At 44.7% G+C, this 115,343-nt stretch carries 104 protein-coding genes (2 of these 104 running past the window's edge); 64 read left to right on the top strand and 40 right to left on the bottom strand.

The window, feature by feature from the left end:
- Positions 1-993, bottom strand: the 5' portion of a protein-coding gene (locus tag ABJF92_RS10710) for an aminotransferase-like domain-containing protein (protein ID WP_446815788.1). The gene continues 432 nt to the left of window position 1, outside the view; the window shows 993 of its 1,425 coding nt (coding positions 1-993); its start codon is at positions 991-993; its stop codon lies beyond the left edge, outside the window.
- A gap of 231 nt (positions 994-1,224) precedes the next feature.
- Here ABJF92_RS10710 and ABJF92_RS10705 point away from each other — a divergent pair, with 231 nt between their 5' ends.
- The 5 genes from ABJF92_RS10705 to ABJF92_RS10685 all read left to right on the top strand — a co-directional run bounded on the left by ABJF92_RS10705 (position 1,225) and on the right by ABJF92_RS10685 (position 4,084).
- On the top strand, positions 1,225-1,431 hold the full coding sequence (locus ABJF92_RS10705; RefSeq protein WP_446815787.1) for a DUF1127 domain-containing protein: 207 nt from the start codon (positions 1,225-1,227) through the stop codon (positions 1,429-1,431).
- A complete protein-coding gene (locus ABJF92_RS10700; RefSeq protein ID WP_446815786.1) occupies positions 1,428-2,036 on the top strand; it encodes a LysE family translocator in 609 nt (202 codons plus the stop codon). Before ABJF92_RS10705 ends, ABJF92_RS10700 begins: the two co-directional genes overlap by 4 nt.
- A 40-nt stretch (positions 2,037-2,076) precedes the next feature.
- A complete protein-coding gene (locus tag ABJF92_RS10695; protein WP_446815785.1) occupies positions 2,077-3,321 on the top strand; it encodes an MFS transporter in 1,245 nt (414 codons plus the stop codon).
- On the top strand, positions 3,318-3,626 hold the full coding sequence (locus ABJF92_RS10690) for a GIY-YIG nuclease family protein (protein WP_446815784.1): 309 nt from the start codon (positions 3,318-3,320) through the stop codon (positions 3,624-3,626). The genes ABJF92_RS10695 and ABJF92_RS10690 overlap by 4 nt, the downstream gene beginning before the upstream one ends.
- A gap of 65 nt (positions 3,627-3,691) precedes the next feature.
- Entirely contained in the window at positions 3,692-4,084 is a 393-nt protein-coding gene (locus tag ABJF92_RS10685) for a VOC family protein (RefSeq protein WP_446815783.1), read from the top strand.
- Positions 4,085-4,087: 3 nt separating this feature from the next.
- Here the strand turns inward: ABJF92_RS10685 and ABJF92_RS10680 are convergent, their stop codons facing one another.
- The 5 genes from ABJF92_RS10680 to ABJF92_RS10660 all read right to left on the bottom strand — a co-directional run bounded on the left by ABJF92_RS10680 (position 4,088) and on the right by ABJF92_RS10660 (position 14,560).
- Positions 4,088-6,046 carry a RecQ family ATP-dependent DNA helicase gene (locus tag ABJF92_RS10680; protein WP_446815782.1) on the bottom strand — a complete coding sequence of 653 codons (1,959 nt, stop codon included), beginning with the start codon at positions 6,044-6,046 and terminating at the stop codon, positions 4,088-4,090.
- Positions 6,043-7,053 carry a serine/threonine protein kinase gene (locus ABJF92_RS10675; RefSeq protein WP_446815781.1) on the bottom strand — a complete coding sequence of 337 codons (1,011 nt, stop codon included), beginning with the start codon at positions 7,051-7,053 and terminating at the stop codon, positions 6,043-6,045. The genes ABJF92_RS10680 and ABJF92_RS10675 overlap by 4 nt, the downstream gene beginning before the upstream one ends.
- 116 nt (positions 7,054-7,169) lie before the next feature.
- The gene (glgX, locus tag ABJF92_RS10670) at positions 7,170-9,194 is read right to left on the bottom strand and encodes a glycogen debranching protein GlgX (protein ID WP_446815780.1); all 2,025 of its coding nucleotides are present in this window, start codon (positions 9,192-9,194) and stop codon (positions 7,170-7,172) included.
- Positions 9,195-9,212: 18 nt separating this feature from the next.
- Positions 9,213-11,402, bottom strand: coding sequence for a 1,4-alpha-glucan branching protein GlgB (gene glgB, locus ABJF92_RS10665; RefSeq protein ID WP_446815779.1), 2,190 nt, complete (start codon positions 11,400-11,402; stop codon positions 9,213-9,215).
- A 26-nt stretch (positions 11,403-11,428) separates the two neighbouring features.
- A complete protein-coding gene (locus tag ABJF92_RS10660) occupies positions 11,429-14,560 on the bottom strand; it encodes a glycoside hydrolase family 15 protein (protein WP_446815778.1) in 3,132 nt (1,043 codons plus the stop codon).
- A gap of 244 nt (positions 14,561-14,804) precedes the next feature.
- Between ABJF92_RS10660 and ABJF92_RS10655 the strand changes: the two genes are divergently transcribed.
- The 4 genes from ABJF92_RS10655 (at position 14,805) to ABJF92_RS10640 (ending at position 18,803) form a co-directional block, all read left to right on the top strand.
- Positions 14,805-15,233: a YqaA family protein gene (locus tag ABJF92_RS10655; RefSeq protein WP_446815777.1), complete on the top strand. Its 429-nt coding sequence runs from the start codon at positions 14,805-14,807 to the stop codon at positions 15,231-15,233.
- Positions 15,234-15,274: 41 nt separating this feature from the next.
- Positions 15,275-15,982 carry an SPOR domain-containing protein gene (locus tag ABJF92_RS10650; protein ID WP_446815776.1) on the top strand — a complete coding sequence of 236 codons (708 nt, stop codon included), beginning with the start codon at positions 15,275-15,277 and terminating at the stop codon, positions 15,980-15,982.
- Positions 15,983-16,168: 186 nt separating this feature from the next.
- Positions 16,169-18,127: an acetate--CoA ligase gene (gene acs, locus ABJF92_RS10645; protein WP_446815775.1), complete on the top strand. Its 1,959-nt coding sequence runs from the start codon at positions 16,169-16,171 to the stop codon at positions 18,125-18,127.
- Between the two features lie 28 nt (positions 18,128-18,155).
- Positions 18,156-18,803 carry a LuxR C-terminal-related transcriptional regulator gene (locus ABJF92_RS10640; RefSeq protein ID WP_446815774.1) on the top strand — a complete coding sequence of 216 codons (648 nt, stop codon included), beginning with the start codon at positions 18,156-18,158 and terminating at the stop codon, positions 18,801-18,803.
- A gap of 10 nt (positions 18,804-18,813) precedes the next feature.
- Here the strand turns inward: ABJF92_RS10640 and yidD are convergent, their stop codons facing one another.
- Positions 18,814-19,068, bottom strand: a complete 255-nt coding sequence (gene yidD, locus ABJF92_RS10635) for a membrane protein insertion efficiency factor YidD (RefSeq protein WP_446815773.1) — start codon at positions 19,066-19,068, stop codon at positions 18,814-18,816.
- Positions 19,069-19,172: 104 nt separating this feature from the next.
- On the opposite strand from yidD, the gene ABJF92_RS10630 reads away from it, so the two are divergent.
- Genes ABJF92_RS10630 through ABJF92_RS10620 form a run of 3 tightly spaced genes read left to right on the top strand, consistent with a single transcriptional unit; the run spans position 19,173 to position 22,985 of the window.
- Complete coding sequence (locus ABJF92_RS10630; protein WP_446815772.1) at positions 19,173-20,048, top strand: prephenate dehydratase; 876 nt, start codon at positions 19,173-19,175, stop codon at positions 20,046-20,048.
- Positions 20,045-22,066: a TonB-dependent receptor plug domain-containing protein gene (locus tag ABJF92_RS10625; RefSeq protein WP_446815771.1), complete on the top strand. Its 2,022-nt coding sequence runs from the start codon at positions 20,045-20,047 to the stop codon at positions 22,064-22,066. The genes ABJF92_RS10630 and ABJF92_RS10625 overlap by 4 nt, the downstream gene beginning before the upstream one ends.
- 52 nt (positions 22,067-22,118) lie before the next feature.
- Positions 22,119-22,985, top strand: coding sequence for a hypothetical protein (locus ABJF92_RS10620; RefSeq protein WP_446815770.1), 867 nt, complete (start codon positions 22,119-22,121; stop codon positions 22,983-22,985).
- 12 nt (positions 22,986-22,997) lie between these two features.
- Here ABJF92_RS10620 and ABJF92_RS10615 read toward each other — a convergent pair whose 3' ends face one another.
- On the bottom strand, positions 22,998-23,756 hold the full coding sequence (locus ABJF92_RS10615) for an alpha/beta fold hydrolase (protein ID WP_446815769.1): 759 nt from the start codon (positions 23,754-23,756) through the stop codon (positions 22,998-23,000).
- A gap of 81 nt (positions 23,757-23,837) precedes the next feature.
- Here ABJF92_RS10615 and ABJF92_RS10610 point away from each other — a divergent pair, with 81 nt between their 5' ends.
- Positions 23,838-24,443, top strand: coding sequence for a CDP-alcohol phosphatidyltransferase family protein (locus ABJF92_RS10610; protein ID WP_446815768.1), 606 nt, complete (start codon positions 23,838-23,840; stop codon positions 24,441-24,443).
- Positions 24,444-24,461: 18 nt separating this feature from the next.
- Here ABJF92_RS10610 and yfaE read toward each other — a convergent pair whose 3' ends face one another.
- From yfaE to ABJF92_RS10590, 4 genes are all read right to left on the bottom strand, one after another.
- A complete protein-coding gene (gene yfaE, locus ABJF92_RS10605; RefSeq protein WP_446815767.1) occupies positions 24,462-24,764 on the bottom strand; it encodes a class I ribonucleotide reductase maintenance protein YfaE in 303 nt (100 codons plus the stop codon).
- Positions 24,745-25,878, bottom strand: coding sequence for a class Ia ribonucleoside-diphosphate reductase subunit beta (nrdB, locus tag ABJF92_RS10600; protein ID WP_446815766.1), 1,134 nt, complete (start codon positions 25,876-25,878; stop codon positions 24,745-24,747). The genes yfaE and nrdB overlap by 20 nt, the downstream gene beginning before the upstream one ends.
- A 135-nt stretch (positions 25,879-26,013) precedes the next feature.
- Entirely contained in the window at positions 26,014-28,278 is a 2,265-nt protein-coding gene (gene nrdA, locus ABJF92_RS10595) for a class 1a ribonucleoside-diphosphate reductase subunit alpha (protein WP_446815765.1), read from the bottom strand.
- A gap of 299 nt (positions 28,279-28,577) precedes the next feature.
- Positions 28,578-29,312, bottom strand: coding sequence for a heparan-alpha-glucosaminide N-acetyltransferase (locus tag ABJF92_RS10590; protein WP_446815764.1), 735 nt, complete (start codon positions 29,310-29,312; stop codon positions 28,578-28,580).
- A gap of 20 nt (positions 29,313-29,332) precedes the next feature.
- On the opposite strand from ABJF92_RS10590, the gene ABJF92_RS10585 reads away from it, so the two are divergent.
- Positions 29,333-29,890: an alpha-ketoglutarate-dependent dioxygenase AlkB family protein gene (locus ABJF92_RS10585; RefSeq protein ID WP_446815763.1), complete on the top strand. Its 558-nt coding sequence runs from the start codon at positions 29,333-29,335 to the stop codon at positions 29,888-29,890.
- Between the two features lie 8 nt (positions 29,891-29,898).
- Here ABJF92_RS10585 and pdxH read toward each other — a convergent pair whose 3' ends face one another.
- The 4 genes from pdxH to ABJF92_RS10565 are packed head-to-tail and all read right to left on the bottom strand — an operon-like array spanning position 29,899 to position 33,875.
- Positions 29,899-30,540 carry a pyridoxamine 5'-phosphate oxidase gene (gene pdxH, locus ABJF92_RS10580; protein ID WP_446815762.1) on the bottom strand — a complete coding sequence of 214 codons (642 nt, stop codon included), beginning with the start codon at positions 30,538-30,540 and terminating at the stop codon, positions 29,899-29,901.
- Positions 30,541-30,542: 2 nt separating this feature from the next.
- Positions 30,543-31,175, bottom strand: a complete 633-nt coding sequence (gene coq7, locus ABJF92_RS10575) for a 2-polyprenyl-3-methyl-6-methoxy-1,4-benzoquinone monooxygenase (protein WP_446815761.1) — start codon at positions 31,173-31,175, stop codon at positions 30,543-30,545.
- 15 nt (positions 31,176-31,190) lie between these two features.
- Complete coding sequence (locus tag ABJF92_RS10570; RefSeq protein ID WP_445974965.1) at positions 31,191-31,532, bottom strand: histidine triad nucleotide-binding protein; 342 nt, start codon at positions 31,530-31,532, stop codon at positions 31,191-31,193.
- Positions 31,533-31,577: 45 nt separating this feature from the next.
- The gene (locus ABJF92_RS10565) at positions 31,578-33,875 is read right to left on the bottom strand and encodes a 7TMR-DISM family protein (RefSeq protein WP_446815760.1); all 2,298 of its coding nucleotides are present in this window, start codon (positions 33,873-33,875) and stop codon (positions 31,578-31,580) included.
- Between the two features lie 58 nt (positions 33,876-33,933).
- On the opposite strand from ABJF92_RS10565, the gene ABJF92_RS10560 reads away from it, so the two are divergent.
- The gene (locus ABJF92_RS10560) at positions 33,934-34,185 is read left to right on the top strand and encodes a hypothetical protein (RefSeq protein WP_446815759.1); all 252 of its coding nucleotides are present in this window, start codon (positions 33,934-33,936) and stop codon (positions 34,183-34,185) included.
- A 68-nt stretch (positions 34,186-34,253) separates the two neighbouring features.
- On the opposite strand, the gene purD is transcribed toward ABJF92_RS10560, so the two are convergent.
- From purD to dsbD, 9 genes are all read right to left on the bottom strand, one after another.
- Complete coding sequence (gene purD / locus ABJF92_RS10555) at positions 34,254-35,537, bottom strand: phosphoribosylamine--glycine ligase (RefSeq protein ID WP_446815758.1); 1,284 nt, start codon at positions 35,535-35,537, stop codon at positions 34,254-34,256.
- A gap of 35 nt (positions 35,538-35,572) precedes the next feature.
- Positions 35,573-37,150: a bifunctional phosphoribosylaminoimidazolecarboxamide formyltransferase/IMP cyclohydrolase gene (gene purH / locus ABJF92_RS10550; RefSeq protein ID WP_446816472.1), complete on the bottom strand. Its 1,578-nt coding sequence runs from the start codon at positions 37,148-37,150 to the stop codon at positions 35,573-35,575.
- Between the two features lie 76 nt (positions 37,151-37,226).
- Positions 37,227-37,505 (bottom strand): DNA-binding transcriptional regulator Fis, encoded by a 279-nt coding sequence (fis, locus tag ABJF92_RS10545; protein WP_445974961.1) that lies wholly within the window; start codon positions 37,503-37,505, stop codon positions 37,227-37,229.
- Between the two features lie 95 nt (positions 37,506-37,600).
- A complete protein-coding gene (dusB, locus tag ABJF92_RS10540) occupies positions 37,601-38,590 on the bottom strand; it encodes a tRNA dihydrouridine synthase DusB (RefSeq protein WP_446815757.1) in 990 nt (329 codons plus the stop codon).
- 154 nt (positions 38,591-38,744) lie between these two features.
- Positions 38,745-40,058 carry a zinc-ribbon and DUF3426 domain-containing protein gene (locus ABJF92_RS10535; RefSeq protein WP_446815756.1) on the bottom strand — a complete coding sequence of 438 codons (1,314 nt, stop codon included), beginning with the start codon at positions 40,056-40,058 and terminating at the stop codon, positions 38,745-38,747.
- A 42-nt stretch (positions 40,059-40,100) separates the two neighbouring features.
- On the bottom strand, positions 40,101-40,991 hold the full coding sequence (gene prmA, locus ABJF92_RS10530; protein WP_446815755.1) for a 50S ribosomal protein L11 methyltransferase: 891 nt from the start codon (positions 40,989-40,991) through the stop codon (positions 40,101-40,103).
- A gap of 115 nt (positions 40,992-41,106) precedes the next feature.
- Positions 41,107-42,447, bottom strand: a complete 1,341-nt coding sequence (accC, locus tag ABJF92_RS10525) for an acetyl-CoA carboxylase biotin carboxylase subunit (RefSeq protein ID WP_446815754.1) — start codon at positions 42,445-42,447, stop codon at positions 41,107-41,109.
- Positions 42,448-42,467: 20 nt separating this feature from the next.
- Positions 42,468-42,914 (bottom strand): acetyl-CoA carboxylase biotin carboxyl carrier protein, encoded by a 447-nt coding sequence (accB, locus tag ABJF92_RS10520; protein WP_446815753.1) that lies wholly within the window; start codon positions 42,912-42,914, stop codon positions 42,468-42,470.
- A 266-nt stretch (positions 42,915-43,180) separates the two neighbouring features.
- The gene (gene dsbD / locus ABJF92_RS10515; protein WP_446815752.1) at positions 43,181-44,983 is read right to left on the bottom strand and encodes a protein-disulfide reductase DsbD; all 1,803 of its coding nucleotides are present in this window, start codon (positions 44,981-44,983) and stop codon (positions 43,181-43,183) included.
- A 128-nt stretch (positions 44,984-45,111) separates the two neighbouring features.
- On the opposite strand from dsbD, the gene ABJF92_RS10510 reads away from it, so the two are divergent.
- Genes ABJF92_RS10510 through ABJF92_RS10500 form a run of 3 tightly spaced genes read left to right on the top strand, consistent with a single transcriptional unit; the run spans position 45,112 to position 47,518 of the window.
- Entirely contained in the window at positions 45,112-45,948 is an 837-nt protein-coding gene (locus ABJF92_RS10510; RefSeq protein ID WP_446815751.1) for a hypothetical protein, read from the top strand.
- Positions 45,949-45,958: 10 nt separating this feature from the next.
- On the top strand, positions 45,959-47,008 hold the full coding sequence (locus ABJF92_RS10505) for a DUF2333 family protein (RefSeq protein ID WP_446815750.1): 1,050 nt from the start codon (positions 45,959-45,961) through the stop codon (positions 47,006-47,008).
- A gap of 3 nt (positions 47,009-47,011) precedes the next feature.
- On the top strand, positions 47,012-47,518 hold the full coding sequence (locus tag ABJF92_RS10500) for an N-acetyltransferase family protein (protein ID WP_446815749.1): 507 nt from the start codon (positions 47,012-47,014) through the stop codon (positions 47,516-47,518).
- 47 nt (positions 47,519-47,565) lie between these two features.
- Here the strand turns inward: ABJF92_RS10500 and ABJF92_RS10495 are convergent, their stop codons facing one another.
- On the bottom strand, positions 47,566-48,915 hold the full coding sequence (locus tag ABJF92_RS10495; protein WP_446815748.1) for an anti-phage deoxyguanosine triphosphatase: 1,350 nt from the start codon (positions 48,913-48,915) through the stop codon (positions 47,566-47,568).
- Positions 48,916-49,024: 109 nt separating this feature from the next.
- On the opposite strand from ABJF92_RS10495, the gene ABJF92_RS10490 reads away from it, so the two are divergent.
- Complete coding sequence (locus ABJF92_RS10490) at positions 49,025-49,318, top strand: LysR family transcriptional regulator (RefSeq protein ID WP_446815747.1); 294 nt, start codon at positions 49,025-49,027, stop codon at positions 49,316-49,318.
- A 29-nt stretch (positions 49,319-49,347) separates the two neighbouring features.
- On the opposite strand, the gene ABJF92_RS10485 is transcribed toward ABJF92_RS10490, so the two are convergent.
- The 3 genes from ABJF92_RS10485 to pabB all read right to left on the bottom strand — a co-directional run bounded on the left by ABJF92_RS10485 (position 49,348) and on the right by pabB (position 52,317).
- Positions 49,348-50,082 (bottom strand): phosphoadenylyl-sulfate reductase, encoded by a 735-nt coding sequence (locus tag ABJF92_RS10485; RefSeq protein WP_446815746.1) that lies wholly within the window; start codon positions 50,080-50,082, stop codon positions 49,348-49,350.
- Between the two features lie 159 nt (positions 50,083-50,241).
- The gene (locus tag ABJF92_RS10480; protein WP_446815745.1) at positions 50,242-50,901 is read right to left on the bottom strand and encodes an NUDIX hydrolase; all 660 of its coding nucleotides are present in this window, start codon (positions 50,899-50,901) and stop codon (positions 50,242-50,244) included.
- A 9-nt stretch (positions 50,902-50,910) separates the two neighbouring features.
- Positions 50,911-52,317 (bottom strand): aminodeoxychorismate synthase component I, encoded by a 1,407-nt coding sequence (gene pabB, locus ABJF92_RS10475; RefSeq protein WP_446815744.1) that lies wholly within the window; start codon positions 52,315-52,317, stop codon positions 50,911-50,913.
- 86 nt (positions 52,318-52,403) lie between these two features.
- Between pabB and ABJF92_RS10470 the strand changes: the two genes are divergently transcribed.
- The 5 genes from ABJF92_RS10470 (at position 52,404) to ABJF92_RS10450 (ending at position 55,559) form a co-directional block, all read left to right on the top strand.
- Positions 52,404-53,270, top strand: a complete 867-nt coding sequence (locus ABJF92_RS10470) for an alpha/beta fold hydrolase (protein ID WP_446815743.1) — start codon at positions 52,404-52,406, stop codon at positions 53,268-53,270.
- 87 nt (positions 53,271-53,357) lie between these two features.
- A complete protein-coding gene (locus ABJF92_RS10465; RefSeq protein ID WP_446815742.1) occupies positions 53,358-53,855 on the top strand; it encodes a GspH/FimT family pseudopilin in 498 nt (165 codons plus the stop codon).
- 17 nt (positions 53,856-53,872) lie between these two features.
- Entirely contained in the window at positions 53,873-54,232 is a 360-nt protein-coding gene (locus ABJF92_RS10460; protein WP_446815741.1) for a prepilin-type N-terminal cleavage/methylation domain-containing protein, read from the top strand.
- Positions 54,229-55,113: a hypothetical protein gene (locus tag ABJF92_RS10455; RefSeq protein ID WP_446815740.1), complete on the top strand. Its 885-nt coding sequence runs from the start codon at positions 54,229-54,231 to the stop codon at positions 55,111-55,113. Before ABJF92_RS10460 ends, ABJF92_RS10455 begins: the two co-directional genes overlap by 4 nt.
- A 2-nt stretch (positions 55,114-55,115) precedes the next feature.
- Positions 55,116-55,559: a hypothetical protein gene (locus ABJF92_RS10450; protein ID WP_446815739.1), complete on the top strand. Its 444-nt coding sequence runs from the start codon at positions 55,116-55,118 to the stop codon at positions 55,557-55,559.
- Position 55,560: 1 nt separating this feature from the next.
- Here the strand turns inward: ABJF92_RS10450 and ABJF92_RS10445 are convergent, their stop codons facing one another.
- Positions 55,561-55,818, bottom strand: coding sequence for a PP0621 family protein (locus tag ABJF92_RS10445; protein WP_446815738.1), 258 nt, complete (start codon positions 55,816-55,818; stop codon positions 55,561-55,563).
- 73 nt (positions 55,819-55,891) lie between these two features.
- Here ABJF92_RS10445 and ABJF92_RS10440 point away from each other — a divergent pair, with 73 nt between their 5' ends.
- From ABJF92_RS10440 to ABJF92_RS10425, 4 genes are all read left to right on the top strand, one after another.
- Positions 55,892-57,529, top strand: a complete 1,638-nt coding sequence (locus ABJF92_RS10440) for an NAD+ synthase (RefSeq protein WP_446815737.1) — start codon at positions 55,892-55,894, stop codon at positions 57,527-57,529.
- A gap of 445 nt (positions 57,530-57,974) precedes the next feature.
- Entirely contained in the window at positions 57,975-58,184 is a 210-nt protein-coding gene (locus ABJF92_RS10435) for a DUF1294 domain-containing protein (protein ID WP_446815736.1), read from the top strand.
- Between the two features lie 76 nt (positions 58,185-58,260).
- Positions 58,261-59,148 carry a diguanylate cyclase domain-containing protein gene (locus ABJF92_RS10430; RefSeq protein WP_446815735.1) on the top strand — a complete coding sequence of 296 codons (888 nt, stop codon included), beginning with the start codon at positions 58,261-58,263 and terminating at the stop codon, positions 59,146-59,148.
- 222 nt (positions 59,149-59,370) lie between these two features.
- A complete protein-coding gene (locus ABJF92_RS10425; protein WP_446815734.1) occupies positions 59,371-60,369 on the top strand; it encodes a branched-chain amino acid aminotransferase in 999 nt (332 codons plus the stop codon).
- A gap of 69 nt (positions 60,370-60,438) precedes the next feature.
- On the opposite strand, the gene ABJF92_RS10420 is transcribed toward ABJF92_RS10425, so the two are convergent.
- Both ABJF92_RS10420 and ABJF92_RS10415 read right to left on the bottom strand, forming a co-directional pair.
- The gene (locus tag ABJF92_RS10420; protein ID WP_445974933.1) at positions 60,439-60,774 is read right to left on the bottom strand and encodes a DUF6404 family protein; all 336 of its coding nucleotides are present in this window, start codon (positions 60,772-60,774) and stop codon (positions 60,439-60,441) included.
- Positions 60,775-60,926: 152 nt separating this feature from the next.
- Positions 60,927-61,424, bottom strand: coding sequence for a CpxP family protein (locus ABJF92_RS10415; RefSeq protein WP_446815733.1), 498 nt, complete (start codon positions 61,422-61,424; stop codon positions 60,927-60,929).
- A 205-nt stretch (positions 61,425-61,629) separates the two neighbouring features.
- On the opposite strand from ABJF92_RS10415, the gene ABJF92_RS10410 reads away from it, so the two are divergent.
- From ABJF92_RS10410 to fadA, 15 genes are all read left to right on the top strand, one after another.
- Positions 61,630-62,334 carry a response regulator gene (locus ABJF92_RS10410; protein ID WP_446815732.1) on the top strand — a complete coding sequence of 235 codons (705 nt, stop codon included), beginning with the start codon at positions 61,630-61,632 and terminating at the stop codon, positions 62,332-62,334.
- Positions 62,334-63,734, top strand: coding sequence for an envelope stress sensor histidine kinase CpxA (gene cpxA / locus ABJF92_RS10405; protein ID WP_446815731.1), 1,401 nt, complete (start codon positions 62,334-62,336; stop codon positions 63,732-63,734). Before ABJF92_RS10410 ends, cpxA begins: the two co-directional genes overlap by 1 nt.
- Positions 63,735-63,789: 55 nt before the next feature.
- Entirely contained in the window at positions 63,790-64,080 is a 291-nt protein-coding gene (locus tag ABJF92_RS10400; RefSeq protein WP_446815730.1) for a hypothetical protein, read from the top strand.
- Complete coding sequence (locus ABJF92_RS10395; protein WP_446815729.1) at positions 64,077-64,619, top strand: RNA methyltransferase; 543 nt, start codon at positions 64,077-64,079, stop codon at positions 64,617-64,619. Before ABJF92_RS10400 ends, ABJF92_RS10395 begins: the two co-directional genes overlap by 4 nt.
- Before the next feature lie 206 nt (positions 64,620-64,825).
- Positions 64,826-65,572 (top strand): DUF481 domain-containing protein, encoded by a 747-nt coding sequence (locus ABJF92_RS10390; protein WP_446815728.1) that lies wholly within the window; start codon positions 64,826-64,828, stop codon positions 65,570-65,572.
- Positions 65,573-65,612: 40 nt separating this feature from the next.
- Entirely contained in the window at positions 65,613-66,680 is a 1,068-nt protein-coding gene (locus ABJF92_RS10385) for a CobW family GTP-binding protein (protein WP_446815727.1), read from the top strand.
- Between the two features lie 197 nt (positions 66,681-66,877).
- A complete protein-coding gene (locus ABJF92_RS10380; protein ID WP_446815726.1) occupies positions 66,878-68,683 on the top strand; it encodes an acyl-CoA dehydrogenase C-terminal domain-containing protein in 1,806 nt (601 codons plus the stop codon).
- A 68-nt stretch (positions 68,684-68,751) separates the two neighbouring features.
- Positions 68,752-69,066, top strand: coding sequence for an SCP2 sterol-binding domain-containing protein (locus tag ABJF92_RS10375; RefSeq protein ID WP_446815725.1), 315 nt, complete (start codon positions 68,752-68,754; stop codon positions 69,064-69,066).
- 104 nt (positions 69,067-69,170) lie between these two features.
- On the top strand, positions 69,171-70,859 hold the full coding sequence (locus tag ABJF92_RS10370) for an AMP-binding protein (protein WP_446815724.1): 1,689 nt from the start codon (positions 69,171-69,173) through the stop codon (positions 70,857-70,859).
- A 27-nt stretch (positions 70,860-70,886) separates the two neighbouring features.
- Complete coding sequence (locus tag ABJF92_RS10365; protein WP_446815723.1) at positions 70,887-71,453, top strand: DUF2889 domain-containing protein; 567 nt, start codon at positions 70,887-70,889, stop codon at positions 71,451-71,453.
- Positions 71,446-72,204, top strand: a complete 759-nt coding sequence (locus ABJF92_RS10360) for an enoyl-CoA hydratase-related protein (protein WP_446815722.1) — start codon at positions 71,446-71,448, stop codon at positions 72,202-72,204. The genes ABJF92_RS10365 and ABJF92_RS10360 overlap by 8 nt, the downstream gene beginning before the upstream one ends.
- A gap of 242 nt (positions 72,205-72,446) precedes the next feature.
- Positions 72,447-73,199, top strand: coding sequence for an electron transfer flavoprotein subunit beta/FixA family protein (locus tag ABJF92_RS10355; RefSeq protein ID WP_446815721.1), 753 nt, complete (start codon positions 72,447-72,449; stop codon positions 73,197-73,199).
- Positions 73,196-74,125 (top strand): electron transfer flavoprotein subunit alpha/FixB family protein, encoded by a 930-nt coding sequence (locus ABJF92_RS10350; protein ID WP_446815720.1) that lies wholly within the window; start codon positions 73,196-73,198, stop codon positions 74,123-74,125. Before ABJF92_RS10355 ends, ABJF92_RS10350 begins: the two co-directional genes overlap by 4 nt.
- 116 nt (positions 74,126-74,241) lie before the next feature.
- Positions 74,242-76,392, top strand: coding sequence for a fatty acid oxidation complex subunit alpha FadB (gene fadB, locus ABJF92_RS10345; RefSeq protein ID WP_446815719.1), 2,151 nt, complete (start codon positions 74,242-74,244; stop codon positions 76,390-76,392).
- 28 nt (positions 76,393-76,420) lie between these two features.
- A complete protein-coding gene (gene fadA / locus ABJF92_RS10340; protein ID WP_446815718.1) occupies positions 76,421-77,596 on the top strand; it encodes an acetyl-CoA C-acyltransferase FadA in 1,176 nt (391 codons plus the stop codon).
- Between the two features lie 88 nt (positions 77,597-77,684).
- On the opposite strand, the gene codA is transcribed toward fadA, so the two are convergent.
- Genes codA through codB form a run of 3 tightly spaced genes read right to left on the bottom strand, consistent with a single transcriptional unit; the run spans position 77,685 to position 81,440 of the window.
- The gene (gene codA / locus ABJF92_RS10335; protein WP_446815717.1) at positions 77,685-78,938 is read right to left on the bottom strand and encodes a cytosine deaminase; all 1,254 of its coding nucleotides are present in this window, start codon (positions 78,936-78,938) and stop codon (positions 77,685-77,687) included.
- 7 nt (positions 78,939-78,945) lie between these two features.
- Positions 78,946-80,187, bottom strand: a complete 1,242-nt coding sequence (locus ABJF92_RS10330) for a PucR family transcriptional regulator (RefSeq protein ID WP_446815716.1) — start codon at positions 80,185-80,187, stop codon at positions 78,946-78,948.
- Complete coding sequence (gene codB / locus ABJF92_RS10325; protein WP_446815715.1) at positions 80,187-81,440, bottom strand: cytosine permease; 1,254 nt, start codon at positions 81,438-81,440, stop codon at positions 80,187-80,189. The genes ABJF92_RS10330 and codB overlap by 1 nt, the downstream gene beginning before the upstream one ends.
- A gap of 374 nt (positions 81,441-81,814) precedes the next feature.
- On the opposite strand from codB, the gene katG reads away from it, so the two are divergent.
- The 4 genes from katG to ABJF92_RS10305 all read left to right on the top strand — a co-directional run bounded on the left by katG (position 81,815) and on the right by ABJF92_RS10305 (position 85,957).
- Positions 81,815-84,025, top strand: a complete 2,211-nt coding sequence (gene katG, locus ABJF92_RS10320; protein WP_446815714.1) for a catalase/peroxidase HPI — start codon at positions 81,815-81,817, stop codon at positions 84,023-84,025.
- Positions 84,026-84,218: 193 nt separating this feature from the next.
- Entirely contained in the window at positions 84,219-84,611 is a 393-nt protein-coding gene (locus ABJF92_RS10315) for an MAPEG family protein (protein WP_446815713.1), read from the top strand.
- A 30-nt stretch (positions 84,612-84,641) separates the two neighbouring features.
- Positions 84,642-84,920, top strand: a complete 279-nt coding sequence (locus tag ABJF92_RS10310; protein ID WP_446815712.1) for a hypothetical protein — start codon at positions 84,642-84,644, stop codon at positions 84,918-84,920.
- Positions 84,921-85,024: 104 nt separating this feature from the next.
- Complete coding sequence (locus ABJF92_RS10305) at positions 85,025-85,957, top strand: DMT family transporter (protein WP_446815711.1); 933 nt, start codon at positions 85,025-85,027, stop codon at positions 85,955-85,957.
- A gap of 13 nt (positions 85,958-85,970) precedes the next feature.
- Here ABJF92_RS10305 and ABJF92_RS10300 read toward each other — a convergent pair whose 3' ends face one another.
- Positions 85,971-87,449 carry a glycoside hydrolase gene (locus ABJF92_RS10300; protein WP_446815710.1) on the bottom strand — a complete coding sequence of 493 codons (1,479 nt, stop codon included), beginning with the start codon at positions 87,447-87,449 and terminating at the stop codon, positions 85,971-85,973.
- A 201-nt stretch (positions 87,450-87,650) separates the two neighbouring features.
- On the opposite strand from ABJF92_RS10300, the gene ABJF92_RS10295 reads away from it, so the two are divergent.
- Positions 87,651-88,196 carry a lipocalin family protein gene (locus ABJF92_RS10295; protein WP_446815709.1) on the top strand — a complete coding sequence of 182 codons (546 nt, stop codon included), beginning with the start codon at positions 87,651-87,653 and terminating at the stop codon, positions 88,194-88,196.
- Here the strand turns inward: ABJF92_RS10295 and ABJF92_RS10290 are convergent.
- A complete protein-coding gene (locus ABJF92_RS10290) occupies positions 88,193-88,768 on the bottom strand; it encodes a hypothetical protein (RefSeq protein ID WP_446815708.1) in 576 nt (191 codons plus the stop codon). The two genes, ABJF92_RS10295 and ABJF92_RS10290, sit on opposite strands and share 4 nt — an antisense overlap.
- A gap of 151 nt (positions 88,769-88,919) precedes the next feature.
- Here ABJF92_RS10290 and ABJF92_RS10285 point away from each other — a divergent pair, with 151 nt between their 5' ends.
- The gene (locus ABJF92_RS10285) at positions 88,920-90,242 is read left to right on the top strand and encodes a DUF3422 family protein (protein WP_446815707.1); all 1,323 of its coding nucleotides are present in this window, start codon (positions 88,920-88,922) and stop codon (positions 90,240-90,242) included.
- Between the two features lie 3 nt (positions 90,243-90,245).
- Here ABJF92_RS10285 and ABJF92_RS10280 read toward each other — a convergent pair whose 3' ends face one another.
- The gene (locus ABJF92_RS10280; protein ID WP_446815706.1) at positions 90,246-90,764 is read right to left on the bottom strand and encodes a DUF6882 domain-containing protein; all 519 of its coding nucleotides are present in this window, start codon (positions 90,762-90,764) and stop codon (positions 90,246-90,248) included.
- A gap of 256 nt (positions 90,765-91,020) precedes the next feature.
- On the opposite strand from ABJF92_RS10280, the gene ABJF92_RS10275 reads away from it, so the two are divergent.
- The 11 genes from ABJF92_RS10275 (at position 91,021) to ABJF92_RS10225 (ending at position 110,339) form a co-directional block, all read left to right on the top strand.
- Entirely contained in the window at positions 91,021-92,682 is a 1,662-nt protein-coding gene (locus tag ABJF92_RS10275; protein WP_446815705.1) for an N-6 DNA methylase, read from the top strand.
- Positions 92,672-94,084 carry a restriction endonuclease subunit S gene (locus ABJF92_RS10270; RefSeq protein ID WP_446815704.1) on the top strand — a complete coding sequence of 471 codons (1,413 nt, stop codon included), beginning with the start codon at positions 92,672-92,674 and terminating at the stop codon, positions 94,082-94,084. The genes ABJF92_RS10275 and ABJF92_RS10270 overlap by 11 nt, the downstream gene beginning before the upstream one ends.
- A 120-nt stretch (positions 94,085-94,204) precedes the next feature.
- On the top strand, positions 94,205-95,608 hold the full coding sequence (locus tag ABJF92_RS10265) for a hypothetical protein (RefSeq protein ID WP_446815703.1): 1,404 nt from the start codon (positions 94,205-94,207) through the stop codon (positions 95,606-95,608).
- Complete coding sequence (locus ABJF92_RS10260; protein WP_446815702.1) at positions 95,592-97,556, top strand: hypothetical protein; 1,965 nt, start codon at positions 95,592-95,594, stop codon at positions 97,554-97,556. The genes ABJF92_RS10265 and ABJF92_RS10260 overlap by 17 nt, the downstream gene beginning before the upstream one ends.
- Positions 97,543-100,239 (top strand): DEAD/DEAH box helicase, encoded by a 2,697-nt coding sequence (locus tag ABJF92_RS10255; protein WP_446815701.1) that lies wholly within the window; start codon positions 97,543-97,545, stop codon positions 100,237-100,239. The genes ABJF92_RS10260 and ABJF92_RS10255 overlap by 14 nt, the downstream gene beginning before the upstream one ends.
- Before the next feature lie 138 nt (positions 100,240-100,377).
- Positions 100,378-103,689, top strand: coding sequence for a type I restriction endonuclease subunit R (locus ABJF92_RS10250; RefSeq protein WP_446815700.1), 3,312 nt, complete (start codon positions 100,378-100,380; stop codon positions 103,687-103,689).
- Between the two features lie 73 nt (positions 103,690-103,762).
- A complete protein-coding gene (locus ABJF92_RS10245) occupies positions 103,763-105,034 on the top strand; it encodes a restriction endonuclease subunit S (RefSeq protein ID WP_446815699.1) in 1,272 nt (423 codons plus the stop codon).
- Between the two features lie 2 nt (positions 105,035-105,036).
- Positions 105,037-106,224: a coiled-coil domain-containing protein gene (locus tag ABJF92_RS10240; RefSeq protein ID WP_446815698.1), complete on the top strand. Its 1,188-nt coding sequence runs from the start codon at positions 105,037-105,039 to the stop codon at positions 106,222-106,224.
- A gap of 211 nt (positions 106,225-106,435) precedes the next feature.
- Positions 106,436-106,648, top strand: a complete 213-nt coding sequence (locus ABJF92_RS10235) for a hypothetical protein (RefSeq protein ID WP_446815697.1) — start codon at positions 106,436-106,438, stop codon at positions 106,646-106,648.
- Between the two features lie 43 nt (positions 106,649-106,691).
- Positions 106,692-107,510 (top strand): hypothetical protein, encoded by an 819-nt coding sequence (locus tag ABJF92_RS10230; protein WP_446815696.1) that lies wholly within the window; start codon positions 106,692-106,694, stop codon positions 107,508-107,510.
- A gap of 438 nt (positions 107,511-107,948) precedes the next feature.
- The gene (locus tag ABJF92_RS10225; protein ID WP_446815695.1) at positions 107,949-110,339 is read left to right on the top strand and encodes a methyl-accepting chemotaxis protein; all 2,391 of its coding nucleotides are present in this window, start codon (positions 107,949-107,951) and stop codon (positions 110,337-110,339) included.
- A 71-nt stretch (positions 110,340-110,410) separates the two neighbouring features.
- On the opposite strand, the gene trpA is transcribed toward ABJF92_RS10225, so the two are convergent.
- Both trpA and trpB read right to left on the bottom strand, forming a co-directional pair.
- Complete coding sequence (trpA, locus tag ABJF92_RS10220; protein WP_446815694.1) at positions 110,411-111,193, bottom strand: tryptophan synthase subunit alpha; 783 nt, start codon at positions 111,191-111,193, stop codon at positions 110,411-110,413.
- Entirely contained in the window at positions 111,190-112,449 is a 1,260-nt protein-coding gene (gene trpB / locus ABJF92_RS10215) for a tryptophan synthase subunit beta (protein WP_446815693.1), read from the bottom strand. The genes trpA and trpB overlap by 4 nt, the downstream gene beginning before the upstream one ends.
- Before the next feature lie 267 nt (positions 112,450-112,716).
- On the opposite strand from trpB, the gene ABJF92_RS10210 reads away from it, so the two are divergent.
- The 4 genes from ABJF92_RS10210 to ABJF92_RS10195 all read left to right on the top strand — a co-directional run.
- A complete protein-coding gene (locus ABJF92_RS10210; protein WP_446815692.1) occupies positions 112,717-113,877 on the top strand; it encodes a DUF6152 family protein in 1,161 nt (386 codons plus the stop codon).
- A gap of 13 nt (positions 113,878-113,890) precedes the next feature.
- The gene (locus tag ABJF92_RS10205) at positions 113,891-114,346 is read left to right on the top strand and encodes a hypothetical protein (RefSeq protein WP_446815691.1); all 456 of its coding nucleotides are present in this window, start codon (positions 113,891-113,893) and stop codon (positions 114,344-114,346) included.
- 9 nt (positions 114,347-114,355) lie between these two features.
- A complete protein-coding gene (locus ABJF92_RS10200; protein ID WP_446815690.1) occupies positions 114,356-114,829 on the top strand; it encodes a hypothetical protein in 474 nt (157 codons plus the stop codon).
- 192 nt (positions 114,830-115,021) lie between these two features.
- Positions 115,022-115,343: the beginning of a murein transglycosylase domain-containing protein gene (locus ABJF92_RS10195; protein WP_446815689.1), read on the top strand. 863 nt of this gene lie beyond the right edge of the window; the window shows 322 of its 1,185 coding nt (coding positions 1-322); it begins with the start codon at positions 115,022-115,024; the stop codon falls past the right edge of the window.

Genomic DNA, 115,343 nt, shown 5'->3' with positions numbered 1-115,343 from the left:
TCGGTATCTGCCCGGCGCAATCCAACCCACCCGCATTCCAGGAGACACGCTTTTAGAGAAAGACGAACAGAGCAGTACTCGACCATCCTTATCATAGGATTTGACGCTTCTAGGGCGAGGAAACTGGTAGGCAATGTCGCCATAAATATCGTCCTCAATAATGGCGATGTCATAGCTTTGAGCCAAACGATAAAGCTGCTGCTTTTTTTCCTCTGGCATGGTGAACCCCATGGGATTATTACAAGTAGGAGTAATAAAAATAGCTTTTATCGGCCACTGGTCTAGGGCGAGTTCCAAGGCTTCTAAACTAAGGCCAGTCTCAGGGTGAGTCGGGATTTCCATGGCCTTTAGGTTGGCGGTTTTTATCGCCTGCATAGAACCATAAAAGCCTGGCGACTCTACGGCGATAATATCTCCAGGTGACGTGACAGCTCTAAGGCATACCGATAAAGCTTCTTGGCAGCCAGATGTTACAACCAGATCGTCTGGATGGAAGTGACAGCCGGATGCCACCGCAATGCGGCATAGCTGCTCACGTAATAGATGGGAGCCTCTAATGTCGTTATAGCCCAAGCCTGCTTCGGGTTGTTGTTTAATAATGTCTGCAAGGTTTTTTAATAACGGCTTCATGGTAGTAAGTTTCATATAGGGCATAGCATGCTGAAGCTGAATGTCCGCTTGTTGACCATTGTTCATTAGCAAGCCCAACACTTCCTCCCATTGAGAGACTTCTAACGGGCGTTGCGGTGGGCGTGAAATTCGCGGCAGCTTGTCTAGCGTATGGCGAGCTTTGTTTACAAAATAGCCAGACTTGGCTAATGCCTCCACCAGCCCTTCTTGCTCTAATTTTCGGTAGGCCTCCTGTACCGTTGAAATGCTCACGCTATGCTCTTTGGCTAACTGTCTGACAGAGGGCAGTTTATCCCCTTGTTTATAGAAGTGGTGCTCAATATGGTCACGTAGACGGTTCGCAAGCTCAATATAGAGGGCCATGGTGATCCTTATTTCGATATTTAGGAGAGCATCATTATAAGTAGAGTCTGTATGATTTGTTACCATACAGATATGGGATTATTTATCCATACAGACGGTTTTTTTGTTGTCTGTATGGAAATATAAGTTAATTTTTGAATCTGTATTGTGATTTCACTTTCTCTTAAAGTATTGGTTCATACAGTTGTTGGGTTTGAGGCAACACATCTTAGTAAGAGAAGGGGAATTGTTATGTTGATCATTAGTTTATTCGCTCATTTGCAAGCCTGTCGAGTGCGATACCAAACTCGCGCGGCTTTAAAACAATTGACCCCACAGCAAGTGAAGGATGTGGGTTTGTCTGCAGAGCAACACCGCCAAGAGGCCGCTAAATCCAATCCAGTTACCTTGATAAGGGAGCTGTGCTCACAGCGTAGGCAAAGGAGTGACAAGCTATGATGGATTTGTCCTTTCTTTTAACCTTTGCAGTGTACGCCTTTGTTATGTCGGGCATGCCTGGGCCAAATAATATTATGCTGTTAGCATCCGGGGCGCGCTTTGGCTTTCGGCGAACCTTGCCCCACATGATAGGGATAGGGGTTGGTATGGGTGTATTGATATTGTCTTCATTGTTAGGCCTTGGCACCTTATTTAGTTTGTTTCCGTCTTTGTATGTTTTGCTGAAATGGCTAGGGGGAGCATATTTGTTATGGCTGGCTTGGAAGATTGCCACTGCCCCTACCAATGAGTTTAGCGACTCGGGGCACCAGCAAGCTGCCATGCGCTGGTGGCAAGCCGCGCTGTTTCAGTTTGTTAATCCTAAGGCTTGGATGATGGCGATCAGCAGCGTGAGTACCTTTACGATTCAAGGAGAGCTGTTTGCACAATCTGGTTTTTGGATTATGCTAGTTTTCGCTTGTGTGAACTTCCCGACAATCGCTCTATGGGCTTGGCTTGGAGTAAGCATTCGACGCTGGCTAACCGATGTTCGGCGCCAACGTTGGTTTAATCGTATTATGGGGGCGACCACCGCGGCCACATTGGTATTGGTGATTAGCGGTTAAACCGTGAAGTGAGATAAAAATTTTAAAATTAAGGGAAATTATGACGGATCACACAAAGCTTGCGGGCGGGCGCTTAGAGCGATTGCCAGGCTATTTATATTTGTACTTTTTTTGTCAGTCGATCAATTTAACCGCGGCAGTGATCTCCGTTTCTATGGCCGCCACCGTCGGTAACCTCATCGCACCGAGTGAAAGTTTGGCGACTTTACCCTATGGCATGCAGTTTCTCATCTTGTTGTTCGCCACTTACCCTGTGTCTATGTTGATGGCCAAGAAAGGGCGTAAAGTGGGCTTTATAGTAGGGGCTGTGCTGCTAATTGCTGCAGGTGGTGTGGGGTACTTTGCCGTAGTCTATCAGTCCTTTATGTTACTTATGATCTCTCATGCCTTGTTAGGCGGTTTTACGGCTTGTGCCAATTACTACCGTTTTGCAGCGGTAGATAAACTGTCTGGCAAGGTGAAATCTCGAGCTGTGTCGTTAGTGATTGCTGGGGGCTTGGTGGCGGCCTTCCTAGGCCCAACACTGACTAGCCTGTTGCATGATATTGATGGCTTTGCGCTGTTTTCTTTAAGCTATGCTGCCTTGTCTGTCTTAGCGTTGGTGAATCTTGTATTGATTGTCTGGCTGCCTAAAGAGACGTTGGCGAGCAGCAAGCCAACGCAGGCTAAAGCGCCTCTAAAAGTACGTGAAATGCTACAAGACATTCCCCCCAAGCTACTTTTTGCAGTGCTATCTGCTGCGATTGGCTTTGGCATTATGAATCTCTTAATGATTCAGTCTTCGATCCAGATGCATCACATGCAAGTGCATTTTGATCACTCCTCCATGGCCATACAATGGCATGTAGTGGCGATGTTCGCGCCTTCGTTAGTCTCTGGTTATTTGATCAATTATTTTGGTCACCAAAAAATAATTGCTTGTGGTTTCTTACTCTTTATCGCCACCTCTGTGGTGAATTTAATGTCGGCCAGTTACTCTTCCATTGTGCTTTCTTTAGTCTTTTTAGGCTTGGCATGGAACTTCACTTATGTAGGAGGCAGTGCTTATATTTCAGTGATTCTTGAAGGCAATGAAAACGCCAAGCGTTGGCAAGGTTTGGGAGATACAGGGATGGCGATCTTGGCTATGTTGGGGGCTATGTCGCCCGCTTTATTAATGAGTTCTATCGGCTGGCAAGGCTCTAACATCCTAGCAGCCATGTGTGTGTTGGCTTGTATTCTTTATCAGTCTTATCTGTGGTTGAAGGACAAGCGAGCAGGCTTAGATCTAGAAAAAGAGTCATGAGCGATCAGGTGAAAGAACAGAAAACTTGGAGTGTGTACATCATTCAGACCCGTTTAAATACACTATACACCGGTATTACTACGGATGTTACACGACGCTTCAAGGAGCACCAAGGTTGTTCCGGTTCTGGTGCGAAATACTTAAAAGGCAAAGGGCCACTCGCTTTAAAGTGGCAAGAAAGGGTGGGCGACAAAAGCCGCGCGTTAAAACTTGAGTACCGTATTAAACAACTGAGCCGGCAACGCAAGTTACAAATTATTGCGGGGCAGCTTAGCTTAGATTCTTTGCTTGATTCGAGCGGATAATACTTGTTTTTTAGCGTACTGGTTCGTAGCATGAAACCTCTAACAAAGGAAAAGACACGGGTATTATGATTAGCCACATAGACCATATTGTTTTTACAGTTTCCGACATTGAGCGTTCATCGAACTTTTATCAGCAAGTATTAAATATGCCAGTAATCTCCTTTGGCGAGCAGCAATGTGCGGTTCGTTTTGGTGAGCAAACTCTCTATTTGCAACGCCTAGGAGATGAAGTGCGTCATCATGCTATGGAAGGCGCGGGGAATGTAGGTTTCGTCTCTGATTGGCCGATGAAGGATATTCTCTCTCACCTGCAAAAACACCAAGTGGTGGTGTTGGAAGGCCCAGTGGAAAAACAAGGCCCGCTCGGTGTCATGTCTTGTGTCTATCTAAATGATCCAGATAACAATCTTATTGAAATTCGAGTGCCTGTTGCGACAACGTCAGGCACTAATGATTGATGGCTAAGGGTTCTGTAACGCCTTTTCCACCGATTCCAATACTTGGCGATAGCGCCATTCCTCATAGTTTCCAAAGCCTGGCAATTGTCGGGCTTTTATTTTCGTAAGCAGTGGTTGGGTTAATCCTGTTAAAAATCTTGTATAGAGTACGGTGCTTGGGACTTTGGTTGGCTGGTAAGCCTCTAATGCTCGTTGAAGCCCTTGCATAAGGGGCAGAATCTCTTCCACTGGTAGGGCGTGCTGGGCTGATTGAGCGCTGAAAACCAAAGGTTTACCTCGACAAACCGAGCAATGACCGCAGTGTGATGGGGCATCTTGATCACCAAAGTAACGTGCTAGATTATGGTTGAGGCAACGCTCTAGCTGGAAAAAACGAATCATGGTGGCGATACGTTCAATTTCTGCTGTTTGCTTGTCTTCTACATAGCCTTGCAATTGCTTGATAAGCTGAGCAATTTGGTCCTTGTTTAAAGCAGCCTGATAGACCTCAGTTAAACCTTTGCTTTCTAAAATTAAGCTTTCTTGGTCGGCTGCGTATTCTAAAACTTGCAGCACATCGTTTCGAGATAGTCCTGCCTTTTCAAACAGCTGGGTAAAGTCCGGTGTCCCCCATATTTTCTTAAAATGAGTGGCGTTAGCGATGGCGATAAAGGTCTCCTGCATACTCTCTGGCAATCGGCCCGTTATGCTATCGAGATCCGTGAGCCACTTGATACGTACATCGGCATAGTAGCTGTATTGAGGGTTCATGACGTTCAGCAGCTCTAATTGCACTAACAAGGTTTTTAATGGCAGGCTGCGAATATTGGTTTGAGTCGACAAACTGTGTAGTTGTGTTTCCCAGCTTCTCCCTCCATGGCTAAGCGTGCTTTGCTGATCAATTAAGTAAAGTAACTGCGCTATGTCTTGGGCCTCGGGAGTATCTCCATAGACAAAGTTTTCTAAGGTGTTAAGCCCTTCTAAGCTAGCCAGCAAAACACAGCGACTGGCTTGATTGTCACGACCCGCACGGCCAATTTCTTGGCTGTAGTTTTCAATGGATTTGGGAAGATCATAATGCACCACAAGACGAATATCTGATTTGTCTATGCCCATACCGAAGGCAATGGTCGCCACGATTATTTGAGTTTCATCAGCCATGAACTGCGCTTGTATTTGGCTTCGCAGTTCATTGCCCAACCCAGCATGATAAGCCGCGGCAGAATGGCCATCGGCTGCTAGTTGTTGTGCAATGTCTTCGGCAGCTTTCTGCTGAGTAACATAAACAATACTCGGCCCAACGCTTTGGTTGAGTACCTGCTTGAGTAGAGAGTACTTTTGAGCCACCTGAGCTGGAATTAATTCAATGTCTAGGTTGGCCCGATAGAAGCCTGTTTGCACTATGTGCTGAGGTTGAATCGAAAATTTCTGAGCCATGTCTTTTTGCACTCGGCGGGTCGCCGTCGCTGTCAGTAACAGCACCAAAGGAATCGCCAGTTGTTGCTGGTAGTGGGGCAATTTAAGGTAATCAGGGCGAAAGTTATGGCCCCATTCGGAGATGCAATGGGCTTCGTCAACCACCAGCATTGAAATGGCAATATTATTAATAAAGCGACGGAAACGCTCGTTTTTAAAACGCTCCACGGAGATCATTAAAATTTTTATTTCGCCAGATCGAACTCGCGCCATCACGTCTTGGCTGGTAGCTTTGTCTTGACTGGAATCTAAACTGGCTGCGGCAATGCCTTTGCTGTGTAAAAAAGCCAGCTGGTCATGCATTAGAGCAATAAGCGGGGAGATCACCAGAGTAAGATGAGGCAATTGAGTGGCCGTAAACTGATAACACAGGGACTTACCCGATCCAGTGGGAAACACAGCTAAGGAAGAATGGCCGTCTAACAGTTGATTGATGGCTTGCTGTTGGCCTTGGCGAAATTCACTAAAGCCAAAGTGTTTCTGTAGGGTCTCTTGCAAGGGGGTCATCGACTAATGTGCCCCCATTCCTTCTCGCAATTGGCTAGCTCGTTCAAATGGTTTAGCCAATAATCTTCACTGCCAAACCAAGGAAAAGCCCGTACAAAAGCGGGGTCGTGCCAACGACTTTGTAACCAAGCCGCATAATGAATGACTCGAACAGACTTAAATACGTCGATAAGATCCAGCTCGCGAGTGTCAAAAGGTAAATAACTCTCGTAACCTTCAATAATTTCACTTAATTGCTGACGTGGGTTTTCGGTTTGAGTCAGGTGTAACCAGATATCTTGTACCGCGACGCCGTTTTGGCAGTCGTCAAAGTCCAGTAAGTGAAACTGTCCATCATGGAGCATTAGGTTGCTGCGATGACTGTCTCCATGAATTGGGCGTAATTTGGCTGGCCAATAGGCCTTGATTCGAGCCTCACAGCGCTCATAAAGTCGCTCGATTTGTTGCTTGTAGCGATCTTTTAAGGACGCGGGCAAGTGCTTGTTTTCTAAAATTAGCGTGGCGGCAGCACGTATTTGCGCTAAGGGAGAAACACTACTGCGGTGCTGGAATGGCCGACTGGACAGACCTTCATGAACCTGACCAATAAGCTCGCCCAATTGAAAAAGCTGATCAAGATTATCCGCTTCTGGGTGTTGCCCAACTAAGCGTTTGCTTAAGCAAAAATACAGTCCTTGGTGTTTTAGCAGGCTTTTGCCATCGAATACCATGGGGGCGACCACAGGAATGCCAGAGGACGCTAGCTTAAGCAAGGTGTCGTGCTCTTCTCGAATTTGTGCCGTGCTCCAGCGTTCTGGTCGATAAAACTTGGCAATGATAGGGGAGCCCTCTTCTATACCAACTTGATAAACACGATTTTCGTAACTGTTGAGTGGATAGATGCGCGAATCGCACCACAACCCTGTGGACTCAACCGCGTCTAAAATCACATCGGGCACTAATATTGAAAAAGGGTGATCTTGCTCGTTGGTGGAGGGCTGAGTTAGCTTGTTATTGCCTGTAGACATGATGAAAGAGCTCTAAATAGGGTGAAACGAAGTTAAATCGTAAAGGGTCATAACCCCATGATCTTACCCCGTCACGTTTTACGGATTGGGTAAGATCATGGAATAGTTTGCTTAGGTTAAAATTGAGCAACCATAACGCCTCGATATTGGCATTCAATATGATCTGTGTGTAAATGCATACCAGGGGTGCGATAAAGTACTTTGAGTTGCTGCACAGGGCAAGGAGGCATGGCTTGAAGGGGAATGTCTTCGCGATAAAACACTAGCCACAATCGGCTTGTGTGATCCGCCGAGGTTAGGGTTAAGGCAAGATAATCCCGCTCAGCTTCATTCCAGTCGTCGCTACTCATGGGCAAACCTTGCTCGTTTAGCCATGTGATCTGGTCGGCGGTTTTAAATTGATACAGGGCATCGTCCGCAAGGTGAATTTCCGCCAGGATAGGGTGCTGTTTGCGTAACTGAGTCAGTTGACTAATGGTGTCTTGCAACGCGCTGCGCGCTTGTGTGTCTTGCCAGTTGAACCAGGTGAGCTCATTGTCTTGGCAATAAGCATTGTTGTTGCCTTGCTGACTATGGGAAAGTTCATCCCCACCCAGAATGTGCGGCGTGCCTTGGCTGAGCAGTAAAGTGGCCAGAAAGCAGAGTTGCTGATTCAAGCGCTTTTGCAGAATTTCTGGATTATCAGTCACCCCTTCAACCCCGAAGTTCTGGCTGATGTTGTCCCCGTGGCCATCACGATTGTTTTCCATGTTGGCGAGGTTATGACGACGGTGATAAGACACCAGGTCATTCATGGTGTAGCCATCGTGATAGGTGATGTAATTTACCGAGTGTAGGGCGCTGCGATGGCCTTTGTGAAAGTAATCCCGCGAACCCATGAGGCGCGTGGCAAATTGTGGTACGAGTCCTTCATCACCACGCCAAAAGCGGCGCATGGTATCTCGATATTGATCATTACACTCGAAAAAACCGCGAGGAAATTGTCCCACTTGATAACCATTTGGGCCAATGTCCCAAGGCTCCATGACTAAGCAAATATTGCTCAGTATTGGGTCTTGTAAAATTGCTTGTAGGAGCGGGGCTTTCGGGGAAAAATCATGGTCGGTACGGCCAAGATCCACCCCAAGATCAAAGCGGAAACCATCTACCCCCAGAGTTTCGACCCAGTAGCGCATGCTGTCACAGATGAGTCGAATGCTGGCCGGACTATAGGTGTCGACACAGTTACCACAGCCTGTGTAGTTTAAATATTTGCCTTCTTGGTGGCGATAATAGTGGCGATTGTCTAACCCTCGATAACAGACGCTTGACTGGTCCATATCGCTTTCTGCGGTATGGTTGTAGACCACATCTAGAATCACTTCGAACCCTGCGGCTCTTAAGCCATCTATCATTTGTTGGAATTCTAAGGTGGCGTCTTGATAAGCGTAGGATGGCTCGACGGCAAAAAAACTGATTGGGTTGTAGCCCCAATGATTATGCAGGCCAAGTGCGTGCAAATGGCGTTCGTGTGCAAAACTAAAGCAGGGCATGAGTTGAATGGTGGTGATGCCAAGTGTTTGTAAATGCTCTATGCCTAGATCGCTGATGACACCAAGGTAGGTACCTTTTAAGTGTTCCTCAATGGGCATTTGTTGGCTAAAACTTTTAACGTGTAACTCATATAAAACCCGGCTAGCAGCACTTATCTTGACTCGCTCTGGACGATCGTTGCTTGACTCAATGGTTTGAACAATCGACTTGGGAACACAGTAGGCGGAATCTTGGGTATTGATTTGACCATCGTTAGATACCGCGGCTTGATCTTCATGCCAAGTTAATTTGCTGCTCAGGACTTTAGCGTAAGGATCAATCAATAATTTATGGACATTAAAGATCTGCATTTGCTCAGGCACAAAAGGCCCTTCGGCTCTCAGGCCGTATTTTTGTCCGGCTTTAAGGCCAACCACTTCCATGTGCCAAATGCCCCTTTGCTTGGTAACAAAAGGCAGCCTTTCTAGTTCATTTTCACTCTCATCAAATAAACACAGGTAGAGGGTTTGAGCGTCTTCGGAAACCACGGCGAAATTAACCCCTTGCGGGGTCACGGAAGCCCCTAAAGGAAAAGGTTGGCCGAGATTAATTGTGTAAGTGTCGCTCATTAGAAACCCTCGGGTAGTTTATTTGTCGCCAAGCCATTTTAATAAGATGCCTGCCAAAGGCGGCACTTGTAGCTCAATGCTCTGGTTTTTGCCATGGCTAGCAATGTTAGCGGTGATAAATTCGTCCGTTTTCACATAGCCACTGCCGGCATATTCTGAGCTGTCTGAGTTGAAGATCACTTGATAACGTCCCGGTTGAGGCACACCAATACGGTAGTTGCCTTGTGGCACAGGGGTGAAATTCACGACAGCAATGGAGTGTTCAAGACCGCATTTAGATTTGCGTACAAAGGCCAAAATACTGTTAGCACTGTCATCGTGACTGATCCACTCAAAACCGTGACCGGAATGGTCGAGATGCAAAGACGCTTCACTTTGGTAAAGGTGGTTTAAATCTTTGCTGAGACGATGCTGGCCTTGATGGTAATCTATCTCTAATAGGTGCCAATCCAGCGAGCGCTCGTGGCTCCATTCTTGGCCTTGGGCAAACTCGTTACCCATGAAATTGAGTTTTTTCCCGGGATGAAAAAACATATAACTTGAAAATGCTCGTAAGTTGGCGAATTTCTGCCAGGCATCTCCGGGCATTTTTTCTATCATTGAGCCTTTGCCGTGTACTACTTCGTCATGGGAAATAGGTAGAACAAACTGCTCGTCAAAGGCATATACCATACTAAAGCTCAGTTCACCTTGATGGTATTGGCGATGCACTGGGTCTTTTTTCATGTATTCCAAAGAGTCGTTCATCCACCCCATATTCCACTTAAAGCCAAAACCTAGGCCATCCATGTAGGTCGGTTTGGATACTCCTGGGAAGGCAGTGGATTCTTCCGCCACGGTAAAGCAACGCGGGTGGTTCAGGTACACGGTTTCGTTCAAGCGACGTAGGAAGCTGATGGCTTCATAGTTGTGATTGCCGCCGTCTTTATTAGGAATCCACTCACCCTCTTCACGAGAGTAATCGAGATACAACATAGAAGCCACGGCATCGACGCGTAAGCCATCAATGTGGAATTCTTCTAGCCAATACACAGCATTACTGATCAGGTAATTCACCACATGATCTTTACCAAAGTCATAGATGAGAGAGTTCCATTCAGGGTGCCAGCCCTTTTTCGGATCGGGATATTCATATTGTTTTGAACCGTCGAAATTGGCCAAGCCATGACTATCTGCTGGGAAGTGGGCAGGTACCCAATCCATGATGACGCCAATATTGGCTTGGTGCAGCGCATCGACTAAGGCTTTAAACTCTTCTGGTGTGCCAAAGCGTGAGGTCACTGCATACAAGCCAACTGGCTGATAACCCCAAGAACCGTCAAAAGGGTATTCAGTGACAGGTAAGAGTTCCACATGGGTGTAGCCCATACGGGTCACGTAGGGCACTAATTCATCGATCAGCTCCACATAACTTAACGGCTGGTTGTCTTCCTTACGACGCCATGAACCTAGGTGTAATTCGTAGATGCTCATAGGGGTTTCGTACAGGTCTACGACAGGGCGCTGGGTCCACTTATCGTCTTGCCATAAATGCTTGTTATCAAAACAGGTAATGCTGGCAAAAGATGGGTACTGCTCAATGCTTTGGGCATAAGGATCGCTGCGATGGGGCAGTAAGTCTCCATTATTTGCGCGGATTTCAAACTTGTAGCGGGCCCCATGATTTACATCTGGAATAAACAAGCGCCAAATACCATCACCATTACTGGACATGGGGTGAATGCGACCATCCCAACCATTAAATTCACCCACTACAGCAACGGAGCGAGCCGCAGGGGCGTACACCGCAAAGCGCGTACCATTGATAGTCAGTGTGGCGTTGATCTTAGCGCCAGTTTGGATAGCTCCTTGGCTCTTGTAGAGATTGGCCTGATGGTGCTCCGGGTCGTTAAAGGTGGTTTCGGCAAACTGATAGGGGTCAACAATAGTGAAGCTGTGTTGGTCAAATTGTATCTTCAAACGGTAATGAAAGGGTTTGGTTTTGGTCGGCCAATGGTAATGGAAAAGTCCTTCTTCGTTCACCGCTTGCATCGTGCCTAAACTGCTGTCACTGTCTATTGCCAATACTTCAATTGCTAATGCTTGTGGGTACCATGCAGTTAATTCAAGCCCTTTTTTGGTCGACTTGTGTAATCCTAAGCAGCCAAAAGGGTCAGCACAACGAGCCTGTGTAAGGTCGTTGATCAGCGTGTTTTTTAGTATATCCATTCACTTCTCCAGCTTGCTTTTAATAATTATGGCTGCTTGTCTTGTGTGTATTGTTGACTGTGTAATTTACTCACCGCCCATTTGAGATAACGATTCACCTTGCTTAAGGTCAACTGGGCAAATTCATCTAAGGCACCATCGGCCAAACCTTCTTCTGGATGGTTGGCTTGATATTGTTCACTGTGATCCATCGCGGCTTTGGACACCAGCACAGGCAAGTTCACTTCTTGATGGAACTGACAATCCTTATGTTGTTGGCAGAACTGAATGAAAGCATATAGAGCCTCAAAAATCAGGCTCTTATACCAGCTTGGGTGTATGTTTGAGGTTAATGACTCAATCAATATAGCAAAGCTATCTTCTCCCGGTGTCATGGAGTTGATAGCACGTTTACAATCTAGAGTGGTATTACTTTGCAAATCCCCAAACACTATCGTGTCCACATTACTTAAGCTTTCCCATAATTGCGCCAACATCGCATCAGGCAGTTTGGTAATCATGCCTTGTTCAGAGCGCCAGTCGAACCAATCCACGTCTTTAAGGCTCTTATTGTTGCTGTCTAAGCTGTCGTGGTAATGCACATGATTAGTAACATAGCTGAACTCATCGTTTTTATCTTCTAATACTTGCTTAAGGGTCTCATAAAGTTGGCTTGGTGAAACTTGGGCGAGTACTTCAAACATGGACTCATGTTCTTCTGGGTCAAATTTACGAGCACACAAAGAAATTAAGTTTTGAATGCGGATCGTGCGTACCCCGTAGAAGAAATCTGGTTGTACCTTGATCAAGGTACCAACAATGGCGATGACTTCATGGGCTATGACTAAGTTGAGGGGCGACCCCGAGGCCTTCTTGAGAACACTGAGTATTTCATCTTGATGCAAAGGAGAGCTAATAGTGACTTCTGTCTGTGGTGTTTCCCCAATTACTAATTGACGTTGTCGAACGGTAATGTCGGCAATGTAAGTGGCAAGATCAGTAGAAGGATTAATAATTTGCGAAAACAGTAGGCGTGCAGTGCGCCACTCTTCAAGAAAAAGAGCTTGTATGTAAACTGAGTTCAGCACTCGTTGGCCAGTAATCACGGGCACAGAACCCGGGATAGCATTCATCAAGGCTTTTCTGTTACCCAACGCCATTAGGCTGGCCAAGGCATCTTCTAAACAAGGTTGTTGAGCAAGGTGTGACAATAGGGTGCTGTCATCAAGCTGTTCTACATTGGTTAAGCTCGATGGTTTGTTAAGGTCTAATGGCCAGCGCGTTTCATGATGGGGTATGTTAAGGCTTAACTGGTTGGCTAGGCTCCCCGTCGGGTTACTGATACTGCGACGGTTACCTGACTTAAAGGCATTCTTAGCGGACTGAGGAATGACACGGAACTCTTCTAATTCACGCTTTTGTAATTGGCGAATAAAGGCGAATAGCTCGTCGCTACCATGCATTTCACTGATGGCTTCATCGATTAATACCGTGAAAACGGCATTGGCCCGGTAATACCAACCTTGGGCAATGGCGGTCAATTCATTGCGTATATGGGCTTGGAATAACGCAGGATCAATTTTTCGATAATCTTTGTCTTCGTTTTGAATCCAAGATAAGCACAAATAGCTTTCTTCATTGATCCGAAAAGCCTGACAAGTGGCCAAACTGTTTAAGGCACGATTAGGACGACCTGTTAAACCTAGTGGCTCAGAGTTCCCCAGTTGGCGATACGTATGAATAAGTTGCTCAGCACTTATCGCTTTGATGGGGGCAATTTCATCAAGGGTTTGGCAGAGGCAGCCAGCCGCAAGTAACTTCTCCTTGACCTTCTCGTTTTGCGCCAAAATCACCATAGACGTGGTTGCTTTATGGGCTTTATGTTGATTTCTGTGCAAACCAAGAGGGTCTAGATCATCCGTACGAATAAGTTCTTCATCCAGCATTTTACCCACCAGATACAAGCTTTGTGCCCAAACCAAGGGTAGGTTGTCGTTAGGTAAACGGGCTTGAGAACCTGGATTTTCTTTTTCCGCTAAGATGCTTTCCTGGGGGACATAGTAAAGTTCTGGTAGCAGCATTTCACCGTCTTTTTCCACCATTAATGTTTCTAGTTTATGGCGATAAAAGTTAGCGTTTTCCCAATCACGTGCGAATAAACGGTCAATGTAGAGGTAGGTGAAAAATAATGGCCATTCAGATTCTATGTGCTCAAAGTTGATGAGTTCATCGTATTCATAATAAATACGGCTTTGATCTTCGAGTACAGATTGGTGTCCATCCAGCAAGAAGCGTTTACAGCCGTATTCGCCGCCTAATTTGCTGATGATCTCTTTACGAGTACGGTGGGTGAGTTTCTCGTTATTAACGGCAAAAGCTGGGTAACTGATAATACTCAATACCGCTGCATCCACTTCTTTGGAGCGAGACTCTTTTGGAAGTAGAGACTCAAGTACGGAACCAGCTCGGGCTACTGCATCTGGGAAGGAATGGATAACAGACCATTCTGGACCATCTTCACCGAATAGGTTTAGACCGTCTAGGGCCTCCATGGCCGCTTTTGCCATGCCTACTGAGCTGGCATTGATTTCCGCCTTACCATTGTTGACCTTATTACCGCGTTCCCAAATACCGTAATCTGGGGTGCGGTAGGTGCGTGAAATGTAATAGATCAGGTTTTGAATAAAATTGTATTCGTCTCGGGTAAAAATAACCTTGGAGCCAGCTTTGGTCATTTGCGCCATCATCAAAAGGTAAAAGCTGGTGGCGTCAATTTGTAAGTGTCCCCAAGCATCGTCGGCAACCGCTTCTAGTCCTGTCTTAGTATCGTATTTGGCATGCAGGGCATCTTTTGGGTCGAGGCTGAATTTGAACTTCTCTACCTTGTGCGCTTGGCGCATCATGGCGAATAGTAAGCCACGCATCATTTTGATACAGGCGTACTCCAATTCATGGGTGCGTTTGTCCGGGTTTGAGGCGCGTTTATAGGCAAGGTGCAATGCCCAGACGGCCTGAATACTGTAAACGTTGTCTCGTACCCAAGCGTCCGTGTAGTTACCATGGTTGTTAATGCTGGTACTGGCTGGGAATAATCCGGTTACCGGATGTTGTCGTGAGAGTATTACCGCTTGGATGTGTTTATAAAGAGAATCTAGTTTTTCTTGCGTATCAAACGACATATAGGATCCCTTATGAAGACAAATGGCTTCAATGGTTAGTATTGCACTTAAGATACTAAGGCTATGTTAACGTAAAACTACTATACCCAATCGATCATAGGCACACAAAGCGCTTAGTTGGGTAAATTGGCTTCATTTACATTAAATTTCGATCTTCTGGGTTGTCTGGTAAAATTTTGTCTTAAATGATTATTTTAGGCTATTTTCTCCCAACCCATAATGTCAAAGCATCAGGCTGAATTCATTGAACAGTTTTATCGTTTTTATAACGGCTTTCTTTTCTGCCTCCATTTTACCTTTTGGCTCCGAAGCCGTACTTTTGTTTTATGCAAATCTTGAACCAAACAACTTACTTTTTTTATGGCTTTGGGCAACGCTTGGAAACACATTAGGGGGATTAACTAATTGGTTTTTAGGACGATTTTTAATAGGCTATGAATCTAGAAAGTGGTTTCCTATCAAGCAGGCACATAGATTGAAAGCACAGGGCGTATTTCAACGCTATGGGCTTTGGTCATTATTATTCACTTGGTTGCCTGTTGTTGGAGATGGAATTGCCTTAGTATCGGGAATGTTAGGAACAAAAATGCGCTATTTTTTACCCCTTGTTTGCATCGGGAAAGGCGCACGCTATGCGATAGTATTGTATGGACAAAATTTGTTCCTTAATTAACAGAGTCATAAATTTATAACAGTGAAGACTGGGGATATATAATGAACTTGTTGAAGGGTTGCATGGTAGTACTAGTGGGAACGAGCATAGTGGCTTGTTCGACCGATGGTCAAAATACCTTTATGGCATATCAAGATTTACAAGATATGGTGAAAGATCATGATCAAAAATGGCAGCAAGTTCAGCCACAATTAGAGCGTTTAGAAGCATTAGAGTTAGAGGTAACCGAGTTAAAAGAGAAAAATGCGGCACTGACAAACTCTGCTTCATCTGCAATGAATAGTGAAACGGCCGCTGTTAGTTCCACAGGTGTATCCTTTAGCCAACCTATTGAGTCTACTAGCATAGCATCTACTCCAGTAACGGAAGTGACTCCTGTAGCATCACCTGAACCTGTTACTGCTCCGGTCGTGCAAGCCCCTGTGATGGAAAAAACGGCTCCTGTGGCCAGCGCCCCCGTGGCAGCTACTTCCACTAGTAATTTCTACGGGGTGCAACTGGCTTCTTACAGCACCAAAGAAGAGGCTACCCGTGGCTGGCGAATTCTAAGCAAAGAGTCTCCGGAAAATTATGTTGACCTTGCCCCAAGAGTCAATACCAAGAGTATTAATGGCCGTACCATGAATCAGCTAAAAGTTGGGCCGTTTGAAAGCAAACCTTTTGCCACAGATTTTTGTAATATGCTCAAACAACAGCAAAAAGATTGTTTGGTTACCCGATACGATGGGGAACCAATTTCTAGTTATTAGTTCAGCTGGATGTTGTCCTTACTCATAAAAAAGCACTTCCATATTGGAGGTGCTTTTTTATGACACACTGATCACAGCTGTATAAATTTTCGCCATAAGACTAAAGTGGAATGGCCTGAACGGATGGATTCGTTATAGTGGTTTTAATTAAGCATCCTAACAATAAATTTAACAATGGAGCGTGACATGGAATCCAGTATAAGCAAAGCGTTACAAATGACAGCTGACAATGCAAATATCAGCCAAGCGGATTTTGAACAAAAATACCTTCAGTCGGTGAATAACCCTGACGATTTTTGGGCAGAGCAGGGCCAGCGATTAGATTGGTTTACGCCTTATACAAAAGTTAAAAACACCTCATTTGCACCCGGTAACGTAGACATCCGTTGGTTTGAAGATGGTGTGCTCAATGTAGCTTATAATTGTATTGATCGTCATCTGAAGGATAAGGCCGATAAAGTGGCTTATTATCTTGAAGGCGATGAAGAGTCTGATGCGAAACAAGCTATTACTTACCAGCAGCTCCACGATGAAGTAGGGCGTTTAGCGAATGCATTAAAGGCTCAGGGCATCAATAAAGGCGACCGTGTTGCCATTTACATGCCGATGATCCCTCAAGCGGTATACAGTATGTTGGCCTGTGCGCGTATCGGCGCCATTCACACCGTGATTTTTGGCGGCTTCTCAGCCAATGCCATTGCCGACCGTCTACAAAACTGTGATGTAAAACTTGTGATTACCGCAGACGAAGGCCGTCGTGCGGGCAACAAAGTCCCTCTTAAAAACAATGTCGATAAAGCCTTAGAAAACAATGCCTGCCCGTCCGTACAAAATGTATTGGTGTATCGCTACACACAAAAAGATGTAGCTTGGGTGGATGGGCGCGACCTTGATTGGGCTCAGGTAGTGGATTCTCAAAGTACGCAATGCCCAGCAGAACCCATGCAAGCGGAAGACCCGTTATTTATCCTTTACACTTCAGGTTCAACCGGGAAACCAAAAGGTGTGGTGCATTCCACTGGTGGCTATCTGGTGTATGCGGCCCTGACTCACGAGGTGGTTTTTGACCTTAAAGAAGACGATATTTACTGGTGTGCGGCAGATGTTGGTTGGATTACAGGTCATAGTTACATGGTCTATGGCCCGCTTGCTAATGGCGCAACCAGTGTATTGTTTGAAGGAGTTCCTACTTTCCCTAATTTCGGCCGAGTTGGTCGAGTGGTCGATAAATACAAGGTATCCATCCTTTATACTGCGCCAACCGCCATTCGTGCTTTGATGTCAAAAAGTGATGAAGCGATTTGTGATAGTTCCCGTGAAAGTTTGCGAGTGTTGGGCAGTGTGGGCGAGCCTATTAACCCAGAGGCTTGGTCTTGGTATCACTCGAAAATGGGTAACGGCAATTGTCCAATTGTTGATACTTGGTGGCAAACTGAAACGGGTGGCTTGATGATGTCACCACGTGTTGTGCAAACTCAAGTGAAGCCAGGGGCTTGTACAGGGCCTTTATTTGGAATTCAGCCTGCCTTGGTCAACGCTCAAGGTGAAATACAGGGTGCCCAAGGTGAGCAAGTTGAAGGTGGCCTTGTCATCACGGACTCTTGGCCGGGTCAAGCGCGAACCGTTTATGGGGATCATGAACGTTTTGAGCAAACTTATTTCAGCACCTTTGAGGGCATGTACTTTACGGGTGATGGAGCGTTACGTGATGCGGATGGTGATTATTGGATCACAGGTCGTATGGACGATGTATTGAATGTTTCTGGTCACCGTCTAGGGACGGCAGAAATTGAAAGTGCTTTGGTGGCACACCCTTCCATCGCGGAAGCGGCGATTGTGGGCTACCCCCATGATATTAAAGGCCAAGGTATTTACGTTTACGTAAGTACGATCGCAGGCGTGGAACCAAGCGATGAGCTGATGAAAGATTTGAAACTCTTTGTGCGCCAAGAGATCGGCCCAATTGCCACGCCAGATTTGATCCAATGGGCAACTAAGGGTTTACCAAAAACTCGTTCAGGTAAGATCATGCGTCGGATTTTGCGTAAGATAGCCGCAAATGAACATGATCAGCTAGGGGACACCAGTACTTTATCTGATCCAAGTGTGGTTGATGATTTAATCGAGAACCGTTTAAATGTATGATTAATTATACATTGTAAAAGGCAAGCTCGTGATATCACTTATTGTTGCAGATGATCATCCGTTATTTCGTAGTGCATTAACCAGTGCATTAATGGCAAAAATTGATAATCTGGTGATTGCTGAGTCGGGTGATCTCGACTCAACGCTTGATCATTTGCACAGTGATACCGAGTTTGACCTACTTCTACTGGATTTAAACATGCCGGGCAGTGGTGATCTGTATGGTTTAATCCGTATTCGTAAAGACTATCCAGAAGTACCCGTAGCGGTTATTTCCGGTAGTGAAGACAGTGAAGTGGTTGCCCGAGTGATTGAAGCGGGCGCACTAGGTTTTATTCCCAAAACCAGTGAACCTGCGACTTACGTTGCCGCAATCGATGCCATTCTCGCAGGTGAAATCTGGCTACCAGATTCCCTTCGTCAACAGCTTGAGCAATTACCCAAACCTGATTTGAATATGCAGCATAAGGTCGCCGAGCTCACGCCTCAGCAGTTTAAAGTGTTGTGCTATTTACACGAAGGTTTGCTGAATAAGCAAATCGCTTATGAATTGGACATTTCAGAAGCCACAGTGAAAGCCCATATTACGGCTATCTTCCGCAAGTTGGAGATTAATAATCGTACCCAAGCGGTATTGATTGCCAGTGATTTAAAACTACAGCTCACCCAGCGATAACCCCTAGACTTTAGGCTTGGTCATTCTTTTCAGAGGAGGAGCAACCACAGCGTTCTGGTACTGGGTCCATACCTCCTTCATGCCACGGGTGGCATTTCGACAAGCGTTTTGTCCCCAAATACACACCTTTAACAATACCGAAACGTTCTATCGCCTCTATCATGTAATGGGAGCAGCTAGGGTAAAAGCGGCAATTATTGCCCAGTAAGGGACTGATTAAAAACTGGTAGATTTTCACGAACGCAATAAAAATTCGTTTAAACATAGTGCTCTATTGTCTGCATTATTGGTCGAATGGATGGCATTTCGATGTAAAAAAAGCCCCCTTTTTGTTATCGTAAAGAAAAGCTAACAAAGAAATCATATTTTATGCCAGATTTATCTCTTACGCTTGATGCAACCAAGATTGTTGCCTATCAAGGTGAGCCGGGTGCTTACTCGCATCTCGCTTGCAATCATACCTTCCCAAACTGGAAAAGCGTCAACTGTGCCAGCTTTATAGATGCCTTGCAAATGGTTGAAAGAGGCGACGCTTACTATGCCATGATCCCTGTAGAAAACTCCACAGCTGGACGCGTTGAAGAGATCTATCGGGAATTAAGACGTACCCAACTTTATGTGGTGAAAGAGCACTTTGAACCGGTGAATCATTGTTTGATTGCACGGGAGGGCATCGCCATTGACGACATAGTAAAAGTGGGAAGTCACCCACAAGCCCTGGCTCAATGTGACGGCAATATTAAAAAAATCGGTGCCACCAGTGTGGCTATGTACGATACCGCCGGCGCGGCCAAGCATTTGGCAGAAGTAGACGAACCTGGCTTAGGGGTCATCTCTTCTGAGTTGGCGGCCAATCTTTATGGTTTAAAGGTTCTAAAGTCTAACTTTAACGACAGGTTAGGCAATACCACTCGTTTCTTGGTGTTTTCAAAGCAGCAAAAAATGCCCAGTTATGACCCTGCTCAGGTGTATATCACCTCTTTTATGTTTCGCGTGCGAAATATTCCCGCTGCTCTCTACAAAGCCATGGGCGGTTTCGCCACCTATGGCATTAACATGCTGAAACTTGAAAGTTATATGGTGAATGGCCATTTCACTGCGACGCAGTTTTATGTGGATGTGGAGGCGCATTTTCAATCTCCAGATCTACAGTCGGCGTTAGAAGAACTTAGATTTTTTTCGGAAGAGGTTCGTGTATTAGGAACCTATGTGGCAGACGATTACAGGGTGAAGCAAAGTTCATGATGGTTAGAGTATTTTCAGTTTTGTTAGGTTTGGTTAGCAGTGCTGCACTCGCAGAAGAAAACGCCCTGCTATCGTTTTATGACGATGATCAATGGCAAGATGAAGACGCTTTTGAGTTTCCTTTACCATCGGTCGTAACCCCTTCGCAAATTCCACAGCCAAGAGCGGACGTGTCTTCGACATTGTCAGTCCTTGATGGAGAATTTATCCGTCGGGTTAATGTGCAGTATGTGGAAGATTTATTGCAATTCGTGCCTGGCTTTATTGTCGCCCCCTATCACAACACCAGTGGCATTATCGCTTCATACCATGGTACTCAGCTGGACCGTTACCGCCGTATTCAAGTCTTGATCAATGGTCGCTCTGTTTACAGTACGGGTATCGCTCGGGTGGATTGGGCCTCCTTGCCTATCAATATTGAAGACGTCTCTCGTGTTGAGGTAAACCGTGGTCCGAATGCTGCCACCTATGGTGTGAACTCGTTCTTTGCCGTGGTAAACATCATTACCCGATCGCCCTTAGAAACTCTAGGGAATAGTATTTCTGCTTATTCTGGGCAACGAGGCGATTATCGCCTGTATGGCCAGCACAGTGGCTTAAATGAAGATTGGAGTTATCGTGCGTCAGCATCAAAAAGTAAGGTAAGTGGTTTTGATGAGGACTCATCTGGGGTAGCGCGTCATGACGGTCATATTCGAAAAGTAGGTAATGTCTTTATCCAAAAAGATACACAAGACAGCCATTTTGATCTCGACATAGGGGGATCGAAGGTTGTTAGTAAAGTAGACGCCGAAGACTATGGTAATGATTCCATGGATACCAATAAGCCATTGAATTACGCCGACAGAGAGCACATTAAGATTGGCTACAGTAAGCAGTTAAATAAAGAGCATGAGGTAAAATTTAAATATTACTACGACCAGTCCGAATTTCGGGAAAGGCATGAGGTCAGCTTATCGCCAGTTTTTTATTATGGGTTATTCAATCAATCTGCTTTAAGAGCCGCCAATATTGAATCGGCTTTTACGTTAGACATGGCAGAACAACGCCACGATATTGAAGTGCAAAGCATATGGACTCAAAGCGAGAAACTCAGAATTGTGACGGCTTTAGGGTATCGGAATGACCAAGCGGAATCCGATACGTATTTGTCGGGGAAAGTTACGGATGAAATCTCTCATTTGTCCAGCAATATAGAGTATCGATTAACGCCAAGTTGGATTTTTAACACAGGTTTCATGGTGGAAAGCAGCACCATGAACGATACCTACTTTTCACCGAAGGCAGGTGTAACCTATAAGCTTTCTGAGCAAGAGGCCTTACGTTTTAATGTTTCGAAAGCGGTACGTACCCCAGATATCGTCGATCAAAATTTCCATTGGACCTACACACTAGAAACTGGAGATACCTCTTTTGCAACCTATGCGTTAAATGGTGAAGAGGAAGAGAAAGTGACCTCTTATGAAGTGGGCTATTATCATCGTTGGCCACGTTTAGGCTTAACCATGGATGTTAAGCTCTATCATGATGTGGTGACGGGGCTGGCCACCAGCAGCAAGCAATTCATAACGCCATCTAGTCTCAGTGACTTACAAGATCATGTCATTGAAGAAGGAGAGACCATCGATGTGGACATTAATGGTGCTGAGCTAGAGCTTGACTGGCGAGGTCGAAATGGCGCCATCGCACGTTTTACCTATGCCCACCAGAATACCCTGTCGGATGACCACTCTTTGCAAAATTCCACCACACCTGTCATTGTATCCTTGTTCGGGAGTTTGCCGATGGGTGAAAACTGGTCGCTACAAGGCTATTATCTTTTTGCTGATAAACTATCGGACAGTGATTATGAATTGGTGAACTCTTGGTTGACTTATAAATTACCGCTAGGTGGTTACTACAAAGTCAATATGGGAATCGGCGCAGAGAAACGCATTGATAATAACTGGTTAGTTTCAGGCCGAAACGTCTTATTAGATGATAGTTATGGCTATATTTTTGCCAATATGACTTTCTAACTTGGTTGATGGGACAGTGAAAAGGATTTTTTGCTCATTACTCTTTGTGTTTATGACATGGTCTGCTTGGGCAGACATCTATGTTATTCATAACACGGAAGAAAGTACGATACGTTCTTTAACGTATCGTCTGTCTAATATGCTCTCGGTAAAGGAACCGGTGGTTCCCGTTCGCTTGCCGACTTTTTTAGCCAACACGGATTATTTCAAAGACGATGATATCTTTATTACCGTTGATCTAGAGTCCTTTCATCGAATTTGTGAATTACCCCTACCAAACGCTATGTTCGCAGCTTTTATAGGCAAAGAAGAGTACGAATTCGTTAAAGACCAATGCACTAAAGACACTTCGGCTGTCTTTAGTGGCGCGCCATTAGAAAGGCGCTTGGCGCTATTGAAGCGTATCTGGCTAGATAATAAGCCGATTTCGGTGATGTACAGTGACTCTCTAAAAGTGGATGAAGAGGCAATGAGCCGTTTGGGGGCAGAATATGGCTTTAAATTTCAATTCCAACAAACCCAAACAGATAAAGTATCGGTGCTAAGGACGGTGAACCATCTTGGAGAAAACTCTAAGGTGATTTTTTCTTTCGTAGATTCTAATCTGTATCGGGAAGATGTGGCTAAGGATGTTATAAAACTGCTGTTTAATATTCATCACGTGATGATTGGCCCTTCCTATCCTTTTGTCAGAGCGGGTGCTTTATTTGCCGTATATTCGCGTACTGATGAAAAACTTAAGCGCTTGGTGCGTATGCTGACCGCATGGCAAACAGAAAAAAACATGTTGCCAGCCAATTACCCGAGCGAATTACGCGTAAGCTTTAACCCCTATTTGATCAAAGCTTACGGTATGGTGCTGCCGACACCTGCTTCTATAAAACTGAACTTTGACCTGTGTTCAGAATCCTACTGTTAGCAACAATATCTGCTACTGCAAAAAACGTTTCAGCAAACTGGTAAAGGGCACAGGTTTTTCTGCATGTAGCCAATGACCCGTGTTCGGAATCATCTTAAAGCTCACTTGCTTGAATAAAGAGGTGATAGCATCTTGATAAGCACTGACAATATAATCTGAATTTTCCCCCTTAATAAAAAGCGTCGGAACCTCAATGGGCTCACTGATTTCAGGCTTTTTAAGAATAGTCGGATAGTTATCGGCAATGTTTGCACGAGCCATTTCCAATTGTAGCCCTGTTTCTGTCTTGACTAAATTTTTTAGCAAGAACTGACGAACGGGCAAACTGGCAACAAACTCACTTAGTATGGTATCCGCCTGCTTGCGATTACTTAGCTCCGCGTTATCAACGGCCTCAAGGCCTTTGAAAATTTCTGTGTGGCTAGCGGGGTAATCCACCGGAGCAATGTCGGCCACGATAAGTTTATAGATTGTATCGGGTGCTTGCGAGGCCATCTGCATAGCGACTTTACCTCCCATAGAATGACCCAACAAATAAAACCCATCTAAGCCTTGTTGTGCCGCCCAGTCCAGCACGGCTTGTGCCATATTAGGGTAGCTGGCATTGGCCATAGGGCTGGATTTACCGTGATTGGGTAAGTCGATGCAATGCACGCAAAAGTGCTCTGAAAGGCTCTGTGCGATAGAATGCCAGTTATCAGCATTGCCAAATAAACCATGGATGACAATAAGGTGAGGTCCTAGGGAACCATATTGCTTTGCGTGTATCATATAAAGCCTATGTATAAATATTTAGTCAGTATTGTAGCAAGTCCGATACATGTTGGCTCTTTAGAATGAGTGTATCCAGTTATGTTAGATCAGTTTTTCATTAAGCATTTAAAGCAGCCTTTGGCGAACCTTGCCCAGCAAATTGACCGTAGGGGTATCAAGGCGAATCAGATTACCTTTGCTGGCTTCTTTCTAGGCTTATTAGCCATCCCTGCCCTGAGTGTTGAGTGGTATGGCTTAGCCATGGTGTTTATTTTGCTCAATCGCCTTATGGACGGTCTAGACGGGGCGGTTGCAAGGGTGCAAGGGCCTACGGACTTGGGTGGCTACTTAGACATTACGCTGGATTTTATTTTCTACTCTGGGGTGATTTTTGGTTTTGCCCTGGCCAACACAGAGCAAAATGCTCTAGCGGCAAGTTTTGTCATTTTCTCTTTTATGGGCACGGGCAGTAGTTTTCTATCTTTTGCCATTATGGCGGAAAAGCGCAAGATCGAGCGTTTAGAGTACGGTAAAAAATCACTCTATTTTATTGGTGGTTTGGCTGAGGGCACAGAAACGATTATTTTCTTACTGCTGATCTGTGCTTTACCCGCGCACTTCACTTTGCTGGCCTATGTCTTTGGTAGTGTGTGCTGGATTACGACAGTGACACGCATTTATGCAGGTTATCGAACTCTGAAGTGATCTTTAGGCAAAGGCCGTCTAATCGAAAAAAGCGATTTCAATATCGCTTTTCACGATGGCACAGCAGGCGAGTAAATAGCCACTTTGTACCCATGCTAAAGGTTCGAAAGGGTAGCTGACTTGTCCCCATAATAGCTTAATGGAGCAAGAGGAGCAGTAGCCTTCGCGGCACTGGTATTCTACATGAATACCCGCCCGCTCTAGCTGTACCAGTAAGGGTTCTTCCTCGGTAACCAAGATTTGTTTCTTGCCAAGAAGAACCCGGTGAACAGGCTTATCTTTTTTTGCTGCTGTACTTGCCTTAAATGTCGAAGTCGTCAAAGTCCGATTCATCCAAGTCGTTGTCAATTTGGCCCACTAGATAAGAGCTGATTTCAGCTTCTTGTGGCGCCACTTGTACGTTGTCACTGACCAGCCAGGCGTTGATCCAAGGGATAGGGTTATGCTTTGTTTCAAAATGCGCTTCAAGGCCCACCGCCTGCATGCGTACGTTGGTGATGTACTCCACATACTGGCTGAGAATTTGTGCGTTTAAGCCGATCATGGAACCGTCTTTAAACAGGTAACCTGCCCATTCCTTTTCCTGTTCCGCTGCTTCAATGAAAATATTGCGCATTTCATCTTGGCACTCGGCGGCGATAGTGGCCATTTCTGGGTCATCTTTACCCGAGGCCATTAGGTTTAGCATGTGCTGGGTACCGGTTAGATGCAAAGCTTCATCACGAGCGATCAGTTTAATGATCTTGGCGTTACCTTCCATTAGAGTGCGTTCAGCAAAGCCAAAACTGCATGCAAAGCTTACATAGAAACGAATGGCTTCTAGTACGTTGACAGAAGCGACCGTTAGATAAAGAGCTTTCTTAAGCTCAGGCATGGAAATCTCAATATCGCCCTTGCCAGGAATATTAAAAGTGCCAAGGCCCATGGTGTTGTACAGGTTGACCATTTCGATCAGACGATCGTAGTACACAGATACACTGTCAGCACGTTTGGTGATTTCTTCATTCGTGACAATATCGTCAAAGATCTTAGTAGGATCATTTACAATGTTACGAATAATATGGGTGTAGGAACGGCTATGAATGGTTTCACTGAAAGACCAAGTTTCAATCCAAGTTTCCAGTTCAGGAAGAGAAACGATAGGCAACAAGGCAACGTTAGGAGAGCGACCCTGAACACTGTCCAACAAGGTTTGGTACTTTAAGTTGGATAAGAAAATATGTTGTTCGTGGGCTTCTAGGCGTTGGAAGTCTTTGCGGTCAGTAGAAAGATCGACTTCTTCTGGTCGCCAGAAGAATGACAATTGTTTCTCGATGAGCTTTTCGAATATGGGATGCTTTTGTTGGTCATAACGCGCAACATTGACATTTTCACCAAAGAACATGGGCTCTTTTGTACTATCGAAGTGTTTACGGTTAAAAGTCGAATAGCTCATTGCGTTGATATTTCCTCAAAGTATCAGGGCCTTTGAAATGAAGGCCGCTGTATTAATACGATGTTATGTTCAAAAAAGTTTAAACGTGGCAAAGCCCCATCGAAATGAGGCTTTGCGATTACAGGCGATAAAAGATTAGATCTTGCATGCGCCACCGGCGCAATCGTCCATATCTTCTTGTTTGTCGTCTGCACCATCACGAGTGTTGTGATAGTAAAGTGTTTTCACACCCAGTTTGTAGGCGGTGAGTAGGTCTTTCAAAATGACCTTCATTGGTACCTTTTGTGACTCAAATTTCTGCGGGTCATAGTTGGTATTGGCGGAGATAGCTTGGTCGACAAACTTCTGCATAATGCCGACTAGTTGTAAATAACCATCGTTAGAAGGGATGCTCCACAACAACTCGTAGTTGTCTTTTAGGCGTTCAAACTCGGGTACAACTTGCTTCAGAATACCGTCTTTACTGGCTTTGACCGAAACAAAACCACGTGGTGGCTCAATGCCGTTCGTCGCATTACTGATTTGCGAAGATGTTTCAGAAGGCATTAGAGCAGTTAGCGTCGAGTTACGTAGACCATGAGTAACAATCTCATTGCGCAGTGCTTCCCAGTCGTAGTACAACTCAGAAGAGCACACTGCATCCAGTTCTTTTTTATAGCTATCGATTGGCAGAACACCCTTAGCATAAGTTGTTTCGTTGAAAGCTAAACATGGGCCAAACTCTTTAGACAACTTGTTGGACGCTTTCAACAAGAAGTATTGGATGGCTTCAAATGTTTTATGGGTTAACTCGTTAGCGCTGCCGTCTGAGTATTTAACGCCATTCTTCGCAAGGTAGTATGCGTAGTTAATCACACCGACACCCAAGGTACGGCGAAGTTCTGTGGCTCTTTGAGCGGCTGGAATTGGGTAATTTTGATAATCCAGTAGGGCATCTAAAGCGCGAACAATCAGTTCTGCTAACTCTTCTAGCTCGTTTAGGTCTTCAATCGCACCTAGGTTGAAAGCCGACAGCGTACAAAGGGCGATTTCGCCTTCTGGATCATCAACACGGTTCAACGGCTTAGTCGGCAAAGCAATCTCTAGACATAGGTTACTTTGTTTAACTGGTGCCACCGCAGGGTCAAATGGGCTGTGCGTATTACAGTGGTCAACGTTTTGTAGATAGATACGACCGGTACTCGCACGCTCAGAGGCGAACAAAGTGAATAGCTCAGACGCTTTAATGGTTTGCTTGCGAATACTGTCGTCTTGCTCGTACATAGTGTACAAACGATCAAACTCTTCTTGGTCTGCGAAGAAAGCATCGTACAAGCCCGGAACATCTGAAGGGCTGAAGAGTGTGATGTTGCCACCCTTGATCAAACGCTGGTACATCAAACGGTTAAACTGCACGCCATAATCTAGGTGACGTACACGGTTTTCTTCTACACCACGGTTGTTTTTCAATACCAATAGACTTTCGACTTCTAAATGCCAGATTGGGTAGAAAACAGTGGCCGCACCACCACGAACGCCCCCTTGAGAACAGCTCTTAACTGCTGTTTGGAAGTGTTTGTAGAATGGGATACAACCTGTGTGGAAAGCTTCACCGCCACGAATTGGACTGCCTAGAGCACGGATAGCACCGGCATTGACACCAATACCTGCACGCTGGCTGACATATTTAACAATGGCGCTAGAGGTCGCGTTAATGGAATCTAGAGAATCACCACATTCGATCAAGACACAGCTACTAAATTGGCGAGTCGGGGTACGAATGCCTGACATGATAGGCGTCGGCAAGGAAATTTTGAATTGAGACACCGCATCGTAGAAACGTTTAATCAAATCCAAACGGCTTGATTTGTCGTATTCAGCGAATAGGCAAGCGGCCACAAGAATGTAAATAAACTGTGGGCTTTCATAGATGTCACCTGTCACACGGTTCTGTACTAAGTACTTACCCTCTAGCTGTTTTACCGCAGCGTAAGAGAAGTTCATGTCACGAGAGTGATCAAGCATGTTATTTAGGGTGTCGAACTCTTCTGCTGTGTAGTCAGCTAATAGGTGCTTATCGTAACGACCTTGTTCGACTAGGTTATTTACGTGCGCATGTAGGTGTGGGGGTTCGAAATCACCGAATGCTTTTTTGCGCAAATGGAAGATCGCAAGTCGGGCGGCAAGGTATTGGTAATCTGGTGTGTTTTCAGAGATTAAATCTGCGGCAGATTTAATTAATGTCTCATGAATGTCAGTGGTACGTATGCCTTCGAAGAACTGGATTTGAGCTTTTAACTCAACCTGGGAAACGGAAACGTTATCTAAACCTTCTGCGGCCCAAGTGATGACTTTGTGAATCTTTTCGAGATTGATTTTTTCGGTCTTCCCGTTACGTTTAGTAACTGTGAGAGTGCTCATGCCTTAACTTCCCATTAGTGCAAGTTGAAAATGTGGTCATTACCGTATCTAGTATGTTTATGTGTCCTTACATACTAGATGTAGTGATTGTCCTTAAGATGTAACGAACAATAGTGGTCATTGACTTTAAAATCAAGACTTGAAAAGCGTGCATTTTTCAGGTTCAAAAGGACGGCTAAGTGGTCACTTACTTGGTCTGCCTTAAGGTGCGTAAACTTGTGAATTGGCAATATGAGATAAGGCATTTTTATCTATTTTTATTTTAAAAAACACACTGATTTTGACTGCACGAAAACTAATCAAAGCAAGTAGTCGAGCACTGTTTTTGCACTTGCCACGAAAGCAAACAAAAATAGCTGATGTAGCAGATAGATAGGTAAGGCATGACGTCCTAATAGCGCCATAAATCGGATAATTGGGTGATCCGGAACAGTGCATTGATGTAATTTCACAAACCCGAGTAAAGGGCCCAGTAACACCACACCAATCCAAGGGAACGGAAACACTATGTCCAGTGTCCTACTGGGTAGGGGGATGTGTTGTGTGATGGTGTGAAAGGCATTAGGGAAGTGCAAGTAAGGGGTATAGTAATAACAGACAATAACGCCAGTACCAATAAAGCTTGCGACAACTGGGGTGCTCAGAAAAGGTCTAATTAAGATAGAGGCCAAGAAAATAAAATGCAGAATGCCAAAGTATATCCATTGTTGAGGGGCGGCGAGATAGGTCGCCAGAGATATGCCTAATGCGCAAATTAATAGCTTGCCATCTCGACGGTAAAAGGCCTTTGTACGCGACAGCCCTTTGCTAGGAGACATATGACTCACATAGGCAGACCAGCCAATGGCGGTGAAGAATAGGGTTAAGATCAGGCTGCGAAAGTGAACCCAGAAAGGGTCGAAGAGATGGTACTCTATGAAGCCGAAGTTGCGTAAGTCCCAGCAAAAGTGAAACACAATCATTAACAACACGGCGCTACCGCGATAGGTATCGAGCAGCAGACTGCGAGGTGTCTTAGCAAGGGGTGTTTGCATAGGAATCCAAGGTGTAAGAAATGACCGTAGCGCCATCATACCGATACTCATTTTTTAGCTCAAGCGGTGGCCCTTTATTCGCCACGTTAAAAACCTTATTGCCATGGCAGCAAGAGTCTTTAATGATGTTTGGTCGTCCAGTTAAAGTGCCAAGACAAGTCGCTTTTGTGGCTGATAAGGGCTTGTGTTATCGCTACACTGGTAAAGACCATTGGGGAACGGGGTGGCCAGAAGTATTATTAGCCATTAAGGCTGAGGCTGAGCATTTGGCAGGCCAAGAGTTTAACTGTGTTCTGCTTAACTGGTATCAAGATGGACATGACTACATGGGGTGGCATGCGGATGACGAAGCCGTGTTAGGCCCAGCCCCTGTGGTGGCCATGTTGAGTTTAGGAGCACCGAGAGATTTTCTTTTTCGGCTCAAGCACGCGCCCAAAATGAAACATAAGCTTTTGTTAGAAACGGACAGTTGGCTAATTATGGAGGCGGGTACACAGACCTTATGGCAGCATTCTTTACCTGTTCGTAAGAAGGTGCAGGAGGAAAGGATGAGTCTAACCTTTCGCCTCCTGCTGTAAAAACGAGATTAAGGGGCTTTACGGCTACGGACCCAAGAATCTCCTTGCTTTTGGTAGCATAAACGGTCGTGGAGGCGGCTTGGACGGCCTTGCCAGAATTCAATGAACTCCGCTTTTAGTAGGTACCCGCCCCAGTTTTCAGGGCAGGGCACAGGCTGGTCTTGTAAGCTTTGTTCTTGTTGCTCAAAGGCGGCTTGTAAGGCATCTCTATCCGCAACCACCTGGCTTTGATGAGAGGCACGGGCGGCTAATTGACTGCCTTTCGGGCGGCTAGCAAAGTATTGTTCAGAGACTTCGCGAGAAGTCTTGCTGATGTGCCCTTCAATGCGAACTTGGCGTGACAATGCTGGCCAAAAGAAGGTTAAGCAAGCCTTGTTGTTTTGATCAATTTGCTGGCCTTTATCACTGTCGTAGTTGGTGAAAAAGGAAAAGCCTTGCTCATCTCTTTGTTTCAATAGCACGATGCGAGCATGGGGTTGCAGCTGTTCATCTACGGTACTAAGTACCATGGCCGTTGGGTCATCTGGGCAGCTATCAATGGCTTTTTCTAGCCAATCGTCAAATAACAGGTACGGGTCGAGACCGACGTTGTCTTCTAACAAATCTTCGAATTGGTAGTCACGTCGAATAGAGTGCAGATCGCGGTTCATAATTAAATCCGATAAGTGGTTAACGTCATTACTTTAGAGACTTGTGTCATGATGGCCATGACAGGTTTTGGAAATTCTAGGCCACCGGACTGTAACGCGGCTTCTTTATGGAGCGCTTCGTCTATGTGCATTTGTCTCAAGATGGCTTTGCTTTTCTCATCTTCTTTGGGTAAAGCGTCTAAGTGTTTTTCCAGATGTAGGCAAACCTGATCTTCTGTGGCGGCCACAAAACCTAGGCTGAGTTTATCGCTGATTAATCCAGCCCCTGCACCAATAGAAAAAGACGCCGCATAGAAAAGTGGGTTTAAAATGCTCGGTCTGCTTTGCAAGTCATACAAGCGCTGCTCACACCACACTAGATGATCAACTTCTTCTTGTGCGGCATGTTCCATTTCTTCGCGGACGCTGTCGAGCTTGGCCGTGGTAGCTTGTCCTGCATACAAAGCTTGAGCGCATACTTCACCAGTATGGTTGATGCGCATTAACCCAGCCGCATGTTGGCGTTGGTTTTGGGTTAGTTCCACCTTTGGCTGATCATTCGCAGGGGAAGGTCGTTGGGCTTTGGCAACTTTTGGCACAAGAGTTTGTAATGCTCGATCCAGTTGCAAAATAGCTTTGTCAGCGATAGAGAACATAAAAAGTGTTCCTTATTAACCTGGAGGCCAAGTCATTGCTCGACCACCAAGTACATGCATGTGAATGTGGTAAACCGTTTGTCCGCCCATTTCATTACAGTTCATGGCAACACGGTAGCCGGCCTCACTGATGCCTTTTTGTTTGGCAACTTTGGCGGCAACAATTGGTAGCTTGCCTATTACAGGGGCGTCTTCATCGGTTAGATCATTTAAGGTGCTGATATGGCGCTTAGGAATGACGAGGAAGTGTGTTGGTGCTTGCGGCATAATGTCCTCAAAGGCAATAACATCGTCGTCTTCGTACAACACGGTCGCGGGGATCTCGCCCTTAACTAACTTACAAAATAAGCAATCCATGATTTTTTCCTTAGTCTTATATTATTCAGGGGAAGCACCTTACTATCAAGGCACAATCTGTTGTAAAGAATTGATCCGAGACAAGTTTGCGCGCTTTAATTTATCCCCTTTTGAAATTAATGCATTCAGTCTTGGCTCTAGCTGATCTTCTATTTCAGCGAATAGTAGTAGGTCATCATAGCCGAGCTTTTTCGCATAATCTCGAGATATTTTAGCATTGTTGGTGATCAAAATTGATTGGTCTTCCAAACGCATTAACGGTCGCACTTTCTGTTGGCTGATATGTGGAATGTGACCTCCATTATCAAAAACAACGATGACAGTGCCTCGTGTTCTCATTTTTGGCGTTGCCAAGTAATTGAGCAAATCATCCAGCGCGGTCAACTGTTCAATAACATTTTGTTGATGTTGTAAAACGGCTAAGGCTCTTTGCAATTCTCGATCATCTTGTCCAAATACAAGAATGTTAAAAGAACTTGTGGGTGTAGATTTCGTCGTTATCTGGCGCTTGTGAGATTGAATAGGTAAGCTAACTTTTAATGCTTGATGTTGCCCTCTAGGGATAACTTCCATGCCACCTTGTAGGTGAGACGTAATCAACTCCATGTATTTTAAGCCAAAGTCTGAACCATGGGTCTTATTTTGAACTCGAGTCGGCACAGGGTAAAAAGACACCTCAAGGTGAGTGAGCCCTTTTCGTTCTAAATACTGCAAAGAAACATCGACGGTAAGCACTTGGTCGGTGAAGTGCTTGAGTTCCATGAGAGCCACTTCAATGAAATGTTGAATCAGTGCTCCTTGGCGCAGTATTTCAACTTGTTCCAGCTTCTTTAGATTTAGCTCAATGCTGGCATTGTCTTGATCAATTTCTTGGAATTGATTGTAAGCATTATTGATCAATGTTTTTAACAGTATGCTTGGGGTATTCTTTTCTAACTCCTGTTCACCGATTGAATTAATAAGGTCAATCCGCTCAATTAATCCCTTAATATGAGTGTTAGCAACAGTTCCTGCGGCAAGAATTTGCTTCGCCTCGGACGATTGGTAGGTTTTAGCTCCCCAACTTAAGCTGCCATCAATGATGTTGGTTTGGCGACGTAAGCGGCTGGATAAGTCGGCGAGAAGCTCGTAAGTGTGAGTGCGGGAAGTGTCGCTGTCTCGACTGTCGCTTCTACGTAACGGATCTTTTTGAATTAACATGCCCAAATAGTGAACGATAGCCTCGCCGATACAAGCAAGGGTAAGTCCCCAATAGAGAATGGTCGGACTATCGAGTATTCCATAGACGGTGGTTAGCCATGAGAAATGGCCAATCAGCAAGATGAGTCGAGCAAATAAATAGAAACCTGCAAAAGGTATACCTTTTACCACAGCAACCACCGCGTGGACAGACAACGAAATCAATGTGGTGAAGCCAACCACGGAGAGAACTTTGATATCAAAAAAGCTCGGCTGGAGAGTGAAAATTCCTGCCAGTACTAAGACAATAAACCCCCACACTTTGAGGAGTTTATCGAGGTTTGGAAAATGTTTTTTTGTGTTCAAATAGAGTCTTGAGAAGAAGACAATCGCGCTGGTGCCCACAAAAGAAGCGAGGTTATAAATACGCTCTTGAAAGCCTGCTTCGTTGGATAAGTTCGCTAAGAGGCCGTGTAGCGACAAGTGGAAAAAAGCCACAGAAATTAATAGTAAGCCATAGCATAGGTACATAGGGTGCCGACTTTTTGCATAGAACAGAATGTTATTCACCAACAGCAAAGCCAAGATACCAATCAAGAAACCTGACGTTAAGAAATTTGCAAGCTCATCTGAATCTATGCTCGATAAGGTACGGATGGATATTTCGGCATTAATCGGCAGCTGGGACGCCAGTTTGAAATATACGGTAAACACTGCAGGAGGATTTGCAGGCACGGCATAGAGGTAGTGAGGGCGCTGAATAAGCCGCTGATTTTGAGCAGTTTCTTCTCCTAAACGTGCTAGGCGTGCAAGATTGTTTATCTGAGGGAAATAAGCATCGAGGTATTGCAGGCGATGGGACTTTACTTCCAGAAGAATCGGGCTTTTGGTGGTGGCACGGATAGCAATGTCCGAGCGGATCCAAATATTACCTTTTACTTGGCCAAACTGAAGAAACGCCTTATTAAGGGGGCGGAAGCGATTATCGTACCGCTCATTTGAAACTTCTTTGATTGTTAGGTTGGCGCTTTCGTCAATAAAATATTCACCACTTAACCCAAGGTTAAAAGCTTTGTTTGTGTCGTCAATGATCGCTAGGTCATAGGTGGCCCATGCGAAGTTGGAGAGAGCTAATAAAAAGAGTAAAATTATTCGCGGAAACAAACTGCTAGTCCAAGTGTCGAATCATATGGCTACCATTATTAACTAGATAGGGGATTGAATGCTATATCCAATTTTAGTCGAGTACTACGTTTACTTCGGCTTATTGTTATTAGGCGTCACTTGGTTTGCACGTCAGGCTAAGCCGAGCTTAAGAACGAATCTTTTTTATGGCTATGGCATGATAGTCGCGTTGGGTTTCTTACTGTCTTTGGAATGGGTTGCTGGGGTGATTTTTGGCTTGCTGGTACTGGAACTAGGCCGATTATTTAAAGCTTGGCTGGATAAGAAAGAGCAGCAACTTAAAAAATAACCTGCCCATAAAAAAGGCTTCATACTGAAGCCTTTTTCGTGTCATAAATACGTCTTAGCGAGAAGTAATTATTTTTCGCGAGCAATGGCTCTGTGACCAATGTCGGTTCTAAAATAAACTTTATCCCAAGAGATTTTATCCACTACGCTGTAAGCGCCGGCTTGTGCCTGGGCAACCGTATCACCCAAAGACACCGCACAAAGTACACGGCCACCGTTAGTCACAATATTGCCGTCTTTCTCTGCTGTACCTGCTTGGAAGACTTTTTGGTGCGCTGGTAGTGGTGCATCATAGCCTGAAATGATATCGCCTTTGGCGTAATCTGCTGGGTAACCACCTGCCGCCAATACAACACCTAAGCTGGCACGAGGGTCCCAGTCCGCTTCAACACTGTCTAGTTCGCCTTCAATCGCTGCAACACACATTTTCGCCAAGTCAGAGCGCAAGCGCATCATGATAGGTTGCGTTTCTGGATCGCCAAAACGGCAGTTGTATTCAAGTACTTTAGGTGTGCCATCAGAAGCGACCATAACGCCTGCGTACAAGAAACCGCGGTAACGATTACCTTCTGCGTTCATGCCTTTTACGGTAGGCATAATCACTTCATTCATGATTCGATCATGAATTTCTGGCGTCACCACAGGAGCAGGGGAGTAAGCACCCATGCCGCCAGTGTTAGGGCCTTTGTCACCGTTATCGCGTGCTTTATGGTCTTGGCTGGTGGCCATAGGCAAAACACTTTCGCCATCTACCATACAGATAAAGCTGGCTTCTTCACCGAACAAGAACTCTTCAATAACCACACGGTTACCAGCATCACCGAAAGCATTACCTTCGAGCATATCTTCGACCGCGGCAATCGCTTCTTCTTCGGTTTGCGCCAAGATAACGCCTTTGCCTGCCGCTAAGCCATCCGCTTTTACCACGATTGGTGCGCCATGTTCTTTTATGTAGGCTATCGCCGGTGGGATTTCTGTGAAATTACCGTAGAAAGCTGTAGGGATATTGTGACGCGCCAAAAAGTCTTTCGTAAAGGCTTTAGAGCCTTCTAATTGCGCCGCCGCAGCCGTTGGGCCAAAAATTGCCAGCCCCGCTTTTTCAAAGGCATCCACCACACCAATTACCAAGGGGGCTTCTGGACCAACGATAGTCAGGTCAATCGCTTTTTCTTGAGCAAAAGCAACCAGTTTATCAATGTCCGTCACGCCGATATCAACATTCTCTACTTTATTTTCAAGTGCAGAGCCTGCGTTACCCGGGGCAACATAAACTATTTCTACTTCAGTGGATTCTGCAGTTTTCCATGCCAAAGCATGTTCGCGGCCACCGTTACCAATAATAAGAACTTTCATTATCTGTTCATCCTTTTGGTTAATCTAGATTTGTATTAGTGACGGAAATGACGCATGCCGGTAAAGACCATGGTCATGCCAGCTTCGTCCGCTGCAGCAATAACTTCTTCATCACGCATTGAGCCGCCTGGCTGGATAACGGCTGAGATGCCCGCTTTTGCTGCAGCATCAATACCATCGCGGAATGGGAAGAACGCATCGGAGGCCATAACAGAGCTAATCACTTCAAGGTTTTCATCCGCCGCTTTAATACCTGCGATTTTCGCACTGTAGACGCGGCTCATTTGGCCTGCGCCAACACCAATAGTTTGGCCGGCTTTTGCGTAAACGATGGCGTTAGATTTCACAAATTTTGCAACCTTCCACGCAAATAACAGGTCGTTTAATTCTTGTTCAGTTGGCTGGCGTTTTGACACAACTTTTAGGTCGTCTAGTGTAATGCTGCCGTCGTCTCTGTCTTGAACCAGTAGGCCACCATTGACGCGCTTGTAGTCCAGTGCGGCAGGCTTGTCTGCTGACCACTGACCACACTCTAGTAAGCGAACGTTTTGCTTGCTCGCCACAATTTCAGCGGCTTTTGTGCTTACGCTAGGTGCGATGATGACTTCTACAAACTGACGATCGACAATAGCTTGAGCCGTTTCTGCGTCCAGTTCTTGGTTGAAGGCGATAATGCCACCAAAGGCAGATGTAGGGTCGGTTTGGAAGGCGAGGTCGTAAGCTTCTAGTTGGCTGCTAGCCGTTGCTACACCACAAGGGTTGGCGTGCTTAACGATCACACAAGCCGGCTCTTGGAAAGACTTAACACATTCAAGAGCGGCATCTGTGTCTGCGATGTTGTTGTAAGACAAAGCCTTACCTTGAAGCTGTTTCGCCGTACTGATAGAGGCTTCTTGTGGGTTACTTTCAACATAGAAAGCCGCTTTCTGGTGTGGGTTTTCACCGTAACGCATTTCTTCTTGCTTATTGAATTGCAGATTGAATGTGCGTGGGAAATCTTCACTGCCACCAGGCACTTTTTGGCCCAGGAAGTTAGCAATTGCACCATCGTAATGAGACGTGTGCTCAAACGCTTTTACCGCCAAGTCAAAGCGGGCGTCAAAGGTCAAACCGCCATCAGTTTTGATAGCGCTTAAAATGCCATCATAGTCGCTAGGGGAAACAACAATAGCCACGTCTTTGTGGTTTTTGGCTGCAGAACGAACCATGGTTGGTCCACCGATGTCGATGTTTTCAATCGCCATTGGTAAGTCACAATCTGGGCGGGCAATGGTTGCTTCGAAGGGGTACAGGTTAACAATGACCATATCAATTTCGTCAATGCCGTGCTCTTGCATGATGGCGCCGTCGATATCACGGCGGCCTAGAATACCTCCGTGTACTTTAGGGTGAAGGGTCTTTACACGCCCATCCATCATCTCAGGGAAGCCAGTGTAGTCTGATACTTCGGTTGCACTAACTTGATTGTCGAGTAGCAATTTATAAGTACCGCCAGTCGAAAGAATCTCAACGCCATGCGCTGTCAATTCGCGGGCAAAGTCGACGATGCCGGTTTTATCAGAAACGCTGATTAGAGCTCGTTTGATTGGAGTCACTGTATTTTGATTAGCCATCATGGTTCTCGCAATTGTTTAACACTAAATTAACAAGGGGTAAAAACGAATAAAGGGCGAAATTCGCCCCTTATTTTTATAACATGCCGTATTGCTTTAACTTCTTGCGCAGAGTGCCTCGGTTTAACCCAAGGATGGTCGACGCCTTAGTTTGGTTGTCTTTGGTATAACTCATGACCGATTCGAGTAACGGAGCTTCAACCTCTGCCAAAACAAGTTGGTATAGGTCGGAGACAGGTTGCCCATCTAGATGAGAGAAATAGTTTTGCAATGCTTTTTCAACATTATCACGTAGTGTTTGAGACTGCTCTGAAGAAACAGTTTGAAACGCTTGAGTATGAGTTTGTTCTACCACAGATTGACCTTCTAGTTTAAAGCTAACTATTTTATTTAAGTGCTTAGGGAAGCTGAATCAGGCTATTTATCATAGCTTTCATTACCTTTTAAACACTATATACAAACTTCACTAGCCGTTTGGCTAATGAAAAAATTATCCAATTCTTCCAGCTGTTGTGTCGCATTATCAATGCGATTAAACGTGCTGCGAAATTGAGTTTTATCCGCTAACGTTTGCAAGTACCAACCCACATGCTTACGTGCAATTCGCACACCTAGGTAATCACCATAAAATTGGTGCAAGGCTTTAACGTGCTGAATAACAAGTTGGCTAACCTCCGAAATTGAAGGCGGTGCTAACAATTCATTGGTTTGTAAATAATGATTTATTTCGCGGAATATCCATGGTCTGCCTTGGGCGGCCCGACCAATCATAATGCCGTCAGCGTTAGTGTATTCTTTAACAAATTTGGCAGACTGAGCATCTTTAATATCGCCATTAGCAAACACCGGGATTGATAAGTGTTGCTTGATCTCGGCGATCGTATCGTATTCTGCTTGCCCCTGAAATTTACACTCTCTGGTTCTTCCATGTACAGCAAGTGCTTGGACACCGATGTCTTGTGCCATTTTCGCAATGGTTAAACCATTTCTTTGGTCACGGCTCCAACCAGTGCGAATTTTCAGTGTGACAGGGACATTAACACTATTTACAACCGACTCCAGTATCTCACGAACCAGTGCTTCATCTTTTAGCAGGGCGGAACCTGCGGCTTTATTACACACTTTTTTGGCGGGGCAACCCATATTAATGTCGATGATTTGAGCACCAAGTTCGACATTCTGTTGGGCCGCTTGCGCCATCATGGCCGCATCGCCTCCGGCAATTTGGATCGATCTAGGGGAGACCTCTTTATCGTGAACTAAACGATGACGACTTTTACTGGATTGCCAGAGTCGCACATCGGATGTCACCATTTCGGAGACCACTAAACCAGCTCCTTGGTCATGGCAAAGACGTCGAAATGGCAAATCAGTAACACCGGCCATTGGGGCCAGAATAACTGGGTTGTCAACGCAATATGGGCCAATAGCAAATGCCATGATATTCCTGAATACTGGAGCGAATGTTAAAGATCGTCGACACTGTCGAGCGGGCGTGAATAATACCTATGCGATCAATGTTTTTGAAGTCTTGACAGCGTAAAAACTGACTATTTTTTGTGCTTTTTTTCAGTCTCAGGCAAAAAACGGCAAACTAGAAAGAACCGGTTCTCGCAGGCAAGGCTTTAAGTTGGTGAGTTACGGCCCGGGCACCTGGATCTTGAATTGGGATTACCACATGGATTGGTGTTTTTGGTGGCATGTAGGTGATATCGAGAAAGTCTTTGTGTAGGTAGTCGTTAGGAGCAAATAATCGTGCTGCAACGGGGGCGCCGTTTAAGTCAAAGAACTCTAATGCCACTTTTGGCATGGCTTGGGAAAACGGACTGGTGTTCGTCAAAATTGCATTGACCAATAATACATTCGCTTGTGAAGGGTGACTTTGGATTCTCACATGCTGAATACTGATGGCCTTGGTATCTTCAAAGACTGGTAAGGTGCAATCCGTGTAGGTACAAATGGTGCGATAGAAAGAGCGGAAAGTAGCGGAATGGCTGCCCGCTTCAAAAAAATGCATGGTAACTTGCCCCGCCAGTAATAACCCCCCGCTTAAAATACCGATTAGCCATAACCAAGCCAAGGCTGACTTGGGCTTTTTCTGGGCACTTTCTTCTTCGTCCAGTAGTGGTGCAAGATTTTGGTGTGCTGAAAGCTGTTCTAAAATAGAGTGTTGATCCGCGGGTTTCGCTTGTTTGCTGGAGGCCGTTTGAGCAAGGGAATGCAACGCCTGCATGTAATCAGGTTCTGGCTCTGGTTGAGTTTCCTTTGCGGGAGCTTGGTCCTGTCGATCTAAATCACTAGGCTGAAATAATACCTCTGGGCTAGGTTGAGGCTTTTTAAGCGGTGTTGAAATAGGTTTTGGAGCGGCACTCAATGCCGCTTCAACTTCTGCTAATTCTACTTCCCAAGGGGCAAGCTCTGAGTCGTTTTTAGCGACTTGGCTGGCTGTTGGTACTTTATCTAGGATAGAAACTTGCGCGGCGGCTGGTTTGCTGGGGGCTGGGGGTGTTGCTGCCTCAGTTGAAGGTGTTTTGTTGTTATCTTCATCGTCGAATAGGGTGTTTAGCCAATCTGGGTTGACTGGTAAATCTTCCAGTTCTATTTCTGACTCACGTGGTTTCGCTTTAGCCGGTGTAGGCGCTTCAGCTGAGATGTCACTCTCGATCGAATTCTCGATTGGTTGGCTTTGCTGGGAAGCTGTATCAACAGGTGTTTCTGTTGCTGCCTTGGGGTTTAGAGAGGTGCTGGGCGGTACCTGAGTGTTGGCTTTTTTCTGATGCTTTTGAGCATCAAAAATATGAAAACATTGACCACAACGCACTTTACCTTTTGCCATACTCAAGACTTCGTCGCTGACGCGAAATGCTGTGGAACATTTTGGGCAACGGGTGATTAAGCTGGTACTCATTGGTAAAGTGTCGTCCTTGTTTAATAACGGAATAAAGTGAGATTAAGCGTGTTTAGTGCCAACAATACGTACCCAGTCTTCAATCTCTACAATGGATTCTAGGGTGAACCACTCTTGGTAAGCTTCAACGACTTCTTTGGCTTGGTTAGCCAAAATACCGGATAACGCAAGTTGACCTCCGGTTTTCACTAATGCCGAGATAGTCGGGGCAAGCTGGGCAAGTGGGCCTGCCAAAATGTTTGCTACGACAATGTCGGCTTGCAGTTCAGACTCATAGGGAGGCAACTTCACCTCAATACGGCTTGGGTCTATGTTGTTTCGTTCGGCATTGGCCTGTGTGGCTTGAACCGCTTGTGGGTCAATATCAATGCCGACCATGTTGTTGGCACCCAGCAGTAAGCCTGCAATCCCTAATATGCCAGAGCCACAGCCATAATCGATAATACTTTTATCTTGGCAATCAATACTGTCGAGCCATTGTAGACATAAAGCTGTTGTTGGGTGAGTGCCCGTACCAAAGGCTAGACCTGGGTCTAGCATTAAGGTGACCGCATTTTCATCAGGAACTTCTCGCCAGCTTGGGCAAACCCATAGACGCTCACCAAATTGAATTGGATGGTAGCTGTCCATCCATTCTCTTTCCCAATCTTTGTCTTCAAGAATTTCGATTTTTAGGTTGAGTTCATGTTGACCAAGCGTTTGAGCTTTGTGTTCGATGATGGGTCGAATGCTTTCGATGTCTGCATCCGCTTCAAATAGACCCGTTACCTTGGTGTGTTGCCAAAGAGGGGTAGTGTTTAAATCGGGTTCATAAACTGGGTTGTCGTATACGTCTTCAAAGGTGACTACCATCGCACCGCATTCTAACAATGTGTCTTCGAAAGTAGGTACGTGTTCGGGGGTAGTATGAATACAAATTTGAAGCCAAGGCATAGCGTAAGTCCAACAAAATGAAAACAGGAATAGAATAGCGAAGCTAAGAGAGGGACGCGAGTAGAAAATAGCGATCCCTAGTGAATTTTACACACTAGGGATCGAATCCGCTTACTTAAAGACCAAGTTTTTTCTCTAAGTAATGGATGTTAACGCCACCAGCAATGAACTGAGCGTCATTGGCTAGGTCTTTCTGTAGAGCGATGTTGCTCTTAATGCCATCGATGAAGGTTTCATCTAGGGCGCCAGATAGGCGTTTTAGTGCAGCAGTACGATCCGGTGCATGACAAATGATTTTAGCAATCATGGAATCATACGTCGGTGGTACTGAGTAGCCACTGTATAGATGAGAGTCAACACGAACACCCATACCGCCTGGTGCGTGGAAGTATTCCACTTTACCTGGGCTTGGCATGAAGGTTTTAGGATCTTCTGCATTGATACGAGCTTCTACCGCATGACCATTAAGCTTGATGTCTTCTTGCTTAAGAGATAGAGGTAAGCCGCTGGCAATACGTAGTTGCTCTTTTACGATGTCAACGCCAGTTACCATTTCAGTCACTGGGTGTTCTACCTGAACTCGAGTGTTCATCTCGATGAAGTAAAAGCCACCGTCTTCGTACAAGAATTCAAACGTACCAGCGCCGCGGTAATTGATTTTAAGACAAGCATCAACACAGGCTTGCAAACAAGCTTGGCGAGATTCTTCATCTAGCATTGGTGCAGGCGCTTCTTCCAATACCTTCTGGTGACGACGTTGCAAAGAACAGTCACGATCGTATAGATGAACCGCGTTACCTTGGCCGTCAGCAAGTACTTGAACTTCTACGTGACGAGGGTTTTGTAGGAATTTTTCCATGTAAACCGTACTATCACCGAAGTAGGAGCCTGCTTCAGACTGGGTAATGCTGATAGATTTTAGTAGGCTGCCTTCGTTGTGAACAACGCGCATACCACGACCACCACCACCAGCTGCCGCTTTTACAATCACTGGGAAGCCGATTTCACGCGCAATGCGCATGCATTCTTCAGGGTCGGTTGGTACAGGGCCGTTAGAGCCTGGTACTGTTGGTACCCCTGCTTCTTTCATGGCTTTAATTGCAGAGACTTTATCGCCCATTAGACGAATGGTTTCTGCTTTAGGTCCGATGAAGGCGAAACCAGAATTTTCAACCTGTTCCGCAAAATCTGCATTTTCAGCAAGGAAACCATAGCCTGGGTGAATGGCTGATGTATCGGTTAACTCTGCTGCACTGATAATAGCAGGAATGTTTAGGTAGCTTTGCGCCGAAGGGTTAGGTCCGATACAAATGGACTCATCAGCTAAGCGTACATGGAGTAGGTCACGGTCAATTTTTGAGTGAACCGCAACGGTTTTGATACCGAGTTCTTTGCAGGCACGTAGAATACGCAGTGCAATTTCGCCTCGGTTTGCAATCAATACCTTATCTAGCATGGTGAAGCCTTTGTTTTAGATTAAACGATAGTAACGAGTGGTTGATCAAATTCAACTGGCTCGCCGTCACCAACAAGAATTGCGCCAATAGTACCAGACTTGTCCGCTTCAATTTGGTTCATCATTTTCATCGCTTCAACGATACAAATCGTGTCACCGGCATTTACTTTTTGGCCAACTTCAACGAATGCTTTAGCACCTGGTGCTGAAGATTGGTAGAAAGTTCCAACCATTGGAGAGTTAACAGTATGTCCCGTTACTGCTGCAGGCGCTTCTGGTGCCGCAGTCGAAGCGGCTGGGGCTGCAACTGGTGCGGCCGCTACTGGTGCTGCAGCAACTTGGGCAACCGCAACAGGAGCGCCACCACGGCTGATTCGAACGGCTTCCTCGCCTTCTTTAATCTCAATCTCGTAGACGTTTGATTCTTCTAAAAGCTCGATTAGTTTTTTGATTTTACGAATATCCATTTTTACTCTCTCTGTCGGTGTAAATTGACTAGTGAAGGTGACTTCACTAAATACTATTCATTCTTTGTGCTTTGCTGACTGGTTATTAAACCTCTATCTTAAAGTAGGTCTTGGAAGATTCTATGGTTAAGAATCAAGTCAGTAGGCGATCTATGCGGAAATTATCGGTAAAAAGCGCGATTTTGTCCAGTTATGTCGTAAAAAAACCTTAAACTGCCGTCTAAGGTTATTTTTTAATCATTTGTATACTTTTTGTTTTTGTATGATTATTGCAAAATATACTGCAAACGTGTGAGTACTTGTTCCTTGTTTGGCTCACCAATTAAAGAGAGCTCATCATTAGGTCTGTCAGCGTGCTGGTAAAACAGCAAAGAGGGTGGGCCAAAGAGATTAAAGTGGGCCATAAAAGCCTTATTGTTCGCTGAGTTTTCAGTCACATCGACCTTTACTAAACGTACTTGTTCTAACAATGGGTAAACCTCTGGGTCCATGAAAATTTCATCTTCCATTATTTTACAGCTAATGCACCAGTCTGCGTACAAATCTAAAACAATCGGTCGTGAGTCCGATTGTGCCAGTATTTTATCCAGTTCGGCAAGACTGCCAATATGGTGGCTAAATAACCCCTTATCGGTTGTTTTTAAAGTGCTATGGCTCGGTATGGGGGCAAATTGACGAGTGCTTGAGGTACTAAAGAACGCGTTATAAATAAGTCCAGCGCAAAGCAGCAGTGTGGTTAGTGCGACAAACCAGCGAATAATATGGGAGGCGACAGTGGCAATACGATGGAAAAAATAACTGCTGACCAACAAAGCAAGTGCTGCCCACAGTAAGTTAGTGATAAGCGCTGGTAACCAAGACGTCACCATCCAAATTGCCACGGCCAAGAGTCCAAAGCCCATTAGGGATTTGACTTCGTTGAGCCATTCTCCGTTTTTAGGCAGTACTCGAGGGCCGAACAAGCCAACAAGAATCAAAGGTGTGCTCATACCAATGGCCATCACAAACAACATGGCCGCCCCATACCAGGCTTCATTTTGGGTGCTGATGTAGAGCAAAATTCCTGCCAGTGGTGCTGAAACGCATGGAGATACAACCAATGTAGAGAAAATGCCGGCTAAAAAGCTGCCTAGGCTAGCTTTAGCGACGGACTGTCCACCAGCAGGGTTGAAATTGATTTGTTTGGATAAGAAGCTGGGTAACTTGAGTTCAAATGCGCCCAGCATAACCAGAGCCAGCAGGACAAACACAAACGCGCTAACCCCTAATAATATAGGGTTCTGCAACTGAGCTTGTAGATTCAAAGAAGCGCCAAAAGCGGCTACTAAGAAACCAATGGCAGCGTAAGTTAACGCCATACCTAGCACATACATCATGGTATAAAGAAATGCATTTAACTTAGAAGACTTGGTGCCTACCACAATAGCGCTCACAATCGGCACCATAGGCAACACACAGGGCGTGAAAGACAGTAGCAGTCCTAAGCCAAAAATTGTCACCAAGGTCAACCACAGATCAGCAGAATCCAATAGCTCACGAATATTACTGGCGGCAGAAGGGGCAATTTCAATCGCACCAGGTGTTACTTGTGGTTGCGATAAGGTGCCTTGTTGAGCGGTGTCTAGGGGCGGTACCACAAAACTAATAGGGGTCGTCTCTGGTGGGTAGCATAATCCTAAATCGGCACAGCCTTGGTAACTTAGTGTCGCTTGAATGCGGGTGCCAACAGGTAGATTAATATCATAATAAATAGCCAGTTCTAGCTCGTCACGATAAACCGTGACATCACCATAATAGGCATCATGGTTTTGCTCCCCGTCAGGAAAAGGAGCAAAGTACAAATGCTGGCCATCTTTTCCCCCCAAACGGAATTGCTTTTGATACAGGTAGTAGCCATCACTGATGATCCAGCTAGCTTTTAGGCGTCCATTTTCTGGGGCGCTGGTGGAAAGTTGGAAAGCCTGATCGACGGTTAAAAAAGCATTTTGAGTATTGGTGCTAGGAGCAAAGGTAAACGCCTGGGCAGACGAAAGGCCAAGCAGGCTAAGTAGCAGAATGATTAGACGCATAAATCTCTTCAGTTAAGCAAAACAAATAAGATCATGGAGGAAGAATCTTGTTTTTAAGCATTCCATCCATATAGTTAGGGCTATAGACTATCAGTCTGTTCAAAAGTTGCCAAAGATAAGGAATTAATTTGAATATAAGCACGATTGTTTTGCTAGGTTCTGCTCTTATATTGGCAGGTTGTCAACAAACTGTACGATCTTCTGACACGGCTGAGCCAGCGGTTGAGGCAAAAGCTGAGCTAGGCAAAACCGTCGAAGTTGCTGCTAAGCCAACTTTAGCATCAGAACAAGACAAGGTGCAGGTGGTTGAGAGCGAAACAAAGCAGGCCGAGGTTCCCGCTGTTAAAACATTAACAGCGGCTGAAAAAATCACCCAGCGATTGATCGTTAATGGTCGTATTGCCCTGGCTGAGCAGCGCTTATTGACGCCAGAGGATGATAACGCCAACTTGTATTTTCAGGCAGCCTTGGGTCGTGATCCGGGAAACTTTGATGCCATTCAAGGTATTTCTGAAATCGTTGAACAATACACTCAATGGGCTTGGTCTGCTGCTCAAAAAGGGCAATACCTGACCGCCAAGCGCTATTTGGGCTTCGCTCGTTTAGCTAACCCAGAGGATGTACTGATTGTTGAAGTGGAAGGGCGTATAGTGGATCTAAAACGTACCCGTACCCAACAAAAAACAGTTAAGCCTGTTGTATCTAATCCGCAGAGCCCACCATCTATTGGGGAATATTCTTTGCCTGCAAACCTCTTTAGTTTGAGCGATGAAGAGATAATTGAGAGAATGCAACCTATCATAGATAAGGTTGATGAAACGCAAGCCGCTATTGAAATAAATTGGCCAAATGATAAACAAGCTAGATTGCTTTATCAGATTATTAACAGCCGAGTCACAGAATTTCGTGTCCGTGCGATGATTTTCCATCGCACGGCACGCACGATTGAATTACAACTAGATTGAGGGTGTCAAAATGTCGTGGTTTACAAGTAAATTAGCTTCTATAAAAGAAGGCATTGACCTGTCTGGTTTGTGGAAGGGTATCGTGGCGGTGATTGCGGTGCTGGTTATCCTCTTGTCTATTCTAGGCATGTATTGGAGCAGTGAGCCGGACCAATTTGACGTGGTTGCTACCGCAAAAGAAAAAGCTGAACAGCAAGGCTATTTAAACAACAGTAAGAAACTTGTGGTGGGCTACACAACCGCCAGCACTTTACATACCTTGGTTGGCACCTTACTGGACAAACCGGGCGGCTTTATCACCAATGATGTAACACCACCCGGGGTGTTTATGGATAACATGCCTGCTTGGGAGTTTGGTGTGCTCGTGCAGTCTCGTGATTTAGCGCGTGCTTTGCGTAAAGAATTTAGTCGTTCACAGTCGCAATCCACAGAAGATGTGAACTTAAAAATTGCGGAACCACAATTTAACTTCGACACTCGCAGCTGGGCTTTACCTTCCAGTGAAAGTGAGTACCGTCGAGGTAATAAAGAGTTAATGAATTACCTGGACCGCTTAAACAGTACGGCCAGCGATAAAGCGCAGTTCTATGCTCGTGCCGATAACTTGTCGGACTGGTTGTCGGATGTAAATACTCGCCTAGGTAGCTTGTCACAACGTTTGGCGGCAAGTGTGGCGAATGTTCGTGAAAACACCGATCTTGCTGGTGAAACCAGTGCTCGCCAGTCAAGCAACTCTGGTGACTACCAATATGTGAAAACCCCTTGGTCGAAAATAGATGATGTGTTTTACGAAGCTCGTGGTACCAGCTGGGCCTTGATTCATATCTTGCGTGCCGTAGAAGTAGACTTTGTCTTTACCCTACAAGATAAAAATGCACTGGTGAGCCTGCGCCAAATTATTCGTGAATTGGAAGCAACCCAAACGGCTATTTGGTCGCCTATGATACTGAATGGTAGTGGCTTCGGCATGTTGGCTAACCATTCTTTGGTAATGGCTTCCTACATTTCTCGAGCGAATGCGGCGATTATCGACTTGCGCCGATTGTTAGAGCAAGGCTAAAAGATGTCGTCTTTGAATAACGGGAGCATACGTTCTGCACTTTTAGACGATGCTCCCGCTATTTTAGAGGCGTATAAAGCATCAGATAGTTTTTCGAGTTTGCATGCTCGGGAAAATCAAATTAGCTTGTTAGATGTTTTAGATTGGCTGGAAAATGCCTCGGATAAACATCCACTGCTAGTGTTTGAATACGACTCAAGAGTGGTTGCTTGGTGCTCTGTTGAGCCCTTTTATGGTCTGCCTGCATTTGACTCAGCCAGTGAGGTGTCTCTTTATGTATTACCCGATTGGCAAGGTTTTGGTGTGGGTCAGCGACTGCTTAATTACGTGCAAGAACAAAAAAAACACTTAGCGCTAACTCACCTATTGGCTTACGTTTACGGAAATAACACAAAGAGTAAGATTTTCTTTGAAAAACAGGGTTTTGCAGTTTGGGGGTACCTTCCTAATATTGCCCGGGGCCCATCTGCTTGTGGCGATGTATGCTTATACGGTTTGCAGTTAGATTAGCGCCTGCTTTATATGAAAAAGGCGACCCATTAGGGTCGCCTTTTTTGTTACATGGGTTCAAAAACTGAACCTAAGCTGGGTACGAAAAGCTTGTTGTACATACGGCTGGCGTAGTCATCCGTCATGGAAGACATGTAGTCACAAATAATGCGTAAGCCTGCTTGGGAGTTGATTTGTGACGCTTTATGCCATTCTCTGGCTATTTCACTGGGCAACAGCCTTTCTGGGTCAGCGCTGTAAGCTTCAAACATTTCTAGCAGCATTTGTTGGCCTTTATAGACCAGCATTTGCACTTCTGGGCGCTTGATAATGTGCTGCATTTCAAACTGCTTTAAGCAATCAAGGGCTTGTCGCTGAGGGCCAGGCAAAGCGATTTGGTAGCGTAATAAAGGATGCTCAAATGCCTCATTCTCTGAGATAAAGCAAGAGGTGATAAACCAGCTCACTAAGCTACCAATGGCTTCTTTACGCAAATGACTTTGCTTACTAAATAGCTGATGGCGAATGCTCTCTAAATTACCGCTTAAGTATTCACAATCTAGTGCCTGAAGCTTCGGTTCTAGATGCTCTAGCCACATATCCTTAGTCACCATGCCCAGCACGATAGCATCTTCCAAATCATGAACGCCGTAGGCGATATCATCCGCTAAATCCATGATGCTGGTGTCGAAGCTGGCATGACTGGCTTTTGCATGAGCCTGAGGTTGACTGCGCTTAGTATGTTGCAAGGTAAGCTTGTCTTGCTGACTAAATGGCTCTGTTATCCAGTTGAGTAGATCTGTTTCTTCTTGATACAGGCATTTTGGAGGTGACCAATGGGCGGCTTTAAACTGTCGAAAGTTGGAGGGTTTATTTGGGTACTCACCGACAACATCATCATGTAAAACTGGATACTTGAGTAACCCCAGTAAGGTTCGACGGGTAACATCCATGCCATACGTTGGCGAGTAGGAGCCGCGTTTCCCTAGAATACGTAATGACTGGGCGTTGCCCTCAAAACCACCATGGTCGAGCATCATAAAGTTTAAAGCGACTTCACCACCATGACCAAAAGGCGGATGACCAATGTCATGACTTAAACAAACCGTCTCGATGAGGGCTTCTTGAGCAAGCCATTTTTGAAAGGGCGCATCGTATGGTTGGCTGTGTTTAAGCTGATGGACAATACCGTTGCCAATTTGTGCTACTTCAAGAGAGTGGGTGAGTCGTGTTCGACTATAATCATTTTGACGTATAGCAAGTATTTGAGTTTTGGACTGGAGGCGTCGAAAGGCCGCGCTGTGAATGATACGCGCTCGATCTCTTTGATAAGGGGTGCGGTAATCATTCTCACGAGCTTGCTGGGCTCCGGATTGTCTTTCATGCCAAGGAAGCATGTCATCATACGCATTAGTCATGGTTGTATCTGCTTCACCTATAAAGCTTTAGTCTTCATCAAAAGCCGACATAGGTCAATGTTTGTCACCCACGAAGCAAGTAGAATGCATGTTCGATAAGGGAAAATTTATGCTAAATGTACAACACTTGTTAACGTTCAAAGCTTTAGTGAAAACCAATAGCTTTACAGAGACTGCTACGGAACTAGGCTTAACTCAGCCCGCAATTAGTCAACACATTCGTAAACTCGAAGAATCGTTAGGAGGGACTTTGTTTCAGCGTCATGGTCGACGAGTGGAAATTACAGAGTTAGGGCAAATTTTACTTGAGCACGTCATTAATCTTGAGCGTTGCCACGCGAGGTTTCTAGTCTCGTTAGATGGTTATAAACAAAGTCAGTATCAAAAAAAACAGGCTCATTAGTCTGCTGATTTGATACTGACCAAACAGATTTACTGTTGTGCAGTTGGTATTAGATTACCAATATGTAGGCCGCACTCTTTGTTCTCAGACTCTTCCCACCACCAACGACCTTCACGCTCATGCTGATTTGGCAAGACAGCACGTGTGCAAGGCTCACAGCCGATACTAGTAAAGCCTTTGGCGTGCAACGCATTGTAGGGCACATCAAACATCTTAATGTAGTTCCAAACATCTTCGGAAGACCATTCTGCCAGAGGGTTAAACTTAAACAGAGGGCTGTCTTCTTGGCTAAATGCTGTGTCTTCTTCCGCAAAGGCAAGAACGTTTCGTGTGCCAGGGCTTTGGTCTTTACGTTGGCCTGTGATCCACGCATCTAGAGTGGCAAGTTTGCGCTTCAGAGGCTGAACTTTACGGATGCCACAACATTCTTTGTGACCATCTTCTAAAAAGCTAAATAAGCCCTTTTTGCGGGTGAATTCCTCTAGTGCTTCCCGGTCAGGTGACAAAATCTCGATTTCAATTTTGTAGTGTGTGCGCACTTTTTCAATGAATTGATAGGTTTCTGGATGCAGGCGACCCGTATCCAAAGAGAAGACCTTTAGGTCTTTTTTGGCTTTAATGGCCATATCAATTAGCACCACATCTTCAGCACCACTGAAAGAAATAGCGATATTATCAAAGTGTTTTAGGGCGTTATGTATGATTTTTTGCGCTTCATCGGCTTTATTACTTTCGATAAAGGCTGCTAGGTCGAATGATGACATAAGATTCTAAACCAAATTCTTAATTAAATTAGGGCTACCATAGCAAGTTGCGGCACCGAAATAAAATACGAATCCACGCTAACCTTATAATAGAAAATAGGGACGAGAGGGAGATGACTAATCTCTGTCTAAGCTAGAAGAATCAATGGATGAGAGTGATTATTGTTTTGCTCTTATGTGGTTGGCTAAGGTTTGATAAAGGCCAAATAAAATTCCTGCTGTAACCCCCCAAATATGAATGTCTTGGTACTTTATTTCAAAGTAGCCCCGTGAGCGTTTATCCAATTGCTTGGTGCGAAAACGATAATTCTGCGGATTCAATAAATAGTTTAATGGCACCCAATGGACAGATTTAACTTCTTCTTCACACAGGCTTAATTCACTGCGACGGGTCATCTCTGCCACGATAGGCTTAATGCAAAAACCTGAGATAGTACAGTATTCTCCCAGCTCTCCTAGTAAGTCAAAACAGTCTGGCGCAAGGCCGACCTCTTCTAGGGTTTCTCGCAGGGCGGTGTACTGTATGCTGGTATCATCGGAATCGTGTTTGCCACCTGGGAAAGCAATTTGTCCTGGGTGGTTGCGCATGTGCAATGCTCTTTGAGTGAGTAGCACATAGAGTTGTTGATTTTCAGGGTCTTGCCAGATGGGAATTAAGACCGCAGCAGATCGATAATCTTGATTGTAGCCGGCGGGAAACATGTCTTCATCTGGGTTGTGAATTGGCTGATCATAGGGAGCTTTGTCTAATGCGTCACGAATTTCATCTAAACCTGTGATAATTGGTGGAGCGTTTAAAAACTGATCTATGTCAGACATATAAAAAGCCTACTTCAAAAATTCCTGTTCTAGAGTATGTGTTAATTTACCCACTTTGGTAAAGGTTTCTTGGTATTCATTTTCACAAGTCGAGTCTGCAACCAGACCACCTCCTGCCCAACAATGTAGGTTGCCGCGATCGGCCACCAGAGTTCGAATGGTGATGCTAGAGTCCATCTGACCATTGGCACTAAAGTAAACAACGGAACCACAATAAACAGAACGCTGATGAGGTTCTAACTCATCAATGATCTGCATGGAGCGAATCTTAGGCGCCCCAGTAATAGAGCCACCAGGGAAGCTTTGTTGGAAAGTCTGTAAGGCTTTTTCAGGAGTGTCTATGCGGCCTTCCACGGTGGAAACCAAGTGGTGAACATTGGCGTAACTTTCTAAGGCAAACAAGGCCGGGACTTTAATGCTGCCCGTTTCACATGTGCGCCCTAAATCATTGCGCAAAAGATCCACTATCATTAGGTTTTCAGCACGATCTTTGGCTGAGTTCATTAGGCTTTGGGCGTTATGTTGGTCTTCTTCTAGGGTTTTGCCTCGGCCAATGGTGCCCTTAATCGGTTTGGATTCAATACGGCCACTGTCACATAATAAAAAGCGCTCAGGGGAATGGCTAAGAATGCTTTGCCCGGTATCGAGTTCTAAATAGGCCGAGAAAGGTGTTGGGCAAACCTTGCGTAGGGCCTGATAAGCACTAAAGGTGTCTCCGTGATACTGGCTACTAAAGCGCTGGGCTAAATTGACCTGATAACAGTCACCCGCATGTATGTAGTCCTGTACTTGATTGAATTTCTTCGCATAGTCCTCTTCGGTCATATTGGACTGAAAAGGCGCGGTTAAGCGAAATTCTTGGCTTGGCTTACTGTAGTTGTCGGCTTGCGCAAGGCGCTGTTTCACCTTAGCAATATTTTCTTCTTCACTCAGTGGGCTGACAACTAATTGGGTTGTTTTACTCTTATGGTCGGTAATCACCGCCCAGCCATATAAGCCAATGCTAAGAGTGTCCAAGCTAATGTCATGAATGACAGTATCGGGTAATTGCTCAACATAATGGCCGCTTTCGTAACCATAGTAGCCCAATAAACCACCACAGAAAGGCAGCTCTTTTGGGGCGGATAACGCCCAATGCTGCTGGCAAAGCTCATTCATTAATTCATCCAACAGCTCCATGGGGTTAGTTGTAGATGCTAACGAAAATACCGGTTCTTTATGCCAAGTAATGGCGCTGGCAGACACCTCTGGATGAATGCGAGCTATAGGGTCTGCGACAAGGATATCAAAGCGGGTATCAGAAAAATCTTGATGATTACTGTCGAGTAATGCCGGGTAGGGCAAATCCCGTAACGCGGAGAAAAAATTTAACAGTGAAGGCTGATAAGGGAAATTTATCAGGGTAATTTCTGACATTGTGAATGAATACCTAGTAACATTACGGACGATATAAAACCATTGATTGTATTCTCTTAATTGGGATTGTCACAGGATAATTACAAGTGTCTGATGTATTTTTTCTTTCTCTACCGAACGCTCGTCTCGCTTACCGTCTTTATGAAAACCCAAATGCCACCAGCGAAAGCTGTTGCTTACTGCTGCATGGGGCAGGCGTCGCGGGTGAAATCACCTATGGCGATATGGTGCCGTATTTGACACCTTGGCGTTGGATGCTAGTGCCTGACTTGAAAGGAATGGGGGAGAGTTTTCATGAGCATGGCGAAGAAGCGCCCGTGCAGATTGAACAACTTAGTGCCGAAGTGAAGGCGTTGTTAGAGCATTTGAATTGGCAAGAGTTTGATATGGTTGGCTATTCCCTTGGGGGATTAGTGGGCCTACATTTGAATCAAACCCTCACTTTGCAAGGTAAGTCTCCTCGAAAAATGGCGTTGTTGGAACCCGCCTCGTTAGACCGAGAAGATTTATCGACCCTGATGACGGTGAGATTAAAATACCGTGAAGCCTCAAAGTTAATACGAGAAACCGGGGATGTGGAATTGGGCGTTGCTCAATTCATGGATGGCGTATCACCTAACCGACGCAAGCACCCAGTTGCTGAAGCGACGACACAATCTCGACTGGCTCATCGCGCTTTTGGTTTTGCTTATGCTTTGGATGCAGTGACTAACTATGTTGAAAAAATGCAGGAAAAACCGACCTTAAGAGCGGACATGCTAGCCTGTGCAGAGCAAGTATTGCTGTTTTCTGGCCAGCTAAGCCATCAGGATTTGCAGCAACATTATGACCGATTGAGTGAAACCATGGAGGGCTGGCAGCATGTGGTCATGAGCGCCTGTGACCATTCATTGCCTTTTCAAAAACCACGTCAAATCGCAAAGCATATTAATAATTGGTTTTCTGCAAAATGATCTTCTATCGTTGAAGGGAGCTTTTCGCTACCTGCATTCTCTAGCACAAGAAAACTAGAGTAAGCCAAAATAAAACAAGGAGGTTTTATGGGGCATCAACGAGGCTTTACGTTTTTTGAAGTGATGGTGGTTCTCTCCATATTGAGCTTGCTGGCCTATATCGGTTCTGCCCATGTGCGTGACTTCAGTGCCAGTCTGGCTGACAAACGTGCTTTGCAAGCCTGCTTAAAAAACCTTTCTGCAGGGCTAGTACAAGCCCGTCAGTTGGCCATAGTCAATGGGCAAAATAGCTTCCTTTGTGGCGGGATAGATTGCTCAGGTGATTGGTCTTATGGTTATCAAATCTTTGAAACACAACTATCTTCTTCACCCGTCCAGCAGGGCAGGTTCCCAGATAATCTCTTGGTTCGTTGGCAGGGCTTTCCTGCGCAAAAAAGCTTTATAGAGTTTAAAGCCAATGGCTTGTCTGCATATCAGAACGGCAGTTTTGTACTTTGTATCGGGCAGTGGCAGGCTCGTATTATTGTCAATCAAAGTGGTCGCTTTTATCTCGATGAAACCTTGCCTGTGACGGCTTGTTCCTAAAAGGCAGGAGCGGTGTGATGACAAGATTTCAAAGGGGCAAGCGCAATCAACAAGGCTGGATGTTGTTAGAAGTCATGCTTTGTTTGGCTTTGCTATCTATTGTGTTAGTAATGTTGCAAAAGCAGCAACAGATGCAATGGCAAAGCTTGGCACAACTGCAAGCAAATGATTGGCAAGAACAAACGCAAGAGCAAATAGAGCTTATAAATTCCTTGATGGGGTCACCTAGCTGGCTGTCTCATGTTGATCAACTTGCTAGTCGTGATACCTCCTCGTATCCAGATTGTGGTCTTTGTAGTGGCGCAGATTTTCAGCGTTGGTTTGTCGTGGCACAGCAATCGACAAGCGTTGGCGCAGGAATGGAGAGCACGCCATGATACAAAAGCGGCTATCGTCGAAAGGTAGTATCTTGATGGAGCTATTGGTTGCCTGCTTCGTGGTCAGTCTCGTGATGCCTTTTTTGATCAGCGCGGTGTCACGATTAAATGAACAGCAGCTGCGCACCAGTCAATATTTGTTAGCACAGAAGGTGGAAAATGCTCTGATCGACCACCTTAAAGCCCAGTGGTCTAGGTTAGTGCCTGTGGGCTGCTTGCCTCCTTCGCAAACCCTAACCATTCAATCCAGCGAGGTTATCCCTCTAAAACTCAAACGGCGCGCTCTTGATAAAGCATCCGATTGGCTTGGGGGGATAGATTATGGGCTTTGTCGCTTCACCATGACTGCCCGCAGTCAGCAAACACATCTTGTTGATGCCTGTGATTGGAAGTTGGGTGACTCAGTGACCTTCACCAGCTGTGAAGGGCGTTATTCCGCCAGCATTACCAGTGTTAATTCTCAAGGCATGGTGGTGAGTTTAGCCAGCCAAGATGGCATTGGGCAAAGTGGTATTCTAGAAAGTGAGCAAGCTTTTTATTGGTATGTGGCTGATGGCAAAAATGGCGCGTTGGCTTTGTGGCGAACTCCGAGTATCAGTGGACGTTCACTGGAATTGTGGGCAGGTCTAGAACGAATGGCCATTTACCCCCTGTTAGACACCAACCAGGATGGTTTGGTGGATAGCATAGACACTCGCCGTGGCGAGTATGCCCTTAATCAAGTAAAGGCTATTTGGGTGGAATTTATGTATCGGCTGCCAAACTGTGTGAGTGATTTACTACTGGAAACCACTTATCAAACCATGCGGGGGGAAATATGGTCTTATCAACCCCCTTGTACGAATGTCGGTAAGCGTATCATTCCTATTCAAGGAGGGTGACAATGCAGCGGCACATAAATAACGCACAACAGGGTTGGATTTCGTTGCCCATTTTAATCCTGCTATTGGCGGCAGGAAGTTTCTCGGTATATTTTCAGAAAAGTTTATTGGCCGATTGGAAATGGCGCCAAACCTTACAGCAAGCCCAAGCTTCATCCCACATCCCCAAGGCCTTTAAAGCGCAATATGTGCAACAGCCGAATTTTAGTCTCGCTCAGTCGAGTCTTTGTGTTGGCTTTTGTGAACTGACTGAAGAAAACAGTGGGAATCTGAGGCGCTGGGCTAACAACAACTTTCAAGTCTGGTACCAATGGTCCCAGTGGCAAAATGCCCAAGGAGGGCAGTTTCATCGTTTGTGTGCCAGCCTAAACCAACATATCTTTCATTGCTGGTGGTGGCGAGAGCAGGTGTTGCTGAGTCATGGTTGGGTCGCTCAGCAAGAGTAACTTATTGCTTATGGTAATCCTTTAAGTGCTCAGCACAACAAAAAGGCTTGGCGTCTTGGTCATGGACAGCATGGGAGGTGGGGGTGAACGCTTGGCATTGAGTGCAGCGCACCATGTTTTCTTGCTCGTCTTTTTTAGCCTTCGCAGACGATTTTTTCTGTGTAGAGGGTGCGTTATTGGTCTTTGCGTTGACAAATTGGCGGTATAACCACCAGCCAATGAAGAAAATAGCAATAAAAACGATTAAACGTACGATCATACACTTTACCTTGGTTGGGTAATTCCACGACAATAAAGGCATATTCTAACAGAGTTTATGAGATAGCAAACGTATGACATTAAGAATAGCTATGGCGCAACTGGATATGCTAGTTGGCGATATTACCAAAAACACACAAGCGGTGATTGATGAGGCCATCAAAGCCCGTGATGAGCAACACGCGGATGTGATTGTTTTCCCTGAGCTGACCCTGACCGGCTATCCACCTGAAGACTTACTTCTGCGCCCAAGTTTGGACACGCGAATTGAATCGGCGTTACAGCGTTTGCTGGAAGAAGTAAAAAACATCTATCTTGTGGTGGGCTACCCTCGTCGTATTGATGGTGAGCTATTCAACTGCGCCTGCGTTATCCATCAAGGTAAGATGCTTGGAGAATATGCCAAGCAGAAGTTGCCTAATTTCCTCGTATTTGATGATAAACGTTATTTCAGCGAGGGTAACCAAGCCTGTATTGTGGAGGTAAAAGGGGTCAAAGTGGGTTTGAGTATCTGTGAAGATATTTGGCACCCAGAGCCTTCTGCTCAAGCCAAGCAAGCAGGGGCGGAGCTTATTCTTAATCTCAATGCTTCGCCTTTCCATGTGGAAAAAATGGGCGAGCGTGAAGCCTTGTTGCATAAAAGAGCCACAGAGATCAATTTGCCCATTGTCTATGTTAACTACATGGGCGCGCAGGATGAACTGGTCTATGAAGGCGGCTCCTTTGTGGTGAACGCGAAAGGCCATAAAGTACGTCAAGCTCCTTGGTTTAAAGCCGGTTTGTATTGCGTGGACATGATAGTCAGCGAAGAACAAAACAATAAGGTAGAGCCCGTTGCGGGTGAAATTGCACCTTCCCTTAATGTGGAAGCAAGCGTCTATCAAGCAATGGTCTTGGGGCTTCGTGACTACATCGAGAAAAACCGTTTCAAAGGCATAGTTTTGGGGCTAAGTGGTGGTATTGATTCCGCCTTATCGTTAGCGGTAGCGGTTGATGCTATCGGTGCGGATCGCGTGCAAGCGATCATGATGCCTTACACTTATACCTCTTCTATGAGCTTGGAAGATGCGGAAGAAGAAGCCAATTTACTAGGGGTGAAATACAGTGTGTTGCCTATTGAATCCATGGTGACTGCGTTTAGTGATGTGTTAGCGCCAGAGTTTGAAGGGTTTGCTAAAGACACGACGGAAGAAAACTTACAAGCCCGTACACGAGGCGTTACCTTAATGGCCATTTCTAATAAAAAGGGCTACATGGTATTGACCACAGGCAATAAAAGCGAAATGGCAGTGGGTTATGCCACCTTGTACGGTGACATGGTTGGCGGCTATTCCGTACTAAAAGATGTCTTTAAAACATTGGTTTTCAAATTGTGCCGTTACCGCAACAGTTTAGGTTATGTGATTCCTGAGCGCGTAATAGTTAGACCACCTTCAGCGGAGCTCGCCCCAGACCAAAAAGACGAAGACTCTTTGCCTAGCTACGATATCCTAGATGAAATATTACATATGTATATTGAGCAAGATATGAGTGCGGAAGCAATTTTGGCGAGTAAAAAATTCGATCGTGATACCGTCTATCGTGTATTACGCCTTGTGGATGTGAACGAATATAAACGTCGTCAAGCCCCCACAGGTGTCCGTATTAGCGCTCGTGGCTTTGGCCGTGACCGCCGTTACCCCATTACTAATGGCTGGCACATCGGCGAGTAAATTCCGCTAAGTCTCTGATTTAATGAGGGTGTTGGTGAGTTACCACACCCTTTTTTTATTGTAATGAAGTCAACTATTGGCTTGTCACCACAATTTTGGGCGACATCTTATGGTGTATTTTTACACTTACCTGATCGTGCTAAATAGCTATACCCTAGTGTGCTATGGACTAGGGAAGGTACGAGCAAGTCCACTGGCTTCAGCGTGTGGACAAACCTTTATTATTCGAGGCAAGCTTTGAAGTCCAATATGAACATATTGGCAAGAAGATTAACAAAGAATAAAAAGTGTTTAGCCCACGCCCTTCGGGTCTTTCAGAGAAGCGGCCTCTCTGTGTTAAGAGTGATTGAAAGGTATTAACATTCCTGCTCACTCTTGCCTTGATAGACCGTTTCTCTGATAAGACTGAAGTTCAGAAGACTTAATCGCACCTTCCCTAAATAAAATGGCCGCAAAGCGTGGTCATTGGCGGGTTTCAGAATTCAAATTGCATCTTTTATCTTTACTTGGCGGATGGCCGGGGGCTATGCTTTCCCAGAAGTTGTTTCGTCATAAGGTCAGTAAAAAGCGCTTTCGTAGACTGCATTATCTAATGATCTTCATCAACCTTCTGCTCAGTGCCAGTGGTATTTATCTTTTGAGAACCGTGTTTTGACTGACCATCGAGCCTTCACAATAAGACACCCGCAAGTATCTTCCGTTGCTGATTAGCAACGCAGCTAGGGGACGTTATGGATAATAAACAAGTAACCATTGATTTAGCTGATGTGTTAGAACTCATGCTCGATGCGGTTTGTGTCGTTGATCGACAAGGACGCTTTGTATTTGTTAGTGCTGCCTTTGAGAAAATGTTTGGCTATCGCCCAGACGAAATTATCGGCAAACCTATGGTAAATCTGGTTTATCCAAAAGACGTGGATAAGACCCTCAATAAGGTAAGCAGCATTATTGATGGGGAGACAATGCCGCGCTTTGAAAATCGCTGGGTGCGTAAAGATGGACAGGTGGTGGATGTGTTGTGGTCAGCCCGTTGGTCAGAGAAACATCAAGTACGCATTGCGGTGGCTCATGATATAACTGAGCGTAAGCAAATGGAGAAAAAACTCCTTTATGCAGCTGGCCATGACGCCCTCACGGATCTTCCTAATCGAACCCTTATTCTAGATAGATTGCAGTCTGCTTTAAGTCTTGCTGAGCGGGAGCAATCTTCCCTTGCAGTGATGTTCATAGATATCGATGGCTTCAAAGAAATCAATGACCAACAGGGTCATGGTATTGGCGATAAATTATTGCAAGGCATCGCCAAACGCCTGAAGAAGAGTGTTCGCAAGTCCGACACGGTAGGGCGCTTAGGTGGGGATGAATTTTTGCTGGTCTTTAACAAAACCCACAACGCAAAAAATGTGCAGAGCATAGCTGAAAAACTACGCGCAGTCATTGCTAAGCCTTTCGAAATTGACGGGCTAAGTTTGCAGGTTTTTGCCAGTATTGGCGTTGCCTCTTATCCTGAGCATGGGAATCACCCGCTAGATTTAGTGCAGTATTCTGATCAAGCCATGTATTTAGCGAAAAATAACGGCGGTGATAGTGTAGTTTTGTTTTCCTCTAGGGATTTTTAGCTCAAGGTTATTGAGCACAATAGAGGGAGCGGGTAATATCATCTGTTATTAAATCACCTTTTATCTGGGTGACAGTGTTCGATCTAATTCTCCAAATTTGCTTGTCCAAGCAAATGATCGTTTTTAAGTCGAATAATGGTCTGGTGCGGAACAGTCTCGCTGTTCGTTGCAGGGCTAAATGGTCTGGTTAATTTCAAAATAATTTACGATAAGGGAACAATAATGGCGGCTTTTGGTAGCGTGTTTATGCCTAAGATGGCATTAGCAACATTTGAAAACAATCTTTGGAGTAAAGCAGAGCTGGTATCGGCTGATAGTATTCAGATGCACCCTGGTGCTCACGTGTTACATTACTCAAGTACTTGTTTTGAAGGTTTGAAAGCGTTTCGCCACGCAGATGGAAGTGTCCATGTGTTCCGTATGGATCAGAACATTAAACGTTTTGCACAAAGTAGCCGTTTGTTGTCACTGCCAACCGTTGATGCAGAGCAAGTGGCGGAAATGATCAAGCAAGCCGTTGCTGAATATGCCAGTGATGTGCCTGAGCCACCTGGGTCTATGTACATTCGTCCTACCCACATTGGTACAGAAGCCGCTATTGGTAAAGCCGCAACGCCTTCTGTTAGCTCTATGTTGTATGTTTTGTTGTCACCAGTTGGCGACTATTTCACCGGTGGTGCAAAGGCTTTGCGTATACTATTGGATGAGACAGGCATGCGCTGTGCACCGCACATGGGGATGATCAAAAGTGGTGGTAACTATGCCAGTGCTCTTGGCCCCATTACTCAAGCGAAAGAAGAAGTACAAGCAGACCAAATCTTGTTCTGCCCTAATGGCGATGTTCAAGAAACTGGCGCGGCTAACTTCTTGCTGATTGACGGCAACGAAATTATCACTAAAGGTTTAGACACTAGCTTCCTACACGGTGTGACGCGTTCGTCTATTTTGACCCTTGCGGCGGATCTAGGCATGACAGTAACAGAGCGTGACCTTACCGTTACAGAGTTACTTGAGCGTGCGGCTAAACCCAATGTTGAAGCGGCCCTTTCTGGTACGGCTGCTGTATTAACTTCTGTAGGGACTTTCATCCACGAAGGGAAAGAATATCAAGTTGGCAGTGGTGAGCCTGGCCCGATTACCGATAAGTTGCGTCAAGCACTTAATGATATCCAATGGGGCAAAGCAGAAGATAAACACAATTGGTTAACAAAAATTGCCTAACTGACTTAGATTAGTCCGTTCGATAGATTAAAAAGCTACGCCTAGGCGTAGCTTTTTTTGTTGGAAATATTACAAGGATGACCAAGGGGTTAACTGTAGTTTTCGGCTACGAATTTTATAGAAAATCGCCATAAACACCCCGTAAGCAAATCCCCATACCACAGATTTATCAAATGCTGCTTGAATCGTGGCATCCTGCCCTAAACTGAACACGATCAGCATGATGCTGGTTAGGTAGATAAACGCGATCAGCACATTGAGATGGAAGTTTAAATAATATGGTGGCGGTACCTTGATACCAATGACTCGCAATAAACTGAACATAGGGGGTAAATAGTTTGAGCGCCAGACTTTACGCTCTTCAAGCTCTGCGTGAGCGGCTTGGAGTTTTTCTTTAAAAGACACAGGGTTCACCTTACTAAGTTAATAAAACTAAATTCAGGCATTGTAACGACTTTTTAAAACATAACGAAAGTTTTCCTTGAATTTAAACTGGCATAAAAAAGGCACTTCCAAAGGAAGTGCCTAGATAACAAGGATTAAGGAAGCTAAAACGCTTATTCTTCCATGTGTTTTTGCATTCTTTCTGCGCGCTTTTCAGCACGCTCTTGTTGTAGTTCAAGCAATTTCTGTTTTTGTTCTGGGGTCAAGATGCTAAGAATCTGGTGCTGTTTCTCTAACATTTTAACTTGGCGCTCGGCTTGATGCGTTGCCATTTCTAGAGCGATAGTATTTGCTTTCGATTGGTCAAAGGTATCGGCTAATAACAAGTCTGTAACCGCTTTATGTTGCTGTTTCATTGCTTCACTAGGGCCTTTAGGGCGAGCATCACGGGCCTCTTTACGCTCTTCTTTTGACGCTTTACGAAGCTCTTTTAACTCGATTTTTTGTTCTTCTGTCAAATCGAGTTTTTTTATAAGTTGCATATCAAGACCAATTTTTGGACCGTTGTCACGACCCTTGTGTCCTTTACCACCATCTGCCAAAACACTCATGGATCCAAAGGTTAAAGGAAGAACGACTGCTGCAAGTAAAATTTTCTTTGAAATCTTCATACTGATATTCCTATTGAGTTTGTGTTGCATTGATAGAAAGTAAACATCTGTGCTTACTTGGTATGGGAGTAGAATAGCGATTGCTTGGTAAAATGATGTCTGCGCAAAGTAAAGTAACGTAAAGCTATGACAGCCTTCAGTTTTTCTTAGTAAAATGTTTCTAAAGATAGCGTTAAACCATGGTTTTTAGCTCGCGAGGTAGCGAATGTCCCACATTTTAATTATTGATGACGATACAGAATTAACCGACTTGCTTAGGGAAGTATTGGATTTCGAGGGCTTTGATATTTCTACCGCAAGCGATGGCGAAATGGGCCTTGCCATGATGAATGAAGCGATTGATCTCGTCTTACTTGATGTCATGATGCCTAAACTTAATGGTTTCGATACCTTGAAGAAGCTTCGTGAATCCTGGGTGTCACCAGTATTAATGCTAACGGCCAAGGGTGAAGAGATAGACAGAGTGATTGGTTTAGAGCTTGGCGCGGATGACTATTTGCCTAAACCCTTTAGTGATCGGGAACTGATTGCCAGAATTCGAGCCATTCTGCGCCGCTCTCAGCTGCAAAAAGAAGTCTTAAAAGAAAAGCCTGCAGACAAGGGAGATTGCCTGAAGTATCAAGACCTACGTTTGTACCCCGGTAAATTGGAAGCTTACTGCAATGACACTTTATTAGAGTTAACCAGTACAGAATTCGCCTTGTTGCATCATTTCTTATTAAACGTTGGTCAAGTGATCACAAAAGAAGTGCTGAGTTTGGATGTATTAGGTAAACGCTTGGCGGCCTTTGATCGTGCGGTCGATATGCATGTTTCCAATTTAAGAAAAAAACTACCTGAATGGCCAGATGGCAAACCACGTATCAAAACCTTACGGGGTCGTGGTTATTTATTTGTTGAGGGTGAGTAATGCGGTTTCCAAAAATCACCAGTTTGTATGGGCGAATTTTCGCTATCTTCTGGTTTACCATTTTTCTAGTGCTATTGGCTGTAATGCTTATGGCGCATATCGACCCTCGTAAAGCCAAGGACATATCGCCGGGTCAACTTCATGAGCTGGAAGGTATGCGCGGCCAGATTGAGCGCCGCTTCGAGGGTGAAAACAATCTAGCTTCTATTCACGATTGGTTTAACAAACCATCGAAACGCAACGGCTCGGAAAAACGTAATTACGACAACGAACGCCCCCGCTTTTTCATCACAAACTTTGAGGGAGACATTTTAGGCGCCCCAAGATATAAAGATCAGTCTTATAAGGCGATGCGCAACTTTGCCACCACCATCGAAAGCCATGATCACCCACAGCAAAAATTGTATGGCAAATTTATGCTAATGGGGCCAGTACCGATTCATTTGGCAGGTCAAGATTTTCTGTTTTACGCAGGGCGCAAGCATCATGGCACTTTTTATTTCTTGATTCAGCTGTTTGAAAAACCCTTCCAGCTGCTGTTGCTGGTGATGTTGGTTAGTACACCCTTGTTGCTTTGGTTGGCTTGGGCGCTAAGTCAGCCAGCGAGACGTCTAGAGCTGGCCGCCCAGCGGGTGTCTCGAGGGGAGTTTAAAATGGACCCCATGTTAGAAAAAGGCTCATCGGAATTTCGTCAAGCTGGAGCTAGCTTTAATCAGATGGTTGAAGCAGTGAATCAAATGATAGGTCGCCAGCAAAGGTTGCTCTCTGATATTTCCCATGAACTCCGATCTCCCTTAACTCGATTAAGAATGGCACAGTCTTTAGCCTCGAGAAAACAAGGTGAAAGTCAGGAGTTGATTCGCATCGACACAGAAGCACAACGCCTTGAACAAATGATAGGCAAGCTTCTGGAACTGTCTCGAATGCAGGTAGACAGTCACCTTCATCATGAAATACAGCCTCTAAGTAGCCTTTGGGAGTCTTTGTTGGAAGACTCACAATTTGAGGCCGAGCAAATGGGTAAAAGTCTTACCTACAATGATATTCCAGATCGAACCATTGCCTGTCATCCGCAACTGTTGATGAGCGCTTTGGACAACTTAGTTCGTAACGCTATTTATTATGGTAAGGACCAAATTAAAGTCACCATGCAGGTAGTCGCGAACAAACTAGAAGTGCTCGTAGAAGACAACGGTGAAGGAGTGCCTGAGTCGGAGCTTGAAGCGATTTTTAGACCCTTTTATCGAGTTTCAACCGCTCGTGATCGCAACAGTGGTGGCACAGGTTTAGGTCTTGCTATTACGGAAAATGCGATTCGCCAGCACAATGGCACCATAGTCGCCAGCCCGAGTGAGCTAGGAGGTTTATTAGTGAAACTGAGCTTACCGCTAGATGCCTAAGGGAGCTGTTTTAGCGGCATGAAATAACGTATTATGAGGGTCTTTTTGAGCAACAATGCAGGTATATATGAAGCCCTTACTAAGAAAGTTATGCGCGCCGATTTTACAGCCTTTTGAATCGGGTCAAGGGGACTATGTATATCGCCCATCCCACCGCAAAATCCTCATCGTGTTAGGTTTGCTATGTATTTTAATTGCCAGTATTTCAGCACACTTTACCTTGAGTACAGGTGAACTTGGAGGACTGATTCCTATTGCGGTTTTTTTTGTGACAGGTTTGGTGTGTGAAATTGTTGGTTGGTTAGGGTCTGACCGAGCCGTGGCAAGAATCTGGAAAAGTAAATGAGTGACACCTCTGGTAATGAGCAGGTCATAATAGGCCTAACCAACCCTAAAAGTACCACCAATGTTGGAGCTGTAATGCGAGCCGCTGGCTGCTATCAGGCAGATCAAGTGCTGTATTCAGGAACTCGTTATGACCGCGCCACGAAAATGGCCACAGACACTAAAAAGGCTCACACCAATATCCCTTTGTTGCATATCGACAGTCTGGACGCGCAAAGCTTTATTGATGCTGTAGCAGAGGATGTTGCCATTGTCTGTGTGGACCTGATCCAAGGGGCGACGCCTTTGCCGGCCTTTGAACACCCAGACAAAGCGCTTTATATCTTCGGCCCCGAAGATGGCACCATTTCTCAACAAATCGTTAATCAGTCCGATCATGTGGTCTTTGTGCCAACGGTCGGTTGTATGAACCTCGCCGCATCCGTCAATGTATTGCTTTATGACCGTTTAGCAAAGTCTAGCCGTGCTCAAGCTGGTGATGAATGGATTATAAAGAGTAAAGATAGTAACAATAACGTCAAGGTACCTAAGCCGCGATAAAGAGTGCGCGTTTTTATCACGATGTTTGCAGTTCATAAACTGAATGCTGACTGTGATAGGCGGCATTCAATGTGAAAATGTCTTCTTAGCCTGGTGACAGCTTAGGGAGACAATCAATCATACGCCGTATTCTTATGGCGCCTTATTTTTAACAAGGTCTTCCTTTTGTCAGCTAAAAATACATCGGACAAATGGAACGTATTTCAATGTACCTTTTCAAGACTATTACCCTTGTTAGCCTTATATCCGCCATTCCACTTGCGGCGTTTGCAAAACCCCATAAAAAGCTCGATCCAATGAGCACAGAATTAGAATTAGGGGTGATCGCCACCTCTGGTAATACGGACAGCACCGCGTTAAAAGCCAAAGCCACCATCAAGCAAGACTTAGAAGAGTGGAAGAATGAATATTTACTAGACACTCTCTATCGCGAAAGTGAATACAATGGCGTTAGTGAAGACACCGCTAAGAAGTTATTTGTGTCCGCACAAAGTGATTACAAACTCAGCGAAGAGCACACCTCCTTATTTGTATACGGCTCTTACACAGACGATAGATTAAGTGGGTACGATTACCAAAGTACCGTTTCTGTGGGTTACTCTGGGCGGGTTTTTGGCGATAAAAAATCTTTCCTAGACTACAGCGTAGGCCCTGGTTTTTCCTTTAACAGAACGGATGATGGCGAGAAAGATCGTGTTGCTATTGTGCGTATGGAGGCTAAATATGAATACCGACTCAGTCGTCGAGCGAAATTTACGCAAGTGATCAGTAGTGACGCAGCATTAGAGAAAGATAAAAATACATTATCTAAATCCGAAACCGCTTTAAGTGCTAATATACGCGACGATTTATCCATGAAAGCAGCTTACAGTATCACCCACAATAGTGAGGTAGAAGAAGGCTTTGAAAGAACCGACGCGGTTACTAGCCTTACGCTGGCTTATTCCTTTTAGAGGTACATGGAGTTCATTGTCATAATTTTGGAAGGTCATAATGCGTTATCAAGGCATCAAAGTTTCGATCATTACAGGCTTCTTAGGAGCCGGTAAAACTACCTTAATTCATCAATTAATTGCACAAGCGCCGCCCTATGAAAAATGGGCGGTATTATTGAATGAATTTGGTGATATTGGCTTGGATAGCGCGTTACTCGGCTCTGCATTAGGTGAAAATTCAGCCGTCGCCATTAAAGAGGTGGCGGGCGGGTGTGTCTGCTGTGTCACCTCTGCGGCATTTGAGCAAGGCTTGAACCAGTTAATCCGTCAGGTTAACCCTGATAGAATTTTGATAGAGCCTTCTGGGTTAGGGCACCCTAAACAAATATTAGCAAAACTTCGTTCAGAATATTACCAACAGGTACTTGCCGTAACGGGGGTTTTCTGTGTATTGGATGCTCGCAAATTATCGGACTCACGTTATCTTCAACATGAAATATTCCGTGATCAACTCGCCATAGCCGACGGCATTATTCCCAGTCACGAAGAGGCATATAGTTCGGCTGATCAGCAAGCTCTTAAGGCGTTAGTAGGGGAGTTGAACGAAGAAAATAGTACCCAATGGATTGATCGTCAGCTACCGACACATCAGTGGTTAGATATAGGGCTAAAAGACACGCCCACCAATGGTTTAGCTGTGATGGATAGTCATAACAGCCACGACCACGGCAGCCATAGTAACCACAATCATGATCATGGTGAGCACCATCACCATCATCATGAACATCATTCTACGCAAGGTACTAAATCTGCTGTATTAGATAATGGCGTCCGTCATTATCGTAAACAACAAGACACCATGGCAGTTATGGGCTGGCAGTGGCCTGCACAAACGAGCTTTAAGCAAGCGTTCCTCATTCAGTTATTGACTGAAAGTTTGGCTCTAAAAGGTGTTTATCGACTCAAAGGTGTATTTTGTTTGCAAACCGGTGAGGCTTTATTTGTTAATGGTGCAGACGGGCAATTGCAAACCCATGTGGGTACTTGGTCCATGGAAAGTCGTCTTGAAATCATTGGCTTATCTCAGGCTTCATGGGAGCATAGCCTCAAAATAAATGCGCTCTAATATCATGCATTCTAGCCTTGTTAAGGTTATTTAATTTCCCCTCTAGTAAGTGACAAAATCCGCCACTGGTGAATTTTGTCACTAATCTTGCTTCGTTTTGTTATTGAGCAAAAACCTCTTTTGACCGAACCTTTCTAGCACAAAGAGGGTTTCTGTACTGAAACCGGTCGAGATAAAAACAATAAGAGGTCAAGGTCATGCCTGAATACAAAGCGCCCTTACGAGACATTAAATTTGTGACTGAAGAAGTTCTAGATGTCTACGGTCATTATGCAAAACTACCCGGTGCTGAAGAGGCAACTCCCGATATGGTGTCAGCCATACTCGAAGAAGGTGCAAAGTTTGCTGAGCGAGTATTATCCCCCCTCAACCGTGTTGGTGATGAACAAGGCTGTCAATTCAAAGATGGCGTTGTCACCACGCCAGAAGGCTTTAAAGAAGCGTATCAGCAGTATGTAGAAGGTGGTTGGCCTTCCTTGTCGCATCCTGAAGAAGTTGGTGGACAAGGCTTGCCTGAATCCTTAGGCATGATGGTCACAGAAATGATCGCGACTTCAAATTGGTCTTGGGGCATGTACCCAGGCCTTAGCCATGGGGCAATGAATACCATTGAACTACACGGTACCGATGAACAGAAACAAACTTATCTGACCAAGCTTGTATCAGGGGAATGGACGGGCACCATGTGTCTAACAGAACCTCATTGTGGTACGGACCTTGGCATGCTGAAAACCAAAGCCGAGCCTCAAGAAGACGGCAGCTATGCTATTAGCGGTACTAAGATCTTTATTTCAGCGGGTGAACATGACATGGCTGACAATATTGTTCATATCGTATTGGCACGTCTTCCTGAGGCACCTGCTGGCACCAAGGGTATTTCTCTGTTTATTGTGCCAAAACACAACGTAGACGGTGCAGGAGACGTCGCAGATCGCAATCAAGTTTCTTGTGGTTCTATCGAGCATAAAATGGGCATTCACGGTAATGCCACTTGTGTGATGAATTTTGACGGTGCCAAAGGGTATCTGATTGGTGAGGCGAACCGTGGTTTAAACTGCATGTTCACCTTCATGAACACTGCTCGTATTGGTACAGCAATGCAGGGCCTTGCTCATGCAGAATGGGCGTTACAAAACTCTGTAGCCTACGCCAAAGATCGTTTACAAATGCGTGCTTTGTCAGGCCCTAAAGCCCCAGAAAAAGCCGCAGATCCAATTATTGTTCATCCCGATGTGCGCCGCATGCTGCTGACACAAAAAGCCTTTGCTGAAGGTGGTCGAGCGTTAATCCACTATTGCTCAATGCTGGTGGACACAACGAAAAAAGGCACAGCGGACGAAAAAACCGAAGCCGATGAGCTAATGTCGTTACTCACCCCCATTGCAAAGGCTTTCTTAACCGAAACAGGCTTTGAATCTGCCAACCAAGGTTTACAAGTGTTTGGTGGCCACGGCTTTATCGCCGAATGGGGTATGGAGCAAAACGTACGAGATTGCCGTATTTCCATGTTGTACGAAGGTACTACAGGCATTCAAGCCCTAGACTTACTCGGTCGTAAAGTGTTGATGACCCAAGGGGCTACCTTGCGTCGTTTCACTAAGATCATTCATAAGTTCTGTAAAGAGCACAAAGGTAATAAGGCCATGAAGCCTTATTTAAGTGCCCTCGACAAACTGAACGGTGAATGGGGTGATGTCACCATGAAGATCGGTATGAAAGCCATGCGCAACAAAGAAGAAGTGGGTGCTGCCTCTGTCGATTACCTGATGTTCTCAGGCTATGTGGTATTGGCTTATTTCTGGGCTCGTATGGCGCTTACAGCACAACAAAAACTCGACCAAGGTACAGACGAAGTGGGCTTTTATACCGCTAAGTTACAAACGGCGACTTTCTACTATGAGCGCCTTTTGCCACGTACCAAAGCCCACGTAGCCGCAATGTTATCCGGTTCAGAAAACCTGTTGGCGATGGAAGAAGATAACTTTCTTTTCCTTAATGCTTAATTATTAATCCAACGATCAATTTTGGCACTCAGTAGAGTGCCAGCTAAAATAATAAAGAGAGAAAAAGTATGAGTGATGCAAAATCAGTATTTGAAGCAATGTTAGGTCGTTTTGATGCAGGCGAAGTGGATGATATGGAGGCGGTTTTTCAATTTGAAATTGAAGATAACGGCACATATTTCTTGAATATTGACGAGGGTAAGTGTGAAATGGGGGAAGGAGAACATGATGACCCAACCGTAACCCTTGAAATGGACCTAGACACGCTTAATGCTGTGATGGATGGCTCCCTAGATGGCATGGCGGCTTTCATGCAAGGTAAGATTCGCGCAGATGGCGATATCATGTTGGCAACAAAGTTAACGCAAATTTTCCCACTGTAGAAAACGAAATTTTTTAAGCTTTATCCGCCCAATAGCCTAGGTTATTGGGCATTTTGTATCATTGTTTTGTTCTCCTAAATAACAAAAACAAATGGAGTTTTTACATGACGACTATTTCAGCAACGACCGATGGTAGAGAACGAGACCATGGGCGTTTTGTGCCTGAGTCTCTAAATCCAAATAACTATCAATGCGTCACTCAAGTGCTTGATCGCGCTCAGGGTAAGTTCGCTAGCTTGCCTGCTTTTACCAGTGTTGGACGCACCATCACCTATGCTGAGCTGAATGAGAAATCTGACCAGTTTGCAGCGTATTTACAGCATCATACGGATTTGATCCCTGGGGATCGTATCGCCATTCAGCTACCAAATGTCATTCAATACCCTGTGGTGCTATTTGGCGCTATGAAAGCAGGTATGGTGGTAGTAAACACCAACCCTCTATATACCCCTACAGAGCTTGAGCACCAGTTTAATGATTCTGGCGCAAAAGCCCTCGTGGTGTTTGCGAACATGGCGGCGAATGTCGAAAAAATTCTTACCAAAACTAGTATTAAGCATGTCATTGTGACCGAAATTGCAGACTTTCACTCGCCAGTGAAGCGGGTTTTGGTGAACAGTATTGTCAAATACGTTAAGAAAATGGTGCCTGCTTTTAATATTCCCAGAGCTATCTCTTTAAATGATGCCTTGGCTAAAGGCGTTGGGAAGAGTGTTGTACGTGCGGTTAATAAACCTTCAGACATTGCTGTTCTGCAATACACGGGCGGCACCACAGGCGTTGCCAAAGGGGCAATGCTTACCCATGCTAACTTAATTTCCAATATGTATCAGTTAGGTTCTAGGTTGACATCCATTGTTGATGAAGCCACAGAAACCTATATTGCGCCGTTACCCCTGTATCATATCTATGCCTTCTTGATTCATGGATTAACCTTGCTAGAGCGTGGTGCTCACTCGATCCTTATTCCAAACCCAAGAGACCTACCGGGTTTTGTTAAAGAGTTGAAAAAGTGGCAATTTACTGGCTTCGTAGGGTTAAACACCTTGTTTGTTGGCTTGTGTAATAAGCCAGAATTTCGCGCTCTAGATTTTTCCCATCTAAAGCTAACCTGCTCAGGGGGTATGCCATTAACTCATGCCGCTGCCGACGAGTGGGAAAGCGTCACTGGATGCAAAGTCGTCGAAGGCTATGGATTAACAGAGACCTCCCCTGTGGTGTCGTTTAATCCTATTGGCCAAGAGCGTATTGGTACCATTGGTATTCCAGTGGATATGACAGAGATTAAAATTCAGGACCAAGAGGGCAACACACTTCCACAAGGGGAGTCTGGCATGTTGTGCGTTCGTGGCCCACAAGTCATGAAAGGCTACTGGCAGCGTGAACAAGCCACCCAGGAAGTGATGACGGAAGATGGCTTCTTGATCACAGGTGATATTGCCATGCAGCATCCCGATGGCTACTTGGAAATAGTGGACCGAGCTAAAGACATGATCATAGTGTCTGGCTTCAATGTTTACCCAACAGAGATCGAGGACTGTTTGTCTTCTCACCCAAGTGTTTTAGAGTCTGCTGCCATTGGCATAGAAGATGATAAAACCGGTGAAGCGGTGAAAGCCTTTGTGGTGCTCAAAGAAGGGGCAGAAGGCATAAACGTAGATGAAGTAAGAAGTTTCTGTAAGGAAAAACTGGCGGCTTACAAAATACCTAAAGCCATTATAGTGCGTTCTGAACTGCCTAAAACCAACGTTGGTAAAGTGTTACGCCGTGCTTTGCGGGAAGAAAGATCTTAAGCCTAACTTTCCTCATAGGAGATGAAAGTGTCAAAGATCCAACGTACCTTATTGCATCAACGTCATATAGAAACCCAAGGTTACCTTAGGGAAGACGGATTGTGGGACATTGAAGCGAGCATGAAAGACCTAAAAGCTCATGATGTTCGCAGAGAATTTAACAACCGTTTGCTTCCCCAAGGTAGCCCTTTTCACGATATCCACCTAACCTTAACCCTCGACGATACATTTTTGATCAAAGATGTATCGGTCACTATGTCTGCTTACCCTTTTCCGAATTGCGGTAACGCAGCCCCTAACTTTCGTAAACTAATTGGCTCGCGAATAACCTCAGGGTGGAATCGCTGGTTAAAAGAGAACTTTGCAGGCCAACAAGGCTGCACCCATGTTTTAGAGCTGTTGCCCGTTGCGGCAACCACGGCTTTTCAAACCATGTGGGCGCCACTTGGTGAAAAATATCCAAGCCAAGTACCAAAGGCGTTAAATAAGTTAGTGAATACTTGTCATGGTTGGGCGCAAGACGGCCCAATGGTACAAAAATTGGTGGACGAACAAGTCATTCGTTTGCCGGATGGAGATAATCCTCATGAGTGAATTTGTTACCGAAACGATTGAATCCAATGTACAAATATTGTGCTTGAATAGACCCGCTAAGAAAAATGCCATTACCTTAGAGATGTACCAAGCCTTAGCGGATGCTTTGCATCGGGCACAATCCAATAGTGAAATTAAAGCCACGTTAATTCATGGGGCAGGAGGGGATTTCTCATCGGGCAATGATATCAATGAATTTATTCATATTGCTCAAACCCCAGAGAAAATGGAACATACCATGGCCTTTCTGCAGGCCATAACGACTTACAAAAAACCATTGATAGCTGGGGTAGAAGGGCGCGCTGTGGGGGTCGGGGCCACCATGTTATTACATTGTGATATGGTGTTATCTTCCCGTGAAGCACGTTTGCAGTTTCCTTTTGTACAGCTTGGTTTGGTGCCTGAAGCGGCCTCCAGCCATTTGTTGCCACAATTAGTGGGTCATCAAAAGGCGTTTGAAATTTTGGCGTTAGGCGAAGTCATAAGCGCTGCCGAGGCCCACGAATTCCGTTTGGTGAACCATTTGTGTGAAGCAGGCGAAGCCTATGAAATGGCTTTTTCTTATGCTCAGAAGATCGCGTCCTTACCGGTTGAAGCGGTGGCACTGAGTAAAGACTTGCTGAAATATCGTGCTCAGGATGATGTGCAAATGGCGCTCATGAGAGAAGGGCGCATCTTTAAAGACAGGCTACGTTCCGACGAAGCCAGACAAGCTTTTATGAGCTTCCTTTCCCGTAGTAAATCCGCCTAACTGAGCCATAAAACCAGAGGCCCTTTCTTTGTTAAGAAGAAAGGGCCTTTTTCGTTTTTATCACAAAAAAAACGTTGGTGGTTTTTCAATTGATTGCTTTTGTTAGTTAACTGGCGTTTTTTTGTTATTGATGAAAAAACCTGAAGAACTAGTATAAGTCCTATACAAATTTTCATTCATCGTCTTTAGCATCATGTGCTTCACTCACTAAAGACCCGTTTAAGAATAATAATGAGGATCTTATGAAAATCTTAGTATCCGTAAAGCGCGTTATTGATTACAACGTCAAAGTGCGTGTTAATGCCGATAACACGGCAGTTGATCTAACCAACACAAAAATGTCCATGAACCCTTTTTGCGAAATTGCCGTTGAAGAGGCTATTCGCCTTAAAGAGAAAGGCGTCGCCAGCGAAGTCGTGGTGGTTTCTGTGGGTTCCAAAGCTTGCCAAGAAACCCTACGTACTGCATTAGCTCTAGGGGCAGACCGCGCCATTCAAGTGGAAACAGAAGATCACCTAGATTCCCTTGTGGTTGCCAAACTGTTAGCAAAAGTCGCTGAACAAGAAGCACCAGAGCTGATCATCATGGGGAAACAAGCCATCGATTCCGATAACAACCAAACCGGCCAAATGCTGGCGGCACTATTAGATTACCCGCAAGCGACCTTTGCTTCTGAAGTGATTATTGAAAATGGTGAAGGCAAAGTCACTCGCGAAATCGATGGTGGTCTACAGACCCTTATGATCACACTGCCCGCCGTGGTCACTACGGATTTACGTTTGAACGAGCCTCGCTTTGCTTCCTTGCCAAACATTATGAAAGCTAAACGTAAGCCACTGGATGTAAAAACAGCCGCGGATCTAGGCATTGAAGTGAGCTCAAATGTCAGTGTTGTTTCAGTAACGCCGCCAGCACAAAGAGCGGGCGGGGTTAAAGTTGGATCGGTTAGCGAACTTGTCGAAAAATTGAAAAATGAAGCGAAGGTGGTGTCATGAGTATTTTAGTAATTGCTGAACACGACAATCAATCTCTTAAAGGTGCTTCCCTAAATACCATCACAGCGGCAAGCCAAATAGGTAGTGACGTCCACTTATTGGTAGTTGGAGCGGATTGTGCCTCAGTAGCCGAGCAAGGCGCTAACGTTGTGGGGGTTGCCAAAGTCTTAGTGGCAAACAACGCGGCCTATGAGCACCAATTGGCAGAGAATGTTTCCAAACTAGTCGTGGAGTTAGCCCCAGCTTATAGCCATATCTTGGCACCAGCGACCACCACAGGTAAAAACGTACTGCCACGTGTCGCCGCTTTGCTTGATGTAGCACAGCTTTCCGATGTGATTAAAGTTGAAGCTGAGGACACCTTTGTTCGACCTATCTACGCTGGCAATGCCATTGCGACAGTGAAATCAACAGATGCAACCAAAGTTATGACGGTTCGCTCAACAGGCTTTGATGCCGCCGTTGCAGAAGGTGGTAATGGTCAGATCGAAGCGGTTAACAGCGTAATTAACGCGGATCGTAGCCGTTTTGTGGGTGAGCAATTGGCTCAATCTGATCGCCCAGAGCTGACCGCAGCGAAGGTGATTGTGTCAGGTGGCCGTGGTATGGGCAGTGGTGAGAACTTCCAGATTTTGGACGGGGTCGCCGATAAGCTTGGCGCCGCCATTGGTGCTTCTCGTGCGGCTGTGGATGCGGGCTTTGTGCCGAATGATCTTCAAGTAGGCCAAACCGGTAAAACTGTAGCACCTGAGCTCTACATTGCAGTGGGTATTTCCGGTGCGATTCAGCATTTGGCGGGTATGAAAGACTCTAAGGTGATTGTAGCCATCAACAAAGACGAAGATGCGCCAATCTTCCAAGTGGCGGACTATGGTTTAGTAGCAGACTTGTTCGAGGCCGTGCCAGAGCTAGAAAAAAGCCTGTAACTTGTATTTAACAAGCGCAGCAGCTATCGAACACAAGACCAAATAAGATTTTAATTATTGCAAACTGGTAGCGGTGCTGAGCACCGCAATCATAATAAAAACAAGTGGAGGCCAGAATGATCTTTGAAGGACAAGCCATCAAAGTAACGATCGATGATGTTGGAGTGGCAACGGTCACTCTCGATCTTGCCGGAGAGTCGGTAAACAAATTTAATAGCCTCACACTCGGTGAGCTAGGACAAGCCATTGATGCTTTAAAGCATACAGACGATGTGAAAGGGCTAATCTTTAGCAGTGCCAAAGATGTTTTTGTCGTGGGGGCAGACATTACGGAATTCATTTCTTGGTTTAAATTAGAAGACCAAGAGCTGACCGATAAACTACGCGTTGTTCACGACCTATTTGATGATATTTCCAACCTTCCTTATCCAACCGTCGCAGCGATCAATGGTATTGCTCTTGGTGGTGGTATGGAGTTGAGTTTAGCCTGTGACTATCGAGTGATGGCAGACAGTGCAAAAATTGGTTTACCAGAAACTCAGTTAGGCATTTATCCTGGTTGGGGTGGTACAGTACGTTTACCTCGCCTTATCGGTGCCGATAATGCTTGTGAGTGGATTTGTGGCGGTGCGCAAAAGCGTAGCGAAGATGCCCTAAAAGACGGCGCTGTCGATGCCGTTGTTCCAGCTGCTAAAGTCAATGATTCAGCCCGTCATCTCGTGCAACAGGTGCTGGATGGCAAACTGGATTTTCACGCTCGTCGAGATGAAAATCGCGCCCCTTTGCAATTTTCTCCCATTGAAAAAATGATGGTGTTTGAATCGGTACGTGGTGTAGTGGGGGCAAAAGCGGGCAAGCATTACCCTGCACCAATGGTGGCTATTAAGACCATGGAAAAAGGCATCAGCCAAACCATGGAAAAAGCCGCCGAAACTGAAATTAAAGGTTTTATTAAACTTGCCAAAGGCCCTGTGGCTAAATCATTAGTGACGCTATTCCTGAGTGATCAAGCGATTAAGAAAACCGCTGGTAAGTTAACGAAAGGTGTCGTGCCGGTTAAGCAAGCCGCGGTATTGGGTGCCGGCATCATGGGGGGCGGTGTCGCCTACCAATCGGTTTCCAAGGGCACACCGATTATCATGAAAGACATTCGTCAAGAAGCCTTGGATCTTGGCCTGAATGAAGCCAACAAGCTTTTCAATGGCCAGATTAGCCGTGGACGCAGCACCGCTGAAAAAGCCCTAAAAGCCATGAACGGCATTACTCCAGTATTAACCTATGGCGAATTTGGCCAAGTGGATCTAGTGGTCGAGGCCGTGGTTGAAAATGTTAAGGTGAAAAAAGCGGTATTGGCGGAAGTAGAAGGCCATTTAGCGCAAGATGCCATCTTAACGTCCAACACGTCGACCATTTCGATTACCGAACTGTCGAAAGACTTAAAACGTCCAGAAAACTTCTGTGGCATGCACTTCTTTAACCCAGTACATCGTATGCCGCTTGTTGAAGTCATTCGCGGTGAAAAAACCAGCGATGCAGCCATCGCTAAAACGGTTGCCTACGCACAAGCCATGGGCAAAACCCCTGTTGTGGTGAATGATTGTCCAGGCTTCTTGGTAAACCGAGTTTTGTTCCCATACTTCGCTGGTTTCTCATTACTGATGCAAGAAGGGGCAGATTTCCAACAAGTGGATAAAGCCATGGAGAAATTTGGCTGGCCAATGGGGCCTGCTTATTTACTCGATGTGGTGGGTATTGATACCGCTTATCATGCAGACCAAGTGATGGCAGAAGGTTTCCCTGATCGCATGCAGCATGAGGGTGTTAATGCGGTAGATCGCTTGTTTGAGTTGGAACGTTTTGGACAGAAAAACGGTAAAGGTTTTTACCGATACGAAGCGGATCGCAAAGGTAAGCCGAAGAAGATCTTTAACGACGAAATCAATGAGCTGTTAGCGCCAGTGGTGGCCAGCCAAACAGAATTGAGGGAAGAAGACATTATTGCCCGCATGATGATTCCACTGTGTATCGAGACGGTTCGTTGTCTAGAAGAAAACATCGTGGCATCGGCATCAGAAGCGGACATGGGACTCATCTATGGTATTGGTTTCCCTCCTTACCTTGGCGGTGCTTTGCACTACCTAGATCAAATGGGGCTGCAAGCCTTTTGTGAGCTTGCAGATAAATACAGTCACCTAGGTAAGTTGTACGAGCCAACCGCGAAAATGCGCGACATGGCGAACAACGCACAAACTTACTACGGCGCATAATTTCCCCATAGGGTAGAGGAGTATTTTCATGAAATTGAATCCAAATGATGTCGTTATTATCGACGCAGTACGTTCGCCAATGGGTAAAACCAAAAACGGTGTGTTTCGTCATGTACGTGCCGAAAACTTATCCGCAGAATTGGTTAAAGCGTTGTTTAAGCGTAACCCAAATGTTGACCCAAATGATGTGGAAGACTTGATCTGGGGGTGTGTCAACCAAACCCTAGAGCAGGGCTTTAACATGGCCCGTGCTGTGGCGTTATTGGGTGGCTTGCCGATCACCAGTGCCGCACAAACGGTTAACCGCCTATGTGGTTCTTCTATGTCGGCTTTGCATACCGCGGCTCAGGCTATTATGACCGGCCAAGGAGACGTATTCGTCGTGGGTGGTGTTGAGCACATGGGCCATGTGAGCATGATGCACGGGGTGGACGTTAACCCTGCGTTGTCTAAACACATGGCGAAAGCTTCCATGATGATGGGGGTAACAGCTGAGATGCTCGGTAAAATGCACGGCGTGAGCCGCAGTGCACAAGATGAGTTTGCGGTTCGTTCCCATCGTCTTGCCCATGAAGCTACACTAGAAGGACGTTTTGCCAATGAGATTGTTTCTCTTGAAGGCCATGATGCCGAAGGCAACAAAATCTTGGTTGAAGTGGACGAAGTGATTCGACCAGAGACGTCGATGGAGTCTTTGGCTGGGCTTAAACCGGTATTTATGCCAAAAGTGGGCACAGTGACCGCTGGTACTTCTTCTGCGTTGTCTGACGGTGCGTCGGCCATGCTAATGATGTCGGCACAGAAAGCTCAAGACCTTGGTTTAACACCAATTGCTAGAGTACGCAGTATGGGCGTAGCCGGTTGTGATCCTGCGATCATGGGCTATGGCCCAGTGCCAGCGTCGAAAAAAGCACTGAAACGTGCGGGCTTGACCATTGCTGATATTGAAATTGCCGAGCTAAACGAAGCCTTTGCTGCGCAATCCATTCCGGTTCTGAAAGATCTAGGGTTATTGGATGTCGTCGAGCAGAAGGTTAATTTAAACGGTGGCGCCATTGCCCTTGGTCATCCATTAGGCTGTTCTGGTACGCGAATTTCTACCACCTTGCTCAACGTTATGCGTGAGAAAGACGCAACCTTGGGTCTTGCAACCATGTGTATTGGTATGGGACAGGGTATCGCTACCGTGTTTGAGCGCATCTAATGAGCAAGTGATAACCCGCTTATATAACCAAAAAGCCCCATGTTCACAGAAGTTGAACGTGGGGCTTTTTAATGAGCTTTGTTATGTTTTAGAGGCTGTTGCTCACCCAAGGCTGGCTAAGAACTTTAGCAGGCTGGCGCTCAACAATGATTTCGCCTTTGCGAACCGACAGCAAAACTTCCCCTTGCTTGCGCAATACACTGTAGTCATCAAAGCCTTCTAGGATAATAAAGTTTGCAGGATTACCCACCTCAATACCATAGCCTTCTAAACACAGAGTCTTGGCGCTGTTATCTGTGATCATATCCAGAGCGCGAGCATAGTCTTGATAGCCCATCATTTGGCAGATGTGCATCGCGTAATCTAAAGTGCGCAGCAGCTTACCATTGCCCAAGGAATACCATGGGTCAAAGATAGAATCTTGCCCCAAACAGACATTAATATTGGCTTCTCTTAGCTCTTTTACTCGGGTGACCCCCCTGCGTTTTGGGTAAGTATCAAAGCGGCCTTGCAAGTGAATGCTCTCGGTAGGGCAGGAAATAAAGTTAATGTTAGAGTTTTTCAATAGACGGAAAAGCTTGGAGCAATAAGCATTATCGTAAGAGTGCATGGCGGTGGTATGGCTGGCGGTGACTCTTGGCCCCATGTCGTGAAACAACGCCTCACATGCTAGGAACTCTAAAAAGCGTGAATTCGGATCATCGATTTCATCACAATGCACATCCACCAAACAATCGTATTTTCTCGCTAGCTCTAGCAAGGTTTTTACCGACTTCTCACCCAGCTCGCGGGTGTATTCAAAGTGTGGGATACCACCCACCACATCGGCGCCTATCTGCAAGGACTCTTCCATCAGTGCCAAGCCATTTGGGTAAGAGAGCATGCCATCTTGTGGGAAAGCCACCACTTGCAGATCAATTTTATCTTTAAGCTCGTCCCGAAGGGCACATAAGGTGCGAATGCCGATCAATGAAGGATCGGTTGTGTCGGCGTGGGTTCGAATGGCTTGCACGCCATTTTGTACCAGCAGTTCAATAGTAGAGAGGGCGCGTTTACGAATGTCGGCTTCGTTCAGCATAGGCTTACGTTGACGCCATCTTTCTATACCTTCAAACAAGGTGCCACTCTGGTTCCATTCAGGCTCACCTGCGGTCAGTGCGGCATCAAGATGAATATGGGGCTCCACAAAAGGGGCGCAGAGCAAGTTGCCGTGGGCATTGATTTGGTCGTTTTGTTCTGGCAGGGCTTCGGCTTGAGGTTCAATGCTATGAAATTTGCCCTCTTTAATGGTTAGGGTGTGAAGATCATTGGTGTGGCGTAAACGAGCGTTAATAATTTGCATAAAAATCTCACTTAGAATAATCGGTAACTAGGCTCTGCTCATCAATACTATGGTGATGAAAAAGGACTTGTTCCATTAATAGAGCGTTCTGTAGGTTTAGACGTAAAAAAGGGTCTTGTAGAGAATAACCAAGCCGTTGTTCAATTTTATTAAGGCGGTAACTTAGCGTATTACGGTGAATGCCCATAGCATCGGCGGTCTGCTGTTGATGACCAAAATGGTTAAAGTAATGATTGAGCGTGACTTTCATTTCTAAGGTGGCCGGGTCTTTTTCAAAACATAACTCCCCTAGATATTGCTTACAAAAATCCGCGAGTAAGTTTCTTTGAGGCACCGCGGCAAAGAGTTTGGCAATGCCCAGCTGCTCATAGAAAAACAAGGTTTTGTGCTGATGCTTGACCGCAAATTGTAAGGCTTGCCGAGCTTGGTCCGTAGCAACAGACAGAGTATGTAAATCGTGCTGTAAATCACTGACGCCCATACAAACATCTACATCGTTAAAACTTTTTTGTAGAAGGCTTAGCATGCGTTCAAGTTCGTGGTAAAGGTCGGCGGTTTGATCATCATCCACGGGCCAAATAGCAAGAAAATCCTGCTGATAATTCAAGACTGGCCAATCAATGCCTCGACGTTTAAGTAACTCACTAATTTGTTGCTCAAGGGCTTGTCGTGCCTTTAATAGGGCTTGCGGATCATTGTTTGCGGTAGGTGTATCGCGTAAGCGAATGGCTAAGGTGGAAAAAGCGCGTGAGTCACGAATACCAAGCTCTCCCGCCCGTAAATGAATGAGCTCTGGAGCTTGGGCTTGGCCATTAATCAGCTTGGTTAAGAACAAGCGCACCGATTTACCTAAGAGGTTATCCTGCACAATGGCATTACTGATGATCTCTGTCACCAAGACCATTTTCAAATCATAGGGTTGCTCTAAGATCGGCAAGTTATGCTGGTTCGCCAGAGTGATTACTTGTTTGGGGATTTTTCGAATGAACTCAGGGCCAGTGAGGATCACCAGACCCGCCACGTGGCTTTCTATGGCTTCACTCACCAGCTGGCAAAGATTTTCTTCACTTCTTTTATGGTTAATGCCGGTGACAAATACCAGTTCGCCACCGCTCACCCATGGTTGGATCGTGTCATTCTCAGCCACATAAGGCCAACGCACAATGCGCTGGCCTCCTTGTAATCCGGCTCTAAAGGTAATGTTCTCCAAGCCGGGTAGGCGAGGTATATCTGCACAACAAATGGTCATTAATTATTAAGCACCGCTTTTGTGTTGGTTGAGAGTTTTGATGTTAACAGGCTATAGCAAGCAAAAGCGACGACGACTCCGACGATAGGAGGCATCACAGGAGAGAAATAAGCCGCCGCGGACGCTAACACATAGGACGCCAAACCAAGCCAGTTAAAGGCTGGAATTTGAGCCGTGCTCAAGATTGGGTATTGGCCTTTATGCTTGACCCAAAAGTCCGCCATGATCACGCCGCCAATGGGTGGGATAAAGGTGCCCAGCAAAATTAGGAAGGGGATCAAGAAATTATACATGCCAAAGATCGCCATGATCGTCCCGATAAGCGCGCCGATGAGCGTAATCAAGCGACGTTTGTCGGTTCGTAGTAAGTTACAACCTGCAGCTGAAAAGTTGTAAATGGTATTGTCTTGAGTGGTCCAGATATTCATGAACAACATTAAAACCGCCAGTACCATAAAACCTTGAGCGAGCATCACATCTACAATATCGGCTTGCTGATAAATTAAAGTACCGAGCGCGCCAGTGAGAACCATTAAACCGTTACCGATAAAAAAGGCGGCCATTGTGGCCCAAACGGCAATCTTGCCACTGCTGGCGAAACGGCTCCAGTTAGTGGCTTGAGTCGCGCCACTAACGAAGGTACCGATAATAATGGTGATGGCACTGGCAAAGCTCATGCTTTCACTTGGCGCTAAATTAAGTAGCTCTCCAATACCACCAATGTCTACAAAACCAGTGAATAAGCTAATCAAAATGAAAATAAGCATACTAGGAACTGCAATCCTGGAAATAAGATCTATGCCTCGAACACCAATGACTGCGGTGATACAAAAGGCCAGCCCAAACAGTACCATCAAAGGGGTCTGCCAAGTTTCGCTGATCCCCGTTACTTTAACCAAGACAATGGCCAAGGTTGCTGTGCCCCAGGCGTACCAGCCAATTTGGGTGAAGCCTAAAATAAAATCGGATAACTTACTGCCTAACTCACCAAAACTAAAGCGTGCCATCAAGACACTGTTCAAGCCACTTTTAAAGGCAATGTAGGCCAGTGCTGAAGCGTAGGCGCCCAATAATAAATTACCGACTAAGATCACCAGCAATAATTCGCTAAACGAAAAAGCTTTGCCTAATGTTCCACCCGCCCACATCGTGGCGGTAAAAAAGGTAAAACCTAATAGGATGACAGCCATAGGCAGTAAGCCTTGGCGCTCGCTTTTTGGCACTTCACTCAATGGAAAGTCTGATGGCTTCATTATTTTTTCCTTCGCAGGTTACATAAAAGATACCGTTAATCTCTAGCAACTAATGAACCAAATCCTTAGCTTACGGACTAACAAAGGTCTTTGTAGCCAGATGTACAAACATTCCAGCAAAACCTTATGCAAACTATACAAAGTGATGGCTTCATTATGTGGATAGCCGTGAATCTCTCGTCTATGTTTGTTCTTGGAAAGAGTTATGAAAAGGAGACAACTGAGCAACAGGGGGAGTCATAGTTTTGCTTTGCACTGTGGAAGGGCAAGGCGACTATCGTCTTGTTAGGATAAATTTATTAGAAAACCAATATCCTAGCGGCTATAACTATCACTACAGACTTAACAAAGTTAAAAAAGCAGGAGAGATATAAATGTCTAGCGAAAGTAAATGTCCGTTTAACCACGGCAGTAAAGGCAATAACCAAGCGGCTGGTCGTGGCATGTCCAATAAAGATTGGTGGCCAAACCAATTAGATGTGAGCATTTTGCATCAGCATTCTGTCAATTCAAATCCTATGGGCGAAGACTTTGACTATGCGGAAGCATTTGAAAGTTTAGACCTTGAAGCCTTGCGTAAGGATCTGTATGCCTTGATGACAGATTCTCAAGATTGGTGGCCTGCCGATTACGGTCATTACGGACCCTTTATGATTCGCATGGCATGGCACAGCGCAGGTACTTACCGTACTGCAGACGGTCGTGGTGGCGCGACGTCGGGTACTCAGCGTTTTGCGCCACTAAACAGCTGGCCAGATAACGTCAACCTTGATAAAGCGCGTCGTCTACTTTGGCCGATCAAGCAAAAATATGGCCGTAAGATTTCTTGGGCAGATTTAATGATACTTGCAGGTAACTGTGCACTGGAATCTATGGGCTTTAAAACCTTTGGTTTCGCTGGTGGCCGTGTTGACGTTTGGGAACCAGAAAACGACATCTACTGGGGTAAAGAGGGCACTTGGCTAGAAGAAAGTGGCGGTAAAGACAGCCGTTACAGTGGTGACCGCGACTTAGAAGACCCTCTAGCTGCCGTACAAATGGGCTTGATCTACGTCAACCCAGAAGGTCCAGACGGTAAGCCTGACACATTGGCTTCTGCCCGTGATATTCGCGATACCTTTGGTCGCATGGGGATGAACGACGAAGAAACCGTTGCTTTGATTGCTGGTGGCCACACGTTCGGTAAAGCTCACGGTGCAGGCGATGCGGCACAAGTTGGCGCAGACCCAGAAGCGGCGGGCATTACTGAGCAAGGTTTTGGTTGGAGCAACTCACAGGGTACGGGTAATGGCGCAGACACTATTAGTAGTGGCCTTGAAGGGGCTTGGACAAAAGATCCAATCAAATGGGACAACGGCTTCTTTGAAAACCTATTCGACTACGAATGGGAATTAACCAAGAGCCCTGCAGGCGCGTGGCAGTGGTCGCCAAAAGGTACAGCTGGTTCAAACAGTGTGCCTGATGCTCACGATGCAACAAAACGCCATGCACCTATGATGTTTACATCGGATTTGGCTCTACGTGATGATCCAATTTACGCGCCAATTTCTCGTCACTTCTATGAGAACCCTGAAGCCCTAGCGGATGCCTTTGCTCGCGCTTGGTTCAAGTTGACTCACCGTGACATGGGGCCACTAGCTCGTTACTTAGGGCCTTTGGTTCCGCAAGAAGAGCTTATTTGGCAAGACCCGATTCCTGCAGTAACGGGTGAACAAATTGGCGCGGAAGAAATTACGGATTTGAAAGCGCGTATTATGGGTTCTGGTTTATCTGTGTCTCAGTTGGTCTCTACCGCTTGGGCTTCTGCCTCGACTTACCGTGGCTCCGATATGCGTGGTGGTGCAAACGGTGCACGTATCCGCCTTGCGCCACAGAAAGATTGGGCCGTTAACCAGCCTGAGCAACTAGCGAGTGTATTGAGTTCTCTTGAAGCCATTCAAGCGGAATTTAATCGCGATAGTGACAAAACGGTTTCTTTGGCTGACTTGATTGTTCTTGCCGGTTCCGTTGGTGTTGAAAAAGGCGCGAAAGCAGCCGGTATTGAGCTTGAAGTACCTTTCACACCGGGTCGAGGTGATGCGACACAAGAGCAAACCGATGTCGAGTCTTTTGCTGTACTTGAGCCAATTGCTGAGGGTTTCCGTAACTACCAAGCAGGTCAGTACACAACGTCTACCGAAGAAATGTTGTTAGACCGTGCGCAATTACTAACCTTGTCTGCACCTGAAATGACAGTACTGGTGGCAGGATTACGCGTACTAGGCGCGAACACAGACGGTTCTAAGCACGGTGTGCTCACGGATCAGCCTGAAACTTTAAGTAACGATTTCTTTGTTAACTTGTTAGACATGGCAACTCAATGGCAGGCGACTTCTCCTGCTGAGAGTGAGTTTGAAGGTCGTGATCGCGTGACAGGTGAAGTGAAATGGACAGCAACCCGTGCAGATCTAGTATTCGGCTCTAACTCACAGCTAAGAGCCCTTGCTGAAGTGTACGCTTGCCAAGATTCACAACAACGTTTTGTGATCGACTTTGTGAAAGCTTGGACCAAAGTAATGGAGTTGGATCGTTTCGATCTTAAATAATCTCTGAGACTTCACGGTTAGTATTCCAGTGCTAATGTGATCAAAGCCCTATCATATTTTATGGTAGGGCTTTTTTGTTTTTAGTTATCTCCTTTGAGGTGGGATCAAGTAATCAATTATTGGATACCTTCGTAAAGCATTGGGGTAGAATGTTAACCATATCAACTTAATGTCATGTCGGAAGGTAATAAAAATGATTACAGCCTTATATGCGTCAGTTTTGGCCATTTGGATTTGTTGGTTGGTGATTAACGTGGTGAAGGCACGTTTGAAAAACCAAGTTGCACATGGTGATGGTGGAGTAGACACATTAGTCGTTGCGCGGTCTGCGCATTCGAATGCCACTGAAACCATCCCAATTGCTCTAATTTTATTGTTTGCTCTCGAGCTCAATGGTGGTCCCAACGCGTTGCTACATGTATTTGGTCTGGCTTTAGTCTTTGGGCGCTTTTTGCACGCTAAAGGGATCTTATCCAATACCTTAAAATACCGTAAGTTAGGTATGCAAATTACCCTGTTCAGTATTTTATTGCTGGCTGTGGCTAACTTTATTTTCCTTCCCTTCGATAAGTTGTTTGCGTTGTAAAATGACGATATAACAACGATAAGGACCATTATGAATTTAGATAAAGCAAAAAAGCGTTTGGCCAAAAAAGCCAAAATGGGTTTTAAAGGCTACCCGTTACTGTCATTGTCTTATTATGGTGAAACGGCAGAATTGGCCACCAAGGTCACCATTGCTTTTACCCTAGAAGAAGGCGCAGAGGCCCAAGAACAAAGTTTCACGGGCAGCAATGTTAAAGAAGACGAATCTATCCAGTCAGCTTTAGTGAAAATTCTTGAAAGAACGGATGCGAAAAGTCTAATTGAAGAGCCAGGTATCGCCATTCTCTAATCTTCGTGGTCAGGACGTTAGGCGCTAAAAGAAGAGCCTTTACCCCTTTGCTTTGCTGAGTATAATGCCTGCTTCAAATAGCTTTGTAGTTAATAGGGATAGGTATGCAAGGGAACAGTGATTTTTTTACTCGCCGGTATGTGGTATTTGCCTGTGCAGTATTGTGCACCATACTTTGGGGAAGCTCATATCCAGCCATAAAATCCGGTTATGAGCTACTGAATATTCCTAAAGGAGATGTCCCTTCTTTAATGGTTTTTGCTGGCATGCGCTTTTTGTTAGCAGGGCTGTTTCTTATCGTTATTAATAAGCTCCTTAAGCGTCCCAGCTTACCTTTGAATTGGCAGAACGTCCGTCAGCTTAGCCTGTTGGGTGCTACGCAAACCTGTTTGCAATATGTTTTTTTCTATATTGGTGTGGCGAACACCACAGGCGTTAAAGCCTCGATCATGAATGCCACTGGCACTTTCTTTAGCGTCATTCTTGCTCACTATTTGTATCACAACGATAAGCTCAACCAGCGTAAGTTAGTCGGTTGTTTAGTGGGTTTTGCTGGCGTCTTTATGGTGAACTTTAGTGACTCATTGTTATCCATCGATTTCACCTTAGCGGGAGAGGGGGCGGTGGTGTTTGCCGCCTTCATCTTGGCGGCGGCTTCTATTTACGGAAAACGTGTGTCGCAAAATATGGATGCCATGCAAATGACCGCTTGGCAGTTGACCATAGGCGGCTTTATCTTGCTGGTGGTAGGGTATGGATTAGGTGGTCAATCTGGGACCTTTGGTTTCTCGACGACAGCATTGCTCATGTATCTGGCTTTGCTTTCGTCTATCGCGTTTGCGGTGTGGAGCTTGCTACTTAAATACAACCCTGTGGGCATGATCACGATTTTTAACTTCCTGATCCCAATCTTTGGGACCTTGCTCTCTGGGCTTTTTTTGCAAGAAGCCTTCTTAGAATGGAAAAATCTCATTGCTTTATTACTGGTGTGTTTTGGTATTTACCTTGTCACACGAGTTGGGGCCAGCTTGCGATAGCCCCAAACGAGGCTCACATTTCAAAGCACCAAAAGTTAATGCTATAGGGGCTGACGATATTCAGTTTGGAAAGCTTAGGAAAATCCTTCAGCTTTACTTTGGCGTTTTTGAACTTGGGGCGAATACCGTTTATGCGCACTTTCTTACTGGTCAAGCTGTCTGCCGTTAGCTCGTAACGGCGTTTTTTAGCACCAAAGTGCTGAGCCTGAATGATCTTTGGGCTGGCTGACATATTAATAATCAGCAGGGTGCATTTATCTAATTTCTTCGCTTTATGACAATACACCAACACTTGCGGATCACTGCTGCTCACATCGTAAACGTCTTGTCCCATAAGCTTGTTCCACAGCCAGCTTACCCAATAATCTGGGTTTGGCTTTAGGTTACGCCGATTGATCAGCGCATAATCGCCACCAATTAGGCTTTGCCTGACCATGACTTGTTGCCCTAGCTTAGCACCACGGCCTAATTGATCCGCCCACCAGAAAGACGATACAAAACGGTCTGAAAGTTTCTTTTGTCCACCGCACTGAGCTGAGCCGGTTTCTCCTGTCCATAATTGAGCTTTTGGCCAATATTTATTACGTTGCACACTCAGTTCACCGCAGTACTTCTGATAGTCCAAGAAACACTTGGGGTTGAGCAGATTCCGTAACGTTGCGGCACGGGTTTTCACCGGTGAGCGGCTACTTTGAAAAGGGTAGTAATGCCAGCTAACAATATCAATGGGAGCAGGTAAGTGACTTAAAAAGGGAGCAGTCAGATTGCTAATAGGGCGAATGGTCTCGCCAATTTTTGGCCAAAAAGCACTGCCCGGCCCCGCAATAAGACTGTTTGGCGAATACTGTCGTATCGTCTTGATGAAAGTACCGTAATCTTGTGCCAGTTTATAAGCGCTGGGTTGGGCGGTTAAGCCATGGAACGCCCAATAAGCATTTAACTCATTCCCCAGTTCACACACTGCAATGTTTTGTTGGTGTTGCTGACTGTATTCTAAAAGAGCACGAACTTGATCGTCTTGCCAGCGACCATGGCGAAGACGTGAAAACAAACCGTATTTGAAGGTGAACATGAGGTCTAATGCATTGCGTTGGCAGAAATCGTGTAAGCCGTGCCACATTTCTTGGCTGAGATTCAGTGCATCGGCTTTGGTGTCTTGCTTAGACACAGAGGTAAAGTATGCCACTTTATCCGCTTCCGAGCCGCCAACTCGAACAAAAGCGGGTCCTAAGGCGGAGACCAGTTTATCGAGCTGAGGCTGATCTAAATCCAGTGGTGGTACTCGTTCTGTGCCTAAACCGCGTTTACTGCCAGTGCCACCTTCCCACCAAAAGCCTCCCGCCAAGACTGAGATATCAATCGAAAAAGATAGATATTGTGAATGTACACTGCCAATGGCTTGTTTGCTGTTTAAATTGATGGTGACATTCTTGCTGGTGAGGCGACGCCTTGGGGGAGTGGTTGCAACACGTCTAAATTGGCGGATAAGCAAAACAGTACCTTACACAGGAAAATAACCTCCATGATGCTTGGCGTTTATGACAAATTGATGATGTGTAGCTGATTTATCCCAAACCACAAGGCTATCCCTAGCTTGCTAAAATGTACTAGGATGTAGTCATTCAAGGTGAGGGTGATGCCAAAGCATGAGGCAATAACCATTCTACTCACCAAAATGAGATGGGAGCAGGGCATGAAATGGCTAGTGTACGTAATGACATTTGGTTTGATCGCCTGCTCCAGTCAATCTAATAGGTTAGACCCTATTCAGGAACAAAAAATACAGCCCTTCTTAGGAACTTGGTACGAAATCGTACGTCAAGATCATGCCTTTGAAGAGGGGCTCACTAACGTGACAGCCACCTATAGCCTGCAAAAAGATGACACTATTACTGTGCTTAATAAAGGCTATTCTGCTTTAGATCGTGATTGGCGCGAAGCTCGGGGGAAAGCCAGCTATGTTGCTTCTTCCAATGCTGGGCACTTGAAAGTGTCTTTCTTTGGGCCATTTTATGGCGCCTATGTCATATTTGAGCTCGACAGTCGCAACCCCCAATACGCGACGATTGCGGGCCCTAATAAAGAGTTTTTCTGGTTGTTATCTCGTCGCCCTCAAATGCCAGTAGGAGACCAGCAACGCATTTTAAGAGAAGCCATGTCGCTGGGGTTTTCGATGGATAAGCTGGTGCAGGTGAGTCACGCAAAAGTACCAACGCCAAAAACAAGCCTGAATGATTAGAAAAGTGAGCAGGTAATACTCTGTTTGGCATCGGGTTTAAGGCAAACACTTTCGTAGGCGTTGGGGTCATTAAGTAATTGATAGTGAGTATCTGAATCCCGACAACGGGCGATGAAGTTCGCATGTTGGCTTTCATATTTTGCCGTATTTAGCGTTTTCTCCATGGCTAAATCATCATCAAATATCGCACTGTCTTGTTGGGTTAGCTGTAAGCGTAAATCTGTTTCTAAATCGACTAAACGGTTATAGCGAATACGAATTTGGTGGCAATAGCTGCTGTTTCTGTCCACCTCTTGGCATTCATCCATCACATCTTGCAAGTCGGTCAATTCTACGATCACACTGTCTAATTGACCTGATTGGGCGTTGCTTTGTGATCTTTTTTGCCGTGTTTCAGAAGTTAAAGCATCTAATGTTTCTTTCGTGGCTGTTAGCTGAGCCTCTTTCACTAAACAAGCGTTACCGAATGCTATCAAATCCATGGCATTGGCATTGGTAGCAAAAAATGTCATCAACACAGCACTACTTACTATGAGGTTCGGGCAAAAAAGGCTGAGTTGAAACTTATACATAGTCTCTTTCCTTGAGTGTAAAGCCATTGGTGAGACAATAAAATGTCTGGATTGTATAAAGCCTTCAGTCAGTTTAGACGTATCTAAGGTTGCAATCAAAGGGATTTCAGCGAATCATTTACGGCTAAAGAATTAGCAGTAGGACTTAATTGTGAAGCATACCAATAACGCATACGGTTTGGATATCCATCCATTGCGCAATGCTCTGTACGCGGAATTGCACTCGCGACCATTCCAAGTGATTCCTAGCCCTGCTCACATTAGTTATTTGGCAGTGATGATAAAACCTGATCAGAAGGAGCAAGAGTTTGCCAACTTCTGTGCTTTGTATGAACGCTTCAATCTACAGCCGCCGTCACAAGATGGTGCTTGTTACGAGTTAGTCTGCCAGGGCTTAACAGTAAGGCGCGATAAACACTCCGAATTTACGTCCTATATGGTCATGAGGACGAATGTCGATGATAAAGTACCTTTCGAAGAAAATCCTTTGTCAAAATTGCCGCAAGACTGGCTGCAGAATATTCCAGGGTTAGTGATAGGGGCCTTTCATCTTGTAATTGCGGATGCAAGGGAGACTCCAGAACCAGAGCTAAGCTATGTCAAAGAGCAATTTGAAGGTATGCGCCTCGTAGGTAGTCGACCACAAAATGGCGATGCACAGGTATGGACTAGCTTTCAGCTCCATAGCGATGGTTGTGGCCGTTTCTTAATCTACAACAAAAGCATGAGTGACAGCCAACTAGGGCGTATGGTGCTTAGGGTAGTGGAAATCGAAACCTATCGCCTCATGTGTTTATTAGCCCTGCCCTTAGCGCGTAAATACACCGCCCAATTGGTCGAAATGGACAACAAGCTGGCAAAAATCACCAATGATCTGGCGGAACCTAATGACACCCTAGACGACTCAGCTTTACTTGGAGAACTGATCGACATGGCGGCTTGGGTAGAAGCGGCACGAGCAAAAACCAGCTACCGCTTTAGCGCCACCCGTGCCTACCATGATTTGGTTGTGAAGCGATTGGATGAACTAAAAGAAGACGAAGTGTCAGGTCACCTAACCATCACGGAATTTATGACTCGCAGGCTAACGCCCGCGGTAAGAACCTGTAACGCCACCGGTGACCATCTTGAAAGCTTATCGAAGCGCATTGACCGCGTCTCTGACATGATGCGTACACGAGTAGAAATGAGCATTCAGAGCCAGAACCAACACCTACTAACCTCCATGGATCGACGCTCGAAAATCCAGCTGGCAATGCAACACACAGTAGAAGGATTGTCTGTTGCCGCGATCAGTTATTACAGTGTGGGCTTATTAAAATTCCTGATCGAGGCTGCCTACAACAAAGGTCTGCAATTTGACAAAAGCCTCGCCATTGGCATTAGTGTTCCCATCGTGGTTGGTGGGGTATGGTGGGCAACTCGACGTATTCACAAGCGTTTTATGCTGTTAGCAAAAAAGCGTGAAGACTAGCGGCTATTTGGCGTCTTTTGCCCAGTGAATATCGGTAATGACCATATAGGTATAGCCGTTCTCAGCACTGGTGCGATAGGCGCCTTTGGCTTTTAGCAAATACGCAGTAATGGATGTCATGTCCCAGCCTTCGGCTTCGTTGGCATACCATTTGGCCTTGGTAAGCTCTTTATAGCGATGCTCTTCCCCGTATTCTTTGACCAGATCCATGCGGTTTTTTACATTTTCAAGAAACACTCCATTGGCCCAAGACCACAACCACGTTTTGGTTTGGTTAGAAAGGGAACCGACAAACTGCACCTTGGCGATCACCACAGGCTTGTCATGGTTAGAAAACACCAAGGTGCCATTTTCTTGGTCCCAATCAAAACGCTCGTAATCGCCAATCTTGTATTCTTTGATCAGACTTTTTTGACGCTTGGAAAGATACTCATGGGCTGTAGTGACAAAGGCCTTCCATTGAGAAGCCTTAGATTGATTGGCATTTAACGAGTCGTACAGGGATTTAAATAGCTTTTTCATAGATTCTCGAACAGATTACACTTGTATTTATAATACAAAATATACTATCTAGGCCAAGGGCTGAATACAACTCATAAACAGGCATTTGTTGCACTTAAAGCCAAGTCAGCATGGATTGATAAGACGCTTAAAAAGCTCGGTAAGATACAAGGCTAAGTCTCCCATCGATAAAGATAATCAAGTAGTATGGTTACATTCATTTACACGGATTAAATTCAAGTAAACTACTTACTTGCCAATGGAGAAAGAAAACACCATGGAAACCCCAAATTCCTCTGCGAATACATCCGCTAAACCTAAAGCATCTCCAACAAAAATATCCCCAACCAAGAAAAAGCCAAACAAAGGCTTTGAAGAAACCTTATGGGATACCGCCAATCAGTTGCGTGGCAGTGTTGAATCCTCCGAATACAAACACGTTGTATTGAGCTTAGTGTTCCTTAAATTCATCAGTGATAAATTCGAAGCCCGTCGTCAGCAGATGTTAGACGACGGTCAAGAAGCCTTCATCGAGATGAAAGAGTTTTACCAGCAAGACAACATCTTCTATTTGCCAGAAGAAACGCGCTGGTCTTATGTAAAAGTGCGTGCCAAGCAAGACGATATCGCGGTGATTATCGATTCCGCCTTAGCGACCATTGAAAAGAACAACCCAAGTCTGAAAGGCGCGCTGCCAGACAACTACTTTTCACGCCAAAACTTGGAAGTGAAGAAGCTTGCATCCTTGATCGACAGTATCGAGAACATCGACACGCTCGCCAACGAATGCGACACCACAGAAGAAGATTTAGTAGGCCGAGTGTACGAATACTTCTTGGGTAAATTTGCGGCCACAGAAGGCAAGGGCGGTGGCGAATTCTACACGCCCAAATCCGTCGTCACCTTATTAGCGCAAATGCTCGAACCCTACCAAGGCACAGTGTATGACCCTTGTTGTGGTTCTGGCGGCATGTTTGTGCAATCGCTGAAGTTTGTCAAAGAGCATGAAGGCCGCAGCAAAGACATCGCTATTTATGGACAAGAGCTTACCTCGACCACTTACAAACTGGCGAAAATGAACTTGGCGATTCGGGGCTTATCGGGCAATTTGGGTGAGAAACCAGCGGACACCTTTTTCTCGGATCAGCACCCTGATCTAAAAGCCGATTACATCATGGCGAACCCGCCTTTTAACCTAAAAGACTGGCGCAGTGACGCAGAACTTACAGACGACCCACGTTTTGCAGGCTATCGTACGCCGCCAACGGGCAACGCCAACTACGGTTGGATTTTGCACATGCTCTCGAAACTGAGCGAAACCGGCACCGCAGGCTTTGTACTGGCAAACGGTTCCATGAGTTCCAATACCTCAGGGGAAGGCGAGATACGCCAACAACTGGTCGAAAACGACCGCGTAGAATGCATGATCGCTTTACCGGGGCAATTGTTTTACACCACACAAATTCCTGTTTGCTTGTGGATCATCAGCAAAGACAAAACCGCCAATACCGCCAAAGGCTTTCGTAACCGCGAAACTGAAACTCTCTTTATCGACGCTCGTGAAATGGGCTCCATGATAAGTCGTGTACACAAAGACCTTACCGTGGACGACCTCGCGAAAATCGCCGACACCTTCCACGCATGGCGCAGTAGCGACGAGGCGTTAAAACAGCGTGTGGCAAGCGGCGATTGCAAAATCAGTGAATACCAAGACACGGCTGGCTTCTGCAAATCCGCCACCCTAGAAGACATCAAGACCAACGATTATGTTCTGACACCGGGTCGCTACGTGGGCGCGGCCGACATAGAAGACGACGGCATCCCGTTCGAAGTCAAAATGCGCGAACTCAGCCAAACCCTCTACAGCCAAATGAACCAAGCGGAAGAATTGGACAAAGCCATTCGCAAGAATTTAGAGGGGCTGGGTTATGGGGAGTAGCTGGAAAAAAACTTCTTTAATGGAGCTAGGTGTCGAATTAATAGATTGCGACCATAAGACTCCTAAAGCTGTTGAAAAAGGAGTCCCTTATATAGGAATTCCTCAAATGGATCGGGGTAAAATTAATTTTTCAGCTAATCCAAGATTGATTTCAGAAGACGACTTTTTAAAGTGGACAAGAAAAGCAAACCCCATGTACGGGGATGTTATTTTGTCGAGAAGATGTAACTCTGGTGAAACAGTTTATGTTCCAAAAGAATCAAAGTTCGCATTAGGGCAAAATTTAGTTTTATTACGGCCAACAGGTAATCGAATGCACCCAGAGTATCTTCGTTGGGCTGTACAAGGAAGAGAATGGTGGAACGAGGTTGCAAAATACCTGAATCCTGGTGCAATTTTTGAAAGCCTTAAGTGTCGTGATATTCCTAAGTTTAAGATACCTGAGCCACCTAAAAGCATACAGATTAAGATTTCTAAAATTCTTTCTGATATAGAAAATAAAATAGAACTTAATAGCCAAATTAACCAAACCCTAGAACAAATGGCGCAAGCTTTGTTTAAGTCTTGGTTTGTGGATTTTGATCCTGTGATCGACAACGCCTTAGACGCTGGCAATCCCATTCCAAACGCTCTAGCTGAACGTGCCGCACGTCGCCAAGCCGCTCGCGCCAGCGATGACTTTCAACCTCTACCAGATGACGTCCGACAGCTTTTCCCCAGTGAATTTGAAGACAGTGAACTTGGCTGGATTCCGAAGGGGTGGGGAATTAAAGCATTAAAAAAATTAGTTGATATATCATCATCTAAACGAATTTTTTCTAAAGAATATCAAGATAAAGGGATTCCATTTTATAGAGGTAAAGAGATATCTGAACTTTCAAAAGGGCGAAGAGTTCAGAGTGATATTTTCATAAGTGAAGATCGCTTTAACGAGTTTCAGGATAAATATGGAGTACCTAAAGAAGGCGATATTTTAATCACTTCTGTGGGAACAATTGGTAACACTTACCTTGTTGAAAAAAGTGATCGTTTCTATTTTAAAGATGGAAATCTTACTTGGATAAAAGCATATCATGATCTTTTTATTCCTCATTATTTTATTGAATGGTTTAAGAGTTCTCATGGGAAAGAAATTATTGAATCTATTAAAATTGGAACGACACAACAAGCGATTACAATCAATTCACTAAATTCTATTAAAATTCTGCAAGCGAATTCTTCTGTCCATGAACTATTTGAAGAGCATGTAAGGTCTATATTTTTAAAGGTCAGGTTGAATAATACTGAGAGTAATAACCTTGAAGATATCAGAGACACCTTACTTCCAAAACTCATTTCAGGTGAGTTACGGTTGGACTCTCCCGAAGTGGAACAGGCGAAAAGCTTGCTTGATGGTGAGTAAAACGAGACGGTCAATGGACGGTACAACGCCAAATGTAGAAGACTATTTGGCGTTGTATTACAGCCGGTAATTGAATAATGGCTTTTTCGCTATTGCTGCAAGGAGTGCGCAGGCTAGAGTATGTATCTTAATCAATTTTTTACCGAGTACGATGAGACCATCACTCAATCTTTAAATATTGACCCGTTAGGCATGACCATGATTTGGTCTAGCTTGGGTCAAGCCATTTTCAATAATCGTGTGAGCTCGATTTCGAATGATGTGCGCAATTACACGCTCAATCTCGTGCATCATTATGTGATAAAAAGCTTGGTCGACAGTACCGACGCCAAGTTAAGTGGCGAGCTAGAGAAAGTTTACGGACAGATAGACAGCTTGGCTTTCAAGCAAACGTGTTTGATCTTTCTCGAAAACGTGTTTGTCTTTTCCATGCTGGCAGCAGAATCCACCAAAGGTGTGCAAACACAAGGTATTTTGGGCGCATCAAACGCACGTTTAAAGATTTCTCAAGATACGGCCAAACGCACTCCTAACGCGCCTCTTCTTTTTACCCGTGACCCACAAGGGCAGCTTTTGGTTCGGCAATTGACTTTAGGTGTCAGTGGTCGATATAAAACCCCTTTTATCGAATTATCCTTTTTTGATAAGGCGCTTCGTTACCATCAACCTCACTCTGTTTCACAATGGGAAAACGCTCAGGCGTTTATTTCCTCTCATAACGGATTGCGCCAATTAGCCGAGACGTCCGTTGCGTTTTTAAAAACCTTGATTAAACAAACGCATTCTAAACCCAGTGTGGCTTGGCAAGACATTCCCGAAGACATAAAACGCCAGTATGTTGCCTGCTTTGCTTCTTCTGAAGTGGTGGGAAGTTACAGCAAAGACTTTTGGTTGAAGGTGACGGCGCTGGACCAAAACGCCTCTGGTTCACTTTATCAGGCCATTAGTGAATTAAGCTGTGACCATTCTTCTGCTCAAATGTGTTTTGAGCACGCTCTTGAATTAGAAACCGATGAGCAAGAAAAGAAGAAGCTCAATGATATTTGCCAAGTGGAGCCGTTTCTCGCGGAGTGTGAGCTGTTGTTTACCGTATTGATGAGTCAGAAGCTTCAGACAGAAACAGAGGTTTACGATACTTACTGTGGTTTAAAGCGACATGTGGACTCAATAATATCGCTGGCAAGTAGATTAACACATCTTGTCGGTTCCTTTTCTGGCTCGGCTTCGAGGCGTTTTAACGCATTGCTATCGTTGGGTAAGCTGAGCCATGAGGAGAGCCAACACACTATGACGGCCTTAGTGGATAGGTTGCTTGAATATCATGGTGAGATTATGGCGCAGAGAGGGCAAAGCCCTTGGGTCGAAAAAGACAGACAGGGAAATTATCGATGTTATGTGACGCTTCGAAGCCTTCCCGAGCCAGTGAAAAGGCCCTATAAATCTTGGCATCACAAGTATTATCTTGACCAATTTAGCCAGCTAATTCGTGGCTTAGAAGGAAAGGGTCATGACGCAAACATTTAAAATGACGGATGCCTTAACGCAGCAAATTAAAGGTTTAGGGACGCTAAAACGTGCTTGGTTTACCTCGTTTAATCTGAATGTGGACTTTTTCGAACGTCACGTTTTGTCTACATTGTTGGAAATGGAGCCTCCTCGAAGTCGGATTGATTTTGAACTGATGCAGCAAAAGCTTAATGGTTCCGTATCAGGCAATGGAAAAGTGGCACCGAGAATTGATGTTAAAGTGTTTGCCGATCAGAGAATGTACGATGCCAATGATGTTAAGCGCACGGCAATAGAGGTGTACGGCGTTGCTCCGGTTTCCATGACTGGCGTGAGGAAAAGTCGCCTTGATAAGCATTCGTTGTTTCACCCTAAGGTGATCTTTCTGCAGGACGATCAAGGCAAAGCTATTTTGGGGGTAGGCAGTGTCAATTTAACGCAAAGCGGCTGGTCAACGAACCAAGAGGTCTTCTCTTTTCATCAGGTCGAATGTGCCCATCAAGCAGAGGCAATACAACGTTTTTTTGAACCACTTTTCAATCTTAATAGGATCGAACACCAACTTACGTTTGGAAAAACATTAAGAAAGGCGCTAAGCCCATCCGATTGGTATTTTGTGCATACTTTTTTGGATGCAAAGCGTGGCTCTGAACACACTTCTCTTCTTGGGCATCTTTTGAATGCGCCAAATACAAAGGAGCTTGTGGTGTGGTCGCCTTACTTTCCGAGAGATTTAGCTGGGTTTATAGATCGCCTTCGAAGCATCCATCCCAGTGATGAGTTGACCGTGCATTTGATTCCAGATTTGGTTGAAAACAAACTGCGTACGGAGTGGTCTTCTTCCTTAAATGACCAGATTAATAATCACCAACTACAGTTCTATAAAAACCCTATTCAGCGAGATAAACGCAGTGAGCTGTGCCACGCTAAGGTCTGGATGACGGAGCACACATTGGCCATTGGTTCTTGGAACTTTACGGCGCCAGGTTCCAATATTGCACTTGAAGAGGGTGAATCTGGCCATGCGAATGTTGAGGCCGGTGTGGTGTTTAACCATACCCAGCCATTAACGGATGTGCTGATAAACTCTTTGGTCATGGGTGAAGGTAATTTCATGGACAACTCGGAGGTAAACGAGCACGCCCTTGAGGTGGCTGAACTTTTGCCTGTCAATGTGAGAGTGTCATTTGATTGGGAAACTCTGACTTACCACTTAACCGCTGAAAAGGTGGATGAGAGCCAAACTTTACGAGACGTAAAAGTCCATCTGCCTGATATTAGCGAACCCATATTGCTCACCTTTAGCGACGAAAAAAATGTCTTTGAACACAATGAAACATTGCCCAGTGAACCAAATGAATTACTGGTTAATCACACTTATGAGTTGGTTATAAATGATGATCAGCGAAGTCGGGGCTTCATTGTGGAGCGCAACACGTTAATGCGTCGTGTGGAGCAGTTTGAATCTTTAGATGAAATTTTTGACTGCTTGATCTCTGGTCAACCGCTTGTGAATCACCCAAATGCCTCATTGAGAGAGAGTATTTTAAACAATGACCATGATTTGCTCATTGAGCAAGAAGAAAGCTCTTTGGATTCCCAATCAGCGCCTTCGGCGTTAAGTTATTTCCGAATGTTTCAAGCGATGCATGAATACGAGAAGCGCATTGAGTTGTCGAAGTCAGACGTCATGATTGAGCAGTATGGCTTTGTCATTCCTGGGTGTCTCATTGAGATGAAGAACAGAATCGTGACGGAGCTAGATCGAGAGATGAATGTGTTCAATTGGTATATGGCGCAGGAGTTTAACCGATTAATTAAGTTGGCTAAGTGTAAAGCGAAAGCACCAAGCTTAGAGAAGCGCTTAAGTGCGCTTAGTCTCTGCGACTTGGATAAAGCAGAGGACATAGGCAGTCATGAATATCGTAAATTGATCAAGAAAAAGAGTGGTTATGACACTATCTAATTGGGCAAGGATTACCCCTCAAGAAGTATCAGCTCAGATGAGTTTTGTAGAAGGTGATACAGATTGGACATACAAAGCGGATCAAAACCATTCTATGGCGGCCAAGCAAGCAGAGGGTGTCGCTTACTTATGTCGATTGTTGCATCAGCATGGTCTTGCCTTACTCGCTGATGAAGTGGGCATGGGAAAAACCTTTCAAGCCATTGGGATTATTCGCCTGTTACAGCAGGTAAAATCGAATGCCAAAATATTGGTGATTGCCCCCAATAAAGATCTCTGTAATCAATGGATAGGGGAGTTTGATACATTCGCGAAAAGTCATTGGCGCGGAGGCAGTACAGAGCTTCTTAAGATCGCAGAGCCTCAATCCCAGCTTGAAGACATGGTTAACTTGATCGATAAAGAGCGTCATGTTTACTTTACGACGATTCATTCTTTTAGTGGCTTAGCGGACAGTGAAAACAAAGAGGATGTAAAAGTTGAACAGGCAGAGCGTGAAGCTAAAAGACTAAAGAATTCAGTGATGGAGTCTTTAGGTGGGGAAGGGTTTGATCTTTTAGTGATCGATGAGGCCCATTATTTACGAAATATAGAAGGCGGCTCGCAAAGAGTGGCCGCCGCAAAAGCGTTTTTTGGCGAAGGGGGCAAAGCGCTGGCAAAGCAAGTGTTGCTGATGACAGCAACGCCTACCCATTCATCCGTGAATGATGTCGCCAATATCCTCGGTTATTTTGCCCCTGACAGTGAATTGAAAAACAGTGAAACTCAAGCGCCTTATGATGCATCAGACCTGTTAACGAAGTACGGATTAAGACGGCACCGTCTTTTAGAAGGCGCTAGTGGTCGTCATTATGCCAAACAACATTATCGTAAAGAGACTGTACTCCCTGTTTCTTTTTCTGGGAATCAGAACGCAGAGCTCTTCTTCGGGCTTTATCAACGGGAATTAGTGAGGAAAGTTCAAGGCAAGGGAGCTAATCGACAGTTTCTCTATGGTTATCTTGAAGGGTTTGAATCCTTTGGCGAGGATAAAGATCAAGCTGATAAAGCTAAACAAGCGAAAAAAAAGAAGCAGGACAAAGAAAAGACTAATAATGCGTTTAAGGAAGCGGCAGACACTAAGCTTCTGGCTTGTTTGAGTCGAGAATATTATGAATGTTTTGGAGCGTTTCCAGAACATCCAAAATACAAAGCCTTAGTGGATCATTTTGTTCCAAATCAACTGAATCACACAAAGCTGGATAATATTAAACACCTTGTATTTGTCCGTCGTATTCCTTCTGTTAGGGAGCTTACCAAGCGGATTAATTCACGCTACGACACGGCATTGGGTGATCAAATATCCAAGGCACTTGGGTTAAGCCCAGAACAGCAGAAAGCATGGCAGAGTACTCAGTGGAGTCGGGTTTGGCTGAACAATCAGTTCAAGAAAGAAGGTGCTCCTACCGAACAAGATGCCTTGTCAGATGAAAAAGAAGACGGCGATGATCTTGATCAGTCGAATAACAGTGATAACTATTTACGGTCACGGATAACCGAATTGTTCGTTGTTAAAAAGCGTGATGAAACAAATCTGCAGGAAACTCAGAACACGGTGTGTACGAATATCGCGCTGCGCTTTAGAAAGCCTGAAAGTATTTTTTCTATGTTTTTGGAACCCGCTTTGGATTATCTGGAGGAAGATTATCCTTATTTTTGGGAGGCTCAGAGTAGTCCGCGTAATCGAGCGATGTACGCGACAGCGGCATTTTATCAGCGCGCTAAGAAGTATTCATTTGAAGTTACTGACTCTAAAGATGATGTGGAAAAGAAAGAAAAGCCATTGCCCACTATCTGGAAGTACTTAGTCAATAATTTGAACGATAAAGAAAAAAGTACACTAAATAGCTGGGACCCATTAACCAAAGAAAACTTTGCAAACTATTTTAAAGCGGGTGTTTTGTTTGCCAGCCCTGTTATGGTCGAGCTCTTTTGTTGGTTATATTGGTTTGATAACGATGTAAGTTTGCATAAGCGTGGTGAAAGTGCCCAACAGCGTTATGAGGATTTCATCGAGCATTCTGAAAGCCAACTGTCAGATTCAATGCTTCTGTGGTATTTCAAAGCGGCACTGACAACGTTTGAGGATGTGTGTAGAAAGGTTGCTCGTGTGGCGTTAGATAACATAGAGAATGACTGGCATGAGCTTAAAGCGCACAGCTCTCCTGCTGCCTATGCGAGTGGTGAAAGCTCTAATAGAAAAAATTTACAACTTGGGTTTAATACGCCTTTTTATCCGAATGTGCTGGTGGCGACGTCGGTTTTTCAAGAGGGTGTCAATTTACACCTTCAGTGTAATGAGGTGCATCATTATGGCCTGGCTGGCAGTCCTGGGAGTCACGAACAACGTGTAGGTCGTATAGATCGCTTATTCGGCAAAGTGAATCGCCAGTATAAAGATCAACAGCATAGTGAATTGAGAATAAACTTTCCGTATTTAGAGCATTCATTTGATGAAGATCAGCTGGCTTCTTTCCTAGAGCGTAAAATGAAGGCAGAAAGTAAGTTAGACAAATGTTTATTAGATGATGACGATTCACAAATAGGTACAGAGAAGTCGTATGAATGGCAGAGCTATTTAAAACAGCCCGAGTCTTCAGAAGAAAATGAATTTAAAGATCCGTATCCAGCTAAGTTCTATTGAGGTATTAGACTTAGAAATGGCTTCAAAAAAACCATGGCTTGTATTCTCATGAAGTAAAAGCAAAAAGCTTGCTTGGCTTAGTGTAAAGTGAGACTGTAAATAAATAGCATGACAGGGAAATAAAAGGAATTTGGAAGTATGTTGGCAGCAGTAGGCGACATTAAATTTACCGAAGCGAAATTAGAACAAGCCATTATCGATTTACTCGCAGAGCAGGGCTTTCCTCATGTTCTGGGGCAAAATGTTGAGCGAGCACAGCCATCGCAAGTGTTGATACTGGATGACCTTCGCGAATACCTTTCTAGTCAGTATCGCCAAGACGGCATTACCCCCAGTGAAATAGAGTCTATTGTCCGCCAATTGCAAAGTTTACCTGCCAGTGATTTATACCAAAGTAACAAGACTTTTTGCCATTGGTTAGCCAATGGTTTCTTGTTTAAGCGGGAAGACCGTAATCAGAAAGATTTGTACATTGAGTTGATCGACACTCAACACCTTAATCTTGCCTTAGCTGAACTGTTTAATACGCCACTGGGGGCGTTAACAGAATTACCAAAGGTTGCAGAAGCCGCACTTGGCTACGAGCATTTACAGGCAAACAAGCCAAACATACCAACCGATGCAAACATTTATAAGCTGGTAAACCAGTTAGACATCGAAGGGGTGGATGGGCAATTACGTATTCCGGATGGCATTCTCTATGTGAATGGCTTACCGCTGGTGGTGTTTGAGTTTAAATCCGCCATTAGGGTGAAAGACGCTACGGTTTATGATGCTTGGAAGCAAATTTGTATTCGTTACAAAAAAGACATTCCACAACTTTTTGTTTTTAACGCTTTTACTATCATTAGTGATGGCGTGAATAATAAGCTCGGTAACCTGTTTGCGCCTTATGAATATTATTATGCGTGGCGCAAAGAAACGGGTTTTGAGTCTGCCGAAAAAGACGGCATTAATTCCCTTTACACCATGATTCACGGTTTGTTTAACAAGACTCGCTTGTTAGATGTGGCGAAGAATTTTGTCTTCTTTCCCGACACCACCAAAAAAGAAATCAAGGTCTGTTGTCGTTATCCTCAGTATTACGCCGCTCGCAAGCTGTATTTTAATATTTTAAAAGAACGCAAACCCCAAGGTTCCGGCAAGGGCGGCACTTACTTTGGTGCGACGGGTTGCGGCAAAAGCTACACCATGCAGTTTTTGTGTCGCTTGATGATGAAGAGCATCGATTTTGAAAGCCCCACCATTGTCTTAATCACGGATCGTACCGATTTGGACGATCAGCTTTCTAAGCAGTTTGAAGACGCGACCAATTACATTGGCGACGAAACGGTTGTGTCTGTCACCAGTCGTGAAGACTTACGCGCTAAGTTGCAAGGCATTAAAAGCGGTGGTGTGTTTCTGACGACCATCCATAAGTTTACCGAAGACCTGCAATTACTCTCTGAGCGTACCAATATTATTTGTATCTCTGACGAAGCCCATCGCTCCCAAGTGAATCTCGATAAAAAAGTCGTGATCCAGTATCAGGAAGGCAAAGCCATTTCCGTTAAAGAAACCTACGGTTTTGCCAAGTATTTGCATGACTCTTTACCACATGCCACTTACGTTGGCTTCACTGGCACACCGATTGACGCCACGCTGGATGTGTTTGGTAATCCTATTGATAGCTACACCATGACGGAAGCAGTAAACGATGAGATCACGGTTCGTATTGTCTACGAAGGCCGCGCTGCAAAAGTCTTTTTGGACAACAGCAAATTAGCGGAAGTTGAAAAATATTACGACGATTGCGCTGCAGAAGGCTCCAGTGAACATCAAATAGAAGAAAGTAAAAAAGCCTCTGCCAATATGAATGCCATTTTGGGTGACCCTGATCGCATTGACGCTTTAGCCAAAGACTTTGTGTTTCATTATGAAAGTCGAGTGAGCGATGGTTCATCGATTCAGGGTAAAGCCATGTTCGTTTGCTCCAATCGAGAAATTGCCTACGAATTTTATAAAGCGGTAAAAGTGATTCGTCCCGTTTGGTTTGAAAAACGACAAACGGCGGATGATGTTGAACTGTCCGAAAAAGAACAAGAAGACTTGATGGCGCTTGAGCGCGTGCAAATGGTGATGACACGAGGGAAAGACGACGAAGCCGATTTATATGGATTAGTCGGCACAAAAGAGCATCGTAAAGAACTGGATCGTCAATTTAAAAATGCAAAGTCCAACTTTAAAATCGCCATAGTGGTGGACATGTGGTTAACCGGATTTGACGTGCCAGAGCTGGATACCATTTATATTGATAAGCCTTTGCAAAAGCACAACTTAATTCAAACCATTTCACGAGTGAACCGTAAATTTGAAGGCAAAGAAAAAGGCTTAGTTGTCGATTATATTGGCATTAAATCGCGAATGAACAAAGCGTTGGCAATGTATTCGAAGGCCGATACGACCAGTATGGAGGATGTGAATTTATCGGTTGTGGAAGTGAAAAACCACTTGGATCTGCTCAGACAAATGTTCCACGATTTTGATGTGTCGCCGTATTTTAGCGATGAACCGCGTTTGCAATTGGAATGCTTAAATCAAGGTGCGGAATTTGTCTTGCAAACTAAGAAGGGCGAAAACCGCTTTATGGGCTTGGTGAAGCGCCTAAAAGCAGCGTACGACATTTGTTGTGCCAGTGACCGTATTGATCAAGGTGAACGTAATTTGATTCATTTTTATATCTCCGTGCGCTCGATTATTTTTAAACTCACCAAAGGAGACGCGCCTGACACAGCGCAAATGAATAAGCGTGTACGAGAGTTGATTGCCGAAGCACTACGAGCCGATGGCGTAGAAGAAATCTATACCATTGGGGAAGACAAAGCTGAGGCCATCGACATCTTTGACGAAGAGTATCTGGCACGGATTAACAAAATCAAATTGCCTAATACTAAGATTCAACTACTGCAAAAAATGCTGCAAAAAGCCATTGGTGAGTTTAAAAAAGTGAACCAAGTGAAAGGAATGGACTTTTCTTCGCGCTTTGAAGCTTTGGTAGAGCAATACAATGAACGTCGAGAAAACGACGAACTGAATGGCGAAGAGTTTGATACTTTCAGTCAAGAAATGACCGACATGGTTTATGACATGGCAAAAGAAATGGGCTCTTTTGCTGAACTCGGTATTGACCAGATAGAGAAAGCTTTCTTCGACATACTCGAACACATGCAGAAGAAATACGACTTTAGTTACGATGAAGAGAAGCTTATTGAATTGGCTAAGGCCATGAAAGTGATTGTGGATGACGTTGCCAAATACCCAGACTTCGCCAAACGCGATGACATCAAAGCCACACTCAAAGTAGATTTAATCCTCCTACTACATAAATACGGATTCCCACCAGTCGCCAACGATGACGTATATAAGAGTGTGTTAGAGCAGGCGGAGAACTATAAGAAATACAGAGAATAACGGTAGGATTATTTATTATCAGACGTTTGAGTAAGGCCAGTTGTAAGCGACATGATTTTAAAAGTAGTGTCGCTTGCAACTGGGCGTAGTTTCCTATGTCGAAACGATAAAAACGAAACTTAATGATGCAGGATTTATTGTGAATGGAACTCATGGAAAAATTTTTAAAATAAAGAAGCATATCTGCCAAATAGATGAATTCATGATGAAGGTTACACGTCTTGAATTTGACGTGTTAGTGAACGATTTCAATCCATTCGAGCATAAAATTCCCGAGTCTAGAAACCATGAATATGGTTTTAATTATTTCTGGGGTGGTGCAGATGTTTTTATTACAGAGGAAGATGTTGATAGCCACTCTCGTCGAATAGTTATTTGCAGCACACCACATGCATATAGCGTTAGTGCTATTTATAGGTGGTGTATAAGAAACGAGAGCGGTATTTTTGATTACATTAATAGATATAAGTTTTTTGCTCACCCAGCTAACATGCTAAACAAAGCGCAGAATAATAGACAAGCTAGTTTAAGTGATGTAGAAGCACATCTTGTGATTATTGATGCAATAAAAAGTATTCTTTTAGAGTGGCGCTTAAAAGCGATTGATGAGCTAAACCCTTATTTGTGTGAAGAGTTTACTAATCTCTTTGGAGAGGCCGAAACTAATCCTTTTGGCTGGGAAATGAGGAGTTTCGAGGATCTTGGTATCTGGTTAACAGGCGATTCGGATGAACATCACATAGATGAATATTTTGGTGATGCTGTTAGTTTTTACGGTCTTGAGCCATTAAATTATCGTTTTTTAAGTTGTTCTGATGACAACCAGATATCTAAAAATCTACTTTCTTCAAACGTATCCGTTTTTCCTAAAAGATCTCTTATCCTAGGTATGCGTGATCCTCAAATGCTCAGCGTATCTTTACTACAAGATGTATTGGAGTCTAATAAATCGACTGCCTGTTTGATTCATAATGATCTTGTAAATGTCGATTGGTTGCTACTACATATAGCATATGAGCGCGAATGGTATCTATCGCAACTAAACGGTATAAGAAAGAAACGCTGTAACTTAAAGCATATCAAAGAGCTAAAAATTCCTTTGCCTCCAATCGAAAAACAGACATTGTTTGAAAGTATGGTAAGAGATTACAAGGAATTTATTAAATTACCTAGTGAGCGAGATGAAAGCTTAGTATTCAGTGGCTGTTTGGTCCCTAAAAAGCACAGACATGATTTATCGAGGTCTGAAAGGCAGTTACTGAATGAAGTTGAGACAACGCTTTTTGAAAATAGAGAGCTCTATGCCGCTTGTATAGAGAATAAGTTTATAAATAAAGGGAAGTAGAAATGAACTTTGTTAAAGAAAATACGATTTCTATCGTAGTGTTTGTTTTAGTCGCATTGTGTTGGGTGAGTGTTGTTGATCACTATGCAGAAGAATATATTGATGGCTCTATCGTAACTGCCACCGTTTCATTCGGTTTTGCTAAGGCTTTCAATGCAATTGTCTCCGTCTTATCAACGATTACTTTACAGGTCCCTCTTATCGGTTCTATCCAAATAGGTGAGTTACTTGACCCTTTGAATGATATGGTTGAAGATTTTTCTACTGTAATTAAATATGCAATCAGCTCACTACTGATACAGAAAATCATGGTTGAGATATTTCAAACGATTCATTTTAAATTGCTTTTAACATTAGCTGGTATAGCTTGTGTTGTAACTCACTATCACTATCGTTCATATCAAGCGATCACATATAAGGTTTTTATTATAGCTGTAGCTTGTAAGTTCTCTATAGCGTTAGTTGCGATAGCTTCAAGCATGGTATCAAGTGCTTTTGTTGATAAGCAGATTGAAGAAGAAAATAGCAAGCTAAAAACATTTCCTACCTCGCCAACGCAACTTGATCAGGCACTTGATCTTAGTTCTGAAATAAAAATTCAAATAAAGAAAGAAATGGATGATTTGAGTTCTGAAACTGAAGTTCAGAAAAAGAAAGTAGATGCTTTAAATATAGAAATTGAGGTGTTGGAAGCAGATATAGAGAGAGTGGAGGGGGATATTGAAGCTCAAACAGCGAATATATCTTTGATTGATAAATTTATAAGTGAAAGTAGTGCAGTTAAAATCTTGAAGATACAACGCAGCTCTCTAGATAACGAGGTTAGTAAAAAACAAGATAACCTAGAAGACCTAATTGATACGATTGAAGATAATGAAAAAGAATATCAATCATTAAAAGAAGATTATGAAAGTGATGAAGTTAGTACTTTTCAAAGTATCAAAAATGGCATTGGAACTCTTACTTTTGCAGCTAAAAAGAAAGTAACTTCGTTTGTTGATTCTTTGAACTTGGCTATCGAAAGCTTCCTGATGTTAATAGCTATGTATATCTTCAAAGTTATCATTATCCCGGTTGGATTTTTATTTGGTATGTATAAATTCTTTCGAGCAGTAGGGGGGATACCTATTGAGAAGTTAGAAAAAGTGAAGTGTTTACCTTTGGAAAAAATTAATCAAGCTAAAGAATAGGGGTAAACTATTCTAAAAAGTGCAAGCTACGTATGTTTTTTAACAGACGTAGCTTGCATTACGGTGACTGACAGCTCAGATAAAACTGCGTGCTATTTAGGGTGTGAATTGGTAGAACTTACAGAGCTTCTGTTTATTGAACAGGGAGCTTAAGTGTCCTTGACATGAATTGTCATATAGTGGGAATAAAAGATCATATAAGGGTTTATTTATGAACCAAAAGCTTGTGATTACATTAGATGAAGCAACGACTATTAAATATTTAGAGTTGGCTCAAAAACGAACCGAAGCTGAAATGAATGCTGATTGTGAGCCATCTGGTTCAAGCCTAAGAATTGATATATCACCAGATCCATATGATTCATATGTGAGTTGTGAAAATGATGACATCGGTGTCGCTGCAGTACAGCTCATTAATGTTTGATTCCTAATAAGCTAGTCTGACGTTCATGTTAAAGAGTAAAACTATGAATTCTTATAAAGACCTTGCTCAGATCCTAGATGAATTGAACTTTGGGCGTTTCTATCAAAATAAGATTCGTAACGCTGCGTCGGTCGTGAACTTTGGTAAGCGCAAAGGTGATATTAAATTTGATTGCATTCGATCTGCTTCTGAAGAGTACAGCTATAAACCGTCTGGCGAGTATTTGGTTAACATTGAACAGCAAATAAATTTCTCCGCAACAGTGTCAGAGAATGAGCTTATTTTGCAATGTGTAGAAATCTTTGACTGGGGAGGAGTTCAGTCCTCAAATATTATAGAGGCAATTACTCTTCATCGTAAAAGGGAATTGAAACCCTATCTTGCAGAGTGTAAAGCATGGTTTGAAAATGATCATGATCTCTTAATCGGTATCGAGAGTAAAAGCTGGTCTAGTGGCTGGACTAAAGTCTTCTCATTTATGTTTGATCGAACTGCTATTTATGACTCAAGAGTCGCTGCTTATATTAACTATATATTCGCCTGTTTCTACTATTCGCTTGAAGAGTCTGAACAGAAGGATGCGTTAACAGAGATAACAAAATATCTTGTTTCATTTAGAGGGGTGGCAGCCCGAGCTCGGTGTTTGAATAGTGAGTATCGAGCATTACTTGGTATTGATATTAAGTCACAGAATAATGAGCGCAACTTCAAGGCAAATAAAGTGGCATCGTGGTTTCTGAGGTACTTATGTAAGTTAGAGTATGGTGAAGTCACTCAAGAAAATTTTAGGAAAATTGATAAAGCAATGTTTATGCTAGGTTTTGATATTAAGCAAATCGATTCTACTGCTCCCTTTGTGTAGAAGCGGCCAGTGAAGTATTTAAAACAGGCTTTTAACACAGATTTTTTTGAAAGATTTGACTGAAATGGGGACAGTGCTAGGTAACTATCAGAGTTGAGAATTTCTGGGCGTAATCAACCTAGATAAAAGCCAAGGGTGAGCACAAGAGTTGAAGTTTACTTGGTAATACGTGTTTGAAAAACAAGACGGTTTCATCACAATCGGATTAAAAGCCAACGGGCATCATGGCGAGTGACGCAGAATTTATAGCGTCGATAAGTCGTAAAAATCTAGAAAAAGCTAAATATACTAAGCTAGGTCAAATATTTAACCTAAAAGTATAGGCTCAGGCTTCTAATGTTCGAAAAGCCTTGCGATACTTATTTTAAGGTAACTTTAGTGAAAGTTAATAGTTAATAGTTGTAAACCGTACTAGCATAACTATAAGGGAAATGAATCATGGCTTTATCCATAAAAACGCGTTTGATTTTGATGGGGACTCTGCTGGCTTTTGTGCCAACCATTATTGTTGGTTTGATTCTCAGTGAGAACGCTTTAAAAGAAGGCAGCGACGCCCTGAAAGCCAGTGCGAATAAACAACTCATCGTGTCACGGGAGCTCACGGCTCAATCTATTGAAACCTATTTTTCCTTTATTGAAAGCCAAGTGAGCAGTCTGGCGCAAAATACGGCCACTCTTGAAGCAACCACCAGTTTTCGTAAAGCCTTTCTTGAATATCCTTTAACCACTTCTTCTAGCACCGAGCAAAAACTCAAAGACTATTACACTGGGGCATTTGATAAACAGTTTAAAGAGTTAAACAGTGGTCAGACGAGTAATCCAAACCAATTGGTCGCAGGTCTCAGCCCAGTAGCTAAGGCTTTGCAACAAACCTACATCAGTGAAAACCCAGCACCATTAGGCGAAAAAGACAGCCTAACCACTGCCAATAATGGTGCTTTTTACGATCAAGTGCATGGTAAGTTTCATCCAAGTTTTCGAAATTTTCAGCAAGAGTTTGGCTATTATGATGTGTTTATTGCCGATGCTCAGACAGGGCATATTATTTATAGTGTGTTCAAAGAGTTGGATTTCGGTACTTCTTTATTAACTGGCCCTTATAAAGATACTGGTATTGCCAAGGCCTTTAATATGGCGGTGAAAGGTAATAAAAAAGGCGCTGCTTACTTAACTGATTTCTCGCCTTATGGCCCTTCTTACAACTCCGCCGCTTCCTTTACTTCATCCGGTATTTTTGAAAACGGTAAAATGGTTGGCGTACTCATCTTCCAGATGCCAATCGATAAAATCGAAGCGGTCATGTCCCATCATAAAAAATGGCAAGAAAGTGGCCTAGGCAAAACAGGCCAGACCTACATAGTAGGGCACGACTTGTTAATGCGCAGTAATGACCGAACTTTGCTAGAAGACCAACAAGCCTTTAATGCTAAGAGTCAGCAGCTTAATGTATCAGCCTCCACCTTAGAAAAAATTAATACCCGTGGCACAACCATAGAGTTATTAAAAGTTGAAACCGATGCAGTTAAGCAGGCTATTGAAGGTAAATCAGGTGTTATTGCTGACGCTAACTATTTTGGTGAAAAGACATTAAGTGCCTTTAGACCCCTAAAAATATACGGTATGGATTGGATTATCATTAGTGAAATTCATGAGGAAGAAGCCTTAGAATCGGTCAGCCAATTACAAACGGTCATTCATACCAATCTAGCGATTGTGTCTGTTATTACGTTGATCATCGGGGCATTACTTGGTTTGTTGTTGGCTAGGGTTATTGTGAAGCCGATTGATACCATGGTGGCTCTAATGCATAACATAGCTGAAGGTAACGGTGATTTGACTCAACGTTTGCCAGAGAAAGGTAACGATGAGCTAACCGAACTTGCCAAGGGTATTAATAATTTCACCGATCATATTGATTCGACCTTCTCTACAGTTTTGGCCTCGGTCGTAAGGCTGAAACCTATTTCCGGCGATATGGCGGATGTGAACTTTGAGCTTGCTGCCGCCACTCAGCAGCAAAAAGAGCAGGCGGATCTTGTGAATGTTTGTTTAGCCGATACCAATGATTCAACCAAGCAGGTAGAAGATGAGCTTAAGCTGATAGGTGAAGCGACAATTGAAGGTAATGAGACCGTTCATAAGAGTGGTCAGGTGGTCATTAAAGTGGCCGATGTGATGGCGGAATTGTCCGAAGAAATCACTCTGGCGGTAGATGCTCTGTCTACTCTGAAAGATGATACCGATAGAATCGCAGGCATTATTGACGTGATCAATGGCATCTCTGAACAAACAAATTTGTTGGCATTGAATGCTGCGATTGAAGCCGCCCGTGCTGGGGAAGCTGGCCGTGGTTTTGCCGTAGTGGCAGATGAAGTCAGAACATTAGCGTCGAAAACTCGTCAGTCCACCGATGAAGTCGCCGACATGGTAGGCGCGATTCAAAACGGTACTGAAAAAGTGGTCCAGCGCATGGAGAAGAGCAAAGAAAATGCGACTCGTTCTTCTGGCTATGCTACCGAAGCAACGGAGTCGTTAGCCAAGATCAAGGCGGCTATGGAAACCATTTCCGATAAGGTTGGCCATATCGATCTGGCGGTAGAAAACCAGCAGAAGAACTTCCTAGATGTTACGTCCCATTATGAAGGAATGCGCCAAAGCTTTATGCAAATTAATGAGCAGACAAGTCATTCTTCTAAAGTTGGTAAGGATGTTATCAAGCTTGCAGACAATATTATGGATAACATTAACCGCTTCCAAATCACGGATAACAACTGGTCGACTAACCGTCGTAATGAAATGCGTGACAACGAAGACGGACAGAACAGCTAAAATAAAGGCGTTAGGAGCAAGTTGCTTCTAACGCCTTGTGATTTAAGTGCTTAGCAGCACTGCCTTGCTTGTTATTGAAAGAGCTTTTTGATCAACCCAATCGCGTTATCCTGACCTCCAACATTGTAAGCATCTAACAAGGCTGAGCCTATAATAGCGATGTCGGCCTGACCCGATAGCTGCTCAATGTGTTGTCTCTCTCGTAACCCAAAGCCTACTCCAAGAGGTGTTTTTGTGTGTTGCTTGATATTTGCCAAGTAGCTTTCTAAAGAGGTTTCTGCAGGGCTTTTATAGTCGGAGTTGCCTGTCACACCAGAGCGCGCCACACAATAAAGAAAGCCTTGGCTTTGCTTGGCTAACATAGCGAGCCTGTCAGTAGGTGTGGCTGGGGTAACAAGCCAGATAGGGTCGATATTATTGTCTTGGCAAGCCTGGCGAAATTCCCCAGCCTGCTCGATCGGTAAGTCCGGTAAAATAATGCCAAGAATATTTTCCTCTGCAGCCCGTTGAGCAAGTTTCTCTAAGCCATATCGATACATTGGATTTAAATAGCTCATGAGAACCATACGACTCTGAGGGTATTGCTTGGCAAGTTCTCCTAGCTGCACTAAGCACGTTTCGACATCCAATTCTTGTTGCAAAGCTTGGTGGCAGGCCGCGACTATACTAGGGCCATCTGCTACTGGATCAGAGAACGGAAATTGCACTTCAATGAAGTCAACGCCTTCAGCCATGAGCCGAGCCATCCATTGCAAACTTTCTTCAATGCTTGGGTAGCCATAGACCACGTGGGTCATGGCTAGAATAGATTTTTGCTGACGCTGTTGATGTATAAACTGCGTAAGTTGGCTCATGCGATTTCCTCCGAGGTTTGTTCTGGGGTTTTATAGGTTGTTAGGTATTCACCCAAAAATTCTGGAAAGGTTTCGTCTTGTACAGCTTTGGCTAGGTTGAAAATGTCCTTATCGCCACGTCCAGAAAGATTGATAACAATACGGCTAGTCTTAGGTAAATTAGCCGCATCTTTAAAGGCACCAGCTAACGCGTGGGAAGATTCTAATGCCGGGATAATACCTTCTTTTTTGAGCAATAACGTGCAAGCGTCTATTACTTCATCGTCCATGGCATAGCTCATCTCAATACGACCTGTATCGGCTAGGTGCGCGATAATAGGTGAGACACCAACATAGTCTAAGCCCGCAGCAATAGAATGTGTCTCTTGTAATTGACCCGCTTGGTCTTGTAAAAACATAGTGGCAAAACCTTGCGCAATGCCCGGTGAGCCAAGATTGTGGGAAAGCCGAATGGAGTGCTCCCCGAGTTCTAACCCCTTGCCTCCCGCTTCAATGCCCACCATAGAGACATTTTCGTCCTCCACAAAAGGTAGGAATAAACCCAGTGCATTCGAACCACCGCCCACACAGGCATATAGGCGATCGGGCAGTTGACCGAATTGCGCTAGGCTTTGTTGGCGGACTTCATCGCCAATGACAGATTGGAAAAACGCCACCATTTCAGGGAAGGGGGCACAGCCACAAGAGGTGCCGATTAAATAATGGCTGTCTTCGTGGCTAGAAGACCAATCCCGTAGGGCTTCATCTAGGGCGTCTCGTAAGGTCTGGGCACCTGTTTTTACGGGCACAACCTTGGCGCCGAGTTGCTTCATCCAAAATACGTTTGGGTATTGTCTTGCGATGTCTTTCGCACCCATATAAATGGTGCATTCAAGGCCTAGTCGAGCGGCTACTAGAGCGGTGGCGATACCATGTTGCCCAGCCCCTGTTTCGGCAATCACGCGCTTTTTACCCATGCGCTTTACCAGCAAACCTTGGCCAATAACATTATTCATTTTGTGAGCGCCGCTGTGGTTCAAATCTTCACGTTTTAGATAAATTTGCGCGCCGCCAAAATGTTCCGTCAAATTCTCACAGAATGTTAATGGGGTAGGGCGGCCTGAAAATTGTTGCCACTGGGTATGCAAATCAGCAAGAAATTCTGGGTCGTTTTTAGCTTCTTCAAAGGCTTTTAAAATTTGCTGTTGGCTGGAATAAAGAATTTCGGGAATGTAGCTACCGCCAAACTGACCATAGAAACCATTGTTACTTTTCATGCTGATCTCCTAATTATTAATTTAACTATACCGTTTAGTTAATTTAGTGAATTTTCTGGTTCAGGTCAAGAGTGCTACTTCTAACTAAAATTGGTTGCTATGTGATACCGGTCATTTGTCGGTGCGTTGTCTGCTGTGGTGTCCCCGTAAAGTCTGTTTTGCTGTTAGTTTCTTTACGCGGCTTTACTCTTTACTGGCTTGTTGATCTGCGGACGCCTTGGGTAAAATTTTTCCACCTTAGTGATGTATTTTTTAAAAGAGACCAGAATGAATCAGTTGCTTTCTAAAAGTTCTTTAGTGCTGTTGTTTAGTGCCACTTTAATGGCTGGAAAAAGCTATGCTCACCATGGCGTTAATGGCCAATTTGATGAATCCCAAACCATTAAAGTTGAAGGGGTGGTGACAAAAAGCCGCTTGGTAAACCCCCACGCTTATATTTACTTTAATGTTTTAAATGCTCAGGGGAGTTCTGAAGAGTGGCGCTGTGAATTGGGCACAGGTAGTGTACTAAAACGCGCTGGCTGGACTTCTAGCACCTTTGCTAAGGGCAAGCAGATAAAAGTTATCGGTTCTCCTGCTCGTAATGAAGAGCATGCCTGTTATGTGCATACCATTACTTTCGAAAACGGTGTCACCATTGATCGCAACTCCGTTTTTGATAAAGCCGGTGAGCTGGTAAAAGAAGCGCGTAAAACCACCCTTGCAGATGGAACGCCAAATTTATCTGGCACTTGGGTGGCCCAACGCCAAAAACCAGAAGGTATGCCACCAGAAGGTATGGCATCAAAAGGTGGAGCAGGAGAGAGAAGACCCCCTGGGCCACCACCGGAAGGTGCACCGCAATTTGCAGGTGGTAAGCCATCTGGTGACCGTCCGCCACGGGGTGAGGGGCCGAATCGATTTGTCTTAACGGCAGCGGGTAAAGCCGCCGTAGCCGATTACGACTTTGATGAATCGCCGCGTTTACATTGCAGTGCGACCAATGTCATTGATGATTGGACCTTCGATCAGCTAGTTAACAAGATTGAGCAGACCAAGGACGATATTGTGATTAGCTATGGTTTCATGGACATCAACCGTACTATTCATTTAGATCTGGACGAGCATCCTGAAAATATTGAGCCAAGCATTAGCGGGCATTCTATTGGTCATTGGGAAGGTAATGTCTTAGTGGTCGACACGGTGGGCTTTAAGCCTGGTTATATTCATGCGCCGCCAGTTAAAAACGGTGCAGCTATGAACAGCGACCAGCTTCATCTAGTAGAGCGCTTTTATCTAAGTGACGATGGTCTAACCCTGTACCGTGAATACGAAGGTGAAGACCCTGTGTATTTGGCAGAGACGTTCTCTGGTAAGGACGAGGTAAAATTAACCGAAAGTCCTTATGAACCTTATGATTGCGCAGATTTAACCAACAAGGTTAAGTAACGGGAGAATGGCGGTGGAAGTTTTAGTATGGCTAGAAATGTCATCTATCGGCCTTTGGGTTTCCACCTCTGTGTGGGGCTATCCGATCGTTTTAACACTCCATACCTTAGGTATGGGGACCTTGGTCGGATTGTCCCTAATGATTGCGCTACGAGTTTTAGGAATGGGCAACGGTATCCCGCTAGAGCGCATTAATCTGTTTTGGAAATGGGCTTTAATAGGGTTTGTGGTAAACCTAGTGTCAGGCTCTACCTTGTTTATCGGTAATGCCAGCAGCTTTTGGTACAGTTGGCCGTTACGAATTAAATTGCTGTTAATTTGCGCTGGCTTGCTAATGACTCATCGGCTCGTAAACAGTGTGGCTAAAGACTCACAACGCATTATGAAACATAAAGCGCAAGCCATTGTCGCGATGGTTTGTTGGCTTGGTGCGTTAATAGCGGGCCGATTAATTGCTTATATTTTTTAAGGTCTGGGTATGTTGGGGTTAGAAGCACTTATCGCATGGTTGGGTTCATCGACACTGAATCAATACATTGTGAGCCATAGCTATGTTTGGCCTACCTTAGAAAGCCTGCATTTTATTGGCCTGAGTTTATTGTTTGGCGCCATGTTAGTGATTGATTTATCTGTATTGGGGCTTGTAGGTGAGGTCTCTTTTACTGCGCTAAAAAAGTTTGTGTGGGTGTCGATCGTAGGTTTCATGGTCAACCTAATTACGGGTATTGGTTTTATTTTTGGTGACCCAAGTCGATATTTCTCGAATCCTTCCTTTGTTTTGAAAATGTTTTGTGTGTGGATAGCCTTGCTAAATGCTTGGTACTTTTCTGCCAAGGTTCGAGGTTTATCTTCCCAGGATTTTCCTTTGTCATTAAAAATTTCTGCTGGCGCATCACTCATGTTGTGGTGCCTAGTGTTAATATTGGGTCGATTCATTCCTTATGTAGAATAGAGCAACACTTTATTCATTCCTTGTTGTTCATCTTGTTAGGAAACTCTCTCTTTCTTAAAGACTGGTGTGCCCTTTAGCGCCTCAGAGTCGCGTTTGTCAGTTGGCATAATCAAGGGAATACGTTATCTTGACAATTTATTGTAATACAAGTCGATTGAGCTGTTTGAAATCGCGTAGATGAGTATTTCCTGAATGTTAAAAAAGCCGTTTCAAAAAGCGATTTTATTGATCTTTTCCCCTACTGTGCTGTTGCTGACGGGCTGTCAGTCATTGTTAAACTTTGACTCGGCAGAGTCGGTACAAGAATTGTCTAAGAAGATTAAATCCGCCGAAAGCGTAGAAGATTACAAAGCCATAGCGGAACAATCCAAAGCAAGCTACGAGCTAATTCGTGCGGATATTAAAGCCATTAGAGCTTTGTATGCCGAGCTGGATGAAAAAGTGAATGAGCGCTGGGGTGAAAATAACACTGAACTGCCCGATAAGAAAAAATACGTTAAATACACGGATGATT

This window comes from Marinomonas sp., from assembly GCF_039940335.1.
GTDB lineage: Bacteria > Pseudomonadota > Gammaproteobacteria > Pseudomonadales > Marinomonadaceae > Marinomonas.
This window is presented reverse-complemented; position numbering and strand designations above follow the sequence as displayed.

Bases quoted from the DNA above. Each gene is read 5' to 3' on its own strand.
- ABJF92_RS10410 (WP_446815732.1), top strand. From the start codon at position 61,630: ATGTCCCACATTTTAATTATTGATGACGATACAGAATTAACCGACTTG.
- ABJF92_RS10430 (WP_446815735.1), top strand. From the start codon at position 58,261: ATGGATAATAAACAAGTAACCATTGATTTAGCTGATGTGTTAGAACTC.
- ABJF92_RS10260 (WP_446815702.1), top strand. From the start codon at position 95,592: ATGACGCAAACATTTAAAATGACGGATGCCTTAACGCAGCAAATTAAA.
- ABJF92_RS10460 (WP_446815741.1), top strand. From the start codon at position 53,873: ATGACAAGATTTCAAAGGGGCAAGCGCAATCAACAAGGCTGGATGTTG.
- codA (WP_446815717.1), bottom strand. From the start codon at position 78,938: ATGCAAATTATTAACGCTCGTTTACGCCACACCAATGATCTTCACACC.
- ABJF92_RS10660 (WP_446815778.1), bottom strand. From the start codon at position 14,560: ATGTCGTTTGATACGCAAGAAAAACTAGATTCTCTTTATAAACACATC.
- ABJF92_RS10630 (WP_446815772.1), top strand. From the start codon at position 19,173: ATGCCAGATTTATCTCTTACGCTTGATGCAACCAAGATTGTTGCCTAT.
- ABJF92_RS10250 (WP_446815700.1), top strand. From the start codon at position 100,378: ATGTTGGCAGCAGTAGGCGACATTAAATTTACCGAAGCGAAATTAGAA.
- ABJF92_RS10435 (WP_446815736.1), top strand. From the start codon at position 57,975: ATGGCCGCAAAGCGTGGTCATTGGCGGGTTTCAGAATTCAAATTGCAT.
- ABJF92_RS10350 (WP_446815720.1), top strand. From the start codon at position 73,196: ATGAGTATTTTAGTAATTGCTGAACACGACAATCAATCTCTTAAAGGT.
- ABJF92_RS10290 (WP_446815708.1), bottom strand. From the start codon at position 88,768: ATGTATAAGTTTCAACTCAGCCTTTTTTGCCCGAACCTCATAGTAAGT.
- ABJF92_RS10425 (WP_446815734.1), top strand. From the start codon at position 59,371: ATGGCGGCTTTTGGTAGCGTGTTTATGCCTAAGATGGCATTAGCAACA.
- glgX (WP_446815780.1), bottom strand. From the start codon at position 9,194: ATGAGCGACACTTACACAATTAATCTCGGCCAACCTTTTCCTTTAGGG.
- ABJF92_RS10230 (WP_446815696.1), top strand. From the start codon at position 106,692: ATGAATTCTTATAAAGACCTTGCTCAGATCCTAGATGAATTGAACTTT.
- prmA (WP_446815755.1), bottom strand. From the start codon at position 40,991: ATGCCTTGGCTTCAAATTTGTATTCATACTACCCCCGAACACGTACCT.
- codB (WP_446815715.1), bottom strand. From the start codon at position 81,440: ATGAAGCCATCAGACTTTCCATTGAGTGAAGTGCCAAAAAGCGAGCGC.
- ABJF92_RS10585 (WP_446815763.1), top strand. From the start codon at position 29,333: ATGACCGTAGCGCCATCATACCGATACTCATTTTTTAGCTCAAGCGGT.
- ABJF92_RS10625 (WP_446815771.1), top strand. From the start codon at position 20,045: ATGATGGTTAGAGTATTTTCAGTTTTGTTAGGTTTGGTTAGCAGTGCT.
- coq7 (WP_446815761.1), bottom strand. From the start codon at position 31,175: ATGTTCTCTATCGCTGACAAAGCTATTTTGCAACTGGATCGAGCATTA.
- ABJF92_RS10650 (WP_446815776.1), top strand. From the start codon at position 15,275: ATGAACTTGTTGAAGGGTTGCATGGTAGTACTAGTGGGAACGAGCATA.
- ABJF92_RS10500 (WP_446815749.1), top strand. From the start codon at position 47,012: ATGTCGTCTTTGAATAACGGGAGCATACGTTCTGCACTTTTAGACGAT.
- ABJF92_RS10275 (WP_446815705.1), top strand. From the start codon at position 91,021: ATGGAAACCCCAAATTCCTCTGCGAATACATCCGCTAAACCTAAAGCA.
- katG (WP_446815714.1), top strand. From the start codon at position 81,815: ATGTCTAGCGAAAGTAAATGTCCGTTTAACCACGGCAGTAAAGGCAAT.
- ABJF92_RS10265 (WP_446815703.1), top strand. From the start codon at position 94,205: ATGTATCTTAATCAATTTTTTACCGAGTACGATGAGACCATCACTCAA.
- pdxH (WP_446815762.1), bottom strand. From the start codon at position 30,540: ATGAACCGCGATCTGCACTCTATTCGACGTGACTACCAATTCGAAGAT.
- purH (WP_446816472.1), bottom strand. From the start codon at position 37,150: ATGGCTAATCAAAATACAGTGACTCCAATCAAACGAGCTCTAATCAGC.
- ABJF92_RS10620 (WP_446815770.1), top strand. From the start codon at position 22,119: ATGACATGGTCTGCTTGGGCAGACATCTATGTTATTCATAACACGGAA.
- ABJF92_RS10315 (WP_446815713.1), top strand. From the start codon at position 84,219: ATGATTACAGCCTTATATGCGTCAGTTTTGGCCATTTGGATTTGTTGG.
- ABJF92_RS10615 (WP_446815769.1), bottom strand. From the start codon at position 23,756: ATGATACACGCAAAGCAATATGGTTCCCTAGGACCTCACCTTATTGTC.
- ABJF92_RS10485 (WP_446815746.1), bottom strand. From the start codon at position 50,082: ATGTCATCATTCGACCTAGCAGCCTTTATCGAAAGTAATAAAGCCGAT.
- fadA (WP_446815718.1), top strand. From the start codon at position 76,421: ATGAAATTGAATCCAAATGATGTCGTTATTATCGACGCAGTACGTTCG.
- ABJF92_RS10395 (WP_446815729.1), top strand. From the start codon at position 64,077: ATGAGTGACACCTCTGGTAATGAGCAGGTCATAATAGGCCTAACCAAC.
- glgB (WP_446815779.1), bottom strand. From the start codon at position 11,402: ATGGATATACTAAAAAACACGCTGATCAACGACCTTACACAGGCTCGT.
- fadB (WP_446815719.1), top strand. From the start codon at position 74,242: ATGATCTTTGAAGGACAAGCCATCAAAGTAACGATCGATGATGTTGGA.
- accB (WP_446815753.1), bottom strand. From the start codon at position 42,914: ATGGATATTCGTAAAATCAAAAAACTAATCGAGCTTTTAGAAGAATCA.
- ABJF92_RS10490 (WP_446815747.1), top strand. From the start codon at position 49,025: ATGCTAAATGTACAACACTTGTTAACGTTCAAAGCTTTAGTGAAAACC.
- nrdB (WP_446815766.1), bottom strand. From the start codon at position 25,878: ATGAGCTATTCGACTTTTAACCGTAAACACTTCGATAGTACAAAAGAG.
- ABJF92_RS10505 (WP_446815750.1), top strand. From the start codon at position 45,959: ATGTCGTGGTTTACAAGTAAATTAGCTTCTATAAAAGAAGGCATTGAC.
- ABJF92_RS10225 (WP_446815695.1), top strand. From the start codon at position 107,949: ATGGCTTTATCCATAAAAACGCGTTTGATTTTGATGGGGACTCTGCTG.
- ABJF92_RS10450 (WP_446815739.1), top strand. From the start codon at position 55,116: ATGCAGCGGCACATAAATAACGCACAACAGGGTTGGATTTCGTTGCCC.
- acs (WP_446815775.1), top strand. From the start codon at position 16,169: ATGGAATCCAGTATAAGCAAAGCGTTACAAATGACAGCTGACAATGCA.
- ABJF92_RS10210 (WP_446815692.1), top strand. From the start codon at position 112,717: ATGAATCAGTTGCTTTCTAAAAGTTCTTTAGTGCTGTTGTTTAGTGCC.
- ABJF92_RS10675 (WP_446815781.1), bottom strand. From the start codon at position 7,053: ATGTCTACAGGCAATAACAAGCTAACTCAGCCCTCCACCAACGAGCAA.
- dusB (WP_446815757.1), bottom strand. From the start codon at position 38,590: ATGGCATTTGCTATTGGCCCATATTGCGTTGACAACCCAGTTATTCTG.
- ABJF92_RS10570 (WP_445974965.1), bottom strand. From the start codon at position 31,532: ATGGATTGCTTATTTTGTAAGTTAGTTAAGGGCGAGATCCCCGCGACC.
- ABJF92_RS10560 (WP_446815759.1), top strand. From the start codon at position 33,934: ATGCTATATCCAATTTTAGTCGAGTACTACGTTTACTTCGGCTTATTG.
- ABJF92_RS10535 (WP_446815756.1), bottom strand. From the start codon at position 40,058: ATGAGTACCAGCTTAATCACCCGTTGCCCAAAATGTTCCACAGCATTT.
- ABJF92_RS10255 (WP_446815701.1), top strand. From the start codon at position 97,543: ATGACACTATCTAATTGGGCAAGGATTACCCCTCAAGAAGTATCAGCT.
- ABJF92_RS10390 (WP_446815728.1), top strand. From the start codon at position 64,826: ATGTACCTTTTCAAGACTATTACCCTTGTTAGCCTTATATCCGCCATT.
- ABJF92_RS10455 (WP_446815740.1), top strand. From the start codon at position 54,229: ATGATACAAAAGCGGCTATCGTCGAAAGGTAGTATCTTGATGGAGCTA.
- accC (WP_446815754.1), bottom strand. From the start codon at position 42,447: ATGCTAGATAAGGTATTGATTGCAAACCGAGGCGAAATTGCACTGCGT.
- ABJF92_RS10680 (WP_446815782.1), bottom strand. From the start codon at position 6,046: ATGACCCCCTTGCAAGAGACCCTACAGAAACACTTTGGCTTTAGTGAA.
- ABJF92_RS10705 (WP_446815787.1), top strand. From the start codon at position 1,225: ATGTTGATCATTAGTTTATTCGCTCATTTGCAAGCCTGTCGAGTGCGA.
- ABJF92_RS10375 (WP_446815725.1), top strand. From the start codon at position 68,752: ATGAGTGATGCAAAATCAGTATTTGAAGCAATGTTAGGTCGTTTTGAT.
- ABJF92_RS10370 (WP_446815724.1), top strand. From the start codon at position 69,171: ATGACGACTATTTCAGCAACGACCGATGGTAGAGAACGAGACCATGGG.
- ABJF92_RS10415 (WP_446815733.1), bottom strand. From the start codon at position 61,424: ATGAAGATTTCAAAGAAAATTTTACTTGCAGCAGTCGTTCTTCCTTTA.
- ABJF92_RS10440 (WP_446815737.1), top strand. From the start codon at position 55,892: ATGACATTAAGAATAGCTATGGCGCAACTGGATATGCTAGTTGGCGAT.
- ABJF92_RS10610 (WP_446815768.1), top strand. From the start codon at position 23,838: ATGTTAGATCAGTTTTTCATTAAGCATTTAAAGCAGCCTTTGGCGAAC.
- ABJF92_RS10200 (WP_446815690.1), top strand. From the start codon at position 114,356: ATGTTGGGGTTAGAAGCACTTATCGCATGGTTGGGTTCATCGACACTG.
- ABJF92_RS10400 (WP_446815730.1), top strand. From the start codon at position 63,790: ATGCAGGTATATATGAAGCCCTTACTAAGAAAGTTATGCGCGCCGATT.
- ABJF92_RS10235 (WP_446815697.1), top strand. From the start codon at position 106,436: ATGAACCAAAAGCTTGTGATTACATTAGATGAAGCAACGACTATTAAA.
- ABJF92_RS10330 (WP_446815716.1), bottom strand. From the start codon at position 80,187: ATGACCATTTGTTGTGCAGATATACCTCGCCTACCCGGCTTGGAGAAC.
- ABJF92_RS10385 (WP_446815727.1), top strand. From the start codon at position 65,613: ATGCGTTATCAAGGCATCAAAGTTTCGATCATTACAGGCTTCTTAGGA.
- trpA (WP_446815694.1), bottom strand. From the start codon at position 111,193: ATGAGCCAACTTACGCAGTTTATACATCAACAGCGTCAGCAAAAATCT.
- ABJF92_RS10495 (WP_446815748.1), bottom strand. From the start codon at position 48,915: ATGACTAATGCGTATGATGACATGCTTCCTTGGCATGAAAGACAATCC.
- trpB (WP_446815693.1), bottom strand. From the start codon at position 112,449: ATGAAAAGTAACAATGGTTTCTATGGTCAGTTTGGCGGTAGCTACATT.
- nrdA (WP_446815765.1), bottom strand. From the start codon at position 28,278: ATGAGCACTCTCACAGTTACTAAACGTAACGGGAAGACCGAAAAAATC.
- ABJF92_RS10465 (WP_446815742.1), top strand. From the start codon at position 53,358: ATGGGGCATCAACGAGGCTTTACGTTTTTTGAAGTGATGGTGGTTCTC.
- ABJF92_RS10355 (WP_446815721.1), top strand. From the start codon at position 72,447: ATGAAAATCTTAGTATCCGTAAAGCGCGTTATTGATTACAACGTCAAA.
- ABJF92_RS10480 (WP_446815745.1), bottom strand. From the start codon at position 50,901: ATGTCTGACATAGATCAGTTTTTAAACGCTCCACCAATTATCACAGGT.
- ABJF92_RS10270 (WP_446815704.1), top strand. From the start codon at position 92,672: ATGGGGAGTAGCTGGAAAAAAACTTCTTTAATGGAGCTAGGTGTCGAA.
- ABJF92_RS10685 (WP_446815783.1), top strand. From the start codon at position 3,692: ATGATTAGCCACATAGACCATATTGTTTTTACAGTTTCCGACATTGAG.
- cpxA (WP_446815731.1), top strand. From the start codon at position 62,334: ATGCGGTTTCCAAAAATCACCAGTTTGTATGGGCGAATTTTCGCTATC.
- pabB (WP_446815744.1), bottom strand. From the start codon at position 52,317: ATGTCAGAAATTACCCTGATAAATTTCCCTTATCAGCCTTCACTGTTA.
- purD (WP_446815758.1), bottom strand. From the start codon at position 35,537: ATGAAAGTTCTTATTATTGGTAACGGTGGCCGCGAACATGCTTTGGCA.
- ABJF92_RS10295 (WP_446815709.1), top strand. From the start codon at position 87,651: ATGAAATGGCTAGTGTACGTAATGACATTTGGTTTGATCGCCTGCTCC.
- ABJF92_RS10695 (WP_446815785.1), top strand. From the start codon at position 2,077: ATGACGGATCACACAAAGCTTGCGGGCGGGCGCTTAGAGCGATTGCCA.
- ABJF92_RS10445 (WP_446815738.1), bottom strand. From the start codon at position 55,818: ATGATCGTACGTTTAATCGTTTTTATTGCTATTTTCTTCATTGGCTGG.
- ABJF92_RS10310 (WP_446815712.1), top strand. From the start codon at position 84,642: ATGAATTTAGATAAAGCAAAAAAGCGTTTGGCCAAAAAAGCCAAAATG.
- ABJF92_RS10280 (WP_446815706.1), bottom strand. From the start codon at position 90,764: ATGAAAAAGCTATTTAAATCCCTGTACGACTCGTTAAATGCCAATCAA.
- ABJF92_RS10305 (WP_446815711.1), top strand. From the start codon at position 85,025: ATGCAAGGGAACAGTGATTTTTTTACTCGCCGGTATGTGGTATTTGCC.
- dsbD (WP_446815752.1), bottom strand. From the start codon at position 44,983: ATGCGTCTAATCATTCTGCTACTTAGCCTGCTTGGCCTTTCGTCTGCC.
- yidD (WP_446815773.1), bottom strand. From the start codon at position 19,068: ATGTTTAAACGAATTTTTATTGCGTTCGTGAAAATCTACCAGTTTTTA.
- ABJF92_RS10690 (WP_446815784.1), top strand. From the start codon at position 3,318: ATGAGCGATCAGGTGAAAGAACAGAAAACTTGGAGTGTGTACATCATT.
- ABJF92_RS10360 (WP_446815722.1), top strand. From the start codon at position 71,446: ATGAGTGAATTTGTTACCGAAACGATTGAATCCAATGTACAAATATTG.
- ABJF92_RS10590 (WP_446815764.1), bottom strand. From the start codon at position 29,312: ATGCAAACACCCCTTGCTAAGACACCTCGCAGTCTGCTGCTCGATACC.
- ABJF92_RS10700 (WP_446815786.1), top strand. From the start codon at position 1,428: ATGATGGATTTGTCCTTTCTTTTAACCTTTGCAGTGTACGCCTTTGTT.
- ABJF92_RS10240 (WP_446815698.1), top strand. From the start codon at position 105,037: ATGAACTTTGTTAAAGAAAATACGATTTCTATCGTAGTGTTTGTTTTA.
- ABJF92_RS10380 (WP_446815726.1), top strand. From the start codon at position 66,878: ATGCCTGAATACAAAGCGCCCTTACGAGACATTAAATTTGTGACTGAA.